General features: G+C 48.9%; 100 protein-coding genes and 5 pseudogenes (2 of these 105 running past the window's edge). 24 read left to right on the top strand and 81 right to left on the bottom strand.

The window, feature by feature from the left end; all coding sequences use genetic code 11:
- On the bottom strand, nt 1-180 hold the start of the coding sequence (locus OCV29_RS10480; RefSeq protein WP_084193477.1) for a LysR family transcriptional regulator. The gene continues 705 nt to the left of window position 1, outside the view; the window shows 180 of its 885 coding nt (coding positions 1-180); the start codon lies at nt 178-180; its stop codon lies off the left edge, out of view.
- Between the two features lie 110 nt (nt 181-290).
- Between OCV29_RS10480 and OCV29_RS10485 the strand changes: the two genes are divergently transcribed.
- Nucleotides 291-1,250, top strand: a complete 960-nt coding sequence (locus OCV29_RS10485) for an acetyl-CoA hydrolase (protein ID WP_139281683.1) — start codon at nt 291-293, stop codon at nt 1,248-1,250.
- 135 nt (nt 1,251-1,385) lie between these two features.
- Nucleotides 1,386-2,621, top strand: a complete 1,236-nt coding sequence (locus tag OCV29_RS10490) for a multidrug effflux MFS transporter (RefSeq protein ID WP_084193479.1) — start codon at nt 1,386-1,388, stop codon at nt 2,619-2,621.
- A gap of 218 nt (nt 2,622-2,839) precedes the next feature.
- Here OCV29_RS10490 and OCV29_RS10495 read toward each other — a convergent pair whose 3' ends face one another.
- Nucleotides 2,840-3,343, bottom strand: coding sequence for a phenolic acid decarboxylase (locus OCV29_RS10495; RefSeq protein ID WP_200796982.1), 504 nt, complete (start codon nt 3,341-3,343; stop codon nt 2,840-2,842).
- 110 nt (nt 3,344-3,453) lie between these two features.
- On the opposite strand from OCV29_RS10495, the gene OCV29_RS10500 reads away from it, so the two are divergent.
- Nucleotides 3,454-4,347 carry a LysR family transcriptional regulator gene (locus OCV29_RS10500; protein WP_073605481.1) on the top strand — a complete coding sequence of 298 codons (894 nt, stop codon included), beginning with the start codon at nt 3,454-3,456 and terminating at the stop codon, nt 4,345-4,347.
- A 112-nt stretch (nt 4,348-4,459) separates the two neighbouring features.
- On the opposite strand, the gene OCV29_RS10505 is transcribed toward OCV29_RS10500, so the two are convergent.
- From OCV29_RS10505 to purU, 6 genes are read right to left on the bottom strand one after another with little or no spacing between them, the layout of a single operon-like run.
- Nucleotides 4,460-5,059 carry an aminomethyltransferase family protein gene (locus OCV29_RS10505; RefSeq protein ID WP_073605482.1) on the bottom strand — a complete coding sequence of 200 codons (600 nt, stop codon included), beginning with the start codon at nt 5,057-5,059 and terminating at the stop codon, nt 4,460-4,462.
- Entirely contained in the window at nt 5,059-7,977 is a 2,919-nt protein-coding gene (locus tag OCV29_RS10510; RefSeq protein ID WP_073605483.1) for a 2Fe-2S iron-sulfur cluster-binding protein, read from the bottom strand. Before OCV29_RS10510 ends, OCV29_RS10505 begins: the two co-directional genes overlap by 1 nt.
- On the bottom strand, nt 7,974-8,285 hold the full coding sequence (locus OCV29_RS10515; protein ID WP_073605484.1) for a sarcosine oxidase subunit delta: 312 nt from the start codon (nt 8,283-8,285) through the stop codon (nt 7,974-7,976). The genes OCV29_RS10510 and OCV29_RS10515 overlap by 4 nt, the downstream gene beginning before the upstream one ends.
- A gap of 27 nt (nt 8,286-8,312) precedes the next feature.
- Complete coding sequence (locus OCV29_RS10520; protein ID WP_073605485.1) at nt 8,313-9,560, bottom strand: FAD-dependent oxidoreductase; 1,248 nt, start codon at nt 9,558-9,560, stop codon at nt 8,313-8,315.
- A gap of 4 nt (nt 9,561-9,564) precedes the next feature.
- Nucleotides 9,565-10,464, bottom strand: coding sequence for a bifunctional methylenetetrahydrofolate dehydrogenase/methenyltetrahydrofolate cyclohydrolase FolD (folD, locus tag OCV29_RS10525; protein WP_073605486.1), 900 nt, complete (start codon nt 10,462-10,464; stop codon nt 9,565-9,567).
- Between the two features lie 11 nt (nt 10,465-10,475).
- A complete protein-coding gene (purU, locus tag OCV29_RS10530) occupies nt 10,476-11,336 on the bottom strand; it encodes a formyltetrahydrofolate deformylase (RefSeq protein ID WP_073605487.1) in 861 nt (286 codons plus the stop codon).
- Nucleotides 11,337-11,506: 170 nt separating this feature from the next.
- Here purU and OCV29_RS10535 point away from each other — a divergent pair, with 170 nt between their 5' ends.
- Nucleotides 11,507-12,265 (top strand): IclR family transcriptional regulator, encoded by a 759-nt coding sequence (locus OCV29_RS10535; RefSeq protein ID WP_245796966.1) that lies wholly within the window; start codon nt 11,507-11,509, stop codon nt 12,263-12,265.
- 57 nt (nt 12,266-12,322) lie between these two features.
- On the opposite strand, the gene OCV29_RS10540 is transcribed toward OCV29_RS10535, so the two are convergent.
- The 7 genes from OCV29_RS10540 to OCV29_RS10570 all read right to left on the bottom strand — a co-directional run bounded on the left by OCV29_RS10540 (nt 12,323) and on the right by OCV29_RS10570 (nt 20,424).
- Entirely contained in the window at nt 12,323-13,795 is a 1,473-nt protein-coding gene (locus OCV29_RS10540) for an NAD-dependent succinate-semialdehyde dehydrogenase (protein WP_073605538.1), read from the bottom strand.
- Nucleotides 13,796-13,815: 20 nt separating this feature from the next.
- Nucleotides 13,816-15,447, bottom strand: a complete 1,632-nt coding sequence (locus tag OCV29_RS10545) for a BCCT family transporter (RefSeq protein ID WP_073605489.1) — start codon at nt 15,445-15,447, stop codon at nt 13,816-13,818.
- A gap of 121 nt (nt 15,448-15,568) precedes the next feature.
- Nucleotides 15,569-17,059: an aldehyde dehydrogenase gene (locus OCV29_RS10550; RefSeq protein WP_073605490.1), complete on the bottom strand. Its 1,491-nt coding sequence runs from the start codon at nt 17,057-17,059 to the stop codon at nt 15,569-15,571.
- Between the two features lie 11 nt (nt 17,060-17,070).
- Complete coding sequence (locus tag OCV29_RS10555) at nt 17,071-18,105, bottom strand: LLM class flavin-dependent oxidoreductase (RefSeq protein ID WP_073605491.1); 1,035 nt, start codon at nt 18,103-18,105, stop codon at nt 17,071-17,073.
- Nucleotides 18,102-19,010 (bottom strand): flavin reductase family protein, encoded by a 909-nt coding sequence (locus OCV29_RS10560; RefSeq protein ID WP_073605492.1) that lies wholly within the window; start codon nt 19,008-19,010, stop codon nt 18,102-18,104. The genes OCV29_RS10555 and OCV29_RS10560 overlap by 4 nt, the downstream gene beginning before the upstream one ends.
- 3 nt (nt 19,011-19,013) lie before the next feature.
- A complete protein-coding gene (locus OCV29_RS10565) occupies nt 19,014-19,853 on the bottom strand; it encodes an alpha/beta fold hydrolase (protein ID WP_073605493.1) in 840 nt (279 codons plus the stop codon).
- Entirely contained in the window at nt 19,825-20,424 is a 600-nt protein-coding gene (locus tag OCV29_RS10570; protein WP_073605494.1) for an amino acid synthesis family protein, read from the bottom strand. The genes OCV29_RS10565 and OCV29_RS10570 overlap by 29 nt, the downstream gene beginning before the upstream one ends.
- 154 nt (nt 20,425-20,578) lie before the next feature.
- On the opposite strand from OCV29_RS10570, the gene OCV29_RS10575 reads away from it, so the two are divergent.
- Genes OCV29_RS10575 through OCV29_RS10585 form a run of 3 tightly spaced genes read left to right on the top strand, consistent with a single transcriptional unit; the run spans nt 20,579 to nt 21,938 of the window.
- On the top strand, nt 20,579-21,256 hold the full coding sequence (locus tag OCV29_RS10575; protein ID WP_073605495.1) for a GntR family transcriptional regulator: 678 nt from the start codon (nt 20,579-20,581) through the stop codon (nt 21,254-21,256).
- Nucleotides 21,237-21,617, top strand: a complete 381-nt coding sequence (locus OCV29_RS10580) for a carboxymuconolactone decarboxylase family protein (RefSeq protein ID WP_073605496.1) — start codon at nt 21,237-21,239, stop codon at nt 21,615-21,617. The genes OCV29_RS10575 and OCV29_RS10580 overlap by 20 nt, the downstream gene beginning before the upstream one ends.
- A gap of 30 nt (nt 21,618-21,647) precedes the next feature.
- Nucleotides 21,648-21,938 carry a DUF1330 domain-containing protein gene (locus OCV29_RS10585; protein WP_073605497.1) on the top strand — a complete coding sequence of 97 codons (291 nt, stop codon included), beginning with the start codon at nt 21,648-21,650 and terminating at the stop codon, nt 21,936-21,938.
- Between the two features lie 210 nt (nt 21,939-22,148).
- Here OCV29_RS10585 and amt read toward each other — a convergent pair.
- From amt to glnT, 5 genes and pseudogenes are all read right to left on the bottom strand, one after another.
- A pseudogene (amt, locus tag OCV29_RS10590) lies at nt 22,149-23,396 on the bottom strand (ammonium transporter); the annotation flags it as partial.
- Between the two features lie 377 nt (nt 23,397-23,773).
- Nucleotides 23,774-25,102: an FMN-binding glutamate synthase family protein gene (locus OCV29_RS10595; protein WP_073605499.1), complete on the bottom strand. Its 1,329-nt coding sequence runs from the start codon at nt 25,100-25,102 to the stop codon at nt 23,774-23,776.
- Nucleotides 25,103-25,117: 15 nt separating this feature from the next.
- Complete coding sequence (locus tag OCV29_RS10600; protein ID WP_073605500.1) at nt 25,118-25,801, bottom strand: GltB/FmdC/FwdC-like GXGXG domain-containing protein; 684 nt, start codon at nt 25,799-25,801, stop codon at nt 25,118-25,120.
- Between the two features lie 19 nt (nt 25,802-25,820).
- On the bottom strand, nt 25,821-26,720 hold the full coding sequence (locus tag OCV29_RS10605) for a class II glutamine amidotransferase (RefSeq protein ID WP_073605501.1): 900 nt from the start codon (nt 26,718-26,720) through the stop codon (nt 25,821-25,823).
- A 52-nt stretch (nt 26,721-26,772) separates the two neighbouring features.
- Nucleotides 26,773-28,107, bottom strand: coding sequence for a type III glutamate--ammonia ligase (glnT, locus tag OCV29_RS10610; RefSeq protein ID WP_073605502.1), 1,335 nt, complete (start codon nt 28,105-28,107; stop codon nt 26,773-26,775).
- 207 nt (nt 28,108-28,314) lie between these two features.
- Between glnT and OCV29_RS10615 the strand changes: the two genes are divergently transcribed.
- Complete coding sequence (locus OCV29_RS10615) at nt 28,315-29,028, top strand: helix-turn-helix domain-containing protein (RefSeq protein ID WP_245796967.1); 714 nt, start codon at nt 28,315-28,317, stop codon at nt 29,026-29,028.
- A gap of 89 nt (nt 29,029-29,117) precedes the next feature.
- On the opposite strand, the gene OCV29_RS10620 is transcribed toward OCV29_RS10615, so the two are convergent.
- Nucleotides 29,118-29,561: a YcgN family cysteine cluster protein gene (locus OCV29_RS10620; protein ID WP_073605503.1), complete on the bottom strand. Its 444-nt coding sequence runs from the start codon at nt 29,559-29,561 to the stop codon at nt 29,118-29,120.
- 89 nt (nt 29,562-29,650) lie between these two features.
- Nucleotides 29,651-29,989 carry a winged helix-turn-helix transcriptional regulator gene (locus OCV29_RS10625; RefSeq protein ID WP_245796968.1) on the bottom strand — a complete coding sequence of 113 codons (339 nt, stop codon included), beginning with the start codon at nt 29,987-29,989 and terminating at the stop codon, nt 29,651-29,653.
- A gap of 156 nt (nt 29,990-30,145) precedes the next feature.
- Here OCV29_RS10625 and OCV29_RS10630 point away from each other — a divergent pair, with 156 nt between their 5' ends.
- Together OCV29_RS10630 and OCV29_RS10635 are read left to right on the top strand one after the other, a co-directional pair.
- Nucleotides 30,146-30,802, top strand: coding sequence for an NAD(P)H-dependent oxidoreductase (locus OCV29_RS10630; RefSeq protein ID WP_073605504.1), 657 nt, complete (start codon nt 30,146-30,148; stop codon nt 30,800-30,802).
- Nucleotides 30,803-30,932: 130 nt separating this feature from the next.
- Complete coding sequence (locus OCV29_RS10635) at nt 30,933-31,181, top strand: YkgJ family cysteine cluster protein (protein WP_073605505.1); 249 nt, start codon at nt 30,933-30,935, stop codon at nt 31,179-31,181.
- Nucleotides 31,182-31,252: 71 nt separating this feature from the next.
- Here the strand turns inward: OCV29_RS10635 and OCV29_RS10640 are convergent.
- The 3 genes and pseudogenes from OCV29_RS10640 to OCV29_RS10650 all read right to left on the bottom strand — a co-directional run bounded on the left by OCV29_RS10640 (nt 31,253) and on the right by OCV29_RS10650 (nt 34,189).
- Nucleotides 31,253-31,819, bottom strand: a pseudogene (locus OCV29_RS10640) (adenylate kinase).
- 66 nt (nt 31,820-31,885) lie between these two features.
- Entirely contained in the window at nt 31,886-33,619 is a 1,734-nt protein-coding gene (locus OCV29_RS10645; protein ID WP_073605506.1) for a methyl-accepting chemotaxis protein, read from the bottom strand.
- Nucleotides 33,620-33,784: 165 nt separating this feature from the next.
- Nucleotides 33,785-34,189 (bottom strand): GFA family protein, encoded by a 405-nt coding sequence (locus OCV29_RS10650; protein ID WP_073605507.1) that lies wholly within the window; start codon nt 34,187-34,189, stop codon nt 33,785-33,787.
- Between the two features lie 281 nt (nt 34,190-34,470).
- On the opposite strand from OCV29_RS10650, the gene OCV29_RS10655 reads away from it, so the two are divergent.
- Together OCV29_RS10655 and OCV29_RS10660 are read left to right on the top strand one after the other, a co-directional pair.
- A complete protein-coding gene (locus OCV29_RS10655; RefSeq protein ID WP_073605508.1) occupies nt 34,471-35,871 on the top strand; it encodes a S8 family peptidase in 1,401 nt (466 codons plus the stop codon).
- Nucleotides 35,861-36,976: a TIGR03032 family protein gene (locus OCV29_RS10660; protein WP_084193480.1), complete on the top strand. Its 1,116-nt coding sequence runs from the start codon at nt 35,861-35,863 to the stop codon at nt 36,974-36,976. Before OCV29_RS10655 ends, OCV29_RS10660 begins: the two co-directional genes overlap by 11 nt.
- 86 nt (nt 36,977-37,062) lie before the next feature.
- Here the strand turns inward: OCV29_RS10660 and OCV29_RS10665 are convergent, their stop codons facing one another.
- From OCV29_RS10665 to OCV29_RS10695, 7 genes are all read right to left on the bottom strand, one after another.
- Nucleotides 37,063-44,211: an Ig-like domain-containing protein gene (locus OCV29_RS10665; protein ID WP_261887319.1), complete on the bottom strand. Its 7,149-nt coding sequence runs from the start codon at nt 44,209-44,211 to the stop codon at nt 37,063-37,065.
- A 234-nt stretch (nt 44,212-44,445) separates the two neighbouring features.
- Nucleotides 44,446-44,988, bottom strand: a complete 543-nt coding sequence (locus OCV29_RS10670; protein ID WP_073605510.1) for a phage tail protein — start codon at nt 44,986-44,988, stop codon at nt 44,446-44,448.
- 15 nt (nt 44,989-45,003) lie between these two features.
- The gene (locus OCV29_RS10675) at nt 45,004-45,519 is read right to left on the bottom strand and encodes a phage tail protein (protein WP_073605511.1); all 516 of its coding nucleotides are present in this window, start codon (nt 45,517-45,519) and stop codon (nt 45,004-45,006) included.
- A gap of 11 nt (nt 45,520-45,530) precedes the next feature.
- On the bottom strand, nt 45,531-46,070 hold the full coding sequence (locus OCV29_RS10680; RefSeq protein WP_073605512.1) for a phage tail protein: 540 nt from the start codon (nt 46,068-46,070) through the stop codon (nt 45,531-45,533).
- 57 nt (nt 46,071-46,127) lie between these two features.
- A complete protein-coding gene (locus OCV29_RS10685) occupies nt 46,128-46,424 on the bottom strand; it encodes a DUF6916 family protein (RefSeq protein WP_073605513.1) in 297 nt (98 codons plus the stop codon).
- Nucleotides 46,425-46,476: 52 nt separating this feature from the next.
- Entirely contained in the window at nt 46,477-46,989 is a 513-nt protein-coding gene (locus tag OCV29_RS10690; RefSeq protein ID WP_073605514.1) for a GNAT family N-acetyltransferase, read from the bottom strand.
- Nucleotides 46,990-47,292: 303 nt separating this feature from the next.
- Nucleotides 47,293-47,622, bottom strand: coding sequence for a DUF6694 family lipoprotein (locus OCV29_RS10695; protein WP_073605515.1), 330 nt, complete (start codon nt 47,620-47,622; stop codon nt 47,293-47,295).
- A 968-nt stretch (nt 47,623-48,590) separates the two neighbouring features.
- Here OCV29_RS10695 and OCV29_RS10700 point away from each other — a divergent pair.
- A complete protein-coding gene (locus OCV29_RS10700) occupies nt 48,591-51,257 on the top strand; it encodes an AMP-binding protein (protein ID WP_073605517.1) in 2,667 nt (888 codons plus the stop codon).
- Nucleotides 51,258-51,295: 38 nt separating this feature from the next.
- On the opposite strand, the gene OCV29_RS10705 is transcribed toward OCV29_RS10700, so the two are convergent.
- The 12 genes from OCV29_RS10705 to OCV29_RS10755 all read right to left on the bottom strand — a co-directional run bounded on the left by OCV29_RS10705 (nt 51,296) and on the right by OCV29_RS10755 (nt 65,520).
- On the bottom strand, nt 51,296-53,623 hold the full coding sequence (locus OCV29_RS10705) for a hypothetical protein (protein WP_073605518.1): 2,328 nt from the start codon (nt 53,621-53,623) through the stop codon (nt 51,296-51,298).
- Nucleotides 53,624-53,835: 212 nt separating this feature from the next.
- Nucleotides 53,836-55,710 (bottom strand): RCC1 domain-containing protein, encoded by a 1,875-nt coding sequence (locus tag OCV29_RS10710; RefSeq protein WP_073605519.1) that lies wholly within the window; start codon nt 55,708-55,710, stop codon nt 53,836-53,838.
- Nucleotides 55,711-55,842: 132 nt separating this feature from the next.
- On the bottom strand, nt 55,843-59,097 hold the full coding sequence (locus OCV29_RS10715) for a host specificity protein J (protein ID WP_073605520.1): 3,255 nt from the start codon (nt 59,095-59,097) through the stop codon (nt 55,843-55,845).
- Nucleotides 59,097-59,573, bottom strand: coding sequence for a tail assembly protein (locus tag OCV29_RS10720; RefSeq protein WP_073605521.1), 477 nt, complete (start codon nt 59,571-59,573; stop codon nt 59,097-59,099). The genes OCV29_RS10715 and OCV29_RS10720 overlap by 1 nt, the downstream gene beginning before the upstream one ends.
- A complete protein-coding gene (locus OCV29_RS10725) occupies nt 59,566-60,282 on the bottom strand; it encodes a C40 family peptidase (protein WP_084193483.1) in 717 nt (238 codons plus the stop codon). The genes OCV29_RS10720 and OCV29_RS10725 overlap by 8 nt, the downstream gene beginning before the upstream one ends.
- Complete coding sequence (locus OCV29_RS10730; protein ID WP_073605522.1) at nt 60,282-60,983, bottom strand: phage minor tail protein L; 702 nt, start codon at nt 60,981-60,983, stop codon at nt 60,282-60,284. The genes OCV29_RS10725 and OCV29_RS10730 overlap by 1 nt, the downstream gene beginning before the upstream one ends.
- Nucleotides 60,980-61,321, bottom strand: coding sequence for a phage tail protein (locus OCV29_RS10735; RefSeq protein ID WP_073605523.1), 342 nt, complete (start codon nt 61,319-61,321; stop codon nt 60,980-60,982). Before OCV29_RS10735 ends, OCV29_RS10730 begins: the two co-directional genes overlap by 4 nt.
- Nucleotides 61,321-63,069: a hypothetical protein gene (locus tag OCV29_RS10740; protein WP_073605524.1), complete on the bottom strand. Its 1,749-nt coding sequence runs from the start codon at nt 63,067-63,069 to the stop codon at nt 61,321-61,323. The genes OCV29_RS10735 and OCV29_RS10740 overlap by 1 nt, the downstream gene beginning before the upstream one ends.
- Nucleotides 63,066-63,335, bottom strand: coding sequence for a phage tail assembly chaperone (locus OCV29_RS23705; protein ID WP_442478221.1), 270 nt, complete (start codon nt 63,333-63,335; stop codon nt 63,066-63,068). Before OCV29_RS23705 ends, OCV29_RS10740 begins: the two co-directional genes overlap by 4 nt.
- The gene (locus OCV29_RS10745) at nt 63,314-63,754 is read right to left on the bottom strand and encodes a hypothetical protein (protein ID WP_073605525.1); all 441 of its coding nucleotides are present in this window, start codon (nt 63,752-63,754) and stop codon (nt 63,314-63,316) included. The genes OCV29_RS23705 and OCV29_RS10745 overlap by 22 nt, the downstream gene beginning before the upstream one ends.
- On the bottom strand, nt 63,754-64,689 hold the full coding sequence (locus tag OCV29_RS10750) for a phage tail tube protein (protein WP_073605526.1): 936 nt from the start codon (nt 64,687-64,689) through the stop codon (nt 63,754-63,756). The genes OCV29_RS10745 and OCV29_RS10750 overlap by 1 nt, the downstream gene beginning before the upstream one ends.
- A 453-nt stretch (nt 64,690-65,142) precedes the next feature.
- A complete protein-coding gene (locus OCV29_RS10755; protein WP_073605527.1) occupies nt 65,143-65,520 on the bottom strand; it encodes an antiterminator Q family protein in 378 nt (125 codons plus the stop codon).
- Nucleotides 65,521-65,690: 170 nt separating this feature from the next.
- Between OCV29_RS10755 and OCV29_RS10765 the strand changes: the two genes are divergently transcribed.
- Entirely contained in the window at nt 65,691-66,395 is a 705-nt protein-coding gene (locus OCV29_RS10765) for a S24 family peptidase (protein ID WP_073605528.1), read from the top strand.
- Between the two features lie 38 nt (nt 66,396-66,433).
- Here the strand turns inward: OCV29_RS10765 and OCV29_RS10770 are convergent, their stop codons facing one another.
- On the bottom strand, nt 66,434-66,871 hold the full coding sequence (locus OCV29_RS10770) for a type II toxin-antitoxin system HicB family antitoxin (RefSeq protein ID WP_073605529.1): 438 nt from the start codon (nt 66,869-66,871) through the stop codon (nt 66,434-66,436).
- Between the two features lie 35 nt (nt 66,872-66,906).
- Nucleotides 66,907-67,095 carry a type II toxin-antitoxin system HicA family toxin gene (locus tag OCV29_RS10775; protein ID WP_073605530.1) on the bottom strand — a complete coding sequence of 63 codons (189 nt, stop codon included), beginning with the start codon at nt 67,093-67,095 and terminating at the stop codon, nt 66,907-66,909.
- Nucleotides 67,096-67,372: 277 nt separating this feature from the next.
- Here OCV29_RS10775 and OCV29_RS10780 point away from each other — a divergent pair, with 277 nt between their 5' ends.
- Nucleotides 67,373-67,708 (top strand): hypothetical protein, encoded by a 336-nt coding sequence (locus tag OCV29_RS10780; protein ID WP_073605531.1) that lies wholly within the window; start codon nt 67,373-67,375, stop codon nt 67,706-67,708.
- 269 nt (nt 67,709-67,977) lie between these two features.
- On the opposite strand, the gene OCV29_RS10785 is transcribed toward OCV29_RS10780, so the two are convergent.
- On the bottom strand, nt 67,978-68,472 hold the full coding sequence (locus tag OCV29_RS10785; protein ID WP_073605532.1) for a hypothetical protein: 495 nt from the start codon (nt 68,470-68,472) through the stop codon (nt 67,978-67,980).
- A 286-nt stretch (nt 68,473-68,758) separates the two neighbouring features.
- Here OCV29_RS10785 and OCV29_RS10790 point away from each other — a divergent pair.
- Nucleotides 68,759-70,314 (top strand): IS3 family transposase gene (locus OCV29_RS10790; protein WP_370737238.1). Its coding sequence is split into 2 segments (ribosomal slippage): nt 68,759-69,212 and nt 69,212-70,314, totalling 1,557 coding nucleotides; the frame shifts between segments, so codons are not numbered across the junction.
- Between the two features lie 767 nt (nt 70,315-71,081).
- Nucleotides 71,082-72,041, top strand: a complete 960-nt coding sequence (locus tag OCV29_RS10795) for a transposase (RefSeq protein WP_073604097.1) — start codon at nt 71,082-71,084, stop codon at nt 72,039-72,041.
- Nucleotides 72,042-72,240: 199 nt separating this feature from the next.
- Here the strand turns inward: OCV29_RS10795 and OCV29_RS10800 are convergent, their stop codons facing one another.
- From OCV29_RS10800 to OCV29_RS10810, 3 genes are read right to left on the bottom strand one after another with little or no spacing between them, the layout of a single operon-like run.
- Nucleotides 72,241-72,669 (bottom strand): DUF6896 domain-containing protein, encoded by a 429-nt coding sequence (locus tag OCV29_RS10800; RefSeq protein ID WP_139281594.1) that lies wholly within the window; start codon nt 72,667-72,669, stop codon nt 72,241-72,243.
- On the bottom strand, nt 72,650-72,862 hold the full coding sequence (locus tag OCV29_RS10805; protein WP_245796864.1) for a ParB N-terminal domain-containing protein: 213 nt from the start codon (nt 72,860-72,862) through the stop codon (nt 72,650-72,652). Before OCV29_RS10805 ends, OCV29_RS10800 begins: the two co-directional genes overlap by 20 nt.
- Before the next feature lie 53 nt (nt 72,863-72,915).
- Complete coding sequence (locus tag OCV29_RS10810; RefSeq protein WP_261887320.1) at nt 72,916-73,185, bottom strand: hypothetical protein; 270 nt, start codon at nt 73,183-73,185, stop codon at nt 72,916-72,918.
- 234 nt (nt 73,186-73,419) lie between these two features.
- Here OCV29_RS10810 and OCV29_RS10815 point away from each other — a divergent pair.
- Together OCV29_RS10815 and OCV29_RS10820 are read left to right on the top strand one after the other, a co-directional pair.
- Nucleotides 73,420-74,408 (top strand): annotated as a pseudogene (locus tag OCV29_RS10815) (IS256 family transposase).
- A gap of 130 nt (nt 74,409-74,538) precedes the next feature.
- A complete protein-coding gene (locus OCV29_RS10820) occupies nt 74,539-74,952 on the top strand; it encodes a hypothetical protein (protein WP_139281595.1) in 414 nt (137 codons plus the stop codon).
- A gap of 187 nt (nt 74,953-75,139) precedes the next feature.
- Here the strand turns inward: OCV29_RS10820 and OCV29_RS10825 are convergent, their stop codons facing one another.
- The 3 genes and pseudogenes from OCV29_RS10825 to OCV29_RS10835 form a co-directional block, all read right to left on the bottom strand.
- The gene (locus OCV29_RS10825; RefSeq protein ID WP_073604101.1) at nt 75,140-75,808 is read right to left on the bottom strand and encodes a hypothetical protein; all 669 of its coding nucleotides are present in this window, start codon (nt 75,806-75,808) and stop codon (nt 75,140-75,142) included.
- Between the two features lie 68 nt (nt 75,809-75,876).
- Nucleotides 75,877-76,050 (bottom strand): annotated as a pseudogene (locus OCV29_RS10830) (IS3 family transposase); the annotation flags it as partial.
- Nucleotides 76,051-76,125: 75 nt separating this feature from the next.
- Entirely contained in the window at nt 76,126-76,782 is a 657-nt protein-coding gene (locus OCV29_RS10835) for a hypothetical protein (RefSeq protein ID WP_073604102.1), read from the bottom strand.
- 141 nt (nt 76,783-76,923) lie between these two features.
- On the opposite strand from OCV29_RS10835, the gene OCV29_RS10840 reads away from it, so the two are divergent.
- A complete protein-coding gene (locus OCV29_RS10840; RefSeq protein WP_370737198.1) occupies nt 76,924-77,550 on the top strand; it encodes a CatB-related O-acetyltransferase in 627 nt (208 codons plus the stop codon).
- On the opposite strand, the gene OCV29_RS10845 is transcribed toward OCV29_RS10840, so the two are convergent.
- From OCV29_RS10845 to OCV29_RS10875, 7 genes are all read right to left on the bottom strand, one after another.
- Nucleotides 77,486-80,569: a hypothetical protein gene (locus OCV29_RS10845; protein ID WP_073604104.1), complete on the bottom strand. Its 3,084-nt coding sequence runs from the start codon at nt 80,567-80,569 to the stop codon at nt 77,486-77,488. The genes OCV29_RS10840 and OCV29_RS10845 overlap by 65 nt on opposite strands.
- A 253-nt stretch (nt 80,570-80,822) precedes the next feature.
- Nucleotides 80,823-81,425: a recombination mediator RecR gene (gene recR / locus OCV29_RS10850; protein WP_073604105.1), complete on the bottom strand. Its 603-nt coding sequence runs from the start codon at nt 81,423-81,425 to the stop codon at nt 80,823-80,825.
- A 15-nt stretch (nt 81,426-81,440) separates the two neighbouring features.
- Nucleotides 81,441-81,773: a YbaB/EbfC family nucleoid-associated protein gene (locus OCV29_RS10855; protein ID WP_073604106.1), complete on the bottom strand. Its 333-nt coding sequence runs from the start codon at nt 81,771-81,773 to the stop codon at nt 81,441-81,443.
- A gap of 83 nt (nt 81,774-81,856) precedes the next feature.
- Nucleotides 81,857-84,184 carry a DNA polymerase III subunit gamma/tau gene (dnaX, locus tag OCV29_RS10860; RefSeq protein WP_073604107.1) on the bottom strand — a complete coding sequence of 776 codons (2,328 nt, stop codon included), beginning with the start codon at nt 84,182-84,184 and terminating at the stop codon, nt 81,857-81,859.
- Nucleotides 84,185-84,196: 12 nt separating this feature from the next.
- Nucleotides 84,197-84,742: an adenine phosphoribosyltransferase gene (gene apt / locus OCV29_RS10865; RefSeq protein ID WP_073604126.1), complete on the bottom strand. Its 546-nt coding sequence runs from the start codon at nt 84,740-84,742 to the stop codon at nt 84,197-84,199.
- 195 nt (nt 84,743-84,937) lie between these two features.
- The gene (locus tag OCV29_RS10870; protein WP_073604108.1) at nt 84,938-85,324 is read right to left on the bottom strand and encodes a YbaN family protein; all 387 of its coding nucleotides are present in this window, start codon (nt 85,322-85,324) and stop codon (nt 84,938-84,940) included.
- A 127-nt stretch (nt 85,325-85,451) separates the two neighbouring features.
- Complete coding sequence (locus OCV29_RS10875) at nt 85,452-86,567, bottom strand: response regulator (RefSeq protein ID WP_073604109.1); 1,116 nt, start codon at nt 86,565-86,567, stop codon at nt 85,452-85,454.
- Between the two features lie 403 nt (nt 86,568-86,970).
- Between OCV29_RS10875 and OCV29_RS10880 the strand changes: the two genes are divergently transcribed.
- Nucleotides 86,971-87,846 (top strand): LysR family transcriptional regulator, encoded by an 876-nt coding sequence (locus OCV29_RS10880; protein ID WP_073604110.1) that lies wholly within the window; start codon nt 86,971-86,973, stop codon nt 87,844-87,846.
- Nucleotides 87,847-87,872: 26 nt separating this feature from the next.
- On the opposite strand, the gene OCV29_RS10885 is transcribed toward OCV29_RS10880, so the two are convergent.
- The 3 genes from OCV29_RS10885 to fadI form a co-directional block, all read right to left on the bottom strand.
- A complete protein-coding gene (locus OCV29_RS10885) occupies nt 87,873-88,421 on the bottom strand; it encodes an NAD(P)H nitroreductase (protein ID WP_073604111.1) in 549 nt (182 codons plus the stop codon).
- A 152-nt stretch (nt 88,422-88,573) separates the two neighbouring features.
- Nucleotides 88,574-90,694: a fatty acid oxidation complex subunit alpha FadJ gene (gene fadJ, locus OCV29_RS10890; RefSeq protein WP_073604112.1), complete on the bottom strand. Its 2,121-nt coding sequence runs from the start codon at nt 90,692-90,694 to the stop codon at nt 88,574-88,576.
- Nucleotides 90,687-91,997, bottom strand: a complete 1,311-nt coding sequence (gene fadI, locus OCV29_RS10895) for an acetyl-CoA C-acyltransferase FadI (RefSeq protein ID WP_073604113.1) — start codon at nt 91,995-91,997, stop codon at nt 90,687-90,689. Before fadI ends, fadJ begins: the two co-directional genes overlap by 8 nt.
- 944 nt (nt 91,998-92,941) lie before the next feature.
- Here fadI and OCV29_RS10900 point away from each other — a divergent pair.
- The gene (locus OCV29_RS10900; RefSeq protein ID WP_073604114.1) at nt 92,942-94,216 is read left to right on the top strand and encodes an outer membrane protein transport protein; all 1,275 of its coding nucleotides are present in this window, start codon (nt 92,942-92,944) and stop codon (nt 94,214-94,216) included.
- A 62-nt stretch (nt 94,217-94,278) separates the two neighbouring features.
- On the opposite strand, the gene OCV29_RS10905 is transcribed toward OCV29_RS10900, so the two are convergent.
- Nucleotides 94,279-94,764: a low molecular weight protein-tyrosine-phosphatase gene (locus OCV29_RS10905; RefSeq protein WP_073604115.1), complete on the bottom strand. Its 486-nt coding sequence runs from the start codon at nt 94,762-94,764 to the stop codon at nt 94,279-94,281.
- Nucleotides 94,765-95,101: 337 nt separating this feature from the next.
- Between OCV29_RS10905 and OCV29_RS10910 the strand changes: the two genes are divergently transcribed.
- Nucleotides 95,102-95,461, top strand: a complete 360-nt coding sequence (locus OCV29_RS10910) for a KilA-N domain-containing protein (RefSeq protein ID WP_073604116.1) — start codon at nt 95,102-95,104, stop codon at nt 95,459-95,461.
- A gap of 222 nt (nt 95,462-95,683) precedes the next feature.
- On the opposite strand, the gene OCV29_RS10915 is transcribed toward OCV29_RS10910, so the two are convergent.
- From OCV29_RS10915 to OCV29_RS10930, 5 genes and pseudogenes are all read right to left on the bottom strand, one after another.
- On the bottom strand, nt 95,684-97,498 hold the full coding sequence (locus tag OCV29_RS10915) for a hypothetical protein (RefSeq protein WP_073604117.1): 1,815 nt from the start codon (nt 97,496-97,498) through the stop codon (nt 95,684-95,686).
- Between the two features lie 247 nt (nt 97,499-97,745).
- Nucleotides 97,746-98,281, bottom strand: a pseudogene (locus OCV29_RS10920) (IS256 family transposase).
- Nucleotides 98,244-98,486: a transposase gene (locus OCV29_RS23665; RefSeq protein ID WP_370737199.1), complete on the bottom strand. Its 243-nt coding sequence runs from the start codon at nt 98,484-98,486 to the stop codon at nt 98,244-98,246. The pseudogene OCV29_RS10920 and the gene OCV29_RS23665 overlap by 38 nt, the downstream one beginning before the upstream one ends.
- 35 nt (nt 98,487-98,521) lie before the next feature.
- Entirely contained in the window at nt 98,522-98,797 is a 276-nt protein-coding gene (locus tag OCV29_RS10925) for a nitrogenase-stabilizing/protective NifW family protein (protein WP_073604118.1), read from the bottom strand.
- Nucleotides 98,798-98,819: 22 nt separating this feature from the next.
- Nucleotides 98,820-99,455: an HAD family hydrolase gene (locus tag OCV29_RS10930; protein ID WP_073604119.1), complete on the bottom strand. Its 636-nt coding sequence runs from the start codon at nt 99,453-99,455 to the stop codon at nt 98,820-98,822.
- Between the two features lie 325 nt (nt 99,456-99,780).
- On the opposite strand from OCV29_RS10930, the gene OCV29_RS10935 reads away from it, so the two are divergent.
- Nucleotides 99,781-100,134: a DUF1820 family protein gene (locus tag OCV29_RS10935; RefSeq protein ID WP_217653300.1), complete on the top strand. Its 354-nt coding sequence runs from the start codon at nt 99,781-99,783 to the stop codon at nt 100,132-100,134.
- Nucleotides 100,135-100,147: 13 nt separating this feature from the next.
- Here OCV29_RS10935 and OCV29_RS10940 read toward each other — a convergent pair whose 3' ends face one another.
- The 12 genes from OCV29_RS10940 to OCV29_RS10995 form a co-directional block, all read right to left on the bottom strand.
- A complete protein-coding gene (locus OCV29_RS10940) occupies nt 100,148-101,023 on the bottom strand; it encodes a thioesterase II family protein (RefSeq protein WP_175561547.1) in 876 nt (291 codons plus the stop codon).
- A complete protein-coding gene (locus OCV29_RS10945; protein WP_073604120.1) occupies nt 101,010-102,131 on the bottom strand; it encodes a Gfo/Idh/MocA family oxidoreductase in 1,122 nt (373 codons plus the stop codon). The genes OCV29_RS10940 and OCV29_RS10945 overlap by 14 nt, the downstream gene beginning before the upstream one ends.
- Nucleotides 102,131-103,243: a saccharopine dehydrogenase NADP-binding domain-containing protein gene (locus tag OCV29_RS10950; protein WP_073604121.1), complete on the bottom strand. Its 1,113-nt coding sequence runs from the start codon at nt 103,241-103,243 to the stop codon at nt 102,131-102,133. Before OCV29_RS10950 ends, OCV29_RS10945 begins: the two co-directional genes overlap by 1 nt.
- Nucleotides 103,240-108,750: a non-ribosomal peptide synthetase gene (locus OCV29_RS10955; RefSeq protein WP_073604122.1), complete on the bottom strand. Its 5,511-nt coding sequence runs from the start codon at nt 108,748-108,750 to the stop codon at nt 103,240-103,242. The genes OCV29_RS10950 and OCV29_RS10955 overlap by 4 nt, the downstream gene beginning before the upstream one ends.
- A gap of 951 nt (nt 108,751-109,701) precedes the next feature.
- Nucleotides 109,702-110,718, bottom strand: a complete 1,017-nt coding sequence (locus OCV29_RS10960) for a contractile injection system protein, VgrG/Pvc8 family (RefSeq protein ID WP_073604124.1) — start codon at nt 110,716-110,718, stop codon at nt 109,702-109,704.
- A gap of 20 nt (nt 110,719-110,738) precedes the next feature.
- Nucleotides 110,739-110,945: a tail protein X gene (locus OCV29_RS10965; RefSeq protein WP_073585061.1), complete on the bottom strand. Its 207-nt coding sequence runs from the start codon at nt 110,943-110,945 to the stop codon at nt 110,739-110,741.
- Between the two features lie 2 nt (nt 110,946-110,947).
- On the bottom strand, nt 110,948-111,421 hold the full coding sequence (locus OCV29_RS10970) for a phage tail protein (RefSeq protein ID WP_084193338.1): 474 nt from the start codon (nt 111,419-111,421) through the stop codon (nt 110,948-110,950).
- Nucleotides 111,411-114,263 (bottom strand): phage tail tape measure protein, encoded by a 2,853-nt coding sequence (locus OCV29_RS10975; RefSeq protein ID WP_261887321.1) that lies wholly within the window; start codon nt 114,261-114,263, stop codon nt 111,411-111,413. Before OCV29_RS10975 ends, OCV29_RS10970 begins: the two co-directional genes overlap by 11 nt.
- Nucleotides 114,264-114,340: 77 nt before the next feature.
- Nucleotides 114,341-114,469 (bottom strand): GpE family phage tail protein, encoded by a 129-nt coding sequence (locus tag OCV29_RS10980; protein ID WP_073585057.1) that lies wholly within the window; start codon nt 114,467-114,469, stop codon nt 114,341-114,343.
- 17 nt (nt 114,470-114,486) lie between these two features.
- Nucleotides 114,487-114,924 carry a phage tail assembly protein gene (locus OCV29_RS10985; protein WP_245796961.1) on the bottom strand — a complete coding sequence of 146 codons (438 nt, stop codon included), beginning with the start codon at nt 114,922-114,924 and terminating at the stop codon, nt 114,487-114,489.
- Between the two features lie 89 nt (nt 114,925-115,013).
- Nucleotides 115,014-115,235 carry a hypothetical protein gene (locus tag OCV29_RS10990; protein WP_073605356.1) on the bottom strand — a complete coding sequence of 74 codons (222 nt, stop codon included), beginning with the start codon at nt 115,233-115,235 and terminating at the stop codon, nt 115,014-115,016.
- Nucleotides 115,236-115,245: 10 nt separating this feature from the next.
- Nucleotides 115,246-115,343 carry the end of a phage major tail tube protein gene (locus OCV29_RS10995; protein ID WP_245796960.1) on the bottom strand. Its footprint extends 436 nt past the window's final position, so only the last 98 of its 534 coding nucleotides appear in the window; its start codon lies off the right edge, out of view — the gene reads right to left on this strand; the stop codon is at nt 115,246-115,248.

A 115,343-nucleotide genomic window follows, 5' to 3' on the forward strand; every position in this document is an offset into this window, starting at 1 on the left:
ACCTTCGGTCAGCTCCACTTTGCGGCTGGTCCGGTGAAATAATTGCCCGCCCAGCGCTTCTTCCAGATCTTTAATCTGGATGCTCAGTGCCGGTTGCGCAATATGCAACTGCCGGGCTGCCCGGCCAAAATGCAGGGTTTCAGCCACCATCACAAAATATCTGAAATGCCTTAAATCCATACCTGTTTAATATAAATTAGTTATCAATCACCCCATGATTATATATTGGATACCAATGAAAAAGCTATTTATGATCAGAACTGTGACCCATAACCGATAAAGAGTAAACCATGATAATGACTCACCGAATGGCCTCAGCCGTTGGCCGTCTGCTATTATTCAGCGGCCTGCTCGCTGGTATAGCCGGAACAGCAACCGCTCAAAATAACGCGCCGGCATCATCCGCAAACACTGCATCACATCACTACGAACCTTTTCAGCCTATGCGCAGCTTCATTCTGGTCAGTGTCCGTGATGACAGCGATTTACCCGCAGCATACCGCTGGTTGTACAAATACCATGTCCCGGACAGCATTTCTCAGTTCGCACCTTATGTCACCAAGTATTCAACCTACCGTGCTTTACCTGTTCCGCCCAAAGGTGAAGACTATGGGACTTATAACTGGATTATGACCGAGCACTACTGGCTGATTAATCCGTTTAATACCAGCAACAGTGCAGCCCCCAACGGGCTGGCATTTAAAGAGACCTTTGACCCGGAATACATGCGGATTACCCGGCAACCCACCGATGGCGATTTGCGCCCGACTCACTGGGTCGGCAGCCGTGAAGGATATCATCCGACCGTCTTCGCTTTTGCGCCGCTCTTCTGGGAAGAAGACTATAAAGGCAGTGACAGAACCATTGAAGATGGTCCGAATTACCGCTGGCTGATTGTGTTTAAATACCCCAAAGGTGTTTCTGTCGAACAAGGTGATAAGTGGTTTAAGCAGGTGCTGGTTCCGGCGCTGGCGAAGCGCCCGGAAGTCAACCGGATTCTTTCAAGCCATGTGCTGGCTCAGCCTCATACCAGCCCGTTTCAGCGGGTGGCTGAAATCTGGTTTGATAACAGTAAGCAATGGGAAAAAGCGATGGCTGCGGTCCGCAAAGAAGTCGCGAAGCCGGACTGGGCCGTTTACGATCAGTTCCCGTATATTGAACCCTACAAAAACTTTGTGGGTGAATTTCTGTTAGACCGGCCTGAATCCGATCACCTGCAGCAGTATAAAGGCTACATTTCGACACGATAGCCGCGGTCTGACGACTGCTGAACAAGGCCCGGATCGCTGGCAGGCTTTCCGGGCCATTATCATTTTATTACCACAAGCCTTGATGCTTTGATGATAAAATGGCGTCAATAATGATAATCAAAAAGAGGAAACATAATGCGTCAGAATCCTGCTTTGGCCTCACAGGCCGGCCGGAATAAAAATAAGCATACCGGCCTGACGATCACCCTGGGAGCCTTAACCGCTTTCGGACCTTTTGCCACCGATATGTACCTGTCCAGTTTTCAGGCCATTGCGGACGATTTTCAGACCCAGATTGCACAGGTTCAGCTCAGTCTGTCCACTTTCTTTATTGGCATGGCCATTGGGCAGCTGATTTACGGGCCGCTGATCGACAAATTTGGCCGCAAGAAACCGCTGATTTTCGGTGTCCTGCTGTTTACACTCTGCTCCATTTTGGCTCTTGTCGCGCCGGATATACATCTGTTCAACGGTCTGCGGTTCTTTCAGGCGGTGGGCGGTTGCGCCGGGATGATCATCAGCCGGGCAATTATTAAAGATCTGTTTGATGAACAAAGTGCCGCGCAAGTATTGTCCGTGATGATGATCGTGCAGAGTCTGGGCCCCATTCTTGCGCCGATACTGGGCGGTTATCTGTTCACGCTGTGCGGCTGGCAGTCCATCTTTATTTTTATGGCTGGCTTTGGCGTACTTTGCCTGTATCTGACACAAAGACAAGTGCCGGAGTCACTGCCTCCGGAGAAGAGAGTGAAGAATCAAACCAGCTTACTGAAAGCTTTTTCAACGCTGCTGATACAGCCTTCATTTATCTTCCCGACCCTGGCCGGAAGTTTCTCCATTGCGACCATGTTTATCTTTATCAGCAGCTCGCCTTTCGTCTTCATGAAACTTTTTCATGTTTCACAACAATGGTATGGCTGGCTGTTTGCGGTGAATGCGATTGGCATGGTGCTGGCCAGCCAGATCAATAACCGGCTACTGAAGCTCTACACGGTCCGCACGCTGATCAAATATGCCGCTCCGATCGGATTCATTGCCGGACTGGCACTGTTTGCTCTCAGAGGCACAGAGCATCTGGTTCTGCTGATGATTCCGCTGTTTATTTGTGTGTCTGTGGTGCCGGTGATGGGTGCAAACACCACCGCCATGGCAATGGAAAGCAGCGGTAAACAGGCTGGTCTTGCTTCATCACTGATTGGTTTTCTGCAGTTTGCACTTGCCGGTGGCGTCAGTGCGCTGGTGGGTTTACTGCACGATGGCACAACCGATCCGATGTGCGGCATGATTCTGGCTGTCACTGCACTTTGCTCGCTGTTAACCTTCACGGAACTGAGCCGCTACCGGCGCCAGACTCAGGCACAACAAAACTGATCACAAAAAAAAGCTGATGCTGCTAAAAGCGCATCAGCTCAATGATGGACAGTATCGACATGAAAGTACGACGGACAACGTGTCGTAAGCCATCTCAAATACAAAAACAACCTGGAATGAAAACATCCCGGTTACCTGAAATGGGGCGGGTAACCGGATGATGAAAGAAAAATAAGAATCTCTCCTTATTTTTCAGCAACACCGGGGGAGGCGTTAAATTACTTCAGATTTTCAGGGAAGTTCGCTGGTAACTCGCCTGGATGACAATTAATGACTTCTTCATTATTTTCACCACAATCACGTACAAACGTAATCGTTGCAAATTCATCAATCACTTCAGTCGGATAAGCCGGGCCTTCTGCACGGTAAGCTTCCATTTGAGGAATGTGATCATTCTGGAAACAAACAGTTTTCTTCGGATCATTAATCACCCAGCGAGGGAAGAAAATTGTGCCGTGGAATACACGATCAGCCAGGTTAGCAATCAGGCTGACATCCGTCCCGGTTGGCTCTGTCCATGAAATTTTATACACGTCAGCGGCAACCTGAACCATAATCACATGCTGGTCTTTTACCCAACGACCGCCTACGATGCCACTGTGGATACGATAATCCATCGTTTCACCGTTTTTGACGTAAATTTCGTAGTTCCAGCCATTGTCGTAGGTATAAACTAAATGTTTGCCAACCAAACCAGATAAATCATTTTTATTAAACACAATAAACTCCTCTTGATGTGACCTATGCATCAGGTCTGTATAGCAAACAGAATATATTCTATAATTTTAAAGTAAAATCGGTTATTTAGAATAAAAAGATAAAAAAATTTTATATGTTAATGACAACACTCGAACAATGGCAAATTCTGAAGTCCGTGGTCGAACTCGGAAGTATTGCCAGTGCCGCGGAGCGGCATCATAAAAGTCAGCCGGCAATCAGTTATCAGCTGTCGCAATTGCAGGAACGGCTGGGCATTAAACTCTTACAGCTGAAAGGACGCAAACTGGCACTGACCACCCACGGTGCCTTACTGCTCGATGAGGTCAGTGTGCTGCTGGAAAGCTGGCAGCGGATGGAACACAAAGCATCCGCACTGAAATCCGGCCCCCGCTCATTTATTACACTGGTCATCGACAGCCTGTTTCCGCGCCAGCAGCTTTTCAGTGCACTGAAACAATTCCATCAGATCTATCCTTATACGCAGGTGCATCTGCGGGAAGTGGTACGGGATGAAGGCATTGCACAGGCAGAGCAGGCATTCGGGGACCTGTATATGATTGGTCTGACCAATGAACAGGAAGCCACTACCCCCAAACAGTTTGTGATGGATATCCGGATTATGCTGGTCGCTCATAAGGATCACCCGGTTTTCGCCCAGGAAGAACAGCTCAGGCTGCTGCAACTCAACCGGTATCCGGTGGTTCAGATCGTTGATAAAGAAAACCAGCAAAAGCAGTTACATGAGAAGAGATATCAGGAATCGTGGTTTGTCACGACCATCGATTCCGCGGTAGAGGCCGTCATGAGCGGACTGAGCTGTGGCTGGCTGCCGGAAGACAGTATCCGGCAACTGCTCGCATCTGGTGAACTGAGGCCAATTCAGCAGAATGCCCCCTCAGAGCGAATCTCCTCTCTGTATCTGATCAAAGATCCGTCCTGTCGGTATGATACTTGTGTTCAGGCGCTTTCGGATGCACTGTTAGCCTCGGTGACTGCGGAAAACTGACGAGATGATAAAGACTATCGGGTGCCACAGCGTCTGTCCGGCCGGATATCAGGATTCAGTGGACACCCAAATAGTCTGATTGATGCATGGTTGCGTCTGAAGTGTTTCGTCTTTACTGATTCAGCGCGATTGAATTAAATTCCATCGCTGCATCTGCTATCGCTTCCCAGAGGTATTGTGCACTGGAAATATCCGCCAAAAGCAGAAATTGTTCCTGATCGCCCGATGCCAGCCGGACCACAACCGCATTCGTTCTGGCAACAGACGTCTGAGCGATTGCGCCTGCCGGAAATACTTTTTCAGACAAATCCACACCACACACTTTGGCGAACATACGGTGAACAGACAGGCCGTTTATCAACATCATCATATGACTGTGCTGACAATACAGCCGGTATAACCCCTTGGTGTTCAGTACCAACAATTCAAGATTTGCCAGAACCGAATGATTGGTATGGCTTAAATCAATCACCCAGAATTCTTTCTGACTTAAACGCAGAACGATCAAATCATCTGCTCTGGCAGCCTGATTGGGCTGAGAAGGAACCGGTAAGTTCTGCTCAGCCAGAAATGCACCGGCCTGCTCCCCCCGGATACCGACACGGGAATAAGTGGTGACATCCTGACAGTTGATCGCCCCATTCACAGGTGACGTTTCAGCAATCAGACTTTTGCGCAGTTCGGGCGCTGCACTCAGATTAAAATATTCCATTATTTCACCTCCTGACGGCGATTGTCCGGGTCATAAAAAGGGAGTGACACGACTTCAGCGACGACCACTTCACCGCCATCAACACGAATGGGGATTTTTGACCCGATCTCTTGCTGCTCAACGCCAACGTAAGCCATGCCAATATGAGCACCAACCGTTGTCGAAAATTCTGAAGAGGTCACATTACCGGTAATGTCGCTCGTGGCATCCTGCGCATTTGCCAGCACCAGATGCCCTTCTGCTGGCTTGGTTTGTGTTGCATCAAGTCTGAAGCCCACTAACTTTCGGGTCTGTTTGCCGTTCATCACAATATCGACGGAGCGGCAACCCACATAAAATGGTTTCTTGCGGCTCACCGCCCAGCCAAGTGAAAGTTCACCCGGATGTGACATGCCATCGGTATCCTGACTGACAATAATATGGCCTTTTTCCAGACGCAGCAGACGCTGGGTCTCCACGCCAAAAGGCTTGATATCAAACTCATGCCCGGCTTCCATCAGCACATCCCACAACGCCTGTCCAAACAGAAAAGGCACATGGATTTCATAACCCAGCTCTCCGACGAAACCGACCCGCATCAGGCGCACCGGCATCCCTGCAATGGTTCCCTCCCGGTAGGCCAGATAGGGAAATTTATCCTGTGAAAAATCAACATCATGACAAACTTTTTCGACCACACGACGAGATAAAGGCCCGGCGACATTGACGGCGGCAAAAGCCGATGTCACATTGGCAATATCCACATCAAGACACCACTGTGCATTCCACTGCGTCATCGAGCGATAAACGCTTTCAACACCGCCCGTTGTTGCCGTCACATAAAAGTGGTTGTCACTGATGCGACAAGCAACACCATCATCAACAACCACGCCCTGTTCGTTCGTCAACACGGCATAGCGGGTTTTACCTACGGGTTGTTTGAGAAAGCCGAATGTATACATCCGGTTCAGAAACTCTGCGGCATCCGGGCCACGGATTTCTAACCCGCCAAGCGTGCTCACATCAATGATTCCGACCGCAGTACGCACATGGCTTGCCTCGGCCTGAATCAGTGCATCGCGATGGGCTTTATCCCCATAAAACGCCGGACGGCGCCACTGCCCTGCCGGGATCATGTGCGCCCCCAGCGTCTGATGTCTCTGCTGCATCGGCGTCTGGCGATATGGCGTGAAAATACGTCCGGCAACATAGGCCAGTTTTTCCGGTACAAAGGGAGGTCTCGCTGTGGTTACACCTGTCTCAGACACGGTTCGATCGGTGGCATCAGCCACTAATCTTGCGGTCGGCAATGCCGAATGCCGGCCTTGTGACGGCCCCATACCCACCGTAGAAAAACGTTTCACTAACTGAATATCCCGGTAGCCCATTTTCGTTGCATTGACGATATCTTTTATCTGAAGATCTTCATCAAAATCAACAAATTCTTTACCTTTGGGATGTTTGAAAACCGGCCAGCCGAAGTTCGTCTGTTTCGTGCAAACCACAGTTGCAGGGATGGTATCATCCATCTCCAGCGCATTGAGACAGCGGATGGCCGCCTGTTCACCATCTGCCAGAACGGCGTCGATCCCATGAATACCATTTACAGAACCGGCAATATGCAGATGAGCGGGCAGCCGGGTAATGGCAAAACGTGCCGACTCATCATCATAAGTGAGCTGAGCACCAGCCTGACAAAGCAATTGATAAACCGGCATGTAGCCCGCTGACATACAAAGCAGATCACATTCAACATTGAGGCCCGCTGCCGCCACCTTGCCTTTTCCGGTCATGTCATGGACCATAACGGATGCTAAACGCTTTTTATCATGCGTTGCGTGCGCCTCATAAACGGTCGCATTTGCCCGCACCGGAATCTCATATTTCCCGGCGATTGCCCGCATCTTCGTGTCGGGGCCTTCCTGACGCATATCGACGATCATTGCGACAGTCACACCACTTTGTACCAGTTCAACAGCAGCAAAGTAAGCATCGTCATTGCCGGTGACCAGCACAGCACGCGACCCCGGTTTAATCGCATAAAGTTTCATCAGACGCATCGCTGCACTGGTCATGACCACGCCCGGAATATCATTGTTGTGGAACACGACGTGCTGTTCAAAACAGCCGGAGGCAACAATGCACTGTTTCGCCCGCACCTTGTACATACGGTGACCCTGTAAGACCGGCAAATAATTATCTGCAAACCAGCCATTACAGGTCGCATTGGTGTAAACCTCAATATGATCATGCGCAGTCACCTGGCTGACGAGCGTATCAATCAGTGAATCGGCTAACGTCCCCTGTTCATCAAAGCGGTGATAATTTAATGCACCGCCCAACGTATTGTTTTCATCGATCAGGATCACTTTTGCACCGGCATCCGCCGCTTTCAGTGCCGCTTTTAATCCGGCTGGCCCGCCGCCGATCACCGCAATATCACAAAACAGATAGGCTTTATCAAAATACTCAGGTTTAAAATTCAGATCAGCAACACCCAGGCCTGCCTTCTTGCGAATCAAGGGTTCCCACTTATCCCAGATGCCTTGGGGCTTATAAAATGCACGATAATAAAAACCGACCGGCATAAAACGCGCACCGAGCTCCAGTTTTGCATCTTTATCTTTCTCCAGAGTCCCGTTGTAGTTTTGCCCCATAACGTTCAGGCCCTGACGAACCGGTGTTTTATCAGCCAAAGCATTCGGTTCATCCGGAAGCTGGACCAGCGTATTGCCATCCTGCCCCGCCATGGTCAGCGGCCCTCTGGGCCGATGGTATTTGAATGATCGGGACATTAACCACTGATCATTGGCAATTAAGGCACTGGCAACAGAGTCTCCGGCATAACCGTGATAGGTTTTCCCCTCGAATTCAAATTCAACCGGCTCGTCACGGTTGATCCATTTTCCTGATGGTGCAGGTAAACGTGGATTGATCATGCGACATGCTCCTTGTCAGACATGGTTTCTTCATCAAACGTCACCCTTTGCTGATAAAGCTCTGAAGGGTCATACGTTTTGATAATTTCATCACTTGCAGTATGGCGTTCGGCGATAAACCAGTAGCCCGATGCGGAGTGATACCACCACTCCTTTACAATCTGAATAGTGTTATCCGAATAGAAAACATAGTCCGCCCAGACTTTGTCGCTGCATGTTTTGGGATTCGGCATGGTCTTCACTTCTCCCCCGTAAACGAACTCACTGATATTTCTCGGGCCGTTCAAAGGACACGTCATTATTTTCATTTGAATACTCCTCAGAGGCTGTCAGTCTTAGTGGCTCGCGGCTGTCGCGCCCATTTCATTGACCTGACGGAATTCGTCAAACCGGTCCATCGAGAACGGTGCAATCAGTTCGGGGACTTTCCCGCCTCCGGCAACCAGTTCAGCCATTGTTTTTCCGCATATCGGCGTCGACTTAAATCCCCAGGTGCCCCAACCGGCATCCAGATAATAGTTTTCAACCGGGCTCAGCCCCATAATCGGGCTGTAATCGGAAGTCATATCAGTAATGCCCGCCCACTGACGCATCAATTTCAGATTCGCCATAAACGGGAACATCTCAATCGCATGTGCCAGCAAACTTTCTTTTAAGTCCATCGTTGACCGGGTGTTATACAGCGGATACGGATCCGAACCGCCCCCAATCACCATTTCGCCGCGCCCTGTTTGCTGGACATAACAGTGCAACGCCGATGAGCTGACTAAAGGATCAAGAAATGGCTTCACCGGCTGCGTCACCATTGCCTGTAACGGATAGGTTGTGATGGGCATTCTGATACCTGCCATCGCCGCAACAATCGAGCTGTGTCCGGCAACCGCCTGAACAACACAGCCACACGATACATTGCCGCGATTGGTTTTTACGCCGGTAACTTTGCCGTTTTGCACGATAACATCGGTCACTTCCGTCAACTGGTGTAGTTCGACACCGCGCTGAGTGGCACCTTTGGCATAACCCCAGGCCACCGCGTCATGACGGGCCGTGGCACCGTCGATATGCCAGAGTCCCGCCAGCACCGGCATATCAGCCGGGTTCATGTTCAGGGTTGGCACAAGCTCTTTGATCTGCTGCGGGTCAATCAGTTCTGTGCGTCCGCCAAAGTGTTTATTCACTTCAGCTCTTTGCCGGAAAGAGCGAATCGTGGCGTCCGTATGTGCTAATGTGAGCTGGCCACGCGATGAATACATAATGTTGAAATCAAATTCATTCGAGAGTTCTTTAAACAAATTGACCGATTCGATATAAAACTTTACCCCATCGGATGTGAGATAATTGGAGCGGATAACGGCCGTATTCCGGGCCGTATTTCCCCCGCCCAGATACCCTTTTTCCAGAATGGCGACATTCGTAATACCATGATATTTCGCCAGATAATAAGCCGTCGCGACCCCATGACCACCCCCACCGATAATCACCACATCGTAGTGTTCTTTTAATTTTGAGGGTGCGGGCAGATCTGCATAATCTTCAAACGGGAAATCTGATTTCAAACCGTATTTTAATAGTGAAAATGGCATCGCATTACTCCTCATGAACCGGCTGAAATACCGGTTCCTGCAACCGGGACAACTGCTGCTTAAATGCGGTCAGTGTATTTTTCATCAGGCAGGCGATCGTCATCGGGCCAACCCCACCGGGCACCGGACTGATCGCCGCACACTTCGGCGCAACGGCTTCAAAGTCAACATCACCCTGCAACTTACGCCGGCCATCGATACTGACTGAATTAATCCCGACATCAATGACCACAGCCCCCGGTTTCACCCAGCTTTCTGCCACCAGTTTAGGCACGCCCACCGCGGCGATAATGATGTCAGCATGCCTGCAAACCGCTTCAATATCCGTTGTGCGCGAGTGCACCATGGTCACGGTGCAGTTTGCCTGTAAAAGGAGGCTGGCCATTGGTTTACCGACAATATTGGAGCGACCAATCACCACGGCATGTTTCCCGTCCAGCTGACCTATTTCTCTTTGCAGCATTTCCATGCATCCCAATGGCGTACACGGCACTAAAGCACTTTGGCCGATGGAAAGCAGCCCGGCGTTATGAGGATGGAATCCATCCACATCTTTATCCGGCGTGATGAGCTGAATAATGCGCTCTTCGTTGATATGACGTGGTAAAGGAAGTTGCACCAGAATACCATGCACCTGCGGGTCAAGGTTCAGGTCTGTAATCAGTGATTCAAGCGCATCTTGCGTCACCTCTGATGCCAGCCGGTGCTCAATGGAACGAATTCCGGCTTCCTTCGCCCGTTTGATTTTATTGCGCACATAAACTGCACTTGCAGGATCATCTCCCACTAACACAACGGCCAATCCCGGTGTCATCCCGAAATCCTGCTGATAGGTTTCAATTTCAACAGCAACTTCACTGACAATCTGACCGGCCAGCTGCTGACCATTAATGATTCTCGTCATGATTCCGGCTCCTATCTGAAGACAATGGTCTTGTTACTGTGCATAAACACGCGATGTTCCAGATGTAGCCGGACCGCTTTGGCTAAAGCGACCGTTTCGGTATCACGCCCGACAGACACCAGCTTTTCCGGCGAGTAGGTATGATCGACCGGCTGAACAGACTGCTCAATAATCGGCCCTTCATCTAAATCTGACGTCACATAGTGCGCAGTCGCCCCAATGAGTTTGACGCCACGTTCAAATGCCTGATGGTAAGGTTTTGCGCCTTTAAATCCGGGCAGGAAAGAGTGGTGGATATTAATGGCTTTGCCGTGTAATTCCTGACACAGGGTATCTGACAAAATTTGCATGTAACGGGCCAGCACAACCAAGTCAGTTTCTGTTTCTCTGACAATATCCAGTAATGCAGCTTCCTGTTCCGGTTTATTGTCTTTATTGACGGGCAAATAAACAAAACGAATGCCTTCGCGCTCCGCCATCGGCCGCAAATCTTTATGATTTGAGACAACGGCAGTAATTTCCATCGGCAGCTCACCTTTGCGGTGACGATACAGCAGGTTATCCAGGCAGTGATCAAATTTGCTCACCATCAGCAGCACCCGGACCGGCTTAGCGGCATCGAATATCTCCCATTCCATATCAAAGCGTGTCACGGCTTCATTAAAACCAGCCCGGACATCTTCAATACTGAACTCATCAGATTCAATACGGCAGACAGCACGCATAAAAAAGCGTTCGTTTTCTTCATCATCATACTGATGCATTTCTGAGATATAACAGCTGAGACCAGCCAGATAAGAAGTCACTGACGCCACAATCCCACTGGTTGCGCCGCAAGAAGCTTTTAAAACAAATTCCTTTGAAGTCGTCATTACTTTCCCTCACTTAACTTTCTGTTGCGCAGCCATTGCAACGCTATTGTTTATTTTTAGTAAATTTAATATATTCTCAGGAAATTAAAATGACAATAGAACAACCCCAAATAATGCCGGTATGGCTTTTTTTATTGATATATGAAAAATAATTTGATTGATGGAGAAATATGATGACAAATCCGCCTGACTACCACGTTCCTGCACTTGCACGTGGCTTGCAAATTATCGAAATGTTTAGTGCCAGTGATCGGGTATTAACCACGCACGATTTCGCCGAACGTCTTGGCGTCAGCGCGTCTTCAACCTACCGTATCATCCAGACCTTACTGGATATGGGATATCTGAAGAAGGTGACCCGCAATGCCTATGAACTTGGTCCGCAGGTCGTCTCGCGCGGTTTCGCTTTTCTTGCCGGACAAGAGCTGGTCGATATCGCATCTCCCTTTCTCAACACTTTGCGTGATCACACGTCAATCTCCTGTCATCTGGCCATCCGCGACGGGCTGGAAACGGTGTATATCTACCGTGCTCAGGCATCACAAAGGCTATCCGTCAATATTCCGCTGGGAACCCGTCTTCCCTGCCATACCAATGCGATGGGCAGAGTGTTACTACGGCAGTTAAGCGATATTGAATTCAATGCCATGTACCAGCAGGTACAGCTGGATCGATATCCTGAGCCACATCCGCAGACTTTATCTGAGTTGAAGCATTTACTGAAAACAGAATGGCAGCAAGGGGTTTCAAGTAATCGTTCTGATAATGCAACAGCAATCGCCGCACCGATCACCAACTATCTGGGGAAAGTGGTTGCAGCGATTAATATTTCCGGCGCAGACCAAATCATGAATCACCCAAGGCAATTTGAGGAATCGAAGCACCTGTTAATTGAAACCGCCCGGAATATTTCTCAGGCGGTTCCATAAAGGTCATCAGGTCATCAGGTCATCAGGTCATCATGATCTCTGCGGCAGATTTATCCATCAGGATAAATCACCCATACAGAGATATTTGATTTCCAGATAATCTTCCAGTCCGTATCTGGAGCCTTCCCGCCCCTGACCCGACTGTTTAACCCCACCAAAAGGAATCATTTCCGAGCTGATCGCCGTTTCGTTGACACCAACCATACCGTACGCCAGCTTTTCACTGACGCGCCAGATCCGGCCTGCATCTTTTGTATACAGATAGGCGGCGAGACCGGCGTCTGTGTCATTTGCCATCGCAACGGCTTCCGCTTCTGAAGTAAAACGGAAAACCGGTGCCACCGGACCAAACACTTCTTCTTTCGCCAGCCGCATCGTTGCATCCAGATGCTTCAATACCGTGGGACGGTAGAAGTGGCTGCCCAGTGATTCAGCAGCACCACCGACACAGACTTCAGCCCCTTTTGCGATTGCATCTTTGACCAGTGTATCGACATTATCAACCGCTTTGGATGTAATGAGCGGTCCGATAGCAGTCTGGCTGTCAAACCCGTCACCCACAGTGAACCGGGCAACCTGTTCACTGAAACGTGCCACAAACTCATCATAGATTTCATCTTCCACCAGAATCCGGTTGGCACAGATACAAGTCTGACCGGCATTACGAAATTTTGCCGCCAGTGCGCCTTCTATCGCTTTGTCCAGATCCGCATCTTTAAATATCACGACCGGTGCGTTCCCGCCCAGCTCCATTGACGTTTTCTTCACGGTTTTAGCAGACTGCGCCATTAAGATTTTGCCGACCGCGGTGGAACCGGTGAATGAAATTTTCTTCACAATTTTGCTGGATGTCAGCACATTGCCAATCGCCGGAGCATCCGTGCCCGGAATGATATTAAACACACCGGGAGGAATGCCTGCACGGGTTGCCAGTTCACCCAGCGCCAGCGCCGATAAGGGCGTTTCAGCCGCCGGTTTGAGTACAACCGTACAGCCGGCAGCAAGGGCTGGCGCCACTTTTCGCGTGATCATTGCATTTGGAAAGTTCCAGGGGGTGATTGCACCCACAACACCAACCGGTTGTTTGATGACGATGGAACGGCGGTCGGTGCCGGTCGCGGGTAAGACATCCCCGTAGATACGTTTGGCCTCTTCCGCAAACCACTCTATATATGAAGCGCCATAGAGAATTTCCCCTTTTGACTCCGCTAAAATCTTGCCCTGCTCTGCAGTCATCATCAGCGCCAGATCATCCTGATGTTCTGTCACCAGCTCATACCAGCGCCTCAGAATCGCCGCCTTCTGCTTCGCCGGGACATCACGCCATGATTCCAGTGCCGCATCCGCGGCAAAAACAGCCTGTTCAGTTTCTTCCGGGCCCAAATCACTCACCTGAGCAATGACACGTTCCGTCGAAGGGTTGATGACGTCAAACTGTCTGCCGGTTGAGGAAGCCACCCACTCTCCATTGATATAACCATGGCATTTGAGAAGTGACTTATCCTGCAATGTTTCTAATATCGAATCCATGATCCTGCCTTTTGTGTTCATTACTTGTAGCCGTAAGCCGTTTTTGAAACGTCTGTCTGAACGGCAGTTTGTTTCACGTTAAATTTGGCTAAATCTTCAGCCGAGTACACCAGACCATTGGCTTCATCTCTTAAACCTTTCGTCAGCGCAAAACACATGAACAACAGCACGACAGAAAATGGCAGAGCAGCAATAATCGTCGCGGTTTTCAGGGCATCCAGTCCGCCATTGACGAGCAATACTGCCGAAATCAGCCCAAGCGCAACACCCCATACAATTCTTAACCATTTCACCGGGTTCCGGTTGCCGTCAGAAACGATAGTTGATATCACCAGCGTGCCGGAGTCTGCCGAGGTCACAAACCAGGTAATGATCAAAAACGTTGCCAGCGCTGCAAAAACATGGGTCAGCGAGGTATATCCCAGTGATTCTATGGTGCTGTAAAGCGCCAGTGTCATATCCTTATTGACCACATCAATCAGATTGGCCCCACCGAACATTTGCAGGTTCAGCGCCGTGCCGCCAAAGATAATAATCCAGAGGAATCCACCCAGCGGCGGGATGATTAAAGCACTGAGCATAAATTCCCGGATCGTCCGGCCACGCGAGATTCGGGCAATAAACATACCGACCAGTGGACCCCAGGATAACCACCAACCCCAGTAGAATACGGTCCACCAGCCCTGCCATTGACGACCGGGTTCCATATCCACCCAAAAGCCCATCGGCAGAAAATGCGTTACATAATCACCAAGACTGGTCACGGTGAGTTTCAACAGGAAAACCGTCGGCCCGGCAAAAAGAAAGAAACCAACTAACAGCGTACTAAGACGAATATTCCATAAACTGAGTAACTTAATGCCTTTACCCACACCGGTTACCGCCGATACGGTCGCAATCACAGAAACAACCACAATGAGAATGACCTGAGTCGTGGTCGAAATTTCGGTACCAAACAGAAAGTTCAGCCCGGCATTCATTTGTGAGACGCCCAGTCCTAAAGTTGTTGCAGTACCAAACAGCGTACTGAAAACAGCCAGCAGATCGACGGCATGTCCGATCGGGCCGTGAATCCGGTCACCTAAGATAGGATATAAACCGGAACGGACCGTCAGCGGCAGGCCTCTGCGGTAGCAGTAATAGGCAAGACAAAGTCCGACCAGAATATAGATCGCCCAGCCATGCAAGCCCCAGTGAAACATGGTAATCCGAAGTGCAACCTGGGCTGCCTGCTCAGTTTTTGGTGCAATACCGGCCGCTTCAATAAATGGATTACCCTGAAAGTGATAAATCGGTTCGGCAATACTCCAGAACAGTAAGCCGGTTCCGATCGCACAGCTGAACAGCATGGAAAACCAGGCGATAAAATTAAACTCCGGCTTTTCATCATCCTTGCCCAGCCGGATTTTTCCGTATTTTGAAAAAGTCACCCAGACGGAGAAAAACAGCGTAAAGCAAACAACTGCAACGTAATACCAACTTAAATTTGTATTGATCCAGCTATTGAACGTACTAAAAAGGGTTTTGGATTGTTCCGGACGTAAAATAGAAAATCCAACAAAAATAAGCACCATAATCACTGAAGAATAAAACATCGTCTTATTCACTTCAGACGGATTACCCGCACCTTTTACCATACTACTCGGTTTCATGATTTTGTCCTCCCTGACTCCACACGCAGAGCCACTGCTTTTATGAAGTAACCTCTCTTCGGATACCGGTATCAGGCACGGTTCATCGCCTGATATCGGTGTCTGATGTTGCAGCGCCGTGTTAACGCATCACAAAAGGGTTACCCATAGGTTCTGATGACGTATTTATCCAGGTTGTTCTGACCCGAATATAGTCCTGAATCGCCTGTATTCCGGCTTCACGCCCGTAACCTGACTGGTTAAAACCACCAAATGGCGCCACGGGGGAAACTGCACGATACGTGTTCACCCAGCAAATACCGGAACGGATTCGTTGGGAAACCCGCATGGCCCTTGCCAGATTTTCCGTAAACAGGCCTGATCCCAAACCAAATTCAGAATCATTCGCCAGTGAAACCGCCTCTTCTTCTTCGTCAAAAATCATCAGCGACATCACCGGACCAAACATTTCAACCTTGAGTGTCTCAATGTCGTTGTGCGGACATTCAACAATCGTGGGTGTGAAATAATATTGAGATCCATGTTCTGGTGCGCGTCTTCCTCCGGTCAGCACGCGCGCCCCCTGCGCTAATGCTTTATTAAGCGTTTCCTCAATCACCCCGATTTGTGCGTAAGTACAGAGTGGACCGATGTGTGACCTGGCATCGAGCGGGTCTCCGATAACAATCTGCGACGTTTTCTCCAGCAGTTTCTCCACCAGCGCCGGATAGATTTCCCGCTGGATATAAACCCGTGAGCCAGCGACACAAGACTGTCCTGATGCACCGAAATTCCCGGCAATAATGCCGTTGGCAGCGCTTTCTAAATCAGCATCGTTAAACACAAGAACCGGAGATTTACCCCCTAACTCTAACGTGGTCACGGCAAAGTTATTGGCGGTGTTACGAATGACGTGACGCGCTGTTTCCGGCCCGCCGGTAAAAGCAAGACGATCAATATCCGGATGGGAGGTCAAAGGAATCGAACAACCTTCGGCATCTCCCGTAATCACCGAAACCACCCCATCCGGGAAACCGGCTTCCTGTATCAGCGCCGCAAATTTCAGGATAGCAACAGGTGCCACTTCAGAGGCCTTAATAATCACGGTACACCCTGCCGCTAATGCCGGCGCAAGCTTCGTCGCGGTCAGAAACATTTGCGCATTCCATGGCACCACAGCAGCAACCACACCGATCGGTTCTGGCTTGGTAAACACATGCATATCCGGTTTATCGATAGGCAATGTGTGTCCTTCAATCTTGTCGGCCAGGCCAGCGTAGTAGCGATAATAACTGGCAACATACTTCGCCTGACTTTGGGTTTCAGCCGCCAGCTTTCCGCTGTCTCTGGTTTCTGACTCACCCAAAGCGGTCGCGTTTTCTTCAAGTAAATCCGCCAGTTTATACAGCAGCAGCCCCCGCTGAGCTGGCGTTAAAAGTGCCCAGTCTTTCCGTTCAAGCGCTTCTCTGGCTGCACGTACCGCAGTCTCAACATCTTCAGGTTCAGCGCTCGCAACTGTTGCCCATACCTGCCCTGTTGCCGGATTAATCGTTTCCAGCTTTCGTCCTTTGGAACCTTCCACCCACTGACCGTTGATGAACAGAGGAAAGTGCGGTAATTGATTTTCAGACATGGTGAATCCCCTTATGTGAATGCTGGCATCACTTCATCGATGAAACGTTTTAATGATGTTTCTTTTTGTTCCCGGGTCATGCCAGAATCCGACCAATAGGAGAACTCGTCATATCCCAGATCTTCGTAATATTTCAGCCGGTCAATGATTTGTCCTGAAGTACCAATCATCAGGTCATTGCGAATTTGCGCTTGCTTATAAAACGGATGCTGGTCAATTTCTTCCTGACTGAGGGTTTCAATCAGACCCTGATTGATCGGGCGTTCATTTTTAAACCAGGCGCCAAAATAACAATAGAATTCATGGAGCTTTTTGGCCGCATAATCCAGCTCAGCCGCATCATCAGACACATAAGCATGTTGTAAAATCATGATTTTGGTCCGGCGGTCAAATTTGGCACAAGCCTGATGATAGCGTTCGATGAGCGATTCAACTTCTTCTATGCCCTGCCAAAGTGGCGTCACCTGGACATTACACTCATTTTCAACCGCAAATTCATGGCTGTTAATGTCGCGGGCCGCGACCCAGATATCAGGGCCATTGGGTGTCAGTGGTTTGGGAGCAGACGTTGTTTCAGGAAACTGATAATGTTTGCTCTCCTGAGCGTGGTTTCCCGCCCACAATCCTTTAATCGCCGGTATCATTTCACGCAGGCATTCTCCGGCTTCCCAGGCATCCATGCCGCCGTTAATCATTCGCTCATACTCAAACGAATAGGCACCCCGCGCTATCCCTAATTCTAACCGGCCACCGGTCAGAATATCGGTCATCGCTGCTTCACCCGCCAGTTTGATCGGATGCCAGTAAGGTGCGACGACTGTCCCTGTCCCTAAACGCACATTTTTTGTTTGATGGGCAAGGTCAACCAGATTCAGCAACGGGTTGGGAGCAATCGTGAAATCCATCCCATGGTGCTCACCTGTCCAGACGGTACACATACCGCCCTCATCCGCTATCTGGCTTAATGAAATGAATTCTTCATACAAATCCGTCTGGCGCTGTGCTTCATTCACGCGCTCCATGTGTGCAAACAGAGAGAATTTCATCTGATATCTCCTTCTGATTCATTCCCGACATACAGGCGGAATACGCCATGACGCTTTTCTTCTGCATACCGGGCAATCATGGATGCCACATCATCAGAAGCAAATTTCAGGCTGGTGAGTTCACCGATGTTCACATACCGGTAGCCTGCCGGGGCTTTTTCTTCTGTCGCCTCGGCCCGGTAATACGCCACAAAGTGCCCACTGGCCCGTTTTTCATAGACAGAGAAGACCTGACCGATCTCAGCTTCAACAGCCAGCGTTTCCAGCACCACCTTCAGGGTTTGGTAAGACGAACTTTCAGGGATGAGATTGCCTTGAGGCAAACTGAAAAAACCATCCTCTTCTTTCAGCAGCAATTGATCATTACACTCAACCAGACCACCCACCTGCGTCGAGTGCCGGTGAGTGATCGCCTCCGCCTGACGTTCCATGCCTAAGCTGAAATAGCCGCCTTTCGCATAGCCCAGGCCCAGCTTTTCTGTGGTTTTGAAGTCCTGAACCTGCCCCACCAGAAGCAAGTGATCGCCGGCATCAATTTTCTGTTGGGATGCGCAACTGAAATAAGTGACAGCCCCTTCAATCACCGGCACGCCATGTTGATCTTCAAACCAGGCAACTTCCGAGAACCGGTCACCTTTAGAGCTGGCAAATGTATTTGAAGCATGTTGTTGATCTTCCGCCAGAACACTGACCGTAAAGTGTTCACAATCTGCAAAGACATCATAACTTGATAAACGCTTCGCCGGACAGACCAATAAAAGCGGCGGATCCATCGATACGGAGGTAAAGGAGTTTGCAGTGAATCCTACTTTTTCCCCGGATTTACTGACTGCAGTCACAATCGTAACGCCCGTCATAAAAGACCCGAATGCATCACGTAATTCACGAGAATCAAAATCGCTCATAACTTATCCTTGCTGTTCATATTCTATTGACTGGGCTTCAATGCAACTCAAGGCGAAATCAATCACGATTTCGTTGATTTCTCCGGAATGAGTCATTGGAGCCATGTGCTTTGCATGACTGATAATGCGGGATTCACCCACCGGGCAAAGTGCGCCCATTGCTGCTGACATTGCTGGTGTTGAATTTGGATCATCACTGCCGGTAATAAACAGTGCTGGCATAGATAAATTTCTGAGTTCATCGTCTTCAGGCCCATCATTATGGCAGAAAACTTCATAAGCCTGACTGTACCCCGGCAACGACACCGTACTTAACCACTCAGTACATAACTGCGCATTTTCTTCATCAAGCTTGCTTAAGGGAAAATCAAACCAACGTTTGACCGGAGCCGTTGTATGCAAATGGGTAAGGCTGCTCTTGATCTGTTTCACCCGCTCCTGAACGGCAGCTTTCGCCTCTTCTGAGCGGCGGAATACCGAATTGAATGCCACGGTGCCCAAACACCATTCCTGATATCGTGAGGCAAAATTTAATGCAATCATGGATCCCATCGAATGGCCCATGATCAACACGGGCTGTCTGATGTCCTGTTTCACCCACCGGGCGATCACATCGGTATAATCTTCGATGCACCGACATTGTGGCATGATATCGCTTTCGCCATGTCCGGGCATATCGACTGCATACACAGTGAAATGACGATTGAATGCTTCGAATTGTCTCATCCATGCTTCGAGGCGTAATCCGACACCATGAATGAGCACAAGTGCAGGTCCGCTGCCGCTTTTGGTATATGCCAGGCCGGTTTCAGTCTTAAACCGCTGCGGGATTGTCGATATCATGTCCCAGCTCCTTCAGTTCTTCATATCGATCGCCGATACGGTGATGTGGACGCCCACCCGATGCCCCGCCCAGTACGACAACAATTTCATCATCACAGGGCGCGTCATTAATATTGAACTGCAACGTTAAATAATGAGACCGGCGTCCGCCGTCATTCTTATCCATCATCGGAATAACGATCGGCGCATTGGCGGTGCCGCGCGTATTGGTAAATGAAAGAAAAGATTTGGCCTGCACCGCTTCCCGGTAATGATTGCCAAAATGCAGGGTGTGAATCAGTGCAGAGGCATGTTCCACCTCACCACTGAGCCCCACCACGGCTGCTTTACCAAACGCTTCAATCTTGTCTGCACCACCTGCCAGCGCGCAAATTTTTTCAGTCAGCAGTGCACCAAGCTGAGGCCCGTAATCCCGGACAACGGGCCGAAGGTTTTCCACAAACTCCCCAACCCAGGGATTTTTCACGATTGCAGCAACAGCAAACATTCGCAGAGGCTTGTCGGCCACTTTATTTCCTTCAATCAGCGTCTCTTCTTCAAAACTAACAATCTTCCGTATTTGTATGTCCATGCTGTCTTCCTGATATTGAATCGATAACATTATTGTAATATGGTATACCATAATATAACAATGCATTAACATAATCATACAATCGGTCATAATGCAACCATTCGTGTGTTATTATTTGAAGGAACGTTTTTTTTAATTGAAAGGAATAGAGTGAATGCTAAAAGTTGAGCGCCCAAAAACATTAAAAGAAAACGCGCTGGAATCTTTGAGGGATGCTATTACCAGTAACCTCTTCAAACCTGGTGACCGGCTGGTCGAACGCACACTGTGTGAGTCGATGGGTGTCAGCAGAACTGTTGTCAGAGAGTGTATTCGTCATTTGGAAAGTGAACGGCTGGTTATCGGTATTCCAAACTCAGGATTTGTTGTCGCGTCGATCAGCCCGGAAGAAGTGAAAGAAATTTATGATATCCGGGCTTTACTGGAATGCTCTGCCGTCGGGGAGTGTTGCAAACGCGCCACGCCGGAGGTTATCAAAGAACTGTACCAAATCCATAAGGGAATCGCTGCAAGCCTGAAAAACAACGACGTCAATCAGGGGCTGAGACTGACGACTCAATTCTATGAACTCATTTTTGCAACCGCAGAAAAGCATGTTTCATGGGATCTGGTCGAACAACTGAATTCCAGAATTTCACGCTTGCGGGGACTGACGCTTAATACCCTCGGGCGTAAAACATCAGGTCCGCTCGACCTGCTTCTGATTGTGAAAGCAATGGAAGAAAAAGACGAAGCAAAAGCTGTGGACTTATGTGCACAACATCTGAAAGAAGCTTGTGAACTGGCCATGAGTGTTGATCAAGGAGTAAAAAATGAAATCAGAGCGATTTGAACTGGGACTGAAAAAACGAAAAGAAACATTAGGTGCAGAATACGTCGATAAAAATTTAGCCAAGGCTGATTCATTTAATCTTCCTTTTCAGGAAGCCATGACAGAATGGTGTTGGGGGTTTGGCTGGGGTGATGACACGATTGACCCGAAAACGCGTTCGATGATGAATCTGACAATGATTGCAGCACTCGGGAAAATGGAAGAGTGGGAATTGCACCTCAAAGGCGCCATCAAAAATGGTGTAAGTGTCGAGGAGATCCGTTCAATTCTGCATGTAATTGCCATTTACTGTGGCGTTCCACAGGGGGTGGAATGTTTCCGTATTGCACGGGGTGTATTGACAGAACAAGGGTTGCTCTGATCTCTTGATACCAGACAAAGGAGAACCATCATGAAGGGATACTGGGTTGCGTTTGTTCATGTTGAAGACGAACAACAATATCAGAGCTATCTGGAACTGGCACCGGCTGCCCTGAAAAAGTATGGTGCCACCATGCTTTCCCGTGGCGGGGATATCAGTATTATCGAAGGCTTTGAAACCCCGCCTCAGCGTGCTGTCGTGTTTGAATTTGACAGTTATGAGACGGCTCTGAAATGCTACCACTCTCCTGAATATCAGGCCGCGAGGCAACACCGGATTCATAGTGCAACAGCAAATATCATCATTATGAAAGGATTATAGCAATCTGGAAAAAAACTGATTATCTGGATGTGTCTGGTGGAGCAAACACACAAGGCGGGAACACCCATCAGGACGTTCCCGCCAGGTTCATCTGAAGCAGGCTCAGGATGAAGGCTCAGTTGCCTTACTGGCATTCATGTAGACGGCTTGCGAACCGGCTTTTTCAGCTCCGGCTGCCGCAATTTTCCCAATCCGGCGCAATTCAGTCGATGATGCAAACTCAGGATAAGCAGACATACCACATTCATGAATATCCATGCCTTCCAGTTCTTCTTCAGGGCTGACCCGCAAATCCGTCAGCATCCGGATAATCTTCAGCGTGATGTATGACAAACCACACATCCAGCCAACAATGACGGCAATTCCCACAATTTGCCCATGTAATGTCGCATCCGGGTGACTCATCACCACCGCTAAAATACCCCAGATCCCTGCCGTGCCATGGACGGAAATGGCACCCACAGGGTCATCCATCTTCACTTTATCCAGCGCAAGAACAGAGGCAACAACCAACACACCTGCCACACCACCAATCAGCGTGGCAAGACCGGCTGAAGGCATCAGAGGCTCTGCCGTGATCGCAACCAAACCCGCCAGCGCACCATTGATCGACATCGTCAGATCGGTCTTCTTAAACAGAAAACGAACGAACAGAGTCGCTGTGACCATCCCTGCAGCCGCAGCCGCGTTCGTATTGACGAAAACCCGCGCCACGTGATTCGCGCTGGAGACATCCGAAATTTTAAGTTCAGACCCCCCATTAAATCCAAACCAGCCCATCCATAAAATCAGCATACCGAGTGTGGCCAGTGGTAAATTAGCGCCGGGAATCGGATTCACCTGCCCTTTCGGGCCATAACGCCCGGTCCGGGGCCCCACCAGCAATACAGCTGCAAACGCTGCTGCCGCACCGGCAAGATGCACAACCCCAGAGCCGGCATAATCGAGGTAGCCCAGTTGATCGAGGAACCCACCGCCCCACTTCCAGTATCCTTCCACAGGATAAAGAAAGCCCACCATGACCACTGCGAACATCATAAACGGCCACAACCGCATCCTTTCCGCCACAGCACCAGACACAATAGACATGGTTGCCGCTGCAAATACGGCCTGAAAGAAAAAGTCCGCATAGCCGGAATAAACCGGGGCATTTTCTCCGCCTGCGGTGATCGCAGCGACGGGATAATCATCTCCCAGAAAGAAACTGATTCCCGGTATCACAGCATTGACCGTGTTATCGCCAGGATACATCAGGTTATACCCCACGATCAGGTAAACAATACAGGCGACGCTGTATAGCAGAATATTCTTATTCAGAATTTCTACCGTATTTTTTGTTCTGACCAGCCCGGATTCCAGCATGGCAAAACCCGCAGCCATCCACATCACAAGTACGGCACTCATTAACAAATAGAATGTGTCTAACGCGTAACCGACTTCAAGAGTCAAAGTATTCATTTCATCTCCTTATGAACATAACGTCCCAGTACACAACTTCTTCGCTTCAATACATTGAGAACACTCAACCGACTTTACTTAGAACACTTAGCCAACTTTACTATTAATTAATTATTTTTCTGCACAAGAATTAATGAAATATTCGTGCCACAAAGTATTTATACATAAAATCAATCGATTACGATTTTACTGGCACATAAAATCCCCATCACTGCACAAATATGAACCAATACAGTGCACAGGTGGCAGATGTGTCTTACCGACAGATTCAACGTCATGAGGAGGGACAGACAACCCCTGCCGAAAATATAAAAAAAACCGCACAAAGTGCGGCCGGAAAATAAGAAAAGAATAAGAAAGGATACAAACAGAATGAATCAGTATTTTTGTCCCGGAATCCAGGTTGTTCCTGCCAGAGGCACACGAGCCATAGCCGCCGATTCAACAGTCAGAGCGACCAGATCCTCAGGTTCCAGATTGCGCAAATCATTTTTACCACATGCCCTTGCCAGAGTTTGCGCTTCCAGCGTCAGGACACGCAGATAGTTCGCCAGCTTGTGACCTGCGGTTTCAGGGTCAAGTCGTTTCATCAGCTCAGGGTCCTGGGTTGAAATACCCGCCGGGTCTTTCCCTTCCTGATAATCGTCATAGAAACCGGCAGATGAGCCAATCGCTTCATAATCTTTTTGCCATTTCGGGTCATTACATCCGATAGCAACCAGCGCAGCCGTACCTATCGCAACCGCATCGGCCCCCAAAGCCATACACTTCGCGACGTCCGCACCATTGCGGATACCCCCGGAAACGATCAGTTGCACTTTTCGGTGCATATCCATTTCCTGTAGTGCCTGAACGGCCTGAGGAATTGCAGCCAGAGTCGGAATACCGACATGCTCGATGAACACATCCTGTGTTGCAGCCGTGCCTCCCTGCATCCCATCCACCACAATCACATCCGCACCGGCTTTGACCGCTAATTTCACATCATAATAAGTCCGGGTCGCCCCCACTTTGATATACACAGGAACCTGCCAGTCAGTAATTTCACGCAATTCCTGAATTTTTATCGCCAGATCATCCGGGCCGGTCCAGTCCGGGTGACGGCATGCAGAACGCTGATCAATCCCTTTAGGCAGGTTACGCATTTGAGCCACCCGATCAGTAATTTTTTGCCCGAGCAGCATCCCGCCGCCACCCGGTTTCGCGCCCTGCCCCAACACCACTTCAATCGCATCGGCCTTACGCAGATCATCGGGATTCATGCCGTAACGAGAGGGGAGATATTGATAAACCAGTTTTTCCGATTGCCCGCGTTCTTCCGGTGTCATACCACCATCACCCGTCGTGGTGGTGGTTCCCACCATAGAAGCACCACGGCCTAATGCCTCTTTTGCATTGGCAGATAAAGCGCCGAAGCTCATCCCTGCAATGGTGATCGGAATATCGATTTCGATTGGTTTTTTGGCAAAACGGGTTCCCAGTTTCACCGAAGTATTGCACTTCTCCCGGTAGCCTTCTAACGGGTAGCGCGACATACTCGCGCCAAGAAATAGCAAGTCATCGAAATGCGGCAAAGGACGTTTTGCGCCAAAACCACGAATATCATAAATGCCCGTTTCTGCGGCGCGGCGAATCTCCGCCATCGTCCGCCGGTCGAATGTTGCTGACTCACGTAAACTTACATTTGGGTTGCTGTCTTTACTCATCACTGAAATCCTTTTTTAGTATGCTGAAGCATTGTCTACTTTGAAGTTATAGAGCTGGCGGGCTGAGCCATAACGCTTAAACGCGGATGGGTCGTCATCACAACCCGCTTTATCCAGCAGATTTTTCAGCTCTGTGATGTGCTCTTCACGCATTTCTTTCTCAATACAATCTGCCCCGAGAGACCGGACACTGCCCTTCACATAAATATGGACTTCATACAAAGAATCCCCCAGTGCATCCCCTGCATCACCACAAACAACCAGACAACCAGACTGCCCCATAAAGCAGCTCATATGACCCACGTTCCCTTTGACGACAATATCCACACCTTTCATGGAAATACCGCAACGAGCGCCTGCATTACCGTCGATGACCAGAAGACCACCGTGTGCCGTCGCGCCGGCAGCCTGAGAAGCATCTCCCTGAATATGAACTTTTCCGGACATCATGTTCTCAGCGACGCCTTGTCCGACATTACCGTGAACGGTAATCTCAGCTTCTTGATTCATTCCGGCGCAAAAGTAACCAGCATGCCCATGAATATCGACAACTAACGGACTATCCAGACCAACTGCGACATTATGTGCGCCCTGCGGGTTGGTAACCACCCACTCAACATCGTTTAATCCGTCCGCTTGATTGTGCAGCTGTTGATTGAGTTCACGGACACTACTTGTTTTTAAATCCACTGTTTTCATGCGTTATTATCCCTTTGAATTACTGACGTTCCCAAATATAAAAAGTAGCTGGTTCAGGCTCCCAGACTTTTGCATCTTCAATACCCGGCAGCGTAGACAACGCCTGATATTCGGAGGCCATCGCAACATAATCATCTGTTTCAGCCAGTACGGCTGGCTTACAGGCGATAGGATCCCGCATGACGGCAAATCCGTCTTTGGTCCCAATGGTAAACGTAAAAAATCCGTCGAGATCTTCCAGTGCATTTTCCAGAGCCTGCCGGAGCGTCTCTCCCTGATTTAATCTCCAGGTCAGATATCCGGCCGCGACTTCTGAATCGTTTTCTGTTTCAAACTCAATCCCTTCGCGTCTGAGCTTGTCACGCAGGCGATTATGATTCGACAATGATCCATTATGAACCAGACACAGATCGGAACCGGTAGAAAACGGATGACTGCCTTCCATCGTCACCGCTGATTCTGTCGCCATACGCGTGTGGCCAATAATGTGCGACCCTTTCATTGCACTGAGCCGGAATTTACTGGCAATATTTTCAGGAAGGCCAACTTCTTTCAGAATTTCAATCGAAGCACCCGCACTTAACACCAGCATTTCAGGCGCATGCGCTGCCAGCCACTGGCGTACCGTCGTTTCATCGTGCTGAACTTTTAAAACGCCAACATTGGCATTACTTAAACATGAAGCTTCACATCCTAATGATGACGAAAGCTTATCCGTCAATGCCGCCCAGTCACAGCTTTCCCCGGCACAGCGAATTGTCAGCTTCACCCAGTCACTGTCGACATTGTCCCCGTAAATGGCGAAACCCGCACTGTCCGGCCCACGGTCAGTCATGGCAATCAGCATGGGTTCAAATAAAGCGCCTAATTGCTTTTCATATTTATTATTTTTCAGGTAAAGACCTACAATCCCGCACATAATCAATGCCTCTCAGAGATTTAAATACATGTGAATATTCATTTTCACAACGTTAGAAAAATTCGGCGTATTGACGCACTTCCCATTCGGATACGTGCCGGGAGTAATCAATCCACTCCTTGCGTTTGATCTGGATGAATTCAGCGACAATATCCTGACCCATGGCTTCAACAAAAACAGCGTCTTTCTCGAGCTCATCTAAGGCTTCGCCCAGATTTTGCGGAAGCACGGAAATATTCTTCTCAGCGATCTCTTCCGGGCTGAGATCATATAAATTGATATTCATTGGCTCGCCGGGATCAAGCTGACGTTCAACACCATCAAGACCTGCTGCAATCAGCGCCGCATGAACTAAATACGGATTACAACCAGAATCGGGTAAGCGGAACTCAAGACGTCCGTATGGAATACGCAACAAAGCAGAGCGGTTATTATCGCCAAAACATTCGTACGCCGGTGCCCAGGTCGCACCGGAATCACTGCCGCCCACAACCAGGCGTTTGTATGAGTTCACGGTCGGTGCAGAAAATGCGCAAATCGCTTTCGCATGGGCGAGAATACCTGCGATAAAGTGATAGGCAGTCTGAGACAACCCCATCCCATTCTCATCGCTGTCATCATGGAAAATATTCTTCCCATCGCTGTCTGTCACAGACAGATGGAAATGCATGCCGTTTCCGGTTTTATCAGGCGATGGCTTCGGCATAAATGAGCACACAATGCCCATGTCATTCGCGATTTCACCTGCCGCCATGCGCACAAACGTGAAACGATCCGCTGACTCAAGTGCATCGCCATAGGTATAGTTGATTTCGAACTGGCCGTTCGCGTCTTCATGATCGATTTGATAAACGTCAAACCCTACCTCGGTCAACGATTCGGTTAAACGCTCCAGAAAGGTTCTCGAACGGGACAACCCCTTGTAGTCATAACAGGGCTTCGCCAAATTATCAGACGTATCGACCGGTAGCATGGCGCCATCGTCACCTTTCTTAAACAGGTAAAATTCCGGTTCCAGTCCGGTATTGAGTGTCCATCCCCGCTTGCCAAGCTTCGCCAGCTGTTGTTTTAATACCACCCGCGAACAGTATGGATGCGGCTCATTATTCACATAGCCGTCACACACCAGTCTGGCGTATCCGGGTTGCCAGGGTACAACACTTAACGTCGACACATCACCACGGGCCATAAAATCGGGCCCGTGTGGCTCCATTGCCAGACCACTGACCGCAAACCCCGCAAAACCCGCCCCTTTTTCAATCACATCGAAAATGTTTTTCGCCGGTACCGATTTCGTTTTTGCAACACCGTGAATATCGACGAATTGAGCAAGAACGTACTTAATATCATTTTCTTCGAGAAAACTGTTTACCTTTTCGGTATGCATCGTATAACTCCTTCTGAATCTTGTTGAGCTGACATCCTTTTCTCTTGACGCTTTCAACAGGCAAAGACATGTTAAGAAAGCAATTTTATATTTCCTTGTGGGAATTTTTATTTATTATCAGGAAAGCAAAAAACCTGCCAATAAGATTCTCATCAGGAAATAAATTTTCCTGTCAGTGCAAGTTATTGATCTGTTCGGGGTTAACAGATGAAAAAGGCATGCTATCATTACGCCAGTTATCCTGATTTGAGACTTGACATGAATAAAGACGCACCATCCAGGCACATACATGCACTAAATGAGGGCGAAATCAGCTCACAAAAACGCTCAACGCCAAGATTGAAACTGGAGGATTACATTGCGATGCAGGTTAAAAGAAAACGCATTGCACAAGATCTGAAAATCGCGGACGTTGCCAGAATAGCGAAACTCAGTCAGGGCATGGTGAGCAAAATAGAGAATGCTCAGGTCTCGACCAGCCTGGATACATTAAGCCGGCTTTGCGACGCAATTGGCTTATCGATATCTCAGCTCTTCGCCGACTACGACCGCCCCGAAGGCAGCGCACAATTGACCAAAGCTGGTCAGGGCATGGAAGTTGTCAGAAGAGGCACGGAGAAAGGCCACACTTACCAGCTCCTCAGTTACAGCCGGGGTAAAAAGCAATACTATGAACCATTTTTAATTACAATGGACGATGAAAGTGAAGTCTTTCCGACTTTCTCTCACAGTGGACAGGAATTTATCTACTTGCTCGAAGGCAATATTCTGTACAGGCATGGTAATCAGCTTTATCCGATGAAACCCGGCGATTCCCTTTCATTCGACTCATCCATCCCCCACGGGCCGGAAGAGTTGCAAAAAGTGCCGATTAAACTGCTTTCGTTCATTATTCATGATGATTTACCCACCGAGCTGTAAAGATCACGGGTTCGCCGGCGAACCCGGTGATAAACCAGATCAGGCGGCCATGACCTCACCACCACTAACCGGAGATTCAGCCCCTGATATCACTGATTCTCACGGGGATGATTGATGATTTGATCTTCCCAGTCCACCACATCAATCTCATACACGACTTTACCGCGCACACTTTCACCGGCGGCGTGCATGGCGGATTTGGATCCGGTGATCAGCGGGTGCCAGGCCGGTAACGGCTGCCCGGCGGCAAGTAAACGGTAGGCACAGGTGTCCGGCAGCCAGTGAAATTCCTCGATTTTATCGCGGGTCAGTTTCAGGCACTCTTCACCGGATTCAAACCGGTTCGGATAATCTTTACAGGCACAGGTTTTACTGTTCAGCAAACTACAGGCAACATTGGTGTAATAGACTTCGTCCGTCTCTTCATCCATCAGCTTATGCAGGCAACACTTGCCACAACCATCGCACAGAGATTCCCACTCCTGCTCACTCATTTGTGCCAGTGTTTTGGTTTGCCAGAAGGGTGCTGTCATGATGTTTTTACCTTGGTTGCTCGGCTGAAATCGGGGTACCGGGGAAGTTCCGGTTCCGCTTTATACCTGTCCGGCAAGCAGAATTCAAGCTACAAATCATTCGCTTCAACCCAAGACTTCAACGCTTCAAGAAAATCCAGAGCTGTCCGGCCAAACGGTGTCAACGCATAAGAAACCGCAATGGGCCGGTCATTGATCACGGTACGAATCACCAGATTCTGCGCTTCCATCTCTTTCAAACGCTGATCGATCATCTTTTTACTGGCTCCGTCAATCTTGCGGCACAAAGCATTAAAACGCATCGGTCCGTCCTGAAGGTGCCACATAATCGTCCCTTTCCACTTACTGCCCAGCAGCCGCATTCCCCGCTCAATCGAACAGGGTGAAGGACAACCTGAACCGGGATGTCGCTCAGTTTTCATTTGCATATGCTCCATAGAAACAAGGTTACTAAAAGTATACTGGTTGACTTTTGTTCCCTGAGAATACATAAATATCCCCGGACTTTGCAACCCAGACTTTGTAAGTCGGTGTAAAAGACCACATCGAACGAAAAGAAAACGCAAAAAAACAGAGAGAACACGATGACACATGCCATTATTGAAGATTTAACCCAACGCTACACTGCCAAAAAATACAACCCATCGAAAAAAGTTTCCCCCGAAGATCTGGCTGTTCTTCTTGAAGCACTGCGCCTGTCTGCTTCCTCGATCAATTCTCAGCCCTGGAAATTTATCGTGATTGAATCTGACGAAGCAAAACAAAGAATGCATGATTCTTTTGCTGAGAAATTCCAGTTTAATCAGCCTCATATAAAAGCCTGCTCCCACATTATCCTGTTTGCCAATAAAATTTGTTACACCAAACAAGATTATGATGTCGTCATTAATCAAAGTATCGCAGATAACCGGATGTCACCGGAAAACCGGGCGATGGCTGCCGGTGCTTATAGTTTTGTGGAAAGCAGTCAGGATGCGCAGGGAAATCATACGGAGTGGACCCGCGCCCAGACCTATATCGCACTGGGCAATGCGCTGCACACCCTCGCCCGTTTGAAAATTGATTCCACCACCATGGAAGGTATTGACAATAAATTACTGAAAGAGATTTTTGCCCAAGAGCTGGACGGATATGAGTGCCATGTTGCGCTGGCAATTGGTTATCACGATGACAAAGATGATTACAACTTCGGCCAGCCCAAATCACGTCTTGCGAAGGAACAGGTCATCCATGTGATTTAGTTCCGCAATCTGCTGACGGTTTTCCCCGGGCAGGAAAACCGTTTTTCCCCACCAACCTCAATTTCTGCTAAAATCTGCCGTTTTCATCTCATCAGCATCATTCACCAAGCGTGATTTAATGGAGCCCTTTATGGAATGCCGCACCGGCTGTGGTGCCTGCTGTATTGCACCGAGTATTTCATCATTTATTCCCGGCATGCCCGATGGAAAACCTGCTGGTGTACGCTGTATTCAGCTCAATGACAATAATCTGTGCAAGCTGTTCGGCAAACCAGAGCGGCCAAAGGTCTGCCTGAGTTTTCAGCCCTGCCCGGATGTGTGCGGTGCCACCAATCAAAAAGCGATGGAAAATTTAATCACGCTGGAGCAGTTAACCTGAAAAAACTGTTGACCTGAAAGACTGTTGACCTGAAAAACAATTAATCCGAAAAAACATCAGGCCAACAAAAACTACCGCACCGGCGCAGAAGCGTCCACCTCAGTAAGCGATAAATCATCCAGCCACTGCTGTGCTGCGGCCGGGCTGGTCAGGCGGATAAAGTGAAGATGAGCTTACTGCGGATCTGCGATCATCTTTTCATATTTCAGACGGTTTCTCCGGTAGGTTTTCAACGTCCAGAGGATGATGGAGTCTGTGCTGAAGAACGATTTGCGGAAGGTTTCCACATTACCGGTACCCGGCCATAATTCTTCTCCGGACAGGCTGCGCCTGAAAGCGCGCCTGACCGCCTGAAAAAGAGTTCTGGAGAAAGAATAATCCAGCCAAATCACCGTATCCGTCGTGGCCCATTTAATGGGAATGGTCCGGGTGTAATTGCCGTCCAGTACCCAGGACGTTGTTGCTTCCAGCGCCACCTGTAACTTAGCGAACAGCTCGTCATCGTCCGGTTCACCCCAATCAGGTTTCCAGTACAGGGCATCCATCTCCAGACAGGGAGAACCCAGTTTTGCCGCCAGTTGCTGACTAAACGTGGATTTACCACTCCCGCTGGTCCCGACAACATTGACCCGATTCATGCTGACCTCACCGATTCCCGGACTTGTTCAATAAAAAGTGACATATACCCTGCTTCGCAGTTAGGTTCAGAGTTTAAAACGCCCAACGACAGCCGTCAGCCCCTGAGAGGTATCACTGAGTTGCTGACTGACGTTTTGTGTTTCTGTTGCATGACTGTTCAGTTCCCGGACCATCTCCTGAATCGCCACCATATTCCGGCTCACTTCTGCCGCAACATGACTTTGTTCCTGTGCTGAAGTCGCCATCAGAATATTCAGGTCATTAATTTCACTGACTGAGTCTGTCACGATATTGAGCGAATCCATGACCTTATTGGTATTTTCGGCGGTATCTTCACAGCGGTGATGGGTTGATGCCATCTCAGTCACCACACTATCCGCCGTCGCTTTAAGCTTATCCAGCATTTCACTGATTTGCGAAGTACTTTGCTGGGTCCGGCCAGCCAGTGCCCGCACTTCATCGGCAACCACAGCAAAGCCCCGGCCCTGTTCTCCGGCACGGGCAGCTTCGATCGCTGCATTTAATGCCAGCAGGTTTGTCTGCTCTGCAATTTCACCAATCACTTCCAGCACCGACCCAATCTGCTGGGTATCCCGGTTCATGGTATGAATCGTTTCTGACATCGCTGTCACCTGCGTGACCAGCGCATTGACACTGGCCACCGCATTAGTCACGGTCTGTTTGGATTCTTCCGCATACTGGTTGGTTTTTTCCGTCAGTGCCGCCGTATCACCAGCACTCTGCTCAACAGAGCCGGCAGAAGCACTCAGCTCTTCAATTGCGGTAATGGCCTGCTCAGTCTCAATGGTATGTTGTTCCAGCGTCTGAACATTGGATTCCGCCTGCCGGGTGAGCTGATGGACAGCGACATCGATCGCTTTCGAAGAATCAGACACTTCACCAAACATCGACTGCAGCTTTTCAATAAACAGATTGATAGAATGAGAAATCCGGCCAATTTCATCTTTGTTTTCAACGGCCAGCCGCTGAGATAAATCTCCGCTGCCCTGAGAGAGATTATGGACCAGAGACCCGAGACGCAGTAACGGCCGGAAAGCAACATGAAGGAAAAGAATACTCAGCCCAATCACCAGCACAGCACAAATCAGCAATCCCAGTGTAATCTTGTTGTTCAGCACATTGGTGTTTTGCTGAATCTTATCCTGATCGATATATCCGGTCAGCTGCCATGTTTGCCCGGCAAAGCTGACTTCCCCTTGAACCGGCTGTAAATGATGCCCTGATTTATCTGAGAAGATCTCGGTATTGCCAACCTTCAGCTCCGTATAGCTGCCTTCGATTGTATAGGTTTGAATGATATCCGCCAGATAGCTTAAATCGAGTACAAAAAAGTCAACACTATCATCAATATGGCGGACAGAAAACGTCAGCGTGTGTTTTCCGCTCTTTTCAGTCACCGGACTGATGACCAACCCTTGCGGATGATTTTCAGCCTGCTGAATATAAGGCGCTGCATCGGCTTCATCCATAGCGCCATCACCATTAAAAGCATATCCGTTCAATACTTTAACGACTTCAGAAAAACCCGATTTTTCCTGAGCATCGGCAATATCCATCATGCTGAAATTCAGGTTATTGACCAGCGCGACTTTCCCGTTCAGATCCGTGGTCAGCTTTTTTTGCAATAGCTGGACGTTATGTCTGATAGATTGAGAATCAGCCTGAGAGATATACTGGCTGATAAAATAGTTCACACTAAAATATGAAACAAGAATGGTCGTAAAGATGGCTGCGATAATTAACACGACCACCTTTTTCTTAAAGGACAGATTGAACATACACTTTTATATCCCTGAAAGTGAATAATATGTTGCGCTTTAACAACATCCAAAATAAGAACAGAAGGCCAGAATCAGAATAATCCTGCCTTCAGAGAAAATACCACCCGAAACACCCACTGTGATTGACCAGCGATTAAACTATCATGCAGATTAAACGATGATTCAGGGGAAACCCGGCATTTTTTTCGCAGAAAGACCATCGAGATGCCAACCGGCCTGCTCAGCACAGAAGATTTGCGCATCGACCGGCTTTGAAGGTTCTTCGTTTAGACTGCCCGCTGGCACAATCAAACTTTTTCCACTGGAAGAAACATAGGGCAAGGCTGAGCCGCATTCCGTACAAAAAGCCTTAGAAAAATTGCGTTCGGGATGAGAAAAACATTTGATAAACCCGGTACCACTTTCCCAGACAATATTATCCACAGAGGTAAACAGGTTGGAAGCATGGGCCGAGCCTGTCATTTGCCTGCACTGTTGGCAATGACAAAAGAAGAAGTGATTAAATTGATCCTTGACTGAAAAGCTGACTTTTCCGCAGCAACATCCACCGGTCAGTGTTTTTGTCATAAGACCTCCGTGTCTTAAATAATACGAAGAATGATAACCGGATCATATTTTTAGAGCAATACCTCTATAGATTCGCAGCATTGACGATTGCATCTGCCTGTGTGATATCACCCATCACAATTTCGATATTTTTCATCAACAATATGCTCCGGCTTTATCTCCAGACAACCAGAATCACGCCTCTTCAGCTTTTCTGGAGATATAATTATGTGTATTCATGCATTGATTTTATATTATTGTGAGGAATCCTTCTGATTTTGCAACCCGTCCCCCTGATACTTATGAAAAAATGCTTACTGGCAATACTGATATTTATCTTCTGTCCGGTTGCAGTGATTGCAGCACAATTATGTCATCAAACTTATGGGATCGAATCTTTTGACAATGCGCAGCAAGGTGTCACGCTCCGTAGTGAAAACCGCCAGACTTACGCCACCTTCAGCTTTCAGAATAAACAGGATCAACTGCTGCAATTCAGGTTTCCGGTTTGCGTTGCCCCGCGGCTGATTGTGACGACCCGCCGATCCGCGAATCTGAATCGTTCTGCCCTCCATTCTGCCATTCCGGAAATCACGGCAATTGAATCCCTGCTTGTCACGCCGGAGATACACATCTGGCTGATTCGCTTCCGCGGCACCGTCGCCCGCCAGCAGCGGCTGGCTGTCAAGATGCAGCACCTGAACCACGAGCCTGGCGTGATTGCCGTTCAGCCGGATATACTCATTGAAGCCCACCCCACGTTCGGACAAACTCAGGGAGATCAAAACCGCAGAATTGAACAGATCTTCCCGTCATTGCCGGCAATCTGGCAACAAACGACAGGCAAAGGCATCAGAATCGCCGTGATTGACGATGGTTTTGAGTTACAACACAGGGACTTAGCGGGCGTTCACACAAAGCGCATAACACCGGAGAACCGGTTATCTGCACCAGAGACAAATTTCTACGGAACCTTCCACGGAACCAGAGTCGCCGGGCTCATTTTCGCCCGGCATAATCAGCTGGATATCCATGGGATTGCCCCGGACAGTACTTTCATTCCGATCCCAATCCGCGGCAGCTATACCTCATCATTGATTCGTCTGTTCAGTCAGGCTGAGCAACAACAAGCAGATATTATCAATGTCAGCTGGTATCTGCCCTGGCTGATGGCACCGCTGAAAGACACCATTCACTTTATCGCTCACCACGGCAGGCAAGGGAAAGGCACAGCAATTGTCGTGGCATCCGGTAACCATGCGTATCCGGACACGGCGCCTTATTCACTGGCAGGCATGCGTGATGTGCTCACGGTAGCTGCTGTCGATATTATCCGGCACAAACCAACCCGAGCTCAGGGCCGTTATATTGATCTCGCCGCACCAGCCGGAATGATGAGCTTAATCAGCGGAAATCCAAATCACCGCACCAGCCACAGGTTTTCCGGGTCATCAGCTGCAACCCCGGTCATTAGCGGTATCAGTGCATTAATATTGTCCCGCTGCCCACAACTGACCAGAAAACAGCTGTTTGATCTGCTGCTTCACAGTACAGACACACCTGCTCCCCGGTTACAACCATTTTTGGGAGCGGGAATGATTCATGCCAGTAAAGTGTGGCAGCAGTTACAGCAAATCCACTGCCCGTCAGCGAAAACCCCGGATTCACCAGCTCAGGAGCAACCGATAAGCGATGATCGATAAAAACACAGCCGAAAAAAACAGGAGCCCGGCCGAGAGTCAGCAAGCTTCAGAATCCCAAGCACCTGAAGGCCCCGATCGGGCGCCTGACTTTGGTTGCCAGGCCACTGAATCATTTGGCCGGATACTGGGTGAGCTGAATCTGACCCTGATGCTCACCTCCTATCAGGCCAACCGGCTGATTCTGGTCCGCTCCTCCGGCGACGACTTGCATCTCAGCGTGAAAGCCTTTCCCCGGCCAATGGGGCTCGCCGTGAGTCAAGACCGGATGGTGATGGGCATTCACTCTCAGATCATTGATTTCCGCCGCTTTGATGGCGTCAGTAAAGCGCTGGAACCACAAGGTCTGGTCAAGCACTGCTTTACACCCCGCAGTTCACATTTCACCGGCATGGTGAATGTTCATGATATCGCCTGGGGCAATGACGGCTTGTGGGCGGTCAATTCAAACTTTTCCTGCCTGATGCAGTTTCAGGGCAGCGCGAGTTTCGTTCCCCGCTGGAAACCGGCATTTATTTCAGAGCTGGTACCGGAAGACCGCTGCCACCTGAACGGCATGGCGATGAAGGATGGTCAGCCCGGCTATGTCACCTGTTTTAATGACAGTGATGAAACAAAACAATGGCGGTTTCATGTCAAAAACCGGGGGCTGCTGATCGACGTTCAGCAAAACAAAATTCTGGCCGATGATCTGTATATGCCGCACAGCCCGCGATTTTATCGCGGTCAGCTTTATTTCTGCAATTCCGCCCGCGGCCAATTGTGCCGTTATGACTTTGAAACCCAGACCGTCAAAACCGAACTGGAACTGCCCGGATTTACCCGCGGCATGGCATTTTATGGCGATCTGCTGTTTATCGGCCTGAGCGAGCCGAGAACATCAAAGAATAACAATCCGCCGCCAGTTGCGGAAAAAGAGGTGGAATGTGGCGTTTGCATTGTTGATATCCGGCAGATGGAAATTCTCGGCAGTCTGACTTTTACCGGCGATATGACCCAGATTTATGATGTGGCGCTGGCAGCGCTGCCTTTTGCCGAAGTCCTGCAACCGGATGAGTCACTGGTGTCACAGATTTTTGAGTTTCCGCCATTAAAAGCTCAGGGGTGATGAATGCATCATCAGTCGCACCCATGATTCTGAATCATGTTATGAATTCATGGTGCGACACAGATCGGTGAACAGATGAACGCCGGTCACCGGCGCCGTCGTATTCCCAGCAATCCAAGCACAAAGATCATAAGACCACTGACACTGCCACTGCTGCCGGACGATGAAGTCGCGGAATCAGACGGCGTCGCGGAACCAACGGATGTTTTGATCACATTCACGGTCACCACTGCAGCGGCTGTGCCGCCGTTATTATCCGTCACACTATAGTGAACCGTATCAGTGCCATAGAAATCGGTCGCAGGTGTGTACAGCAGTCTATTTTCTGTCACCGCAACCAGCCCCAAATCCGCACTGGCACTGGCGATGGAGAGCGTATCACTATCTGCATCCGTGTCATTACTGAGCACATCAATGGTCACTGAACCATTCATTTCAACGCTGACGGTGTCATCTGCTACTTCCGGCATCCGGTTTTCTGAGCGGGTGGCCACACCGCCGGGATCTTCAATCGCACTGTTTGCTTCACCGTCATGATCATTCGGACCGCCATCTTCAATTGTCAGCTGAACGCACCAGTGCCCTTCGGTCAGCCCTTCGCTCCAGACACTGTCCCCCGGAGGCGGGCAATACCCTTCTTCTCCGGCAGCTGAGTAAACATGATTATGACCATCTTCAATATAATCCGTCCAGCCGTGTGCTGCTGAATATTTCCGGTAAACAGCATCAGACGGTACCGGCTGACGCTGAGGCAATACAATCTGGAAAGACTGACCGGATTTGGGCAAACCATAAGCAATAAAGTCGAAGATACCGCCGACATTCTGTGCCTGTGGATCATCGGCCAGCTCATTGGTCATTAAACGGGTTCCGCCGGTTTCGTTCTCCGCCAGCGTCACACCTTTGCGCAGACAAACGCCGTCCTCCCCTTCAATCAGATAATGTTCAGAGACCAATGCATGTTCCTGAATCACGTTACACTCACTAATGGCGTCCAGATAATCAGGAATTCCGTCATTATCACTGTCTTTGTAACCCTCTTCACTGTCCGGAATCTGATCACCATCGCTGTCATCAGTCCCCAGTGCCGCCAGTTCAGCGACCACTTCAATATAGATATCCGATGACGTAGTCACCGTGCCGTCACTCACTTCAAGCACCAGATGATAAATACCAGGGCTTAGAGCCGCCGGTGAGAAAGAGAAAACATCGTCACTGTCACTGAGATTGACAATATGACTGTCATGATTGATCCATTCATACGTATGCGAATCCCCGGCGTTGGCATCTGTGACAGTTGCTGTCACCGTCACCGTATCTGTGCTGCTTTCAACCACTGTGCGCGATTCGCCATTCTGAGTGACAGCAATACGGACCTCTGGTGCCACATTGGTCTCATGAATACTCAGTGTATAACTGGATTTACTGCCCAGATTCAGACTGCTGTCAAGGGTGATGATCAGGGTTTCAGTCCCTTCAGGTTCCTCATCCGCCACAATATTGAATGCAATATGACCCTCAGTACCACTGCTGATAATGACATGACCATTCACCAGATCATGATCAGAGCTGTCAGCAGAACCACTGACAGTGTACGGAATGACAAGCGGATAGAAAGGCGCCTCACCGTTCAGGTAAACACCCACGCTGTGTGCTGTCCCTTCTGTGGAATCTTCATCCTTACCAATCGTCACCAGGGGATGCACAATCACCCGCTGGCTGGCCTTCCCTTGATGACCATTATCTTCCGCCTGCCAGTAAACTGTATGCAAACCCGGTTTGAAGAAGGTGGTCGTCAGATCGGTCAGTGTGACCGGCAGTGTCTCTCCATTGATGCTTTTAGCGGTAGCAACACCCGGATTAATCCGGGTAAACAGTCCGGTCGCATTCACTTCAACATCCGCGGGCGGTGTGACTATCGGTGCCAGCGCATCACTACTGACAATCACAACAGTCACAGAAGCACTGTCTGTCCCGCCGTTGCCGTCACTGATGCCATACTTCAGGGTGAATGTGCCGGTCGTCTCCGTGGTCAATACGACGGTATTGCCCTGAATGACTGCACGACCACTGCCCGGGGTCACCCAGACAATCTGCAATGCGTCATCATCGGCATCGGTATCATTAGCCAGTACATCCAGCGTGTAAGTCCCGGCAGCATTCGCTGTAAACGTCAGGCTGGTATCATCGTTCGCCACCGGCACATCATTCACCGGGTTCACCGTGACATTCACGGTCCGGTCTGAGGTGTAGCCGTTGCCATCACCTAACGTCAGCACAAAATGATCACTGCCACTGTAATCCGCTGCGGGTGTATAGGTGATAGTCGTACCACTGACACCAAGACTGCCATGCTGTGGTGCTGTTTTCACAAATGCAGTCACGGTATCCCCATCCGCATCGGTATAGCTGAAACTGACAGTGCCACTGCTGTCTTCATCGGTGATTAATGCTGAGCTTAACGTGATGACTGGCGCATTGTTAACTGGTGCCGTTGTGCCGCCGGAATTACTGCCGGAATTACTGCCGGAGCTGCTACCAGAATTATTTCCGGAGTTATGACTGGCTGCATTCACAGTCACAGTGATCGTTTTATCTGAGCTGTAGCCGTTGCCGTCACTGAAAGTCAGCTCAAAACTGTCACTGCCGCTATAACCGGTCGCCGGTGTGTAAGTTATTGTCGTCCCGCTGATACTGATACTGCCGTGAGACGGTGCGGTTTTCTGCACCGCGGTGACGGTGTCACCATCGGCATCTGTATAACTGAAGGTCAGGGTCTGACTGCTGTTTTCATCGGTCACCAGCGCTGAACTCATCGTAATCACCGGATCGGTATTGTTGGTGACAAACGTAATCCCGGTGTCGCTTCCAGTATCTGCCACCGTATCAACCGTCAGATTGTTTCCGGCACTGTCAGACAGTGTCATCTGCACTTCATAGCCATTGCCGGTATTGGCATCGGTGTCGATTTGCAGCGTGGTGCCGGCATTAAAGCTGACATCACTGGTGCTTAATCCGGTGATGCCGGTTAACAGAATCCGGTCATCCGCGCTCAGATCTGCGATCGTATCCCCATTCAGATCGGTCACACTGCCGGTGAAGGTATCCCCGCCGGCACCACCGGTCACCGTGTCGGTTCCGGCACCCGGGCTGAGGGTATCATCCCCGTCCCCGCCATCGATGGTATCCCCGCCCGCACTGCCGGTCACACTCTGGCTGCCCGTTGAGCCAGTCACCACAAAACCGTCACTGCCGGTATCGCCTGCGATCAGCGTTTTACCTGCAGCAAGTGCGGCGGACAGTGTGATGGTGTCTGCACTGGCCTGAGCCAAAGTCGCCAGTGTTTCAAGTGCAGACAGGTTACTGCCGCTCAGCGTACCGTCGCCGGAGAAAGTCACGGTTTCACTGCCCGGTGCGGTCATCGTACCGCTGAAGCCATTCAGCTGCGCTGGCGTCATGGACACGCCCGCCCCGGAAGCAAGCGTCAGATTCTCTGCACTGTTGATCGTTGCCCCGGAGATATCACCGCTATTGTCCATCGTGATGGTATCAGCAACCGTGCTGTCACCGGTCAGGGTGCCGGTATAAGTCAGCGTACCGACATCAAAGGTAACCGCATCCGTCACGGCGGTTGCAGTCACTGAAGTTGCTGCACTGCCCAGCGTGATGGTCCGGCTGTCTGACGAGGAATCACCAACGATGTAACTTTCAATATTGTTCAGTGTGGTGAAGCTTCCGTCACCGGTCACATTCACGGTTTCATTCCCCGCTGCCGTCACCGTGCCATTAAAGACGGCCTGTTGACTGGCACTCATGGTGATACTTGCGCCATTCGCCAGCATCAGATTTTCAATCCCGCTCAGAGTTGCACCCGATAAATCGCCACCATCATCCACGGAAACACTATCATTGACCGTCCCTTCGCCGGTCAACGAACCGGTATAGGTCAGTGAACCCAGCTCAAACGTCACCGCATCAGATCCGGAAGTTGCCGAAACACTGGTTGTGGCATCGCCGAGGGTAATCGTGCGGGTATCGGTGGAATCATCGCCGACGAAATAGCTTTCAACCCCGGGGAGCGTGGTGAAATCGCCGTCACCGGTCACTGTAATCTGCTCTGCACCGGCGGCTGTAATCGTGCCGCTGAACTGTGCCAGCTGAGCCGCTGACATAGTCACAGATGCACCGGAAGCCAGTGTCAGGTTTTCAAAGTGGCTAATCGTTGCACTGGCGATATTTGCGCCATCAGCCAGTACCAGGGTATCGGTACCGTCCCCCCCGTTGAACGTGCCGGAATAGGCCGCCGCCCCGAGAGTCAGGGTATCATTGCCCGAAGAACCGGTAACATTCTGTGACAGCGACGCGCCGGAAGTACCCAGCGTGATCGTGTTCGCGCTGCCCAGGGTGTAGTTTTCAACCTCACCGTCACCGGTAAAGCCATCGGTGGCATCGGCAATCGTCACGGCATTCGTCCCGTTCGCCGTGATATTGAAGCTGTCATGCTGCGCTTCGGTCATCGTTACGGACGCGCCGCTGGCAATCGTCAGGTCAGACATATGATTCAGGGTCGCCCCGGTGATATCCGCACCGTTATCCAGTGCCAGCATATCACTGACCGTCGCTTCGCCGGTCAGGGTGCCGGTATACGTCAGCGCACCGATACTGAAAGTCACGGCATCTGTGGCTGATGTGGCGGACACATCCGTTGCAGCACCGCCAAGGGTGATGGTGCGGGTATTGGTGGTGTCATCACCGACGACATAGGTTTCAATCCCGTCCAGCGTGGTGAAATCATCATCACCGCTCACAGTCATTTGTTGTGTGCCCGTGGCACTTGTGCTGCTGAATATGCCCAGCTGACTCGCCAGCATCTCCACACTGGCACCGTCAGGCAGTGTCAGCACAGAAAAGTTACTGAGGGTCGCGCCGGTCACATCTGCGCCGTTGGCAAGCACCAGCGTATTGGTTCCGCTGCCGCCATCGAGCGTGCCGGTATAACTACCGCTGCTAAGGTTCACGGTATCATCACCGCTGCTGCCGGTGATATTTTGCCCGACCGCGCCCAGCGTCACGGCGTTCGCAGCGCCCAGCACATAAGTCTCAATCGTCGCATTAGCGGAAAAGCCATCGGTTGCGGCGGAGATGGTGATCTGCCCGGTGCCAGCACCATTAATGAAGGAGAATGCATCATGCTGCGCTTCGGTCATGGTGACAGAAGCCCCGGAGTCCAGCGTCAGGGTTTCAAATCCGGACACCGTCGCGCCGGAAAGATTGCTGCCGGTGCCCATCTCCAGCACATCGGTGCCGGTGCCGCCATTCAGGGTGCCGGTGACGGTCAGCCCATCAATATCAACGGTATCCGCCGCTGAATCCGCACCGGTGACATTTTGCGCGGCAGTGCCAAGGGTAAAGGTTCCACTATAACTGGCACCCAGCTGATAGGTTTCAATAGTCGCATCGCCGGTCACATCATCGCTGCCGGAAGTCAACGCGATGGTTTGCGTCGCATTATCGGTAAAGCTTGTGAAGCCGTTGTGCTGTGCAGATGTCATTGTCACCGTAGTACTGGCTGGGACATTCAGCGTATCAAAATTACTCAGTGTCCAGCCACTGATATCCGCACCGTCAATTGTCACCAGCGTATCCGTCCCGGACACACCATTCGCCGTACCGCTGGTATGGCTGGTGCTGCCAATGGTCAGGGTTTCGTCACCGCTGCTGAACATAATGCCAGGAGAAAGCCCGGTGCCGGTGGTGGTATTAAATCCGTCAGCGGCGGTCGTCGCTGCGGTGACATCCGTGACACTCACCGTCGAGGTCCGGGTTGTGCTGTCGTCTGTCCCGTCATTGATCACCACCGTCACCGAACGCGCTGTGCTGTCCGGCGTGGAAGAGGTGTTGTTATAGGTGATGGTACGCAAAAAGGTTTGTACCTCGGCGGCACTGGCCGTGGCGCTGGTGATGGAAATCGTATCCTGCAAAGTAATCTCTGACGAACCGGAAATGCCGCTCAGCGCATCCTGAGCCGCTGCCGTCACATTCAGCCCTTCATCAGCGCCATCCTGATCGTTGGTCAGAGATACGGTAATGGTGGTGATGGTATCGCCGTCAGCATCGGTGACTGTCGCCGCAGGCGCAATCGTCACAGCCCCTCCGCCTTCAGAGAACGAAGCGGTATTATCCGTTCCGCCCGTGGCGCCGTTTAAATCGACTTCCGGGGCGTTGTTCGGCGTAGTGGTGGTGATATCAAGCCTGGTGGGTGAAGTCTGCACAATCGGGGGGCTTTCATCGTCCTGTGCCACGACATAAATATCATAGGCGGTGCCGGACGATAAGCCCGTCAGAGAAATGGTGCCGGAGAAACTGCCACTACTGAGTGTCACGCTGTTATCGGCGTCGGCACCACTGCCGGCGGCGTTCTGACCGGCAATCACCTGCGCGGAAGACGGTGTGCTATCCCCGTCAGCGACTGCCACCGCATAAACCGTACCTGCCTCATCAATATCGACGCTAATCTCCACAGATGTATCACCAACACTGTTTTGTGAGGGGGTGCTGTTTTCGAAAACGGGTGGGGTTGTGTCGGATGAGGCATCAACACAAGAGCCACCAACCCATTGACACGCGGTTACACTGTTACAGGTATTTGAGGCGGTATATGACCCGCAGCTACCCACAGCAAGCTCAACGCCATCCAGCGGACGGTTCACATTCATTTTACCCGGCATGGTGGCAGAGCTGCCCTGCCAGTCGTGGATGTCACCATGAATGCTGTTCTGACTCCGGCTTTTGGTCAACAGGCGTTGACTGTGCTGTATTTTCCGCAAGATATCCTTGCTTTTTGACTCCGCTGTCGTCACAGGCGCAGAAGCAGAAGCAATCGTCGCAGGTTGACCGTCCTGAGCCAGTGAGAAATCAGCAAAGCCGTCAGCAGGTGTTTCCGCTTGCTCTGACTGAATCGCGTAATAAGACGTCCCCTGCCTGACGGTACTTGCTCTGCGGCTTCGCGAGCCACTGTGACTGATAAACGCCCCGGCAGGCGCAGCCGCACCCAGTGCCGCAACTGTGGGAAGAACGATCGATTGAACAATTTTTTTTGTACCGGACAAAGAAGTAGTGATGTGGTGACTGCGTTCTTTTCCGGAACCCGCTGTTTTGCCCGGCATAGCACTGTCAGACATAGCACTGCCGGACACATGTTTTTCAGACACACAGGATTCAGATCGGGGCTTCATGATAATACACAACTCCACTGACATTCATCTTATGCATATGAGATTAGGCACGCATGCTAAATTTAGCTTACATTTGTATCCAAATATCAGTCATAAATATGAGTCAGATAACACTATCCCTGAGTTGTGCACATAATATACATCAAAATGTATTTCACCCTTGACTTGTCTCAGTCCAACATTGGTGAAACAAACCATCAGATCTGTTTCACCATAAGAAAGTAACCTGGTTCATTAATTCCGTGGTGGATAAATCCCATCCAGACAGATGCAGAAATTAATCGCCGTATAGGGCTGCCGGATCAATATTGCATCGGGTGATGCCGGGCCGGTAACGCCTAACATTTCACCTGCCATCTCTGTCTGACCACCTCCGGGAGGCGTGTCATAATAAGCAGCCACAGGCCCTCTGGTTGACACCAGATAAGTGGTTTCATTCGCATCTTCGCTGGTTGCTGCAACCGTGGCTTTCCCGGCATATATCGTATGATTATGAGCAGGCAGATTCCCCTGATCCAGCGTCACACTGGGTAAGCCGCCATAGTCTCCCGGATCCCGGGGCGTCAGCCCTATTCCGGTACCAGCATGAACCGGGGAGCGGCCTTTCAGGTTAGGAACAGCAAAATTTGTTCTTCCGTTTCCGCCATAAATTGTCCCGATTAAAGCATAAAGGGCGGTATTTTGCCCAATGTCCAGCAGCTGACCGGAACAATATGCCCAGTGCAACGGAGAGAACGTATAAGGAAAAAGTTTGATTTGACCATAAAATGAGTTCATAGCAATATCTCCTGATTATGAACGGGCCGGATAAATCCCATCAATCGCGATCATAAAATTCGTTGCCAGGAACGGTGCCATCAACGAAACCGCTATATTGCTTCCGGCCGTCCCTACCGTTTCCGCATACATTTCTTTGACCATAGAAGTCTGACTGGCATATTGCTTTCCCTGCCCGATATACGTATTTTCCGAAGTATTGGCATCCGGGGATGCTCTTGAAACATTCAGCGTATGGTTATGCGGCGGCATATGATGATTTTGCAGCGTCATCGCTTCCTTGCCTGCCATCATTCCCTGATGCCAGGGAATGGATGTCCCGGGACTGGTTTCGGGAGAAACCATCACCCGTCCGCGTAAATCAGGCAGGGCAAACGATGTTCTGCCATCACCGCCATACATAGAGCCAAGTAATGAAGCAAGTGCCTGGTTTTGATTGATACCGAGCAACTGACCATCACAGAAGGCGTAATGTCGTATGACGAAGTTTCCGGCAAATGTAATAATTTCACCTAAATAAGGACTGGACATAATCTTCTCCTTTACGAACGGGACGGATACTCCCCATCGATAGCAATGATGAACTGCACCACAGCCGTTGGCTGAACGACACTGAATGAAGTACCAGACCCGGCAGCACCGACGGATTGACTGATCAGACTGACTGTATTGTGCACTGCACTCTGTGCAGATGAATAAAAGTCACTGGTGGGCGGATTTGGCTGAGCAAACTGATTGCTCTCTGTAGGACGTACCGGAAATTTATCCGTGGCCATTTCTGTTGTGGCATAAACCGGATGCGTATGCGCCGGCATCTGCGTCAGACCCATTGTATTGCTCTCGATACCTCCCGCTTGCCCCTGCCGGTAAATATCCGGCAGTCCCGGCATCACAGGGGTTCGCCCACGTAAATCCGGTATACCAAAAGTGCTTCGCCCATCACCATTAAACTGAATGCCGAGCAGCGAATACAAAGCGACATTATCCGTTATCTGCAGTAATTGTCCGGCGCATTTCACCCACTTCACCGGCGCGAAATTAAATCCGACCTGCCTGATTTCACCTAGAAATTGATCTGACATGTTTTCCTCCATCACTCATTGTGAGGTTTTCACCCATATAGGTTCAATTGCACTTTTTTATGCATCCGCCTTGCGGGAGATACAGATCTGATATTTATCGATTGCATGGGCCGACATGTAATATGTCTCAGCACCGAACTTGTCATGCTTCAATAAATAATGATTATCAGGACAGTGTTCATCTTCATCACCGGACAATTCAACATTGAATGCATCAAACGCTTCACCATGAACATGTCCTCTGGATACATTTGTAATCTTTAATTCCGTCAGCTTCTCCCCTGTTTCCGGGTCAAAAACTTCAACCGACTCCCCTACCATTGCTTCTAACACTTCATAAACAAACTTCGTCATCTGAGATCTCCTTTTATGCTATCTCTGCTCATCTGTTTGTCCCTGTCAGGGCTTATATTCCTGAAAAAGCGCGCATCCCCTGCGGATACCAGCGCATCTCTTCATAAGGCGGACGAGCGGCCTCCACGACAAATCCAAGACTGAGATACAGCTGTTTAGCCCCCCAGTTGCCCTGTAAAACATTCAGGCTCACCGGCAATCCGGATTGCGCTGCTGCCATCTGGAAAGACTGAATAATGGCTTTGCCAAACCCATGACCACGCGCCTGTGGCAGAAATGCGATATCCAGCAGGTGCGCTTCGTTATGGCCAAAATCTATCGCTGCCCGGCCAATCGGCTCATGGTGTTTTTCAATAATGAAATACATCGCATCCGGAAACTGACTGCCGTAGCCTTCGGTCTGAGCACGAAACTGCATCTCAACGATTGATTCAATAAATTCTTTTTCGCCATCGATCAGCTGCAAATCCTGCCGGGCGGCATGATGTAATTTTTCAAGAAAAGGTTTATCCGTCTCCCGTGACGGGCGGATATGCAGCCCTTCTGGTATGTTTAATCTTTGCATATAAATATCCAACCGGTTTAATTCATCTGATTGAGTATTAAGTCAGGTTGATTATCTTGCACGATTCATGAATGCATCTTGTGAATGTGGCAACATAAAATACGTCTTACTGTGTCTGAACAAAGCTGCGCTTGCGGAACGGCTTGGCAACAGAGCAATTCAGCTTCAATTCTGAACAGATTTTTGAGATAAAACGCGGCTGAAATGATGGAACGGCAGGTGTTTTTTACGGAATGCGTTCAACACCAATGTGGAGTAAACACGCCCGGAGTATCTGTTCAGGGGCGTGTGACGGGATATCAGTTACATGTCGGAAGTTCTGGCTACATTTCTGTATTTCTCGAGGATTTCATCACCGGTCAAACCATCGATCACGGCCAGGTGCTCAGCGAAAAGCTGCGCTCTGTGAGCATCGTCAACCGCAGTCATAATCTGTTTTAACCCCGCTGTTCCACCCATAGAAAAATACATCACGGCGCGACTGAACTCCTCCTTTTGGTTCTCTGGCAGTGCTTTGGCTATTTTTCGGGACGATGTTTTCATTGTTGATTCATTGCTGGCATCAAACGTTACCGGCTCAAAACAACCAGCAAGCATGTAACAACCCAGCAAAACAACCAGAAACTTCTTCATGAGACTTCCTTTTTCTGTTGATCCTCATGCCAGCAAAAAGTTATTGATGCTGATGAGTATGAGCGTTCAGACCATTCTAAGTAATTTTCTGATCTGGATATATCTGGTTCCGCAAACCGCTCAAGCCATCCATGGGCGCTTTAACAAGGGCATCCATGCCCTTGTATGTTTGCTCCACCAGACACATCCAGATGATCTGTTTATTTCTCAGATTGGTATCAGACCTTCTCTGAATCTGATTAAATCATTTAAAACGCCGTACAAAATATTGCAACTCTGACTCAGTTTCAACCCCCGGACAGGATTTATTCATTTTTGGGGTCGTTCAGATATCGTCATCTCTTTGCCTTCCTGCTTTCTTTTTCTTGTTTACCTTGAACGGTCTCTTTTGGCACTACGCTGAATTCTGCATTCTGAAATATCAATTTAATGAATCCTGTTAAAAATAATCAGGTTAGATTATTAATCCTGACAATAACAACCGCGCAGAACAAATCAAATATAATTAAATAAAACAGACATCTTGAACTCATCCTGAATTTAAATTAATTTACCGGATTAAGAATTAAAAAATAATACTTTATCAATGTATTATGATAATCCGACTGCATATTAAATGTTCATACTATAGATAATAAAAATCGCTCTTGTCAGAATAAAAACAAACATAATTAAACACATTTTTATGCCAGGTATCTGTATGAATTTAATAAATTTAATCCGTTGAGCAACATAAGCAATCAAAAACTGAATGATGAAAAACCATACAGCAAGAGCCAGAGGTTTATTCGCCTCTGTTGTATACGCAAACCAATGTTGTATATATAAACAAACTGACCCTGTTCATATCTGTAATTAATGATAGTTATATAACAAATAGCAGATAAATTTCAGAACCAACATTAAAAAATAAAAATAAACACATCCAAAAATAAAATCAGATATATCAGAACAGATAAGGATATAATATGTCGAAAGAGAGTAAATCCCGAATCAGTGCAGCCCAAAAGGAAGTATATCTGGCTATTCAACATTCAGGAATCAATCGCAATTATCATTTATGCGAAACTCAGGAAATCAAAGGAAAATTAGATATCAACCTGCTGCGGCTTGCTCTGCACATGGTATTCACTGAAACTGAAGCACTCAGAGTCAGCTTCAGACAAGCACCAGACTCAGATTTTCCGGAACAATGTATTCAAAATGAACCACCGGGCAGAGAGCGGTTTAAATTGATTGATTTATCCGGCCAGCCGGAGGCAAAACGCACCTGTCAGAACATCATACAAGACCTCACCGGACAGGACCTGAATCCGGAAACAGGGCCACTGGTCCGGTTTCTTCTTATCTGTATCGCACCGGAACACTACATCTTTGTTGAACTGGTCAGCCATTTAGTGATTGACCGCTCTGCAAATGGCATGATCTTGCAACGAATGACCACTATCTATAATGCCTTATACAACGGTCAGCCGGTCAGACTGGCAAATTACCCCACACTGGAAACGGTTGCCGAGGCTGAAACCGCGTATCTCAACAGCCCAACCCTGACAAAAGACCGTCGGTACTGGCATGACTACTGTGCGAATCTGCCTGATCCGGTTCAGCTGGTCCCCGGTGAAGCCCCTCTGTCAGAGCTGATCAGATTGCGGCGGGTCATCAGCGGTGATTTGGTGGACCGGCTCAGAGCTATCGCAGCCGCGCATCAACTCAACATATCCGGACTGTTGATTGCTGTTTGTGCCGCTTATATTCACCGGATGACCGGGGAGTCAGAGCTGGTTTTCGGCATACCGGTTGAGGCCCGGCAACTGAAAGGGCTGCGTGATGTCCCTGCTATGGTCGCCAATATCCTGCCGCTGCATATGACACTCGATCAGAAAAGTACGGTACTTTCCATCGCATCCGGTGTACAGCGTCAGCTCAGCCGTCACCTGCTGCACCAGACTTACCGGTATGAACAAATCGTACAGGATCTGCAGGAAGAGCGTGGCAACAAACCTTTATTTCAAATTCTGCTGAATATTGTCAGTGGCGGGCAAACTCTCAGCTTTAGCGAAACCCAGACCCTGATCAGGAATCAGGCAAGCGGTCCGGCCAATCATCTGGGCATCGACATTTTTGACCGCAACAGTGACGGCAGTCTGGAATTCGGCTTCAACGCCAATGCGGCACTATTTACTGAAAAATCTCTGACACTGCATTTCCAGCGTTTTCTGACTTTTCTAACCCGCTTTGCCGGACAACCAGCGCAACCGGTTCCTGCACTTGATGTGTTTCTTGAGCAGGAAGAAGAACAGATTTATCCTCACCCGGCCCCGATTGCAAAACTTCCCCTGTTTCAGGACAGCTTTCAACAATGTGTGACACGCTATGCCGGACAAACAGCGATCATCTGCGGCGAACAGCATATTTCTTACCAGATGCTTGATGACTATACAGACCGGCTGATTGGTTTTCTGCTGAGTAAAAATATCGATCAGTATCAGTCTGTCGCGGTACTGACATCCAGAAGTATTGAAAGCATGATTGCGATGACCGCCCTGTTCAGACTCGGGGTCGGTTATGTGCCGGTGGATCCGGAACTGCCGCCCGGACGGATTGAATACATATTGCAGGATACCGCACCGGCGCTGTTCCTGATCACAGACCAAAGTTATTCTTCCAGCCTGCTGGCCGAAAAACAGTGTTACCTGTCCGTTGCCCTGCTGGCCCACTTTGCCCCCGCCCCAAAGCCTCTCCCGGTAGTCGACCCATTTTCACTGGCCTATCTCATTTATACATCAGGTCCGGCCGGTCAGCCGAAAGGGGTAGAGGTAACACACCGCAATCTGGTTGCGATTGCCCACACCATCATTTCAGCAGCTGAAATCAGGCCGGGCCAACGGATACTCCGGCTTATCGCCCCCGGTGTTGACATGTCTGTGCTGGAATTGATGATAGTGTTGCTCAGCGGTGCAATACTGGTGATAACGGATAAACTTTCGACACCGGGCAAGCCACTGGCACGACAACTTTGCCAGCAGCCGGTCGACCTGCTGCTCATGACTCCCGGACAGCTTGCCTGCCACCAGACAGAAGATTTTCGTCCCGGAACCACCATCATGCTGGGCGGAGAAGCCTGCACAGCCACGTTGCTGGCCCGCTTCTCTCATTGCCGGCTGCTGAATGTCTACGGACCCGCGGAAAACTCATTTGCGACATCAGTCAATGCCAAATATCACCCCGGAGACTTATCGCTTGGCCAACCTGCTGCCAATACCCGGTTATATGTCGTCGATCAACACCAGCAACTGCTGCCGCCCGGTTCATGGGGAGAGCTGATGATTGGCGGATCAGGCGTAGCCAGAGGTTACCGGAATCTTCCCGGATTGACGGCGCAATATTTTATACCGGATCTGTTTAATGAGAATGAAACCATGTACCGCGTCGGCGACCGGGTTTATTTCTCTGAAGACCGCAAAATTTATTATCAGGGCCGCAAAGATCATCCGATCAAAGACCATCATGTCAAAATCCGCGGGCGACGCTCCGAACCGGATGAAATCAGGCATGGGATGCCGGGTTTTGCCGGCGTTGAAGACGCCGTGATGATGGAGCAACATCTGCAATTCACGTGCGGGTCTGCAGATTGAATATGAAGTGGATGGGATGGTCAGGGTGCGATGTGTCGTTACCCTCCATGCATTTGTGTCTCTTGCGCCTGCGATGAGCCACCTGAATCACATCGACCCAAATGACCTGAAGATGCATGATCCAGGTCGTTCGGGTATAAATCATCCATCATCATCGTAGCCGACTGTATTTCAGAGAACCAGGCCCGCATCCGTGAACCACGCACATGTAACACCAAATGTCCGGATTGTTTTGCAAAAAACCGACATTGCCGGTCAGAGTCATCTGGCTCGGGGATCTCACTCACTTCCACTTGTTCAGACCGGCAAAGCAGATGATTATATTGCCCGTGCCAGGCAGAAATCAGTCTCGATTCAAAGACATCGACATTCTCACACCAGGCGGCAGCCAGCGCTTTTAATTTTTCATACTGCCTGTGGCAATCATCTTCTGTTTCTGACAACCGCTTATATTCACGTGCGGCATACTGCTGTACGTCATGGCAAATTTCATCCAGACAGGCCACAGTGACACTGTCCGGCGTGTCTTTGATTTCCGTCAACCGCACACGCAGCATATCGGCCATGACTTCCGGTTCCGTATCCCGCCACAAGCCAGGCAAATGATCTTTGATGACACAACGCCGACCCGCAAGTTTTCCCAGTTGCCCTTTCATTTTCCGGTAGTTGCCTGAAAAAATATAGGGGAGCCCTAATGAGAAAAAGAACAGTCCGGATAAGACAAACAGCAGGGTGTCTTGCTGGCGCATGTCGAGATCCACAACGCGAATAACAACAAAGGTCATCAGAACCAGAGCAGCCAAAATCAGACATGAGCTGTAGAAGACCTTTTTCTCAGCCTTTTCTGCCTCGGCTTTCAATACTTTTTCTTCAGTCAGAATGGCTTCTCTCTCAGTGACGAGCGGGTTGCTCTCTTCCACCAGCCGGGTGATTTCTTCCTGTTCAAAGTCAAGCTTTCTGCGACGTTCCTGCAGTTCTCTCACATCATGCTGCACATGTTCATAGCGCGCCTGAATCTGACCGGCAACCTGATGCAATATCCGGTAGTTTTGACGATTAAGCTGTGCAATTTCCATCACACACTGCAAGATATACTGCATCTTATCTATCCTGACCGGTTTGTTTCTGAAACCATAAAAGTTTTCTGCTGCCCAGAAATAATGCTGACTGGTCACGTCATACGCCACACTGTAAAAGGATTCCCACTGCTGCAAAATACGCTGTTCTGCCTGAAGAAAATAACCATCATATTCCGCCTCAAGCCGGGGCCGGGCCGACAAAAAATGTGTCAGCTTTTTGTGTAATAACCCGCTCAGACATGTCGCGGCCTGATCCAGCCACCGGCTCTCCTGAGCAGATGTCATCTGCTGTAAACACAGTGCGGCTCTGAATTCATCAATCTCATCCGTATGAAATGCGCCTGAAGCGATATCAAAACATTCGCCAGCCTGTACCAGATGCCCGAGCTTTGTGGACGCACGGCCAAGATGGGTATAACAGAAAGAAAAAAGCAAAGTCTCTGCCGGCTGAAGCATCGACAAGGCCCGCCGGGATAACCTCTCTCCCTGACTGAACTGACGTTCATCCGTGCCATAGAGGATATAAAGCCTGCCCAGCCAGAAGCAGACAAAAAAATCCGATCCAAATTCCTCATGGACTTTTTGCAGGTTCAGGATAGCAGCGTCCGGGTGACCATAAGACAGACTTTCGCAAGCCCAGCGTTTTCGCTGTGCCATCTCACCGGCCAGCAGACTGGCAGACTGATCCGGTGCCCCCGTCTGATAGATTCTTTCCAGCTGGGCAGAGATTTCAGGCAAAAAGTTCCCGCAAAGACGGGCAGAAAAGCCGGGGATATTGAGAAAATCACGACTCAGGAAATCAGTACCCGGTACATCACTGTCATTTCCTCCCAGCACCCCGAGCACTTCAAGTTCCATCACCTGTGTGATCGCTCTGGCAATCACTTCAGAATCAGCGCTGGCAATCGTTTCGACTTTCGCTGACCGGGGCAGTTTTTTGCATTGTTCAGCGATCGCTTCCGGCAACGCAGTCTGTCGGCAAACATCGCCGGCACAAAAGGCGATGATATCGACGTCACAATCAAGCGCCGCTTCAATTTCGGCATCGAGCGCTGCGGCATCGCTCTCATCATCACTTTGTCCCAGCAGACAAATCATATACCGGCTGTGTCTGATCGTTTGCAGATGATTGTCGAATGAGGCGTTTCGGTACTCTTCTGCCCGAAGCATATGAAACGGATGATAACCACACTGCTGCAGGACAGAAGATTCTCCCAACCGGGATTTTATCTGTTCAATGCATCGATGACCTCCGGCAGAAGCAACGGAGATGAAGAGATGGTTCATTGTATGATCCTGTCATGCGTTGGTACAAAGGGTGAGAATGCAACGTTCACAATAAGAATAATACAAACCATCACATACCACTTAAATTCATATGTTTCTGTGATGTGGCGGGAAAAACAAGCTGGAACAGAGAAAAATACAGACAGGAAACATCGTTACCCGCCAGGGTAACGATGTTGAAAACAAAGATAAGAATATAAGAGTGACGGGGATCAGAACCGGACCGGAGCCAGAACTCCCTGATGATGCAGATTCCCGGACTGGGTTCCACAAAAGCCGTAATCCTTATTATGACCACAGGCATCCACCCGGCCATCTTCATACAACACCCGAATGCCCCAGTCTCCACTGTGACCGTGGATCCACCAGTCACGAATGGTACCGTTTAACCCCAGAACCCGGCGGAATTCACATTGATGTGCGGATTGGTGAGAGTGAGTCGCATCCCCAACGCCGAGGTTCATGTTGCCATTATAACCGCATCCCCAGAGAGCGCCGTCACTTTCAACCACCAGTGCTGAATGAGAGATGGAGCCACCAATAGCAATCCGGGTCACTTTACCCTGCCATTCTCCTTCAGGTTTAAACGGGAGTGACTGCGCCTTATCATCCACCCCGTTACCCAGTTGCCCGTAACCGTTATACCCCCAGCACAGTACTTCTCCCTGATCATTGAGCGCTATCACCGGTGCATAATAGCCACAGCCCAGCGCGATATCGACGATGGTATCCCCTTCGGGGAACTGAATCTGTGTCCATGTATGCAGGTCGGTGGTATTGCCCTGACCCAATTGTCCATAGATGTTTGCGCCCGTCGCCCAGAGCGTCCCGTCTGTTTTCAGGACCAGACTAAAACCCCGGTTATCAGCCACATTTGGATTATCGACTCGTCCGGAAGCACCCAGTACTTTTTTCACCTGCGTCATGGATGATTTTACCGGTGTATCCTCACTGGTGGTGTGCCCTAACCCCAGCTGGCCGAAACCATTCCATCCCCAGCTCCATAGTTGCCCCTTATCATTCACTGCATGGATACAGGTGGGATATCCGCCTCCAATGTGTACCTGGCAGATATTCTCCAGATAACCGCAGCGCACCGGCGCGACTTTATTAGCGGTGGTGCCATCACCCAGCTGACCCTGTCCGTTAAATCCACAGGCATATAAATAGCCCTTATCGGTACGGAATATCGTGGTATTTCTTTGCTCGTATGCCGCGCCAATGGTATAAACCTCAACCACTTTCAAATCATTCTGTACAAAAAACTCGATCCGGGTCGCAACAGGGCGATTCACCGTATCCCCGTGCCCTAACTGGCCATAGTCATTCAATCCCCAGGAATAGACATTCCCCGTATCATCCAGCGCATAGTGACTATGGTGACCACTATATACCGCCACAATATTGACGTCGGGATGACTGAGCGCGACCCGGCCCGGTACATAAGTATTAGCGCCAGCCGGATCACCATTGGAATTATTTCCCCCGTAACCACAACTGCGGATGGTACCATCTTCCATCAGATAAACGCTGACGACATGAGATGACATGCCATAATTCCCTTTCGATATTTTTTTACAACGGCGACTGTTTTCAATATTGGCCGTAAAACGTGTGGCAGCCGGTAACCCATCGGTATCATAAGCAATGACATCACCCGGTGTCCCTTTCGCCAGTTTATTCAGCGTGAGTGTATGCGCTGCAACCTTCTCACCGGTGACGGCAAGGTCTTCGATCAGATTGGTATTCACCTGACTCTGAATCGCCAGCGCTCCCAGTTCCAGTGCTTCACGGGCACCTTCAGCATCAGCCGCCCCCGTACCGCCGCGGTGTAGCGGCAACAATGCACTTTCACCATTGGGGTCAATTTCCCGGAGCACCACATCATGCTCACCGTTATATAACTTTAACAGCCAGTTGTTATCCAGACTGTCATCCAGCCAGATGGTCCCGTTCACCGCATAATCGGGCCGGATACTGCCTTTGTGCAGGCTGTGCAACGCATCACGCCAGCTATTTAAATCGGTGGCCAGTGTTGCGCCGTTTTTTGTATTTGGGTTAATCACACCAAAATCGTACTGACTCATATCAATAAACTCCTGAGTATTGGTTGTCCTCCGCGACAATCACACCGGCTCCGGCAATATCACCGGATCCGTCAATACAACGCTGCATCACCTGATGTGAATGAAACGGAAGATAGAAATGACAATTAAAAATTAAACAGACTGACCGTAGCCTTTAGCCAGATAGTCGAATGAACGGGCAATGGGCTGCCCTGTCTGATTGAAGAACTGAACATGAAAACCGCGCCGGCTCTGCTCCCGGATGATTTTATAATCGCCGGGCGCCATATCTTGCGCGTCAACAGCGATGGCCGGTCTGACCCGAAATGGCGAAGTAAAGGTAATCAACCGCCCTTCCTTTGGACAAATCAGATCAGAATCGGAAGCAATGCGATCCGGCATATCCACTTTCACTTCAAGGGCTGTGACCTGTGCGGCAACAACCGGATTGTAGCTGAGCAAAATGACCCGCCACCGGAAAGCTCTGGCGGTATAATCGCCTAGCACAAAATCCTGCCAGGAAGACCAGGCGGCATCCACAGACAACGGGTCATCTTTGGTCGTCCGGACCTGAAGCCGGACACTCCAGTCATTGGGTGAACTGTCGATCAGGTTATGAATGTTGCCGATCGGATTCCATGTCGCCATCGTACTGCGGATATCTACACCCCGTGCTTTTAACACCGCGGTCAGGCGCGAAGTGTACACTTCGCCCAGATCCAGCTCGCGGCCGAACTCATAAATACTTTCCTGCCGCACACCGTGATTGACATAAGTCAGGCTGGAAATCTCATCCAACACCGGCCAGTCAGACAGACTATCGGCACCACCCGACTGCAACGCATGATCAAGCACACAACTTTGCTGATGTTTGCCGGGGAAAGCCGGGCTTTCCTGCACGGATTCAATCACATTAAATGCAGACAGACTACTGACGGAAGAGCTGACCCAGGCGGCATTGACACTCTCATTACCGGTGGTGTCCACGGCTTTAATCAGATAACTCCCGACCAGAGCCGGAACCGAAGCACTCGTGCCTTTGGTATGCGTCACGATATCAACCGCTTCTCCCCATTTCGCCCCTTCTTCCTGTGGCGAATAGCGGACTTTGTAATGATCCAAATCCAGATCAGTCCCCGCCTGCCAGCTCAGTAATGCGGTGGCACCGGTGACCTGAATGCTGAACCCATCGACATCTTCCGGCGGTGCCTGTTTACCCAGCACCTGATACACCACATTTTCAGACCAGCGACTGTACTGCCCCAACGCGTCCACACACCGGGCCCGGATGGTATAGGTCGTGGTCTGTACGTCTTTGACTTCCACAGCAACCGCTGAAGTGGTGGCGATGGTGGTAAAGTCAGGCTCTTCAGACGATTGATACTGATACTCAATATACCGGATTCGGGCATCTGCCGGTAAGGTCGCCCCAATCGTCAATGCCGTGCGCATCTGGCCTTTATCGATATAAAGATTATCATCAATGGTCAGTTTTTTCGGCGGTGGCAGCGCCCCCGAAGGTAACAAAGAAAATGAACTGTCTTCAAAGCGTATTCCTTCTTCAACCCGCTGATATTTATGCGTATCAAAGCTGGTTCCGGTCACATTAAAGGTCATATCATCGGCTTCGGTCACCGAAGTAATCCGGAACGGACGTGGCTGAACCTGATCAGAACTCAGGGCCCACATCGTCCCCACCACCGGCAGCACGTCCATCGTTGCAACGGACAGGGTATGGCCTTCAACCGCCAGAACCGCCGTGGTCAGAATCCCGCCGGAGGGCAGGACCACCGAGAGCTCATAATCCGGCTCAGGGTCAAAGTCATCCGGCAGCGCATCAACCGTGATCGATCCCGCCGTCACGCCGGCAATCCGGCCTCCCAGCCGAATACCGGCAATATCCGGATCCAGCACGTTGACCACATCACCGGGACGCACGCCAAGCTGGTCGAAACCACACCGGTACGAAATGGTTTCCGGTTCATGCCATTCGGCATCCAGGGTCCAGCGGCCAATACGACGGGCCTGACCACGGGAAGTACATCCCACAGCAACGACATCGGTCGTTTTCCAGCCAATCGCCTGCATCGCCTCCCTGTCTTCAACCACTTCCACATTCAGCCGGTAGTTGTCTTCGGGATCATTCCAGGAGACCAGCGCAACACTGTGCCGCTCCGAGGAAGAATTTTTCCCTTTGTAAGTAAACAGGCCGTCCACCACATTGGCCGCCGTGATCAGTTGCGTCGCATCCTGCGGCGCATCCTGAACCGGCACGACCTGCCCGGCGCCCCAGTAGGTCATGCCGCGGAATACCGTTGCCAGATTTTTGACCACGGCAAACGCATCCTGCTGTTTGGCCAGATAAATATTACAGGTATAGCGGGGCTCTTTGCCGCCATAGCCATCATCAACCAACTCATCACAGTATTGGCCAATGGTATAAAAGTGACCTTTACTGATGGATTCAGCACTCACTTCCTGTCCCAGGCCATAGCGCGTATTGGTGATTAAATCGTACAGAACCCAGGCCGGATTATCAGTCCAGGCCATTTTAAACCGGCCATTCCATATCCCCTGATAAGCTCTCGTCTCCGGGTTGTAATTCACCGGGACTTTCACTTCCATGCCCGACCAGATCGCCGAAACCGTCGGCATACTACCACTGAACTGTTTCGCATCAATGGTCACACCCAGCAGCGCACTGTTCGGATAATAGAGTTTGGCATCCGTAATTTCGGTATAGCTGCTCCAGTAGGTCTGATTCGAGAGGGTTGCCGAAGTACTGTCCGGTGTAGTGCGTCCGACCCGGATGTCCCAGGGCGCCTCACCCGTCAGTTCAATCCGGTAGTCCCGCTGATAATCGGAGACGGTTTTCCCGCTAATCGTATCGGTCACTACACGGGTCCAGCCTTCACCTTCAGCCCGATAATCAATGTAAATACCGACCGATGAGCCGTGTAAATCCCCCGTTTTGGCATCCTGATTTGTCAACCGCGGAATCCTGACGGTCACACGGGCCGCATCGATATCCGACTGAATCGTCCGGGTCACCGGGTTGCTGTAGGTGACTTCCATGCCCACAGACACCTGATTTTCCACGGCCGGAAAACCGGGTAAATGTTCCTGATGAGGGTTTCCCTGCCGGATGGCGAGGTTGACCCCCTGAAAATTATAACTCCCCTGTTCGCTTTGCAGGGGGGTGCCGTCGATGAGAATATCCTGTGCGCCCCGTTCCGGCCCTTTGGTCGGGCCTTCAGAGACAAGGAACAGACATCGGCAGGTAGCATGACTCTGAAGCGTGTTCGGGTCTTCTTTGGCAACCCGGCCACTGCTTTGCCCTGACTTTCCGCTGCTACCTTTTGCACCTTCTATATGGTAATCAGGTTCTATATGGTAATAAGGTTGCATCAGATAATTTGCTCCGTCGTTAATCCTGTGGAGATGATGTGGCCACCCACTTCCATTTTTCCGTAAAGCAGAGGCCTTGCGACACCTTGCTCAACCGTGTTTTTCGCACCGTTAAACAAGTATGAATTCCGGCTGTCAACAGACTCACGCTCTTCATAGCCGGACAACTTCAGATCCATACATTTGACAGCAAGCATCCCGCCTATCAGCACTCCGGCTCCCACCAGAGCACCGGTCACAGCACCCGCTGCTGCCGGATAAAAATGCAATGACTGACACCCTTGCAGATGTAAGTTCTCTTCTGTCACGAACGAACCCTGATCATTTTCAATCGTATATTGACCGGAGAAGTAGCACTGCCTGAATCCGGGTACAACTTCGCAGAGAAACTGAATGGCTTCATACGGACTCTGCACATCAATTGCTTCCGGACATTCGAGCCGGGCTAATTCGCCGTGGAGATGAATTTCAACCATGGTAACGAATCCAGTATTTGATATGTTTTAACCAAGGAGTCACCGGTGTACGACAACTCAGACGATCAGGGGCATAGCCATATTGGTTGCCTAATTGATGCAAAATGAGTCCGTGACCCGTATAAACTCCGCCGTGATTGATCTGTCTGGAGGCAATCGCAGCAAGAAAAACATCCCCCGCTTCCACTTCAGACGGTTCAATCATGGAAAAGCCTTCCTGCCGGAAGTACTTTTCGTACAAGTCTTCGCCGGATTTCCACCATTCCCAGCGACGCGGATAATCATTCAGTGTTATCTGGCGGTGCTGAAAAAAATAATCGCGGATGATGGCATAGCAATCGGTGACACCATGACGGAAAGGCCGCCCGGTTAAGGGCGTCATCCCCGGCTTTCCCCAGCCAAAAAAGTCCGTGACGCGACCGTGGTCAACATTGCAGATGTACCAGGGAACCCCGGTCGCAATCTGGCCCTGCATATCCATCATGGATGGGAAATGATTGCCATCCGGATGGGAGTGCACAATCGCGAGAATGTTGTCAGCCCGGGCTTCAATCATCGCCTGGTGGCTGATTTTGAAATGCTTGTCCGGTGTGGGAGAAACATTTCGCTGAGGCGCATACCGGTCAGAAAACACAAAACCGCAGCTCTCTTCGGGATAACAGGCCAGCGCATGCTGCTGTATATCCTGAATGATTTCTTGTCTGAGCATCAGCTTTTCCTTACCCGGGCCACGCCCGGAAAGCCATCAAAAGGCAGAATGCCGTGTTCACCAAAACGTTTTTTGCAGTCGGCCAGTGTTTTTCCACACGCATCAGAAGCGGCATCCGTACTTTTGCCCTGCGCATTAAAGCAGACCACACCGGTATAAGGGCAGGTTGCATCACCGTAATCAAATTCAGCTTCTCCGGCATCGTAAACCCGGTAAATACTTTGACAGTAATCGCGGATCACCTGCCTGCGCGGCAGCTTCACGCCTTCCTGATCAATCGCAGCCACCAGCTCCCATTCAACCGATGCCCGGGTCTGAACCGACTTGCGGTTCACCACATAAATATCCGGCGGAAACGTCTGTCCCGGATCTTCATCCGGTTCACCGTCCAGATTGGTGGCAAAAATCCTCTGGCGCACCACACGGGCACCGATCAGATCATCCGTCTCGGCGATCACCGGAATCAGGGCACTGTCGATATTACTGATTCGCATCGTCGGGCGGGGAATTGACCCTGTGGTATTGAAACCGAAGCCAGACACGTCAATCGGCAACGGCGTATATGTTTTACCCGCATGGACAACCGGCTTGCCATCGCGGGGCCCCGTGACAAAACGGAGCGTGCCTGTTGAGGTTGTGACAGAAAACATCTCGACAATCGCCGGCAAAGACGTTTTCTGAACCGTTTCTGTGTAGTTCATAGGCTATAAGACTTCGTAAAAGTCGCTGAAATGTCGTAGTAGTTGGCCGGTTTGGGGGAAACTGCGTATTTTTCACAGATCCACAATTGTGTCTGACCATCCCAGGGGGTCCAGTAAAAGGGAGTCACACCGCCGTGTTTCATCAGAAAATCAACCAGCGTGTCCCGTTCACTCTGTGTCAGTCCGGACCAGCTTAACGAATAACTCAGCTGAGTATTGTTGATGCCCTTAGGCATTCTTTGTTCATAACCATCTCCGAAAGAGACGGAAACAACGTCATGAGAAATCGATGCACCAGAGTTATAATCCGGGCAAAGATCGGGAAAGGTTTCTCTCATCAGGATACCTCATTCTGTTGGTTCAGCATGCCCCCGGAACGTTGCTGATCGGTAATGAATTCAGCCATCAGTCCCTGCAGCGTACTGCGGACCTGCTGAGCCGTTTGCCGGGCAGAGCCATCGGTCTGGCCGGAAATCTGAATCACAGGCGCAAACGACACATGGCTGGTGGAAGATGCAGCGCCGGAGGTTTGGTCTGCGGTTGTCCGGCGGCTGGTGACCGAAGCCGGGCCGGCAATCAGTTCCGGACCATATTCACCCACCAGGCCAATTTTCCCTGAAGGAATGTGTCCGCCGTGATCATAAGCACCGGAGAAATTCGCTGAACGAATCGCCTGAATATTGGCCATACCAGCAGCGACCGCAGCCGCAGCCGCTGCTGCCCCCAGAGCGGGGCCGACGTAAGGAATACCGGCTAACGCAGCATAAGCCCCCGTCGCCGATTCATAGGTTTTCATTGTGGCCTGCGCCACCGCTGCTGCCTTGGCAATTTTGGATTGTTTCCCGCCGGAAGTGACGGCTAACGCCGCGATGTTGTTGAAAAAGTCAGTGGCGCTTTGCAGCCGGGTCTGTTGATACTGACTTTCAATCTGAGCCTTTTGACTCTCGCGCTGCTCAGTCAGGTCCAGCTCGAGACCGGTTTGGCTGTCATACTGCTGACGGGTCGCATCAAGCGTTCCGTCTGAAGCACCATCAGCACCGGACTGAGTCGTCTGATCCGATGGAAACATCTGGTTGAAGAAAGACGTCGCACCATCCCAGCCCAGCCCGGAAAATACATCCCCTAACTGCCGAAACTCATCAAACAAGCCTTCCGGTACCAGCGTATCGACAATCTGGCTTTTAAAGCTGGAAGTGAGTTGGCTCAACATGTCATCGAACGGCCCGGCACCCACATCGAGTGCATCATCCCACAGACCACTCAGACCTTTCTCCTGAATGCGGCTGGTAAAATAGTCCCATCCTTCATCAAGCTGATCGAAGAAATCATCCACACCATGAATATCCTGCATGAAATCTTCCGGCAGCAGGTCTTCTTTGAGTTGATTGCCGTAGGCTTTACCAAAGTCTGATGCAAAGTCTTTCAGGGCATCGGTGCCGATTTCTTTCGACTGAGCCACAATCTGATCCAGCCCCTTATTTTGTACGTTGCTGATCAGGGTTTCCCAGTCGGAGGCAAACTCAGAGAGTTCCTGAGTCATCGCATCCAGCTGTTGGCTGGTTTGCTCCGGAATCAGATCTGAGAAGACCCCGCCGCCCTGCTTTCCGGTTTGTCCGGCTGACTGGTTCAGTTGTGAATTTAAAGCGGCGAAAGCTGAGGTCAGTTGATCCGCTTTCTCCAGCATGGCATCCGGGATCAACCCGGCAAATAAGGCATCATCTTTATATTGTGCCAGGGTTTCGGCCAGTGAACTGAATGCCGTTTCCCCGGTTTGAACCTCCTTCTGAATTGTGTCACCAAACCCTTGTCCAGCGGTTGTATTCAGCTGTTGAAAGGCCTGGTTTAAATGAACGGTACTCTCTTTGGCTGCCGTCAGCTGTTTTTGCAGCGCGTTCAGCGCCTGACTTTTGGTCACAACACGGTTAAGGTCAGCGAACGCAGACTGCATGGCTTTCACGGGTTTGGATAGCCCCTGAAAAGCATGCGTTAATGCTGTCGTTGCCTTTTCTGTCTGCTGTGCCTGTTTCTCTAGCTGAGACAGACGACGAACCGATGCTGCAACTTGAAGCGTGTTGATTTCTGTCATGAATAAGTGCTCCTGTGAATGCGGTCCAGCGACCGCAAAACATCCACTTCCCAACCGCGCAGATTTCTGTGGGTCATCCGTGCCCAGGAATGAATCTCCGAAAAAGAAAGCGCTTCACCTGAGTGAAGCTCCTGAAACCATTCCCACAGATACGTCAACGCATCGGGCAACTCAGGGTGCTCTGCAAGCCTCTCTGGTTTTTTGCCCGTGGTTTTCCATACCTGAATCAGCGTCTGCCGTTGCGTTACCCGAGATCCGGGCGGGATTTGGCTGAGCTGCCGTTCGCTGACTGCGAACCGGAAAAGCTGCTCAACCTTTTGTCGAAAAAAAGTGCTCGTCTCGCAGCCAGCTGATCAACCTGATCAGCAATTTGCGGCGCCTCAAGCAGAAATGCTTTCACGTTTTCCGGTGAGCATGCCTGCTCAAAAGACCAGTCCAGCACCAGAGAAGCAACCAGCGACAGTTTTTTGTCCTTAATCGCCTGTTGCTTTTCTTCCTCATCCCCGATCATTGACAATTCCATCGCCTGTCGCTTCGCTTCTGTTTCCGCTTCGCGAAAAGCATCCGAATCAATGCCCCGGATCACTAAGAAATGCTCAGTTTTAGTCCCGTCCGGCAAGGTTAAAGGCAATCGCACCCCTTCATTCGCTTTCTGACGGGTAAAAAATTCATTCATTTCATGCATCAGGCTGCCTTTCTTTTGATCACAATGTTGGACTGCTGAGTTTCATCAAACAGCGCCTGGAATGGCAGTGTCAGCTGAATTGAACCCTGACCGGAAACGTCAGGCTGACCGCCATTATATTTAATGCGCGGAATCACAAAGGTGTAGGCATTACCGGCATCATCGGGCAAAGTAAATTCCAGACTGGTTTCAGTTTCATTGATGAACTTATCCAGCAGCGATGCGCTTTCGAAATAAGCCGTCATTTGTCCGGACAGATTCGAACGGCCAATTTGTGGACGCATCGTTTCTTTCGAACCAATAATAAAGCGCGGATCAATACCGTTTTCCAGCGTCAGCTGAATTTCAGTCACGACACCAATGTCTTCACCGCCTTCTTTGAGTGTGCCGGTAAAAGAGTTAATCACCGATGTTGTGGTTGCTGTGCCGGATTTCATGCCCGCTGGCGCCTGAGTCGCTGTCGATAAGCCTTTGCCAACCATTGAGAACGTGGCTGAAACGACGGCGTCCGGCGTCACCTGTAAATTCAGTGAGTTCACTTCAACACCGGTAAACATGTGATAAGGTTTATCCGATTCAGCCAAATCAGAGAAGTGGCGCAGCACACTGAAACTGCGGCGTGTTGTACCCGCTTTCAGAGAATCGTTGCCTTTCTCTGCATCTTCTTTCCAACTGCCGAGCAGGGAGGCTTCCAGCAGCTGGTCGAAGCTGCCAAAGCTCAGCTCTGTTGAAATATCGCCGCCCACCTGCGATGTGCTGTGGTGGAAATCAGCGATTTGCCGGTCAGCACGAATCTCTTCAGACTGCATGGTATTTTTAGTCAGCGCCAGTGTGGTACCGGTATGACGAATCGGTGTGAATTCCGGACTATCAGGCGTCACACCATAAGTAGATTCAGGGACAAGACTCATTTGATGACGAGAAGCGTCTGCCATAGTATTTTCTCCTCATGCCCACATGGACATGTTTGTTGATATAAAAGTGTATGGATGAATAAACGTCTATGAATGAATAAACGTATATGAATAAAGAAACGTATATGAATAAAGAAAGAAAGGCGGCCCATCAGGCCGCCCTGAGCTCAAACCGACCATTCGGGGGAACGCAATGATCCGTGCCCTGGCGGACTCCGAACCATGCCGTGAATGATTGATCTGAAAACGAAAAACCCCGGACCAGTGACCTTACACCGAATCCGGTGAAAAGCCCTGTGCCGGGGTTATCTGGCCATCCGGACGAATCACGTTCAGATGACCTGGATACAAAAACGCCCTGAAGTGGTGACTTCAGGGCGGATGTATTGAGACTATGGAATATACTATATATTGCTGTGCACAAATATGCAATGGTTTTTTAGAAAAAAGTTTATTTTTCTAAACAGATTGAGTTTAACTTTCTGATTTATTTCCTGTTTTAGATAAGTCGATTACCGCATCAATCCACGCCGTTCCGGATTTCACCAGGATCGTTGCCTGACGTCGGTCAAAATTCATCTGTCTGGCAACATAGGAAATATTTCCCCCGGCAAAGAAATAGAGTGTCAATGCTTTTGCCATCTGTGGATCACGCTGATTCAGCCGGGCGATTGCGCGATCAACCAGCATTGCATCTTCTTCACTAATCATCGGAGACGGCAGTCCGTTTCCTAATAAGCGGGTGAAAGGTGAACATGAGGCATAGCCAGCCACACCTTCCCGGTTATGACGTATCCAGCAGACCCATTGTTCAATCAGCCAGTCGGTGGTATGAATGATTGTGTTTGTCATTATATTTACTCCATTAATTTTCCCGTTTCCGGCATTAACGATTGGGGATATCGACAAAAAATGCTAGGTTAAACGGATCAGAAAACAAGATGGTTTAGAATTCCAAACAAACTATCGCAAAAGCAACCTGATGTCTATAAAACAAAACACATAATCAAGAAAAACAAACCATGAGTGCGTCAGAACGAATCAAACAAAGAATGCAGGCTTTAGATTTAAAAGCAGTCCATATCGTCAAGCTCACGGGGGCTTCAAAGGGCTCGGTCAGTCAGTGGGTCAATGGCGCTTCGAAGCCGAGTGGCCGGAATCTGATTGCTTTGTGCAAAGTCCTCCAATGCCAGCCTGACTGGCTGCTGTTTGGTGATGAATCCGCACCATCCGGTCAGTCAGAACACGGCAATGCATCATGGCTGGGAGAAATGGAACCCTGGCACAGTCAAACTGCATTATCCCCGGATGAAGTAGAACTGCCCTTCTTTACCGAAGTGGCACTCTCTGCCGGCCATGGTATGGTGGAAGTCCGGGAAAATCACGGGCCTAAGCTCCGGTTTGCCCGCTCGACATTAAAACGTCAGGGGGTTGATCCGGGGCATGCCGCTTGTGTAAAGGTCAGTGGCAACAGTATGGAACCCGTGTTGCCTGATGGTGCAACTGTCGGTGTCGACACCGCAAGTACCACGGTGACCGACGGTAAAATGTTTGCTATCGATCATGACGGTATGCTAAGGGTTAAAACGCTGTACCGTGTACCGGGGGGTGGCCTGCGTATCCGGAGCTTCAATCACGAAGAATATCCTGATGAAACGTATTCCGGCGATGAAGTGCAGCAAATTCGTATTATCGGTAAGGTATTCTGGTATTCGGTACTGGTTTAGTGAGCCAACCCGTTTACCGTTGACCCGCAGCAGCTGCCCTATTCATCTTTTGTCTTTGGATGTTGCTGCTTCACCTGCGCAATTTCACGAAATGCCGCCGTCTGCAAAAAGTGCGAGCGATCTTTATAAGCCGGATGCTGTTTGACCAGATTATCAATTTTCTTTAGCAGCAATTTGGGTAACGTGACGTTCTTTTTCACTGCTCCCCCCAGATAAGGCTCAAGATCAATGTCAATCACAGCCCACGCCCAGCCCTGATAAGCTTCATCTTTCTGCCAGTCAGACAAAGACCCGGCCGATGGTGGCACCTGTTCATGCTCGGCTAAATCTTCAAGATAAAATTCAACGGCTTCTCTGGCATTGGCTAACGCTTCTTCTAATGTATCCCCCGCCGAGAAACACCCCGGTAAATCAGGAAATACCACGCTGTAAGCGTATTCTGCATCTCCGGTTTCAATCGCAACTGGATATAACATATTTGGCTCCTTTCTTGTTCTTCTGACTGATTGGATTAATGGGTATATAACCCTGCCTGCTGCATTAATTTTTTCACCAGTCCAATCTTTAAATCTTTCTTTGGATGCGGAACAATCACCGGATACTGAAACTCAGGATGCCGGAATTTATGGTGGCTGCCTCTGATACCGATCAGTTCCCACCCGTTTTTATGCAAAAGTTTTATCAACTCAGTACTACTCATTCAAACCTCCCTGAGAGCACCAGGGGTTACTATAACCCCATATAATAATAATGACAACATAAATAACCCTGATAACTCCAAAAAATTCTCATTGTCGCTATTATTTCAACATGACCTGAATAAATTTTGTTGCAACGCAAGAGCGTTCACGTCTCGTGTGAATTCAAAAAAATAAGGAAAAATGGAACAAAAGTTGTGTAGGAAAACAGACTCAGACCATACTTTACTGACATGAACAGCAACGCTGAATCCAGCTTTTTTATTCAGGGAGTTCCCAATGCCGATCGCACATTGCATCCTTTCACCTGATTTGCAGCCAGCAGAAAATCCACCGGACCTGATTGGACGCTGGGGGAAGTACGCCGGAAAAGAAACCTCAGACATGACGGTAACATTTACCCGCAGTGAGAAGCAGTTTGGTCATCCGTATGCCGTCATCGCAACGCTATTTCTGCCTTCCCTGTGGTCTGCAAGCGCAATGAACGCACTGCAAACCGGGCTGTCTGAGGCACTGGCGGTCTGTTTTTCCATCGAGCCGGCGCAGATTCTGGTCATGACTTCGGTGATTGAGTCCGGGTTGGTGGTTGAAGGTGGAGAGGTAGTGATGTGGTGATGGGTCGCAGGGGAAGTCACTGAAGGAAGGATGAGGACAGGCAGCGCCGACTTCTGAACACCTCATCCAGCTAAAACAGTCTTTGAATAAAGAAAAACAGAATGATCTGTTTTTCCCATCAAACCTGTATCAACTGTGTCCTAACAGACTGATTTTATTGCTAAGCTGATAAACCGGATAAAGATGAATCCAATTTACCGGCTTTCTTGTTAATTGGGTCTGTCTATTTTAATTTTAGCTAATGCACTTCCACCCTTTGTAACATTTTATTACTGCTCGAAAATCTCTTTTTCCTTTTCATATATGACTTCGGCATCGAGTCGCTTGAACAATCTGCTACAATCTTCTGCAAATTGCTTCAGCACCTCCAATACGCATCCATCTACGTTTTCTACTGACATCGTACCAGTAGGCTCGACTAGAATATTGCCACAACCAATAATTTCCATATCAGCCGCATCTACTACATCAATCAATTCCCCAACAAATTTCTCAGGGCTTATTAACTGTTTTTGGTATGCCAAGTAAAGAAAACCTAGGAGTAACTGATTGTAGCGGTCGCCCAAGATTTCCCCGGTTTCTAACAAACAGTCTCTTAGAACGTTAGATACTTCATCCTCTGACGAAGCAGTAGTTAAACTAATCAACCAATCCTTCGGACATGTTGAGAGACCAATAAGTCTCTCAGACCACTGTCGAAAGAAACTAATATTGACGTAATTAGATTCTAAACACGCATATAAAACTACAAATATCGAGTCCATTAACTTTCTCCGTTAATTTCCAAAGTTCCCTGGCCAGGTTTTCTTACCCGTTGCAGGATCTTTAAGGTTCTGTCCCGTTGCCGGATCCCTTCTGTGGTGATGTGGGTTTGGATGAAACTGATCACTCTTTGGATCTGAATATCCATGGTGGCTGCGATGCGTCTGACCTACGCGCCTTCCGTATTCGTCATAATGGGTAGTGCTGTGATAGGTACCTCCCCCCCTCTGTCAGAATAGTTGCCACTGTTAAAAATTAACCAGTCATAGGGGAGGTTAAAGAGGAATGATGACCCGCTATTCACCAGAAAGAAAAGAAGCGATCCTGAAAAAAATGTTACCCCCACATTCACTTTCTGTCGCTCAACTGGCAAAAGAAGAAGGGATTTGTGAAGCAACCCTGTACAATTGGCGAAAAGCATTCAGAGAATCAGGAGTCGTTTTGCCAGACAGTCATACTTCATCTTCACAATGGTCCGCACAAACCAAACTGGCCGTTGTTGCCGACACCCTTTCTATGACTGAAGCAGAGCTCAGTCAGTACTGCCGTGAAAAAGGCCTGTACCCTGAGCAGGTTCATCAGTGGCGCAGTGAATGTATGCAGGGCTTTATGTCGGCTAAAGAAAGGGAAGCGGAAGCGAAAAAACAGGCAAAGGCCGATAAACAGGAAATCAAAGCCCTGAAAAAAGAGCTGCGACATAAAGAAAAAGCACTCGCTGAAACTGCAGCTTTACTGGTGCTGAGAAAAAAGCTCAGAGCCTTTTACGGGGAAGATCCCGGGGACGACTGACCTCAACCGAAGACAGGAAAAGTCTCATAGCACTGATCCATGAAGCCTGCCAGAGTGGTTGCCGGTTAATCAGAGCCTGTGATGAAGCGCAGATTGATTTACGGACTTACCGCCGCTGGTATCAGGGTGGAAAGGTTCAGGCCGATCAAAGACCACAGGCATTGAGACCGGCGCCGGTCAACAAGCTTTCAGAGCAGGAACGAAGGGCGATTATCGACATCTGTAATACTGCAGAATATGCCAGTCTGCCGCCCGCGCAGATTGTTCCGGCCTTGTTGGATAAAGGAGAATATATTGCCAGTGAATCGAGTTTTTACCGGGTCTTAAAAGCAGCAGGACAGCTGACCGGGAGAGGTCGCCAGAAGAGCCGACAAAAAGTTGTAAAACCAACGAGTTATACTGCGACACAGCCAAATCAGGTCCACACCTGGGATATCACCTATCTGCCTTCAACGGTACGTGGTCAGTTTTACTACCTGTATCTGATTGAAGATATTTACAGCCGGAAAATCGTGGGTTATGAGGTGCATGAAACCGAATGTGGTGAGTTGGCGTCAGAATTATTGCAACGGACAGTGTTCCGGGAAAAATGTTTTCAACAGGCGTTGGTCCTGCACTCAGATAACGGCAGCCCGATGAAGTCCCTGACACTGAAAGCAAAAATGGAAGAGCTTGGCGTGCTCTCTTCTTACAGCCGTCCGCGGGTGAGTAATGATAACCCTTATGTGGAATCGCTGTTCCGGACGTTGAAATATATCCCGCAATGGCCATCAAATGGATTTAGAAGTCTGAACGATGCCAGAGAATGGGTAGAGCGATTCGTTCAGTGGTATAACACGGAGCACAAACACAGTGCGCTCAATTACGTGACGCCAGATGAGCGTCATCATGGAAAAGACAAACAGATTTTAGAAAACCGCAAACAGGTCTTGATGTTACACCGAGAGGCGAATCCAGCGCGCTGGTCAGGAAATATCAGGAACTGTGAGCCAGTTGGTAAGGTTGAATTAAACCCGGACAAAACACCAGAAATTGACGAAGAAAAAGCAGCTTAAATATTAAGCAGATGATGACAACTATCTTGAAAAACACCGCTCCTTTCGAACTAGGCTTATCCATGTTTACAGTCCGTATTCCACGAAACTTGAAGAAACTTGAATGAGGACAGACGCTTTTAATCTTTCAAACTTGAATGAGGACAGACGCTTTTAATCTTTAGCAGCAATTTGAGTAACGTGACGTTCTTTTTCACTGCTCCCCCAGATAAGGCTCAAGATCAATGTCAATCACAGCCCACGCCCAGCCCTGATAAGCTTCATCTTTCTGCCAGTCAGACAGACACCACTACAGAAAACACTACAGAGGACAGGCAACAAAAACTGGAGTCCCTCCCCGGATCATTCAAGAACTCACATCACACTATATCAGTCTCAAAACTTGAATGAGGACAGACGCTTTTAATCTTTCAAACTTGAATGAGGACAGACGCTTTTAATCTTTAGCAGCAATTTGAGTAACGTGACGTTCTTTTTCACTGCTCCCCCAGATAAGGCTCAAGATCAATGTCAATCACAGCCCACGCCCAGCCCTGATAAGCTTCATCTTTCTGCCAGTCAGACAGACACCACTACAGAGGACAGGCAACAAAAACTGGAGTCCCTCCCCGGATCATTCAAGAACTCACATCACACTATATCAGTCTCATATTACACTGATTTTTCACTCTTAGTGACAAATCACCCGCATCCTGCTCAATCCGGCTTTTCATTCTCTTTTTTCTGCGGCAAGCTCTTTCTATTCATTCACTAATTCTCTGAATCCAATGACCACTGCCCGTTCACAACTGATATCACTCGATGTCACACCGTATTACCACTGCGTCTCCCGCTGTGTCCGGCGGTCGTTTCTGTGTGGAGAAGATTCGGTGACGGGAAGATCGTATGAACACAGGCGGGACTGGCTGGAAAAACGGATTCTGAAACTGGCAACTATCTATTGCATCGATATTTGTTCTTATGCTGTGATGTCCAATCACTATCATTTAGTCGTTCATATCAGTCGACCAAAAGCAAAATCGTTGACGACAGAAGAAATCATTGAACGCTGGCAGCAGGAGCATCAGTTACCGCCGTTGATTCAGCGCTTCATCAAGCGACAACTCACCAGCAAAGCCGAAGTCAAACGCTGCGAACAAATCATTCAGCAGTGGCGGGAACGATTGTATTCCCTGAGCTGGATGATGAAAGAATTGAATTTTGACATCGCACTGCAAGCCAACCGGGAAGATGGCTGCACTGGCCACTTTTGGGAAGGCAGGTTTAAGTCTTATGCGCTTTTGGATGAAGCGGCTTTGCTCGCGGCGATGACTTACACCGATCTCAATCCTGTTCGGGCAAAAATCGCTGACTCACCGGAAACTTCAGAATACACGTCACTGAAAAAACGACTGGACGCGCTGGAAAAGAATCAACCCACACCTTACGGTCTGTATCCGTTTATTGGCGATGAACATCTGGAGCAACCGGATGGGATTCCCTTCCGGCTGATGAATTATATTGAGTGGGTTGATTTCGCCGGTCGCCAGATCCGCGACGATAAACGTGGCTATATCGACGAACATCAACCCACAATTCTTAGTCGCTTATCACTCAATCAAACCGAACCCCTGAAGCTCGTCACTAATCTTGAACGAAAGCGAAAACGATGGATTGGCAGCACTGAGCATCTCATTCAGGCAAAACAGCATCTGAATAAATCACGGATCGACGGTTTAAAAATTTAAACCGTCGGCTTTACTTGTCTGAAAAACAGAATAATCTGTTTTTCCCATCAAACCCGCATCAATTGTGCCCTAAAAGACTGATTTCTATTGCAGCTGAGCCGATAAACCGGATAAAGCTGAATCCAATTTATCGGCTTTATTTTTAATTAGGTCTGTCCTTTTTATTTGTTCTTTTTATTTGTTGTTTTTTATTTGTTTTTTAGTGAACTAGCCAATATAAACCAGCCTTTCTTTCAATTAGATGGTTTTCTATTAAACTATCAAAAGATTTCTGAATAGTTTTCATATCAGCGAACTCCGGAAAATCAGAACTTACGTCTGCGTTATCACAAACAAAGGACCATAACCGCCAAACATCAAAACCACCCACTTGGCACTCAGAGTCAAATTCAAAGTCAACTTCAAAATCAGGGGAGACAATACAACAACCTGAACCATGAAAATGATATGACCATCCTTCATTCAAATTACCCTGAATAGGGATTTTGTTAGAACGCCAATCACTTAAATCACCTAACTTCAATAGACTAGACAAAGTACTTGAAGATGAATTTACCGCTTTAATATATATATTAATGAGTTGTAGCAACAACTGATTTTGACAAGTACTAGTATTGGGAGTATTCAAGATCTTTCTCCGTTTTATAACCTCTAAATGGCAAACCGACTTCCTCGGCTGGAACATCTTTAAAACCTTTTTGTTTAGCTAAAGCCAATCTGTGATGACCATCAACTACATATTTTTTCTCACCGCGCTGCACATATCTTATTGAATTGGTAATTTCCCCAGCAGCATCAATTTCTTTATTAAGTCTTTTCATTTGTTTTCTTGATTTAGTAATTGGCTGAGTCGGTGTCAAATCGTCAGGCCTTACTATATGAACACAATAGATTTAAAAGACTTCACACTCTTAAACGACTTACTACGCGCAATACCAGCTACAATCGCGGCAGCACCATAGGCTTTATCTAATACATCATCGCTGACCTCTAAGCCTTGTGCACTCAGTGATTCACTGATATGCGCACCACCACTATGATAATACCTGCCTGCAACGGTCATACCGGCCCGAACATCGTCTGAAACATGTACCTTAGCCCAGTTTTTTACTCCCAGCCCGAAGGCATCTCCCCAATCTTGCAAACGGGAAAAAATACCTTCGCCAAAACTATCCAACGAAGAAGCTTTCTCCTGAGAGTCACCAGTGCGACTGTCAGTACTATTGCTATTGCTATTGCTATTGCTATTGCTATTGCTATTATCATGCCCGTTATCATTGTTAGAGATATAGTGATTTCTGGTGTATGTGTTGAAAGGATTGCGGTGTAACCTGTTGATTGATCTCGCCAGATCAACAACCAACAGGAGATACACCGCATGGGCGATAATAACGTGACTCAACTTCATAAGCCAGAGAATCTACTTAATGAGCTGCTAAAACAAGGCGCACAGCAGTTACTGGCTCAGGCAATTGAAGCGGAAGTTCAGGAATTGCTGGCACAGTTTGAAACACTTGAACTGAATGGCAAGCAAGCTGTGGTTCGTAACGGCCATTTACCTGAAAGAACAATTCAGACCGGATTGGGCGAGCTCCCGGTCAAAGTGCCAAAGGTCAGGGATCGCACTGGTAACGGGATTAAATTCAACAGTTCACTGATCCCGCCTTACCTGAAGCGCACGCAGAATATTGAGGAATTGGTCCCCTGGCTGTGGTTGATGGTTACCGGGAATCGGCAGACAGCTGGCAGGAAGTGTTGGCCCAGCTTGATTCGCAGGGACTGAAGATTGCACCAGAGCTGATGATTGGCGATGGTGCATTAGGACTGTGGAATGCAGTAACCAAACACTGGCCGACAACACGGCATCAGCGTTGTTGAGTCCATAAGACTGCGATTATATTAAATAACGTGCCCAAAGCAGTTCAGCCCAAAATGAAAGAATCACTTCAGGATATCTGGATGGCAGAAACGCGCTCCGGTGCGTATAAAGCCTTCGGATTATTCGAGAAAAAGTATGGTGCGAAATACCCCAAAGCCACGGAATTTCTGGTGAAAGACAAAGCTGAAATGCTGGCGTTTTATGACTTTCCGGCCGAGCACTGGACGCATATTCGCACCACAAATCCGATTGAATCTCTGTTTGCTACAGTCAGATTGAGAACACATAAAACCAAGAACTGCGGGAGCCGGAAAACCACGCTAACGATGGCGTTTAAGTTGATGAAAACAGCAGAAGAGAATTGGCGAAAACTCAGGGGATTTAAATTACTGGCGGATGTTATCAAAGGCGTGAAATTCAATGATGGCGTCCGCGACAACGAGACAGATCAACAGGATACAAAGCAAGTGGCTGAACACCAGATTTGACTATAGCTCACAGGAGAAGTTATTAGAACTCAGAGAGTATGGAAAGCTGACGGAAGCAAGAAATATACTCAGAGGCAAGACTATGAAGGCAAACCTTTAAAAGACCAGTCTCATCAGACAGGACATTTTGTTGGGGCGTTTATTGGCCCACATCAAGGCAATAATTAATATGAATTTATTAAGCAATGTTAACCTAGACGGTATCAACTTTCATCCAGACGGAAGAACCATAGAACTTGAATTTATCGATATGGATGAGGGGGATAGTGTTGGAACAATAAAGTGCACTCAGGTATTTATTTGTCATTATCAAAATACATTTGAATATGATGATGGATTTGCTTGCTATGTTGGTGAGGTTGAGTGTCATGAGATAATATCTGAAGATATTGTAAGCTTATTAGAAAAGCACAACTATGGTTTTACCGGAAATTCTGGAGGAATTTATAAACCTGTTGAAGATTCCTTATTCAAGCTTCATTTAGAAAGCGGAGAGATTTTGTTAGATGTTATCTGTGGTGATGTTGAGTTTAATAAAGCTTGATCTTTATACACTGCTATTGAAATACCAAAGCCCTTCGGGGCTTTTTCTTTGCCCACAAACCATCCCCCTCTGACTGGTTAATTTTTAACAGTGGCAACTATTCTGACAGAGGGGGGAGTGCACCGTAAGCGAACCACTACAATCTGTCTCTAAAGTTGCACTTGGGACACATGAGTTGAATTAGTAACTATTTCTTATATATCCAATTACAATCACTAAATAGATTTTCTATATCTTTCAAACGACAATCTTCGAGCATAATCGAAAATACATCTTTATCACCAGTGTGGGAACCAGAAACCATTCTAATCTGACCATCCGTTATAATAGGGAATAGATATGATGTGTATATTTTTTCATGTAAATAAGTTTTTATAGAAATAACTATTTTTTTTGCATCTTGTTCATGTATCAAGTAAGCCAGAGATGGTTTCTTATTTTCACCAAAAAATTTTGCGGTTACAGGATTTATCTGTGAAGAATAATATTTCATTACTATAAATATAAGTTTAAATATTTTATTCACACCGCTATCAATATCAGTATTTACATTAATATCAGGCTCATACCTAAACTTGTATACCACTATAGGTGAGTTCTTTAATCTGGAGATTTCAGACAAACAAATAACCGACTCAGGAACAACCTGACATCCAAATACATCAATCAAACTCTGATGCTTTGTGACCAATTTTTTTTCTTGTTCTGCCCACACAGGAGAGGATAATACACACAATGTCATCCCACCCAGTAAAAAAGCAGCCAGATAATATTTAATTATTTTCATCATATTGGACTTACCAAACTTTATGTCATACTGAATATAAAGGACTTTTACCATTTCGAATACTTTCATGAAAATTGTCCAGACCAAAATCTTTCTACTGCGACCAATGATCTGCTCCAGTCAGACTGGACACTTCATTAAGCGACATTTTTTTGTTCAAAGTTAACTGGGCTTAGATACCCAAGAGCACGGTGCCTTCTCGTACGATTATAATCTACCTCAATGTACTCGAAGACCGTTTGGCGCATCTCGTCACTGGTCATGAACGGCTCGTATTGGATTGCTTCAACTTTCATCGAATGGAAATAACTCCCCCAAAACGCAAACAAATACAATAGCACGCTATATGTTTTCTTCAGCATAAGTCCTTAGCCCTGATAAAATAATTAATGATATAGATAATCAGACTCTTTTAGTCTCGTATTGATTAACTCTGTAATTTCAGGATCAGAGAGATCTTGCTTTATGTCGACTAAAGCATCTCTGGTTTGACTACCACTAATAAATGCCAACATATCTATAGCAGTTTTCTGAAGGCCTTTATCATTTTTTGCAGAAAAAACAATATGTTTAAGATAAGGAATAAATATTTTGTCATTAAAAGGGACGGTTGCATACACAGCTTGCCCAATTACTAATTTATCCTTCGACTGTAGAGCCTCTATTACATATTTGATGATTTTATTCTTTTCATCTTCAGGAGTATCCCCCGTTAAGACAGAGATCAATAAGAGTTTGAAAAATTTAGCATTTCTTTTTATAAATCTTGAGTCATAACTATCAATGCAATCAACTAATCTTATATAGTCATTAAACTTAAAATGATCATTCTCAATAATATTATCAATTTCAATGAGATAACGTAGTTCCTCAGTTTCTCTTTCTATACCAAATATCTTCTCAGAAAGTTCAGACTGTTCAATATTAATATTTGAGTATTGACCAATCACATCACAAGCATCTTTTGCATAAGAAACACCACATAGTATGATCGTTACCACACCAGTAACCAGGAGTTGGAAAACTAACATGTGTATCTTCATAAACTGTTTCCTTCCATTTATCGTTAACATCAACTATTGAGTCGTTATATGCTATGTCCCCTGTGTGTCAATCCAAAAGAAAATCCACATCATATCAGGAGGCAGATTTTGAACGGCCCAACCCCCGGCGATAAAGAACCGATGAAAGGTTTTCCACAGATCGGTTTTGTCAAAAACTTTATCTCAAATCCAAATATTCAGGTCGGTGATTATACCTATTATGATGACCCAGATGGTCCGGAGCACTTCGAATCCCGTGTTTTGTACCATTTCCCGTTTATTGGTGACCAGCTCATCATCGGGAAATTCTGTGCCATTGCGAGAAACATCACTTTTATCATGAACGGTGCAAATCATAGTATGACCGGGTTCTCCACCTATCCTTTTTATATCTTTGGTCAGGGATGGGAGAAAGCCGCCCCGACAGCCGAATCTCAATCTTATAAGGGGGATACGGTGATTGGCAATGATGTCTGGCTGGGTTATGACGTAACCATTATGCCCGGAATCAGGATTGGTCACGGAGCCATTATCGCAGCGAAATCAGTGGTGACCCATGACATTCCGCCTTACAGCATTGCCGGTGGTCATCCGGCCAGTGTGATTCGGTATCGGTTCGATCAGGCAACAATAGAAACTCTGCTGGAAATTGCGTGGTGGGACTGGCCGGCTGAAAAAATCACAGCCAACCTGGAAGCGATTGTTAATCGCGATCCTCAGGCCCTGCGTCAGGCTGCGGACAGCGACCACCATCCTGAGCATGTTTGATTCTCTCCGGTAGCAACGCATCCGGATAGCCATCAACAAAATCGCGTTGGCGGGCCTGAGCGGCCAGAGAACGCAGAATTTCAAGCTGTGTTTTCAGCGGGTGCTTATCTATCAGCTCATGAATATTATAGTTCGCAGCAAACCATGGTAAACAATCATACCACTGCGAAGATAAGATAAGGGATAACAGGTCCACCTGCCGGATATCATGATCCGGAAGCATCCTGCAAAATGCTTCCGGTGTCATCAATCTTTCGTTATAGCAATGATCCAGCCCCAGAGACGGTCTGGCAGCCAGCAATTTGAGCACATTCGCCCGTAGCATGGGTGATGCATACCACAGCAATTCCGTCAATTCTGTTTGCCCGTAGGGTGTATCAAAATCAATCAGTTGATAACGTTCGCAAATGTGCAGCAACTCATCGATCTGCCGCGGAGAAAGCAGAACCGGCAGTTCCATCAGACGAATGAAATGTTCCAGATCGGCATGGGCTTTCTCCGGCAGTGACTCTTCATCAGGTCTTTGCTCCATCATTTGCTGGTACAGACAGCGGCTGAGTAGTTGCAACAATGCCTGATCGAAATAGCAGATTTTCAGCGCCGGATAAGCAGATTGCAGTGCTATATAAAAAATTTGTTCCCGCAGTGGTTTAATCAGTTTCAGCGCAGGTTCAATGCTGACCGACAGATCCCCACCCTGTCCGTCAACCTGCTCTCTCAGATAGCGCGCAAAAAACGGTGCCAGTACCTGACGAATGTCATCTTTCTGTTCAAGCGCATCAATCACAGACTCAAGCAGATATGCGGTCGCTGCAACCCGCTTTAATCCATGTGGTGCCAATACGGTTGTCAACATTTCAATATCAGCAATCTGACGGTCAACCGACTGTAACTTATCCAGAAAAAAGTGTCCCAGCATCCGGCAGACTTTACCCGGCGCCATATTCAGCCATAAGCTTAAAAACCGGCTGCACCATGCTGAAACCGGCGATGCCGGATATTCACCGACCACCAGCGCACTGACCAGCAACTTCTGGCTATCTTCTTCAAAGTCATTCAGAAACTGATAATAGATCTGCGTGTCAGACACGGAATATGCCCGCTGCTCACGGTCAAGCCAGCAATTCATCCGGTCAATCACATCTTCCTGTGCTTCATGCTCACCCGACAGATAAGCTGCCAGATAACGATAATCCCGCAACATCTGGGAATCATGTTCCTGTGTCTTTTCTGGAAGCGGGAAAGCACTGTATGCAGCCAGTTGTTCCAGAATCAGTCCGGGTAAATACCGGTTGAGATAATCGAGCGCAAACGCAGTGATTGCGTCTTCACATTCACGTCTGCGGTCATGATGCACGATACCAGCCAGTAAAGCAGCCATGGTCGCTCCGGGTATGGCATCATCAGAAGCCAGGGACCGGATCACCGGTTCTGCCTCATCCCGGCAGGCACAAACTAATGCGTAGCAACGCTTGAAATGAGCCGACTCAAGAATACCTCGATAATCACTGATATCTTTGACCAGCCGGGTAAAAAGATGAGCCCAGTCACCATGATAGCGGAGCATAAACTCGGGCTCAGACAATACCTGATAATCATCAACGATCAAAAGCTTTAATCCGGCCGGGAAAGGATGTAATTGATTCCAGCGGTGAATCACATCCAGCAGACGCAGTAACTTCTGTTGATTTTGTCCCCGCTCCTCTTCTGTCAGTGAATCTTTGCACCAGTCATCCAGCACGCCCTGTAAAACCGGAACAATTTCACTGTTCAGGGAATCATACGGACCAAGATTCAGCCTGATGAAATCCAGCAGCGCAAAGTGTTTTTGCGCGGTCATATCACGAATATCAAATGCAGTGACACATGCCGGCACATCAGGATAGTTGCCATTGTCGATATAAGCCCAAATCTGATCGCCCTGTTCAAAAACACCGGTAATAAATGCTTTCCAGTGATGAATACCGGACCCGCTGACATAATGATCCGGGCAATAAATATCGTCTGCCAGTGGATGTGCACCACCAATCGGATGGGACAAAGCCTGCTCAATCGCGGCTTTGAGCGTGCTGGCAACCTCTCGTGCCGGGCTATCGATAAACATGACATCCAGCGTCTGTTCCGGATGCTCTTCCGGTAAATAATCTTCATCCTGATACGGATACAACACCGATAGTAAGAAGCTGTCCAGCGGGTTGTCGAGATAATAGCGTGGATCGTCATCCTGCAGATAAGGCTGCTCAGCAAATCGCTGTGTCAATATCGACTTAAACGCAGCAAATTCATCGGGTTGGGTGCGGAAAATATTCAGTAATGATGTCTGTTGTAACAGCTTATCCTGGCTGGTTTGACGCTGATTGTACTGCTGCAGACTCTCCGGACTGAACATCCGGGCTCTGGCATGCGGGTTATCACAGTAACAAAAAACTTTCAGGGTTTCGCGGGTATATCCCAGATAACTCACCAGTAAAGCAGGTAATTCTTCCCCTCCGGATAAATGTTCACTGTCCCAGTAAGGCACAATAAAACTCCCCAGCAAATAGGCATAACGGGGATAGCACAGGCCAATCATAAACAGCGCCATCCCACCGGCAACCTGCCTTTCCGATAAGCGCATCCGGGTCGGATCATTCATTTGCCGGGAGACCTGACAAATCACCTGCGCAGTTTCGTACAGGGCTTGTTGCAGTCCGGGAAACTGACAGGCCCGGAGAAAGAAAACCGTCTCCGGCGTAAGCCCTGTCTCAGACAATAACGCTTCAGGGCGACAGTCCGGATGATCAGGTGAAGAGAGCCGATAATAGTCAAACACAGCCTGACCTGCCAGACTACGGGACAGTAAACCAATGGTATCATCGGCTTCGGGGAGCACCTCGAACTGAATCTGGCAGTATCCGTGCTTAAACGCAGATTTAAGCTTCAGGTAATGGCGATAGTCAGCCAGGCCGGCTTCAATCGATACCGGCGAGTGGGGATCATAACGAATAGTCAATGATAATGAATCAGTATATTCAGCCATAAACCTGCGGAAAGTCGCTTATTTATAGCTATTTATGATATGGCATAAAGTGATTCAACGCCAAGCCTGACCGCACAATGCTGACGAAAACAGTGACCTGTAAGGAAAAACAGGGCTAAAAGGCAGTTCAAAAGACAAAAAGATGCATGAAGACGTGTGAAAACAAAAACATCAAATACAAATAAAGAAGCGTCACCGCTTCTTTATTGGGAGATTAATTTTTATTGGGAGATTGATTGTTTGATTCAGAGAATCAGTTAATGCGCTGACGCCCCAACAGAGAGTGAGACAACGTTGTACCGTCCACCAGCTCAAGCTCACCACCCACCGGCACACCATGAGCAATCCGGCTTGCAGACACCTGATGTGCCTGACACAGGTCAGCGATATAATGCGCCGTTGCTTCTCCCTCAACCGTCGGATTAGTGGCCAGAATCACCTCCGTGATATCCCCCTGTTGCAGGCGATAATCAAAGATATCCAGACCAATATCTCCGGGGCCAATGCCGTCCAGCGGTGATAAATGTCCCATCAGCACAAAATACCGGCCGGAAAACATACCGGTTGCTTCCACGGCAGAAATATCCGCCGGACTCTCAACCACACACAACTGACCATTTTCACGACGCTTTGGATTTTTACAGATATGACATACATCATCTTCAGTAAACGTCCGGCACTCCTGACAATGACCAATGTCAGTCATTGCCCGGTTCAGCGTATCCGCCAGTTTCAGTCCGCCCTGTCGTTCCCGCTGCAACAAATGAAAAGCCATTCGCTGCGCTGATTTCGGGCCGACGCCGGGCAGACAGCGCAGTGCGTCAATCAGTTGTTCAAGTAAAGGACTGGTTCGCATGAATGATCTGCTGAATTAAAATGGCATTTTCATGCCTGGTGGTAACTGCATACCGCCAGTCAGCGCAGACATTTTTTCCTGCTGGGTTTCTTCCACCCGGCGCGCTGCATCATTGAACGCTGCTGCAATCAGATCTTCCAGCATTTCTTTGTCGTCTTCCATCAGACTGTCATCGATTTCAACACGACGCACGCTGTGGCTGCCGGTGATCGTCACTTTCACCAGACCTGCACCGGCTTCACCTGTGACTTCCATCGTTGCAATTTGTTCCTGAAGCTTTTGCATCTGCTCTTGCATCTGCTGGGCCTGTTTCATCAGGTTGCCCATTCCACCTTTACCACCAAACATGTTTATTTCTCACAATTGATATGTTTCACATACTGTGGGGATGATTCTCTTTCGATTCAACCCCCGGATTTCGATTCTTTGACTCAGAGCGGACGAACTGACGATTTATCAAGCTGAGCCTGAAAACGTTCTTCAATCCAGCGAATATTCGGATCCGCATTTAAGCTCTCGAGCGCCTTGCTCAGTTTTTCCTGATAGCGGGCTTCCCGTCTTTCCAGCGGTGTAATACCTTCATCACCGATGGTGACCACCAGCTTACGGGATGTCCCTGTCAGCTGATTTAACGCTTCATTGAGCGTAGCCTGTGCTTTTTCAGTATTCAAGTGCGCCTGATTTGCCCGTAATGTCAGCTGAACCACCTGATCCTGCTGCTGATAAGAAGAATTCAGTGCCAGCTGCTCCACCATTTTCGGGATTGAAAGCTGACTGATCATCGCCGCCCATTCATCCTGTTCAATCACTTCCTGCACCAGTTTTGCCGCCATCTCCGGTGTTTTTTCATGTGCCAGAGACTTTTTCAGTTCTGCCGGTGTCAGATGTTTTTCATCTGCCGGTTCGGGTGCATTCTGCGGACGCCACTGATAAGGCTCATCCGGTGCTGGTTCTGTGGCAGTTTCAGCTTCGGGCGACATCACCGGCTGATAACCGGCCTGCTTTTGATTCAGTCGATCAATAATCGACTCAGGCGCCGTTTTTTTACCCGGCGCAGATGATGTCGCTTCAGACTTTTTTGGCGTATCTTGCGCTTTTTTACCCGAGAGACGTTGGGAACGCAGCTGATGCCTCAGACCAAGTAACGGGCTTTTTGGCGCTGCCGGTTCCGGTGCTTCTTCAGGTTGTGAAGCGGTTTCAGCATGCTGTTCCGGAGGCGGCATATCCTGTGGTGGCATTTCCTGTGGAATGTCCTGAGATAGCATGTCCTGAGATAGCATGGCCTCAGAGCGGAAATTCGCCTCGGTTGTAGCCTCATCGCCACCAGCTGAATCAGGGGATGGCGGCACAGATTCAAGAGACTCCGGCCAGTTTACCGGTGTGTCCATGGCTTCTGAAGCCGGAGGCTCTGAAACCGGATCAGACGACATTTCAGGCATACCGGTCACAGCATATTCTGCAGGTCCGGATACCGGCTCAGAAGATGAGATTGTATCCGTTCCGGCCAAGGTGTCCGGCGACGTAGTGACCACAGCATCTTCAGTCACAGGTTGTTCTGGTCTGGTCACTGACCGGGTCTCAGGCGACTCATGCGCCGCACTGACCGCGGGAGAATGGGCCGTCTGAACTGCCGGTTGACGCACTTCAGTGCTGATCGAATGAACCGGAGAAACATCTGCCGGGCGAAATGCGATCATCCGCAGTAAAATCATCTCCAGCCCGGTGCGCGGTGTCGGTGACAGCGGTAAATCTTCCCGGCCTTTTAAGGCAATCTGGTAAAACAGCTGTACATCTTCCGGCGTCAGCACCTGTGCCAGCTGGTGTACTTTCTCAGCATCCGGTAGTGTCTGATCCAGAGAAGCAGGCAGCATCTGATACATGGCAATCCGGTGTAACTGCGCAGACAAAGACTGCAGCAACACATCCCATGCCACACCGTTGGCAGCCAGCGAACTGACACACGCCATCATCTGCCCTGCATCTTTATGGCTCAGCGCCTGAATCAGGTGCAGTGCCTGATCGGTATCAATCGTCCCCAGCATGCCCGCCACGATATCCGGGTCAACCTTGCCATTACCCAGTGCTATCGCCTGATCGGTCAGGCTCAGTGCATCCCGCATACTGCCATCAGCCGCGTGTGCCAGCTGTGCAAGCGCCCGCTGCTGATGCGCAATGCCTTCCGCCTGCAAAATGTGCTCAAGCTGCTGCTCAATGTGCTCAATACTGATAGGTTTGAGATGAAACTGCAGGCACCGGGATAAAATCGTCACTGGCAGCTTTTGCGGATCGGTTGTCGCCAACAGGAATTTGACGTACTCCGGCGGCTCTTCAAGTGTCTTCAGCAAAGCATTAAAACTGTGGCGGGACAGCATGTGAACTTCATCAATCAGATACACTTTAAACCGCCCGCGGGCCGGTTTGTACTGAACGTTATCCAGCAATTCCCGGGTATCTTCTACCCGGGTACGTGAGGCTGCATCTATTTCCAGCAGGTCCACAAAACGTCCCTGCGCAATTTCCTGACAGGCAGCACACTGGCCACAGGGCTGAGCGGTAATACCTGTCTCACAATTCAGCCCTTTGGCGAACAACCGGCCAATGGTCGTTTTACCGACCCCGCGGGTCCCGCTGAACAGATAAGCATGGTGCAACCGGTTTTGTGACAACGCATTTTCCAGCGCAGTTAACACATGGGATTGCCCGACAACTTCGGAAAATTGTCCGGGGCGCCATTTCCTTGCTAATGCCAGATAACTCATGAAAGGTTCCGTTTAGTGACCATCAAAATCACAGATACTATAAATTTTCAGGCCTTGTTCTTCCAGTCGCTTCGCACCGCCAATGTCAGGCAGATTAATCACAAACGTCGCATGTTCAACGATACCACCCAGCTGACGAATCAGTTTTGTCGTCGCTTCAATCGTGCCACCAGTTGCAAGCAAATCATCCACAACCAGCACTTTGTCACCCGCGACGATCGCATCTGAATGGATTTCCAGTGTATCCACGCCATATTCCAGTTCATAAGACTCGGCAATGGTCGGGCGGGGTAATTTGCCTGGCTTACGAACAGGAACAAAGCCGATTCCCAGTTCTATCGCTAACGGAGCACCAAACAGAAAACCACGGGCTTCAGTGCCGACCACTTTGGTAAATCCCATGTTTTTGTAATGTTCAAACATCAGCTGAATCGTTGCGTGATAAGCCTTGGCATTTTCCAGCAGGCTGGTTACATCACGGAACAAAATACCTGGTTTTGGATAGTCGGGAATACTTTTAATACTGGATTTAATCAGTGAAATTGTTTCAGTTGTCATCGTCAATAACTTAATGTTTTGGTTTGAATCAGGCCGTTGCCAGCTTACAGACAAAGCATCATTCAAATGTTGTATGTGCAACTCATTTACAAATAAAGTTGCCACAAAAATAAAAAACCCACTCCGGTATCCTGATAAGCCGGAATGCGGGTTTTCAGGATACAAAATGAAGAGTGGGCACACTTCCCGCCCATGCTAGTGATTTTCTTCACGATGCGCAACCGGGTCGAAGACAGGAAGACGACGAAAAATAGTCAGTGCAATGATAAAAAACAAAAATAAAATGATTTTTAATATCGTGGATGGTGCCATCCAAATCGAAAATGTGAATGTGATCACCATCAGAAATGAGCCGCGCCGACGAACTTCCGGAGAGATCGCCCGCCGGGTCTGCCAGTTTTTAATCACAGGGCCAAATACCGCATGGTTCAGCAGCCAGCGGTGAAAACGCGGACTGCTGCGCATAAAACAGGCGCTGGCTAACAAGACAAATGGCGTTGTCGGAAGTAACGGCAGAAAAATACCTAAAACGCCCAGACCCAGCGATAAAAAACCAGCCGCAGTCAGAAACCAATGCTTCATGATGTTGATTCCCTCATCCTTTTTGTGTCGGTGTTTTCTTACCCGGACGGGACTTTTCGCGCCTTGACTGAGCAGTTTTCAAGCGAATACAGGTTAGGCGATGAAAGATAAACACGCTCTAAAATAGCTATATATCCGGCCGGATACGCCGCGAAATATTCAGAGAAAATGAGCTGATTCCAATACTGCTGGCAGAAAGCTGGGTCAAATCTCCCAGAGGTAAATCCTGTGTGATAAAGTTTTTGCGGCAGTTGTTTCCAAGCTCAACACCACCGGCAATATGCTGGGAACAGTGACCATTGCTCCAGTGACAATCCATACCCGCCGGCAAGACAGACAACGTCCCGTCAACAACATTGACAATCCCGAGAATGGCAGAAATCGGAGATGCCGTCCGGGTACAACTGATCCCTTTCTCCAGAATGTCCGCCAGATCTTTCAGGTCCGCGCTTAAACACTTCTGGTTACGCAGATAATCATGGAATAACGCACGTACCAGCAGGCTTGTGGCAATTCCGTCGCAACAGGTTTGAGAATTCGAATCAACAATATAAAACGCATACTGGCCATTCATTGACCAGATATAGTCAAAAACCAGCGGCAATGCGTCGGCGGACTGAAGCAAGCGGTAGCTACAGCGCCAAATCCCCTGGGATGAATCGTTGTCCGGCATCAATGCCAGCAGCAGATCTCTCGCAGCGCCGGGGTTTTTCTGTAAATATTCCAGATGCCAGTGAAGCTCCTCTTCTTCGGGCATTTCTCCACCGCCATCAACCCGGAACCACTGACTGGCAAAATCACGCTGGTCGGCAATATAGTTGGATGAGTCATTCAGAGTGTTGACCAGTGCTTCTCCCAGAAAGGCATAATTTTCGATGGGCTTAGGCAAAAAATCTTTAATACCGTACTTTAAAACTTTTGCGACATCAGAAATATCTTCTGTTGCTGAAATCACGATCATCGGCAGCGATGGATAAGCCTGACAGACTTCTTCGACAAACTCCAGTCCGTTTAAAACCGGCATATTAATATCACAAATCACCAGATCCGGTGCTTCGGCTTTCAGTGCCTGTAATCCTTCAACGCCATTACCGGCTTCGCAAACCGTACATCCCTGAGAAATCAGATATCCGCCAGTTAACCGCCGAAAAACAGGATCGTCATCCACAACAAGAATCAGCTTCCCGTCCAACGTTGGTTGCGCAGCAGACGGCCTCTTACTGGATTGGTCGGTTTTAAGCATGCTTACAGCCTCACATATATAAAATAAAGCGCCGGGAAAAATATCACTCCCACACCCTGGCCAATATGTCTTATTGCATTACTGACACTTTTAATGTTATCTGTTAAAGGTAGCCGTTTCAGTTGATTTATACAAACATCAGCCTGCATATCAGCTTTTTTTTCCTTTTTTATCATTGTGTTATCATATTCTTATGCTATTAGACATTTGTTAACTCAATAGTTCATAAATTGTTACAGTTATTTTCATAGTTGCATAATGATTCAGAAAACTGTAAAAATATCTGTGATTAAGAATGAAAAATGAGTTTTCGTTAAAGATGTTGATGTACCTCAAACTTTGACAATTCAGTTACGTATATAAAATGAAACTGGTTAAATAAATTACAGATGTATTAAAAACCATGAAGCTAGATGATCTAAATCTCTTCCGCTTAGTTGTTGAGAATGGCAGTTACACTGCCACATCAAGAAAAACCATGATCCCCGTCGCCACGATTACCCGGCGAATTCAGGCACTTGAGGACGCCCTCAATCTGCGACTTCTTAACCGTCACGCACGCAAACTCTCTTTGACTGAAGCAGGCGAGCGCTTTTTTAAAGAATGCTCACCACTGCTGCAACGTTTATCTGTCACCGCTGAGGAAATCAGTGATGAATGCCGGGGCGCTTCCGGCCGGATCCGGATCTCTGCACCATCGAATCTGACCAAACGTATGATCATGCCAATGTTCACCACATTCATGCGCCACTATCCGGATATCAATATTGAACTGACCACAAGCAATCTGGCTGATCAGCTTGACCCAACCGAATGGGACGTCATCTTCCGGGTCGGCCCGCAACGTGACTCTTCACTTATCGCCCGTAAAATCAGCGAGGTCAAAGATATTCTGGTAGCCAGCCCCGAATATCTGGCGAAAAATCCAGCCCCTGTCCATGCAGAAGATCTCGCTCATCATTCCCTGCTGAAAGGTTATCCGCTGATCAAATGGCAACTGACTCACACCGATGGTGAAACCATAGTCAACAATGATAAAGGACGCTTTCAGGCCAATGCACTGGATGTTGTCCGCATGGCCTGTTCAGAAGGACTGGGAATCACGCTGATGCCGGATGTGATGTTAAAAGAACATCTGACAAATAAAACGCTGATCCGCGTTCTCGATGACTGGAGTGCTAACTCCCGCGACATCTACATGCTGTATAATCACAAAGACCATTTACCGGAAAAAGTACGGCTCTTTATCGACTTTGTCATGGGTTACCAACCAGAATAATAGCAAAAAATAATTTTTATTCTTATCTATAAATATTCGACAAACTGAGAAAGTTCCCGCCGGGGTGCTTTCATCGGTTCTGTAATCTGGGTTCCCAGATAAAGGAATCCGACAATTTCATCGTCACCGTGGACATCAAAGGCCTGACGAACCTGCGGATGAAACATCCACTTCCCTGAACGCCAGATGCCCTGAAATCCCTGAGCTACAGCAGCCATTTGCATCGCCTGCACAGCACATCCTGCGGATAAATGCTGCTCAAACGCAGGTACTTTCTCATGCGGGGTGACCTTCGCAATCACAGTAATGACCATCGGCGCCCGAAACGGTGCATGTTTCACTTTATCACGCGTGGCTTCATCACTGTTTTCCGCGACAACAGCCTTGAGTAAAATATCAGATAATGTCCTGAGCCCCTCACCCTGTGCAATCACAAACCGCCATGGCGTCAGTCCGCCATGGTCCGGCGCTCTTAATCCAGCCTGAATAATATTTTCCAGCACTTTTCCTTCTGGTGCCGGGGCCTCAAGTTTTGCGACAGAACGACGATTTAACAATAAATCTAAAGCATCCATGAATCTCTCCTTTCTCTGACTAAAATTAAGCGGACTATACAGACAAAAGACAGCATAACTCAGCCCAAAGACATTCCCAACCATGAATATTTTGGGGATTCAGGAAGCCATTCGGTCACTTAAGGAAAACCTTCAGTCACCACAGGAACAATTCAGTCATCAAAACGTTGACCCGACTCAGCCATTGCTTTGAGCCGCAGACTGGTATGATGGAGATCTTCAACAGATAACTGCGCCATCTGTGCTGCAATTTTTGCGGCGCCTTGATCATCAATATACCGGAAAGGCCCGCCCAGAAAAGGGGGAAAACCAATCCCGAAGATAGCACCAATATCGCCATCACCCGGACAATGAATAACTTGCTGATCCAGACATTGCACTGCCTCGCTCAACATGGGTAAAAGGCACCGCATTACGATTTCATCCTGAGTCATCCGTGCCGTGGACAATCCGATGTTCAGCAACGGATAAATGGTTGGATCAGGCTGTTTTCCCCGCCGGGTATAACGGTAAAAACCCTGCCCTGACTTTTTCCCTTTGCGCTGTGCACCTGTCAGACGATTGAGAAAATCAGGGCTGTTGAAGCGTTCACCCAGTTCTTTGACCAGCACAGGTGAAATTTTCATCGCCACATCAAACCCGACTTCATCCAGTAATGTCATCGGGCCAACCGGAAATCCAAATGCCACCAGCGCCTGATCAATCACTTCGACGGGTTCCCCTTCTGCCAGACATTGCAGCGCTCCGTTAATATAGCGCGCTAAAATCCGGTTGACGTAAAATCCGGCACTGTCTTTCACCACAATCGGTGTTTTACCCTGCGCATAAGCCAGAGAAACAACACGGGCAATCGTTTCCTCTGAAGTGCTTGCATGCGGAATAATTTCCACCAGCGGCATTTTTTCCACCGGACTGAAGTAATGCAGTCCAATCACCTGTTCAGGATGTTCAGCCACCTGCGCAATCTGATGAATTGGTAATGAAGATGTGTTCGTGGCAAACACAGTGCTAGGATTGGTGTGTGCATCGGTCTGCTGCACCATCTCCTGTTTGAGTGCCAGATCTTCAAAGACAGCCTCAATAACGATATCAGCCTGCGCAAAACCTGAGAAATCAATACCGCCGGATAACCGTGCCATGGTCGCCCGTCGTTCTGCCTGTGACATCACTTTTCGCCGCTGTTTTTTTCTCAGTACCCGATCAATGTACCGGAACGCATGTAACACCCCCTGATGACTGATATCTTTCACCCTGAGCTGCTGCCGGGCTTTATCAACCGTCACACAGCCGATCCCTGCCCCCATCAGTCCTCCCCCAAGAATGGCCACCCGAAGGTTGCCGGAGGGAATTTTTTCCGGTTCCAGTTCACGCTTCAGCCGCGAAGTACTGAAAAAAACCGACCGTAAAGCACAGGACTGCGGCGAAAAAACCAATTGCCCGAACCACTGCGCTTCGTGAAGCAACCCGGCTTCGGTGCCTTCATCCAGTCCCCGCTGGATCACATCCAGCACAGCATCGACCGCAGGATAATGATGCCGGGCCTTTTTCTGTGCCTTTGCACGGGCCTGACGGATAATCAAATGGCGCACCAGTCTGAATTCAGACAATTGCTGTACCAGTGACTTTTTCCGGAAAGCAAATGCCTGATGAACCCGAACCATTTTACGGGCAATCTCAAGCAAACCATCCTGATGAACACAAGCATCCACTAAACGCAGTTTTGATGCTTTCTGCGGCCGGATTTTTTTGCCGGTAAGCATCATATCCAACGCAGGAATCAGACCAATCAACCGCGGCAGCCGCTGCGTCCCTCCCAGTCCGGGCAGAATACCCAGTTGCAGCTCAGGGAGTCCGAGACAGGTTTTCGGGTCATCAGAGCAGACACGTAAATCACAGGCCAGCGCCAGCTCAAGCCCGCCACCAAGACAAGCGCCATGAATGGCTGCAATCACCGGAAATGGCAGTTCTGCCAGCTGATTAAAGATATCCTGACCTTTTTGCACCAGTTGCCGGGCATCCTGGGGCGATTCAAACTGGTCAAACATCGCGATATCAGCACCGGCGATGAAATTATCCGGTTTTTTTGAGTAGATCACCAACCCGCTCGCTGGTGGATTCACTCTGAGCTTTTCAAATACAGCGCTGAGCGCTTCAATAAATGAAGATTTCAATATGTTGACCGACTCTCCGGGAACATCAATTGCCAGCCATGCAATATCCTCATCATAGGTCAGCTCAAAGCCGCCTTTCAGCATACCGGAAGGCTTATTCATCAGCTGCCTCCAAAACAATTGCACTGCCCAGTCCACCAGCTGCACAAGCCGTGACCAGTCCAAACTCACCGCCACGGCGACGCAGTTCATGTAACTGCTGCGTGATCATCCGGGCACCGGTTGCCGCAAAGGGGTGTCCGTATGCGATTGAACCGCCAAGCACATTGAGTTTTGACGGTGCGACTTCACCTGCCGGAGAAGGCAGTCCCAGTTCTTTGGCAAACTGATGGCAATCCAGTGCCTTCAGATTCGCCAGAACCTGTGCTGCAAACGCTTCATGAATATCAACCAAATCAATATCAGATAAACTCAGCCCGGCCCGTTGCAGCACAACCGGCACTGCATGCGCGGGTCCCATCAGCATATTTTTGTGCACCGGGATTGCGCTGCCGGCAAATGCCCGAAGATAACCCAGTACCGGTAGTTCCAGTTCCCGTGCACGCTGTTCGCGCATCACTAACATTGCCGCGGCGCCATCAGTCAGTACCGAACTGTTTGCGGCCGTCACCGTGCCAAAATCGCGGTCAAAGACAGGTTTCAGCTCCCCATACGATGAACGCGGCGTTTTCCCTCTTACCGGATTATCATGCGCTAAACTGGTGTGATATGGCTTGGGATAAACGGTCATGACTTCATTACTGAGTAATTCGAGTTGCCATGCTTTCGCAGCACGCTGATGAGATTCCCAGGCAAAATCATCCTGAATTTCCCGGCTGATTTGAAAAGTTTTTGCCATCTGCTCTGCCGTTTGTCCCATCGACAGACCCGTAGAAAATTCAGCAACCGGTGGCGGCACCGGCAGCAGATCCCGTGGACGAATACAGCGAAACGCCTTGAGTTTATCTGCCAGTTTTTTCTGTCTGGCGCTGCGTACCAAGGCATCTGCCAGCCGCCGGGATAAACCAACCGGCAGAATTGATGAAGAGTCAGCCCCACCAGCAATAGCAATTTCATGGTGACCACAGGCAATTTCCTGAGCCGCACAGATCAGGGTTTGCATGCTGGTCGTACAGGCACGGGTCAGGCTGTATGCATCTGTTTCGGGATTCAATCCGGCATTCAGAACGATTTCTCTGGCGATGTTTGGTGCTTGCGGCATCTGAATGACCTGACCAAAAACCACCAGGTCAATCAGGCGGCGATCTATCTTCGTCCGCATCAGTAATTCATTGACGACCAGCGTACCCAGTTCAAGCGCCATCAATTCCCGGAGTTCAGAACACTGCTTTGCAAAAGGCGTCCGGATGCCGGAGACAATGGCAATGCGATCACCGGCGTATGTACGAAATAACTGCGCTGACATAATCCACCTACAACAAGTCTGACCTGTAAAAATTGTAGTCAAGCGGCCGTATATCTACCAGAAACCAAATATGATAAGACCGGAAATGTGAAGGGAGCAGCCAGAAAGCCAGTGAAAAAACATCCATGAGCGCTTAATTCGGGCAAGGGATAAATCACAGGCAAAAAAAAACCACACAAAACTGTGTGGTTGGAAAATATAAAGCAATTAACTTACGCCAATTGAAAAATCAGTTTCCTGATTAGGAGAAAGTAAAGTCAGCCTTCAAAAGGAAGTGTCATCTTGCTCAACATGTCAGCCTGACGGCTAACCAGATGACAAGTGTTAATATAATCACTTTCAGCATTCATTTTTTGAATTAGATCAATTTTGTTTTGATTTAGATAAAAATCAGCGTTGAATTCCCGTAAAAACATACACAGAACAATAAATATATGAAAAATTACAACATCCCTGAAAATCATCTGGACAATGACGTATTTATGTTATAGGTGGCAGAAAGCTGCCATCCTATACCGTATCGGGGACGTAACCGGTTTCCCGGTAAAATGCACCGGTTCATCCGGACATGCACAAAACTTTTTTAACCTGAAAGAAAAGTACAGCAACACCCCGGCATCAAAATACAGCACTCAGCGTCAAATCACGTCGAAAGGCGTCATTCTTCCTTCAGTTATTTTCCTTGAACTGACTTTGTTGAGGAAGCTCTTAATCCTGCATCTTGAGGTCATCCGGATATAGAGCATATACTTTAAAAAAGCCATTCTTCAAAATAAATGAACTATATAGTCAGCATTTCTGAACTTTTCTTCTCCAAAAACGGGTGGTCGGATTTCTATGACTGCCACTTCTGTCTACTATCTGCCGCCAACTGAGTAAAAGCTCCAATTATCTCTTCCGGAATCCGGACCGGAATGTCAAAGAGTTTATAGGATAAAGAACAGATGAACAAACCGTGCAAATTTTATAAAAAAGCGCTGCTTGCCGCAGCAGTCACACTGACAGCACAACAGGCAACCGCAGCAGGCTTTCAGGTGAATGCACAATCAGCTACAGGTCTGGGCCGGGCATATGCCGGTGATGCTGTCATTGCAGACAACGCTTCCGTTCTTGCAAAAAATCCGGCAGCAATGACGTTATTTGACAGTGTTTCGCTTTCCTTTGGGGTCGAGACCATTACAACATTAATTGATGTCAAAGATGGCCAGTATTGCGGTTTGGGTTGTCAGTTGGGTGCAAGTTCCGCAGCCGACGCCTCTTATGACGATGCCGGTGATACGTCAGTCGCCCCTAATTTTTATCTGATTGTGCCTGTGAATGATCAATTCGCATGGGGTGTCAGTGCTTATTCTAACTTCGGTACCAAAACAGAATTCAGCAGTAGTTATCAGGGATCTGAGTACGGTGGAACAACCGACGTCAAAAGCTTTAATCTTGGTTTATCCGGTGCATACCGGCTGAATGACCAGTGGAGCCTTGGCGCCGGACTGGATTTAATTTACGGTCAAGGCAAGCTGAAGCGTTCTTTCAGCAGCGGTATTGCTGCAGTTGCCGGGACTTCAACCGCGCTCGATGTGGATGCTGATGGCTGGGCTGCCGGGTTTAACCTTGGGGCTGTTTATGAGCTGGATAAAGACAACCGTTTCGGTATCGATTATCACTACAGTCCTGAAATCAAGACCAAAGGTGATATCAGCTTTGCCGGGTATCCTCAGGCAAGCGGCAGCATTACGGATCATCTGCCATTGCAACTGCCGGACTTTGCAGAGTTCTCCGGTTATCATCGCCTGAATGAAGATTTTGCCGTTCACTATAGTATTCAGTGGCTGAAGTGGTCTGAGTTTTCTCAGCTCGAAGCAGATACCAGCGGCGTACTTAAAAAATACAACTGGCAGGATGGCTGGCACTATTCTGTGGGTGGGACTTACTTCATGGATAAAACCTGGACATTGCGTGCAGGCTATATGTTCGATACCAGCGTACAGGATGCAACCCGTTCCATCTCTGTACCGGATTCTGATCGTCACTGGTTCTCTGCCGGTGTGAGTTATCATCTGGATGAGCAGTCAACCGTTGATTTCGGCATGACATACCTGCTGGGCCGTGATGTCGACGTCACTGAAACCACCAGCATGTCTGGCATGACATTGTCTGTTTTAAACGGGACAACTCATGCAGATGCGATAATGCTGGCCATTCAGTACAGCCATTCTTTCTGATACGCTGTGCCTTACCGGTAAAAAATCCGCCAGCTGGCGGATTTTTTGTACCGGCCGGATATTTAATCTGCGCTTTCATTCTGAGAGATTTCACGCAGCACCGCCTCTGCAGACTCTTCCAGCAAATCCAGCACCAGCTCAAATCCGTCTTCTCCGCCATAATAAGGGTCGGGAATCTCTGCATAAGATGATCCGCCATGGCTGAGAAATAAAGAAAGCTTATATTGAAACGCGGTTGGACACTGCGCCTTCAAATCAGCCAGATTCGCTTTGTCTGCCGCCAGAATCAGATCAAAGTGCTCAAAGTCATCAGCCGTGACCTGTCTCGCCTGCATTCCGTGAAAGCTGTAACCCCGCTTTTCTCCGGCGGCCCGGGCCCGGTTGTCCGGCGGGTTGCCCTGATGATAAGCAATCGTCCCGGCAGAATCGACCACCACATCAATGCCCATTTCCGCCGCTTTCGCTTTCAGTACGGCTTCTCCGGTTGGCGAGCGGCAGATGTTGCCCATGCAGCAAATCAAAATAGATTTTTTCTTTTTATTATTCATAGAGTTAACTCCTGTTTTCACCCCTTTTTTACGCAAGCTGAATGAAATTAAAATCCTTTTAGATCATGGAGTTACGTTTAGTTTTGAAGGGGGGTTTTTCCCAAAAAACGTGTGAATTTTATCCAAAACAGCCCCAAAAACCCACAAAAACTGTCTTTGGAACCATAGACTTTTCTGGCTTGTTTATGCGTAAATTCTGCACACCTGAATTATGGTGAGCTGGATAGGAGCACTTTGGTGCGCCGCTTCCTTAGTCGCGGTAATGCGAATCCTGTTCAGTTCACCACCCAATCTTAGCCTTTTGAGTGGTGAATACTATTCACTCAAGGAGGCCTTTATGCCAAATCAATTTGTAGTTTCTAATTCATCTATCCCTGTGGATTCGGATCAGAGAATAAACTTGAATGCTCTTCACCGTGCTAGCGGTGTGGGAAAATCAAAACAACCAAATAACTGGCTCAGGTTGGATTCAACAAAAGATTTGATTAATGAATTAGAGCAATCCTCAGATCTGAGAACTGGTATAGTCAATAAAATTCGGGGAGGTACTACACCAGGTACATTCGCTCATCAGCTCATCGCTATTTCATATGCCGGATGGATCAGCCCTAAGTTTCAGTTAGAGGTCAATCGGGTATTTTTGGAAAACAAAACCCAGCCCCTTCCCGGCTACAGCCCGGGTGCTGGTTGCGTTTGAAGAGGGCAAAGCATTCAGTCACGTGCTCTTGATGATGACGCCTGTGTTGTCAGCCGGCACAATATCTGTACCTATCTGGATATGATGGAGTTTGAGGAAGTCGTCAAAGTGGCAGAACATGCCCAGAAGATAATTATGACGATGGCTAAGTGGATGGCAGAGAAAAGCGCTAAGCTGAATTGAGGTAAGAGCGCGGTTTTGGCCGCGCTTTTTGAATAAGTATTAGATAATTACACCGACAAGCCTCTGCAAGCCTTCAGTGATCAACCAGTAAACACCATACAAAAACGGCACGATAAAAGTTGCAGTAAAAATACACCACACTCCGCGCATACCACAGAGATATTCAGCAACCTCACGCGCTTCCTCCGGGGTCCAGGTATATTCACCTTCCACTCTTTCTGCCTTTTCATTTTTTGTAAGGGAGTTCGCCAATTCATACTTTTCTGCTAACTGGTTAAAATCCTTCCCCACCTTGAAAAACCAGCCAGAAAAATGCCCGAAGAGAATCAGCAGGAAATGCACTAAGGTTGGCAGTAAATTAGTCACCACCAATAACACTATCCACCGGTTGTCCTGTGAAAATGGAGCCGACTTAAATGCATCAAAAAAATCCTTTGCATTTACACCCCAACCAGAAAGTTGTGCAATATAAAGAATGCCAAAAACCCCTGCGAACACAAGCAGCAGCATGAGCAATGCCACCATAAAATCCAGCAATAGCCATATGCACCAGTTATTACTCTCTGAACTATAACGACTCAAACAATACTGGGTAAAGCTGACCGATAACCAGTCAGATAGGCCATTTAGAGCTGGAAGACTGCCCAGAAAAAAAATTGATATCCAATTAGATGAGCCAACCTGAAGTTCCGAACTTTCAATATTAGCATTCAAGTCTGTGAAATAAGGCAATAAAAACCAGCACAATACAACGAGTGAAAATAATGTGAATGATAATATTTTTATAACTATCTGTTGATTTGCTCTTACCATACGTACAGTACGCACTTTACGAACCATAACATGGTAGATGCCAAAACCTACGAATACGCTAGAAAAAATTGTAGAAAAAGCGACAAAACCAATTACAGTGCCTTTGGTAGCTAAACCTGCTAGATAGGGCCATGAAAGCCCCAATAATATAATGAAAAAAAACAATATGAATGATAATAATTTTATAGCTATCCACCGATTTTCCCGTACCATAATATTGTAAGTGATAACACCGACAACTATACCAAAGACAACTGTAGAAAAAGCGACAACACCAGTTACAGTACCAGCAGCAGCAATAACTGTAGCCATAATGACAGCACCAAAACCTGTACCAGAGGAAATAAGAGTAATTAATGCAGCGCCAGCAACCACACCCACAACTGAAATTACGCCTGAATTATAACTATTACTGGAAATATTAGAAACGACAGTAACAACAAAGGCTAAATAACAGCAAGAAATGACAAAGCGAATAAATTTGATAAGATTTTTATTTAAGATTAATCGGCTTAATTGCCTCTCTATAAAAAAAAGAACAAGCCCCCATTTATGAAATAAAATATAGAATGATATACAGACAATGAGAAACAAGATTTTCTTGTATATGAATACGTTTGGAAGCAACTTCTCCTCGTTAAAAGTCAATCCTTCACCAGAAAAAACCCATGTAAGAATAAATAAAGCCATAGGGTAAATGAATGCAATGAGAAGCGCTCTGTTAAAACCGGAAATACTCAGTGTTTTCTGGTCATAAACTGTAGCAAGTATCCGTTCTGTTGATTTTTTTGCATTCAAATACTTATCGGAATTATCCTCTATTTCCAGTATCCTGATATGCTTTTCTTTGATCTTTGGGCCATTATCATTTGAGCCACCTTCATAGATTTCTTTGTACCCGAACATGTTCAGAAAGCGCTGAGGCGCAGTCTTGACTAAGATAAGCAGGATAGTTCCAAGAATGGGTGCAGCTATATACAAATGATGAAATACCCACTGTAATGAAAACAAGCCAATTACATCTTTAAAAGACCACCCCATTCAGTATTCTCCTGATTCAGATACCCAGTCTGGTAACTACCACACGTAATGATTCCATTTGATCTTATGACATCTTAAATCATTCCGGTTGAATATCAATTAACTGAGTATTTGTGGGGGAGTGCTAAAAGTTGAAGTTCTGTATAATTGTATCCGTATGTAAAAATGGCCCTCAACGGGCCATATCTCAATATTTTGACTGATTACTCATCTCTAGACTGTTCATAATTCTGTGTCACGCTCATTTTCACAAATCCAGATGCTTATTCAGCCAGGCTGGAAAATGGATGCTTAACTGAGACAGTGCTAAATTCCAGTTTTGCACTGGATGTGTCCATTTTTCGCTGGCCTTCAACATACCGGCATACGGCAGTTTAAGCAAGCTGATTTCGTTGGCGAATCCACTCTTGGTTTTCGTCAACTTCCGGAGCTGGCGATGCACCGCTTCAACTGCATTGGTCGTATAAATCACCCGGCGTATTTGCTCCGGATAACTAAAGTAAGCACTCAGATGTTCCCACTTGTTCCGCCAGGACTGAATGACCACCGGATATTGTTTGCCCCACTTCGCTTCCAGTTCATCCAGTGCCAGCTCAGTCGCATTGCGGGTGGCTGCTTTATAAACACACTTTAAATCGGCCATAAACGCTTTTTGATTTTTACTGGCATATATTTCAGCGAATTACGGATTTGATGTATGACGCACAGCTGAACTTCTGTGTCCGGATAAATGATTTCAATCGCTTCAGGGAAGCCTTTCAGCCCATCGACACAGGCAATCAAAATATCTTTGCCTCCCCCGACTTTGCAGGTCAGTCAGGACACTGAGCCAGTAATGTGCGCCTTCAGAATCAGACAGATAAATTCCCAACAGCTCTTTCTTATCTTCGATAGTCAATCCCAGAATGGTATAAACTGCTTTGGAGACGAAACGACCATTTTCCTTAATTTTATAGTGAATCGCATCGAGCCAGACAATCGGATAAATCTCATCTTATTCTGGAGAAATTTTGGAGGGACACCTCACCGCCGCTGGCAGGAGGTACATCCCCGGCAGGCCGAGCGGCTGTGCGGGTCCAGCAGGCTGCGCTGCACCTTGCAGTAAGCATTTTTCAATGCCCGGCGGGCGGCAAACCAATCCTCTGGCTTTTCCAGCAGCAGATAACCATTAAAACGCTTTATCAATTGCGGCCCATGCTGATCAATAAAACGTTGGTCAAATTCAATCTCAAAATAATGCAGTGCTTCTTCGATTGACGTAAACGCAGCAATCACCTGCTGAATATTCTTTTGGCTCATCCCTGCCTCCATGCAAAGGGCTTTACCGGCGCATCTGATCGTAATCAGAAATCACCTGAACAGCTTTTGACAAATCATTGTGTGCGTTGAATTCATGGGCGAAAGCCACGACATCACATCCACAGGCAACCCCTGCTGCTATACCTGCGGCGGAATCTTCAAACACCACCGCTTCCTCCGGGGTCACGCCCAGCTGAGATAATGCCGACAGGTAACCTTCCGGATCGGGTTTATGCCGGGTCACATCTTCTCTGCCAATCACCACACTGAAAATATCCGCAATCTGCATTGCGCTGAGAATACACTCAACCATCCAGCGGGCACCGGAGCTGACCACAGCACATGGCTGAGTGGTATTTTTCAGCCACTGAAGATAGTCAGCCGCACCAGCGTTCAGCGCTAATTGCCGGGAAAGCAACTGCTCATAATGCGCTCTGAATTTCTGGTCAAATTCTGCCTGATCCGGGCTGAAGCCCGCTTGCCGGAAGAAATGAGCGGTGACGGCGGACCAGTGCTGCCCCATCACATCCTGATAAATATGATAATCGACCGGAAATCCATAATCATGACAGGTCAGTGCTATCGCCTTTCCTTTTAATGGTTCTGAGTTCACCAGTGTGCCATCTAAATCAAACAGATATGCTTTATAGTTTTTCAAATTTGTCTCCGTGATTTCAACTGCCGATATGAGATTCTTCTTTTCAGTAAAGTGGCTTAAAGTCAGCTAAAAAGATTACAGACTCTGCACCAGAAAATGAAACTTTATTCTTACAGGATGAGATCGACCGCATCCGCTTTCCGGAGCTTTGGAACATGTTTGCGAATGACTTGCAGCGAATAACGCATCAAAATGTTTACCTGTACGCAATTTCACCACAAAGATCAACAGCCCCTGACATTCTGTGTCAGAATCAGGTTAACCGTCTAACACCTGCCCGTTCATCTGCCTGCGGTTGACAGCAGAAAGAAGCGCCGGGCTCTCGATGACAAAACAGATAATGGCACAGCAAAAACCACTTTATAAAGTCATTTTTATTCAGGCCGGAAAGCAGTATGAAGTGTTTGTCCGGGAATTGCTCAGCAGTAATATCTTCGGTTTCATTGAAATTGGTGATTTTGTCTGGGATACCCGGGCGACGATTGTGCTCGACCCAAGTCATGAGAAGTTAAAAGATGAATTTGATGCAGTGGACCGGACGTTTCTGCCCATGCATTGCATTCTGAGAGTTGACCGGGTCGCACAGCATCAGATAGAGAAAAGCGGCATGGCAAAAATTGTGGAGCTGGGGGATAAAGTGGCTCACTTTCCCGGACCGGTTTATACACCGAAAAAGTGAGTGCCCGCATTGATTACCCGGTCGAACTTTGCTGTTTTTGCCACACTGTATCCATCACATCAGCGATGATCCGGACCACACCTTCACGGTGCGGTTTTAAATAAAAATGCCCTCCGCTGAAGCGGTGCCAGCTGAAATGTCCGTCTGTCACGTCCTGCCATGCCGGCATGTCTCCGGGTAACAACTCCGGATCATCATCGCCACTGATTGCCGTCAGTGGCAATGTAAGCATCTGGCTGTCCGGTTGATATTGATACCCATTGATCAGCCGGTAATCGTTACGAATCACCGGCAGGCTGATCGCCGCCAGCTCCGGATGGTCAAACACGGCTTTGCTTTGAGGTTCCAGCCGGATAATCGCTTCAATCAGTGCCTGATCGGGCACCAAATGGAGATTATCATTACGGCTGAGCCGCGGTGCTTCACGGCCGGAGATAATTAAATGCGCTGGTGGCTGCTGAGCAGTTTTTACCATCATCTGGCAAATTTCATACGCAATTACTGCGCCCATACTGTGGCCGAATAAAACATACGGCTTATCATTCAGCCGGAGCAGATGTGGCATCAGTATTTTCACCAGAGCAGTCATCGAATCAATCATGGGTTCAGCCAGCCGGTCTTCCCTGCCCGGCAACTGCACCGCCACCAGCTCGGTATGTTCAGGCAGCAGTCTGGCCCAGGTCGCATACGCACTGGCGCCGCCACCGGCATGTGGCAGGCAGATCAGCCGCAGAGATGCATCCGGACGCGGCACAAATGTTTTCAGCCATTTAGATGCCCCGGTGACAGAAGTAGCGGGAACAGAATCAGCGGGAACATGAAGTCCCCGGCTTTGTTGCTGTTGTCCCGTGATGTTGCCAGATACCTGAGATAATTTACTGTAAGTCACGAATCGCATCCTCCAGATCACGAACTGTTACCAATCTGTATGGCCGCTCCTGATTGATCACTTCCGTTGGCCCCAGGGCTTCATTCAAAGCCTGCCAGCACTGACAGGTTGTCAGCACCCGCTGCTGCTGCCGCCGGTCAGGTTCACCCCGGACGACCTGATGACAGAAACGGGTCAACACTTTCTCCATCGCCCCCGGCAACAGCTGACTGAAAACTTCGGCGTAGCGGATCGGCGTTTCAGTTGCCTGGCTGTTCAGAGAGTGCAGGACATTTTCTTTCATCTGCGGATAATCTTCATTAAACATATCCAGATAACCCTGTTCGTTTCTGGGCACATGTGCCCGTGGCGACCAGGTGACATCACCGTGCGTATCATTCAGTGTCAGCGTACCATCTTCTGAGGTGACAGAAATACGGTGTAACACATGCATATAATTGTCCGGATCATCCGGGTGAATCTGATTCTGGATATGAAATACAACCGGAATAGTGCCAAACCGGGCCGAAATCACGGAGAAAGGCCCGTTCCGGCATAACACATTGGAAAAACGCCACGGACGCAGGTTATCCAGACTCTGCATCAGAATATCTATCAGCGGATACAGTACCTGAATACTGGTTTCAACGTGGATGGCACAAATATCAGACAGTTTGCGCAACCCCTGCACGGCTTCAATAAACCGCCGGACCGGCGCAACATCAGGATAAAAGCTGTTCATCATCCATGGCGTCTTCATCTGATTCGAGGTTTTAATACACTGAACCACTTCATCACAATGCAGCGGATATTCCTGAATCACCGGAATCTCTTTTTCCATCAAAGCACAGCTGATTTTGGTTCCGGGGCCACCAACCACCCCTGATTTAATGACTACGCAGGCAAGATCAAAATCAGCTTTAGACACCTCGTCAACCGAAGTCATCAACGGCACCTGATGGGTTTCAGCTATTTTCCTGCTATGTTCACTGCCGCGGGCCATCACGCCAGCCAGCTGAAAGTACTGGGGCAAGCGTTCGATGGCCTTCAGATAGACTTCACCAAAAGCGGCACCACATAACAAAACACGTAAAGGTTTTGCCAAATCGCCGGGTTTCATCTCAGTCATTATAAAAAGCCTTCTTCTGTTTCATTTTCGTTCGAATAGAAAGATGTTGCGTGGATCGGTAGCTGCACAAAATGCAACTGATGACGATCATCTTGTTGAATCAACGCAACCATCAGTTCAGGACTGACAATCTCACTGGCACGGAAATGGCCATGCAAAGATAAATCCTGCAAAACTGTGGTTAAAGTCGCATACATTGTCAGCGCGGTCAGTCCATAGCTGGCCGGCGTCTGCAGCAGTGCACGGTAGCAAAGCGGTTCCCCCTGCAGGCTGCCACTCATATCGATGCGCATTCTGTACCACGGGGTTCGGCCTGCCAGTTGTTCATCGGCCACTTCAGAGAGTTTATCTGCCGCCGAAGCCATCATGCATTCCGTCAACTCACCGGCTGAGGCTAACTGGTGACACTGGTCAGCAATCACCTCAGAAACCCTGGAGGAAGAGAAAACGGAATACCAGTGTGCTTCCTGACATCCGAATGTCTCCGTCATTCTGACAAAATCAGTACTCCGGAATGGTTTGGCAATGATGTGAGACGGGAAACCTTCCAACGCCGTCAGATCAGCGCCCGTGGCCTGACCATAACCGGCCACCGCGCTCATCAGAATATCAATACCGGCCCCTTTCGAGCAGGGCTCCAGCCCGCCCGCAGCTGCATGCAGCGTACTGACGTTATCAAAATACCGGCTGGCCATCGCCATTGGCAATAGCTCAGACAGGCCGGGGAATACCCCGGCACCGGTAATCACACTGGCTGCGCCAGGCACTGCCATTATGTCATCAAGTTCTCTGGCTGAATCAGGCCCGTAACTGCCAAATGCATCAATACAATGAGCCCCGGCAATCGCGGCAGCACGCGCAACATTCAGACCATATAACGCAGAAGGCCCGGCACAATTAACGATAATGGCACATCCCTGACAGAACGCTGCCAGTGAGCCGGGCTGCTTCAAATCAACCGCAACAACCGGATACGGGCTGTCAGCCAGACGGTCAGGCTGCCTGACACCCAGACGGATTTCAGCATCCGGCTGACAGTTTTTGATCAGGGAAAGCAGAGCTTTCCCGACCATACCGGTCACACCGGTGATACCAATGACAGGTCTCATCATAATGATGCCTCTGCGGTTTGTGCTTGCCTGTCTCTCGCCAGGGGCAGGTCATCAAACAGCGCGGTTATCCACTGTTGAATGTGATGGCCGGTCATACAGGTGACATGATTAGCATTGATCATCGACTGCTCCGCAATTCCCAAAGAGATTTCATCCCAGATACTGCTCATTTCGACCGGCAGACCCGGTAAAAGTTGCACAGACTGGTCATCATTAAAGATCGACAATGCTCCCAGATAAGGTAGCGGATGATAATTTGCTACTGCGGTGAGACTATGCCGGAACACACGGTAAACGCTCGAAAGCTGTTCGTCATTCCACGAGTTATCAGGAATATCGGCCATCGCACCGGCGATCATTTTCAGTCGCTGCGGATGTGTTTTCTCCGCCAGAGCAGTGTAAGCCCGCCGGATAGATTCTTCCTGACACTGCTGGATACTGCCTGTCGGTATCACCCCCTGATGCTGCGCCATAATCTGCTGAATTGTCCGGTCCAGCGCTTCATGATCAGACGTATGACCCGCTTCAACCAGATCGGCGCCCATCAGTGTGGCAAAAGCGCGTTCGAGCAACAGTTCTTCTTCAATCTGATGTTTAAACTTACCACTGCTGATCACACAACATGACGGCGTCATGCCGCTTTCCAGCAAGTTGCGCGAGATTTCTGCAGCAATAAAGCCTCCCATACAATAACCAATCACCTGCACCTCAGTGACACCCAGCGCCGCCACCAGCGTCGCGTATTCTGCGCCCAGCGTTTCAATCAAACCATCTGTCGGACGTTGTAAGAAATGCTCATTGTCTGTCAGTGTCAGTCCGAACAAGCTATCTTCCGGTGTCATCGCCGCCTGAATCGCAGAGATGACTTCTCTGTAAGGTGCCAGCGTCCCACTGCCGTCATGCACCAGAATCCGGGTCATCCCTTTACCGGAAGGTGTGGTGACGCCCGCCAGATGAACCAGTGGTGACACGGTGACCTGATGCGCTTGCCCGTGCTCAGAACCCGCCTCAAGATGCGTCAGCAAGCCGGCAATGTGCGCAACTGTTGGCTTACTCAGCATTTCCCGCATCAGCCGGTCCCAGCTCAGCTGCTGAGATTGCGGAATCTGTTCCCGGAGGCGGGTCACGACCTGAGCAATCAGCAGCGAATCTCCGCCCGCCTGGAAGAAATCCTGCTCACGGCTCACCGGAACACCCCCCAGCGCATCCGACCAGATCGCAGCCACTTTCTGTTCCATTTCCGACATGTCACCGGCCACTTTGACCGTCTGACCGGTTTTCGGTGTGACCACCCGTTTGGCCAGTGTTTTCCGGTCGACTTTCCCGTTGGCCGTCAGTGGTAAATGTTCAAGAACTTCAACATAAGATGGCACCATATAACCCGGTAGCCGCTCTGTCAGCCACGCTGTCATCTCTTCATGTCTCACGGTATGACGGGTTTCCGGTGCCCGGACAATGAATGTCGTTTGGCCGGCATAACTCATCGGATCATCTTCCAGCGGATAGCCGCCCAGTAATTCCAGCGACGCGTCAGCAAACAAGCCAACCCACTGTTTACGGGTAATAAATGTCTGACCGGTTTGTTGTCTGAAATCTTTAAATCCGTTCAGACCATGTTTGAACTCCATCGACGTCATCAGAGAATAAATTTCCCGCGTAGCTTCAATAATGACAATCAAACCACCGGGCACCACCATCCGCCGTAACTGAGCCAGCACGTCAGGCGCATAAACTGAGTTATGCAGCACATTCGCACATACGATCATATCCAGACTGCGGTCAGGCTGCCCCTGCAACCAGTTGGGCTGATTGAGATCGAAAATGCCATATCTGACCCAGGGATATTCACTGTAGCGTTCACGGGCCGCATTGAGGAAGTAGGTGGATAAATCAGTAAACTGATAATCAACCGGAAGCCCGTCCAGCGCAGGGATAATATCGTTCGAGGTCCCACCGACACCGGCACCAATTTCCAGCAAACGCATGGGTTTTTCTTTGGTAAACTTGCGTGCATGCTGCTCTGCTGCCGCAACCACACACCGGTTCATGGTCCGGGCAACCAGATTCTGGTTATATGCAGCCAGCGCGGTATCCATTTCTCCCTGAGGGAACAAGAGATCGAGCGGATCGGCTTCACCGGTCAATAGTTGCGGTAATGCCTCTGCCGATTCACGTAAGTAACGGAGTAATTCAGCACTGTATTGCACTTCATCTTCCAGCTGCTGTAATTTTTGCCACGTATTCTCATGCTCCTGCTTGCTGTAAGGACGAATACAGTGATACACCCCCTGAGACTCTTTGAGCCAGCCAAAGCCGGTCAATGCATGCAACCACCGTCGCATCAGATGATGGTAATCATCTGAGGTATGGGTCGCATCAATTATTTCAGCGAGCGTATAACCATGTTCTGCCGTCTGGAACAGGCCACTGTCATGAAACGTTTTCATAATATCCAGCAGCGCAATCCGGTCGGCACATTCCACCCACTGCACCAGCTTCCCGCGATCCACATCTGCGGTCATTCCATCACCGGTTGTCAGCAGGCAGTCATACCAGCTTTGGCGATCATCCCTTGCCGGTTCAGTTAAATAAGCGGCTTCAATGAAAGCTGCCAGACGTTTTTCATCATCTTCCTGATGGCTGATCACACTGGTCGCATGTGCCACCTGCGGATGTTGTTGCAGCACAGCGTCTATTTCACTCAACTCAATCCGGTGGCCGTTAATTTTCACCTGGGTATCATTCCGGCCAAGGAATTCGATCAGACCATCAGCACGGAAGCGTCCGTTATCACCGGTTTTATACAAACGTTCACCGGTGCCGGGATGCGTGACAAACTGCTGGCGGGTTTTCTCCGCATCGCCCATATAACCAAGCGCCAGACCATGCCCGGAAATATACAGTGCACCGGGCACCCAGTCCGGACATGGCTGCATGTCATCGTCCAGAATATGGAAACCCTGATTATTCATCGGACGGCCATAAGGGATACTTTTGTCTGTCAGCTCAACCGATTGAATGTCATACCAGACCGACCAGACCGCCGCTTCAGTTGCACCTCCCATACTGATGACTCTCAAGCCGGGAATAAACCGTTTTGCCGTCTCCGGCAGACTGACAGGTATCCAGTCTCCGGATAACAGCGCGACCCGTAGTGACAAAGAAACAGCCTGATCTTCGAGCACACTGGTCAACATCTGTAATTGTGCCGGTACAGAGTTCCAGACGGTGACTTCCTCACGGGTCAGCAGTGCCAGCCAGTGGGCCGGATTATTCAGCTGGCCGGGATCCGGCAGTACCAGCGCAGCGCCACAAGACAAGGTTGCAAAGACGTCATAAACGGATAAATCGAAACTCAGACTGGCCAGTCCAAGGACTTTATCTGAAGCCTGAAGGCTGATTCTCGCCGAGACATCGCACAAAGTATTCAGTGCCGCCTGATGGCTGATCATCACCCCTTTCGGTTGCCCGGTTGTTCCGGAAGTAAAGATGACATAAGCCAGTTGCTGCGGGTCAAAGCGGGCGTCAAGCCAGGCTTCCGGTAAGAATGGTGCGGGCCGGACATCACCCATATCCAGAATCCGGATATTTTCTTCCCAGTCGTGACCATTTGCCGGATCCGTCACCAGCCGGGTGATCCGGGCATCCTGCATGATCAGGTTATGCCGGTGACGGGGTTGCTCTGCCGACAGCGGTACATAAGCCCCGCCAGCCAGCATCACCCCCATGACCGCAGCAATCTGATCAAAGGATTTCGGTAAACATACAGCCACAGGCTCCGCCTGACGGATACCATTCTCTTTCAGCCATGTTGCAACGGCCGCGGCTTTTTCTGCCAGCATCCGGTAGGTGAAGTGCTGAGCTCCGGCCGACACAGCAATCCGGTCGGGAGTCGCAACCACCTGACGCATGAAACCTGCATGTAAAGGATTTTGGGGTAAAGGTGCCTGAATCAGGTTCTGCAGATTTCTCTGCGTCAGAGACTGTTCAGGAATGGTGACAACAGAGGCGTCAGACCAGCAGTCATCAACTGCCAGTTTGTCGATAAGCCGGCACATCGCACCAAAGGCCTGTTCAATCACGCCGTCACGGAAAACGCCGTCACGGACATCCCAGTTGAGGTGCAAACAGCCATCGCGTTCAGAAACCTGACAATCCAGCCAGACCTGTGGTGTCTGTGAGATACCGAAGCCCAGCGTTGCCCCATCCATAAAAGATGGATGCCCGCCTTTTCCGGCACCGAGTGTACTGGTGAACACGTAAGGCATCAGGCGGCCGCGGGTTTCTGCATTCCGGCCAATCTCTCTGAGCAGATCAACCCCGGTATAACTGCTGTGCTCCAGATCAGTCAATAACTGATCCTGCAGATGACGGCAACGGTTGATAAAGCCGGTTCCGGACTCAGCTTTGACTTCCAGAATATTCACCTGAGTGAAGTCACCGATAATCCGGTCAATATCTTCATGGATCGCCGGACGATTCAGCACAGTCACATTCACACAAAAACTTTTGGACGCAGACCAACGGCGCAACACTTCACAGAACGCAGCAAGGACAACACCGGATGGCGTCATGCGTTGATCCCTTGTTTTCTGCTGCAATTGCTGCCATTTCTCTTTTCCCAGCACAAAGTCATGGCGGACAAAAGCCGCTTTGCCATACTTCTGCTGCGAGTCCTGAACCGGCCAGTCTGGTGCGGGCGGCAGTGATGCAAGGCGATCAGCCCAGTATTGCTTATCCCGTGCATATCTGGCCTGCCCGGCGGGAGTATCCATCGCCGCTCTTTCCGCCAGTAAAATATCGCGGAAATCGGCCCGGATCAGCGGTAGTTCTTTGTCGGGATGACGGTACAAATGGTCCAGCTCAGACAGCAGCACCTGAATACTGACAAAGTCAGCAATCAGCAAATCGACAGAAACGTGCAGGGTGTCATGCGCCGGCATCCGGCTAATCCTCAGCTCATACAAGGGTGCCTGTGCCGGTGTATAGACCTGACCCGCCATTTCAGCGCGGATAGCTTCAAATTTCTGCGCCGCTTCTGCAGCCGGCAATGCGCTGAAATCGGTGACAATCACATCTGGTGCCTGAAAATCTGCCATCACCTGCTGAACACCATCAGGCAAAATTGCTGCCCGCAGCATCGGATGACGCTGCACTAACCGGGCCCATGCCTGCGTCATCCGTTTTGTATCCAGCCGCTCAAAATTCAGTTCAAGATAACCATGACAGCCCACGCCGCCATACTCAAAAGCATCACCACGGCCGACCAGGTAAGCGGCCTGAATCGGCGTCAGAGGAAACGGCGCATAACGATGCTCAAGATCTTGTTTTACTCCGGCCACCTGAGCATCCAGAAGTGTGATTAATTCTCCTTTGGCAGCTTTCAGCCGGTTGCGATGATCTTCAGTCAAAACACCAACCGGTGCCTGAAAACGCAACTGGCCACCTTCCGTCCACAGCCTGACTCCCAACGCTTCCATTTCGGATAGCAAAGTCTTCACGGTCATATAGATTTTTCCTCCATAATTTCATCGTCGTGATGAATATACTGATGATTTAGCTCAATCAATGAAGTAAACGACAATCAGTCAATTCGCCCGGTCAACATGAAATAAACGGCAGAACAGACTTCAGCGGCGGCTGATTTCACGTCAGGGTGCCGGTCCGGGCTCTGTGGATGTAAACGTTTGCATTTTCAGACAAACATGACACGCCCGCATGAGCCGGACATACTTTCAGGTATGAATTGGGGTGACCGGAACACCACAAATTCAGAAAGAATCTGAATGAACACCGGCCGGTTATAAAGAACTGATTGATACGGTACTAATCCGATATTGTTACGGCGGATGAAGGAATGAAATGCAGCGATAACATTCAGATACAGAACGCCGAACATGACTCTTCGTGGGTACTGTCAAGATTAAAAAACTGAACTGGCCCGGGCATGGAAGCATAGGAAAAATATCAGTACAAAAGAGACAATTCATTGTCTGCCCGCCTGCATATTTTTCTGCGCACAGTATGCCATAAAATACCATAAGTCAGATGTCTTTTAAGACAGACCACATATGCAACTATGGTAATTACTATTCACCCGGCCGTCAACGGTAATAATTATTGTTTTTATTTGTTGATTTAAATAACACTAAACATAACTATCTGATTATAAAATGAATATGGCAAAGCTTCGATTATCAGTTTCAGGAAAAAAACAGGTCACTATTGAGCGTATTGTTATCAGTTCAGGCGTTATTTTTCGCTGCAAACCACAGACGAAATCAGAAAGAAAAGAACAATGAAACGGGAAATAAAGAGAGGAAGAAAAGCAAAGAAGAGAGGAATTTCAGACACAAAAAAAGCCTGTACTCTCAAGGCAATGAATAAAGCCTTGAGAGCACAGGTCAAAAATAACATGAAAAAGAAAAGTTAAAGAAATGAGGTTGACGGGCTGCGCCTCAGCGCGCCCGGAAAGTGGTGGTATAACCATTGCCTTTAAAGCAATGTTCAACCCAGTGAACGGTATAATCCCCCGGATAACCGTCACGCCACAAATGATGTTCTTTGGATTGTGTCTTGCCACGGCCGGAAACACTGACACCTTCATTGGTCAGCTGCACCGGACTTTCCGCAATCATGGTCAAATTGCCCGGCATGGTAATACACAATTCTTTATGTTGCTGCTGCAACCGTGTCAGCTCGGCCTGCGCCGCAGCTTTTGCCCGGCCTGCATCCGGATAAACCGGCTGTAAAATCTTGCCCGGTTGTCCGGAATCACCCGCTGTTTCCGGCATCAATAACGCCTTATCGCGGTCGCGCCAGTAAGCCGTGACATGTTTCAGGTTCGAACGTTCCGCCCAGGCAAGTTCATACGCAGTCACGCCTGTGCGGTGAATTTTGAACACCGGGAGTGGCGTGCCCTGCGGGGTTTTGCCTTCCTGAGACGTAATAAAGATCAGATGGCCGCTTATCGCTTTCCAGACCGCATTATACTGGCGAGCCAGACGGGTCAGAAAATGGATATCGCTTTCACTGTTCTGTTCAATGTGATCAACAAAAATGGACGCCAGTTCAGGGGAGACGCGGTGTCTCAGTCCATACTGACCGGCAATTTTTTCAATCATTTCGCCCAGTGTTTTCTGATCCCACGAGCGACGCTGCAAAGTTTTCATCTGCTGACACATATCGACGGACCGGGCCCGGATGAGCATTTGATCCGGCGGTCCGCTGATTTTTGCTTCGTCAATAATATAATCACCGACCCGGGTAATGCCGGTTTCTTCATAACCCAGCTGAACCTGAATCGGTTTACCGATTTTAGGCAGTTTAATCCGCCCGCCGGCATCATCCACAATCATCGTCATGGTATCTGAAAACCAGCCGACTTCATCAGTCAAACGAATTTCCATCAGCCGGCTGTCAAGCCTGGGCGTAATGTCTTCACCATCCACGATGACTTTATATGTTGGGTGCATGCTATTCCCCGCACGTTCAGTTAATCAAACAGTGAAATTTTTGGCAGTTCAGGCACGTCCGGTACCGAAATATCCGGCAATTCAATCAATAAACCTCCGGGAAGCACCGGGCCGTAATCCGCCAAACCCGGATTCGCTTCATAGACCTGAACAAACAGGGCTGCATTGCTGTATTCGCGATAGCAAATCGCGTCGACCACATCGCCTTCTTTGGTTCGGTATTGCATACTTAGCTTTTCTCCTTATCCGGATCCGGGTATTTGTTGCCGTAATAAACCAGCCCCATGTTGAACTCCAGCTTACGGGGCCGGCCGTTACGATAGAACACAGTGGCGGTTTCACTGATACTGGTGATACACCAAAAGCCAAGATTAATTCCGGCTTGTTTCGATTCAGTCGATCCCATCAACAATCGTAGCGGCCTGCCGGTTCTGGCTTGTGCGGCCATCTCATCGATCTGGCTGAATCCACCTTTATATTCCGGATAAATCACACCACTTAAAGTTCGTTTATAGGTGCCTTCAGACACAAACTGTAAACCGGGGACTTTGCCCACGGTTTCCATTTTCCATTCGAAGGAGAAATCACGTTTCATCGACTGATAGGCTGCGGTTTCCACTGAAAAAGAGAAATCTCCCAGTTTCATCATCACCACATTCGGCCGGTTGGATGGCTGTTGATTGCCATCCTGATCAGTAGTCATACAATCCTCCCCTGTATTTCATTTTCTGATGCTCCATCAGCGCCATAAACTGACGACGGACTTCTCCGGCCAAATCACGCATATCCATCGAGTCATTTCCCTGCACGTGAATATCAAGCTGATTAATAGAGATCATTGAATCACCCTGACCACCGCGCTTCATCCGGCTGGCGGTTTCAGGAATCGATGCAGGTGATTGGGACTGACCGGCTGCAACAGCGGTATGCGCATGAACGGTTTCACGGTAAGTTTTCTTCAAACGTACTGCTTTTGGTATTTTCACCGTGCGCTTTTGACCACGGGCAGACATCACCTGACCTTTTGAGGCCGCTTTCGCCACCGTAGCCGTTTTCGTCTGTAGTTTTTCAGAAGCAGCGGCCTGGACTGAAACTTTTTCCGCTTGTTTCACTTTATGGCGAACGGATTGGGTTTTCTCAGCCACTTTGTTCTGCTGTTTCCGGCCCGATTGTTTCCGTTCTTTCTCTTCTTCATCGTCACCGCCGGTGAAAAAAGAGAAAATCCCGGAAACGATGTTTGCCACACCACCGAACTTTTCATGAATCCAGTCAAATGCAGCGCCCCAGACTTTCATCAACAAGCCCATCGGAGACCATTCAAACAGCGTTTTCAGCGCATCCAGCAGGCTGAAGTTATTCCAGGCTTCCATCACCCAGTCGAGTCCGGCGACAAAGCCATCCCACAAGGTGCCCATGAATTTCTTAATCGGCTCCCAGTAGTAGTAAATCAGCCCGGCCACTGCCGCGATGGCGGTAATCACCAGACCAACCGGATTGGCCATCATCGCCATACCAATGGCACGAATACCGGACATCACGACCGGAAAGACGCTCATGGCTAAACGCATCAATGTGCCGCCAAAGCCGGAAATCATCCGGACTGCTGAAGGCGGAATCATGCGCAGTAAACGGCCACTGATACCCTGAAGACTCTGCATCATACGGCCAGCGCTCCGGGTTGAGAAACGGCGCGTAAGCCGCCCCAGCGCTTTCATCCGGCGCATGGCTTTTTTCGCCTGTTGCCCCAGTTGCGGATAAGCATCTTTCAGAGCCTGCACCGACTGGTACGCTGATTTGGCATCCTTGACAAAATCAGCGTAAGCCTTGGTCATTTCAGGGACTTTCTGCGCTGCACTGACCACAGAATCAGCAAAACCTTTTACCGGTGTCATCAAGTCACCAAACCGGAGTTTGATGGAATCGACAACAGCAGACAGCTTGTTGATCCCCCCCTGAATACTCTGATCGACACCACCGGCAATATCTGCCGAAGCACCCTCTTGTGTATTCAGGACGTCATTAAAGCCGGAAACCCCTTTGCCACCTTTTTGCGCGGCTGCCTGCAGGCTGTTCGCTGAATCTTCACCCAGCACATCCTGCATTGCTTTGAGCTGCGCTTCCGGGGCCATGTCTTTGGTGGCTTTGATCACATCACCAATCACCTGTGCCGTATTGCGCATCTTACCGCCCGCATCTTTAGTGCTGACGCCCAGTCGCTGCAATGTTGCCGCTGCCGCATCGGACGGAGAAGACAATCGCGCAGACATGGCTTCCAGAGATGCACCGGCATCCGCGCCTTTCACGCCCATATCCGCCAGCAGACCGGCCATGGCTGCCGTTTCTTTCAGGTTCATTCCTGAATGACGGGCAATCGGCCCGATGCCACGCATCGTATCGCCCAGCGCGCTGAGCTTCAGACCCGTACTGCTGGTTGCGGTCGCCAGGACATCCGATAGCGCCCCCATTTTTTCCGGCACGATATCGAATTCAGCCATCAGGGCCGCTGTGGTTGTCCCCACGGCGTTCAGGTCACCGGTATTGCCGGAGGCTTTCGCAATATTAATCACATCCGGCATCGCGGCCTGAATCTGGCTGGCATTCAGCCCGGCACTGGCCAGCGCCTGCATCCCGGCAACAGCCTGATTCGTCCCGATCGATGTATTTAACCCGAGTTGTCTGGCCGAAGCTGATAACTGACCCAGCTGCGCATCGGTTGCATTGGCAGCTTTCGCCACCGTAGCAATTTTATCTTTAAAGTCAGCTGCATATTGCGTTGGCGCTGCCAGCGCATTGCTGACCGTTTTACCCAGCGCCTCGATTTTCCCGGCACCCGTTTGCGCGACACTGGCCATCCGCAATGTGTGATCCATTAAATCCGGCAGGCTGTCACCGCGACGAATTTTGGCAAACATCAGTGTTGACAACTTGCCGAACTTACGGAATTCTTTGCGGGTTTCTCCGGCCTGTCCGCGGGCTGTTTTCAGGTTCTCACCCAGCTTATCCAGCCCGGTATCAGCAGAAAAGTCCTTAAAAATACCTGAGACCTGGCGAACCTGATCAGCAGTCTGGCTGACAACCGGTAAAATGGATTGAACGCTGCCTTCAATGGCTTTCAGTTCATCACCCATGCCGGTCATATTCGCCAGCCCCTGGAAATTGCCAAGTGCACTCAGGACCTTATCTGTATCCAACCCTGCCGTTTTCAGGGATTCAATGCCGTTTGCTGCCTGATTGAAACTGCTTCCGGCCTGTTGCCCAAACTGCCTTGCCGAATCAATGAACCCGGTCAGCTGGTTTTTGGTGCTTTCACTTATTAAGCCTGCTTCAGCCAGTTGATTGCCGAATCCTGCCGCCTGATCGGTTGCCTGAGACATGGACTGCGCCATCCCTGAGCCCATGGACAACACGCCCGCAGCCGACTGCTCAATCCCGGCAGCTACCGCTCTGGTTTTATCTGCCAGCGTTTGGGTCTGTGAATTCAGTTGCGCCTGTAGCTGACGAATCCGCTCCAGCCTGACAGCTAAGTTTTTTTTGTCTGATGCCATGCGCCACCCAAGAAAAAAAGCGGGCGACTTCATGTCAGCAATGCAGATGCCAGCTTCATTCGCTGGCACCGGTGACACTAGTCGCCCTGAGATTGTACCTGATGCATTGATTTGAAGCGTTCAATCGCCAGATCACGCCAGCGCATCAGCTCCTCAAAATCCATCCCGTTCATTTGTTCCGGCGGCCAGTGAAAGACCGCCGCAATATCAGCCCAAGCCTCATCTACTGAGTCAGGTGCTGATCTTTGGTGAAAAAAGTCGCAATTTCCGTCATCACTTCCAACAGGTCTGCCGGATCCAGTTGATAGAAATGCTGTGCTGTAAAGTTGTTCATCGCAATCCGTGGCACCAGTTGTGCCACTGCACCTGCATCCATCTGGATAATATCCAGCAATTTCAGGCCACGCAGGTCACCCGGCATTGGTTTGCGCAATGCGATACAAGTGACGTTGCCATTATCCAGTGCGGTATCGAGTGCGATCACTTTGTCTGCCCCCGGAAATTGCACTTGTGTGTTCGCTGATGGTGTGTTCGCTGATGGTGTATTGCCTGCCTGTGTGTGAGTTGATTGTGTGTTGATTGACTGTGTATTGGTTTGTTCTGCGTTGGTTTGTTCTGCGTTGTTTACTTCAGTCATTTTTGCTTTATTTAATTCAGTCATATTCAAGGCCTTTATAAAAAAGCGCCCCGCGGGGCGCTCTGTATTAATGTTGAGTTCGGTATTGATTTAATTTCAGGATATGATCCGGCTTAAGCACTTGCTTGCGCAGCAGTCGAACCTTTAATAAAGCCCGCTGCAATCAGGTTGGCTGCCTGCACATCATTGAGTGAGATTTCATCTCCCGCCTGATATTTTTTATCTTCAAACATAAACGCTAATGCGGGTCTTTCCTCTTTGACCGGATACATATGAACATCAATTTCAACATATTGATTGACGATATATGTTTTCTTATCTGTAATCTCTGCCATGTTTTACTCCTTAGTTTTTCAGGCCAATGGCTTTGCGCATATCAGCGAGTTTATCAACGCCATTCACTTTGCGAACCATGCCCGGAACATCAATTTCCATGCATTCCG

This window comes from Vibrio aerogenes (genome assembly GCF_024346755.1).
Lineage (GTDB): Bacteria > Pseudomonadota > Gammaproteobacteria > Enterobacterales > Vibrionaceae > Vibrio > Vibrio aerogenes.

Coding starts and splice junctions, on each gene's coding strand:
- OCV29_RS10615 (WP_245796967.1), top strand. CDS start 28,315: ATGAAAAAGGCATGCTATCATTACGCCAGTTATCCTGATTTGAGACTT.
- OCV29_RS10565 (WP_073605493.1), bottom strand. CDS start 19,853: ATGATATCGACAATCCCGCAGCGGTTTAAGACTGAAACCGGCCTGGCA.
- OCV29_RS10935 (WP_217653300.1), top strand. CDS start 99,781: ATGACAAAACAGATAATGGCACAGCAAAAACCACTTTATAAAGTCATT.
- OCV29_RS10485 (WP_139281683.1), top strand. CDS start 291: ATGATAATGACTCACCGAATGGCCTCAGCCGTTGGCCGTCTGCTATTA.
- OCV29_RS10875 (WP_073604109.1), bottom strand. CDS start 86,567: ATGCTTAAAACCGACCAATCCAGTAAGAGGCCGTCTGCTGCGCAACCA.
- OCV29_RS10885 (WP_073604111.1), bottom strand. CDS start 88,421: ATGGATGCTTTAGATTTATTGTTAAATCGTCGTTCTGTCGCAAAACTT.
- OCV29_RS10735 (WP_073605523.1), bottom strand. CDS start 61,321: ATGAGAGAAACCTTTCCCGATCTTTGCCCGGATTATAACTCTGGTGCA.
- OCV29_RS10675 (WP_073605511.1), bottom strand. CDS start 45,519: ATGTCCAGTCCTTATTTAGGTGAAATTATTACATTTGCCGGAAACTTC.
- OCV29_RS10805 (WP_245796864.1), bottom strand. CDS start 72,862: ATGAAAAGACTTAATAAAGAAATTGATGCTGCTGGGGAAATTACCAAT.
- OCV29_RS10925 (WP_073604118.1), bottom strand. CDS start 98,797: ATGAGCCAAAAGAATATTCAGCAGGTGATTGCTGCGTTTACGTCAATC.
- OCV29_RS10700 (WP_073605517.1), top strand. CDS start 48,591: ATGTCGAAAGAGAGTAAATCCCGAATCAGTGCAGCCCAAAAGGAAGTA.
- OCV29_RS10520 (WP_073605485.1), bottom strand. CDS start 9,560: ATGCCATTTTCACTATTAAAATACGGTTTGAAATCAGATTTCCCGTTT.
- fadJ (WP_073604112.1), bottom strand. CDS start 90,694: ATGAATAAGCCTTCCGGTATGCTGAAAGGCGGCTTTGAGCTGACCTAT.
- OCV29_RS10570 (WP_073605494.1), bottom strand. CDS start 20,424: ATGGACATACAAATACGGAAGATTGTTAGTTTTGAAGAAGAGACGCTG.
- OCV29_RS10580 (WP_073605496.1), top strand. CDS start 21,237: ATGAAATCAGAGCGATTTGAACTGGGACTGAAAAAACGAAAAGAAACA.
- OCV29_RS10710 (WP_073605519.1), bottom strand. CDS start 55,710: ATGAGTCAGTACGATTTTGGTGTGATTAACCCAAATACAAAAAACGGC.
- OCV29_RS10965 (WP_073585061.1), bottom strand. CDS start 110,945: ATGCAATACCGAACCAAAGAAGGCGATGTGGTCGACGCGATTTGCTAT.
- OCV29_RS10685 (WP_073605513.1), bottom strand. CDS start 46,424: ATGACGAAGTTTGTTTATGAAGTGTTAGAAGCAATGGTAGGGGAGTCG.
- OCV29_RS10770 (WP_073605529.1), bottom strand. CDS start 66,871: ATGTTATATCCAGTTGCGATTGAAACCGGAGATGCAGAATACGCTTAC.
- OCV29_RS10690 (WP_073605514.1), bottom strand. CDS start 46,989: ATGCAAAGATTAAACATACCAGAAGGGCTGCATATCCGCCCGTCACGG.
- OCV29_RS10695 (WP_073605515.1), bottom strand. CDS start 47,622: ATGAAGAAGTTTCTGGTTGTTTTGCTGGGTTGTTACATGCTTGCTGGT.
- OCV29_RS10985 (WP_245796961.1), bottom strand. CDS start 114,924: ATGACTGAATTAAATAAAGCAAAAATGACTGAAGTAAACAACGCAGAA.
- OCV29_RS10645 (WP_073605506.1), bottom strand. CDS start 33,619: ATGTTCAATCTGTCCTTTAAGAAAAAGGTGGTCGTGTTAATTATCGCA.
- OCV29_RS10630 (WP_073605504.1), top strand. CDS start 30,146: ATGACACATGCCATTATTGAAGATTTAACCCAACGCTACACTGCCAAA.
- OCV29_RS10510 (WP_073605483.1), bottom strand. CDS start 7,977: ATGATCAATCCACGTTTACCTGCACCATCAGGAAAATGGATCAACCGT.
- OCV29_RS10560 (WP_073605492.1), bottom strand. CDS start 19,010: ATGAGCGATTTTGATTCTCGTGAATTACGTGATGCATTCGGGTCTTTT.
- OCV29_RS10960 (WP_073604124.1), bottom strand. CDS start 110,718: ATGCACCCAACATATAAAGTCATCGTGGATGGTGAAGACATTACGCCC.
- glnT (WP_073605502.1), bottom strand. CDS start 28,107: ATGCATACCGAAAAGGTAAACAGTTTTCTCGAAGAAAATGATATTAAG.
- OCV29_RS10970 (WP_084193338.1), bottom strand. CDS start 111,421: ATGACTACTGATCAGGATGGCAATCAACAGCCATCCAACCGGCCGAAT.
- OCV29_RS10785 (WP_073605532.1), bottom strand. CDS start 68,472: ATGGACTCGATATTTGTAGTTTTATATGCGTGTTTAGAATCTAATTAC.
- OCV29_RS10730 (WP_073605522.1), bottom strand. CDS start 60,983: ATGAACTACACAGAAACGGTTCAGAAAACGTCTTTGCCGGCGATTGTC.
- OCV29_RS10720 (WP_073605521.1), bottom strand. CDS start 59,573: ATGGTTGAAATTCATCTCCACGGCGAATTAGCCCGGCTCGAATGTCCG.
- OCV29_RS10755 (WP_073605527.1), bottom strand. CDS start 65,520: ATGACAAACACAATCATTCATACCACCGACTGGCTGATTGAACAATGG.
- purU (WP_073605487.1), bottom strand. CDS start 11,336: ATGACGACTTCAAAGGAATTTGTTTTAAAAGCTTCTTGCGGCGCAACC.
- OCV29_RS10945 (WP_073604120.1), bottom strand. CDS start 102,131: ATGACTGAGATGAAACCCGGCGATTTGGCAAAACCTTTACGTGTTTTG.
- OCV29_RS10915 (WP_073604117.1), bottom strand. CDS start 97,498: ATGGGGTGGTCTTTTAAAGATGTAATTGGCTTGTTTTCATTACAGTGG.
- OCV29_RS10840 (WP_370737198.1), top strand. CDS start 76,924: ATGAAAGGTTTTCCACAGATCGGTTTTGTCAAAAACTTTATCTCAAAT.
- OCV29_RS10950 (WP_073604121.1), bottom strand. CDS start 103,243: ATGATGAGACCTGTCATTGGTATCACCGGTGTGACCGGTATGGTCGGG.
- fadI (WP_073604113.1), bottom strand. CDS start 91,997: ATGTCAGCGCAGTTATTTCGTACATACGCCGGTGATCGCATTGCCATT.
- OCV29_RS10825 (WP_073604101.1), bottom strand. CDS start 75,808: ATGAAAGTATTCGAAATGGTAAAAGTCCTTTATATTCAGTATGACATA.
- OCV29_RS10870 (WP_073604108.1), bottom strand. CDS start 85,324: ATGAAGCATTGGTTTCTGACTGCGGCTGGTTTTTTATCGCTGGGTCTG.
- OCV29_RS10505 (WP_073605482.1), bottom strand. CDS start 5,059: ATGGAATATTTTAATCTGAGTGCAGCGCCCGAACTGCGCAAAAGTCTG.
- OCV29_RS10545 (WP_073605489.1), bottom strand. CDS start 15,447: ATGAAACCGAGTAGTATGGTAAAAGGTGCGGGTAATCCGTCTGAAGTG.
- OCV29_RS10845 (WP_073604104.1), bottom strand. CDS start 80,569: ATGGCTGAATATACTGATTCATTATCATTGACTATTCGTTATGATCCC.
- OCV29_RS10905 (WP_073604115.1), bottom strand. CDS start 94,764: ATGAATAATAAAAAGAAAAAATCTATTTTGATTTGCTGCATGGGCAAC.
- OCV29_RS10635 (WP_073605505.1), top strand. CDS start 30,933: ATGGAATGCCGCACCGGCTGTGGTGCCTGCTGTATTGCACCGAGTATT.
- OCV29_RS10490 (WP_084193479.1), top strand. CDS start 1,386: ATGCGTCAGAATCCTGCTTTGGCCTCACAGGCCGGCCGGAATAAAAAT.
- OCV29_RS10680 (WP_073605512.1), bottom strand. CDS start 46,070: ATGTCAGATCAATTTCTAGGTGAAATCAGGCAGGTCGGATTTAATTTC.
- OCV29_RS10725 (WP_084193483.1), bottom strand. CDS start 60,282: ATGCTCAGACAAGAAATCATTCAGGATATACAGCAGCATGCGCTGGCC.
- OCV29_RS10550 (WP_073605490.1), bottom strand. CDS start 17,059: ATGTCTGAAAATCAATTACCGCACTTTCCTCTGTTCATCAACGGTCAG.
- apt (WP_073604126.1), bottom strand. CDS start 84,742: ATGACAACTGAAACAATTTCACTGATTAAATCCAGTATTAAAAGTATT.
- OCV29_RS10955 (WP_073604122.1), bottom strand. CDS start 108,750: ATGACCGTGAAGACTTTGCTATCCGAAATGGAAGCGTTGGGAGTCAGG.
- OCV29_RS10540 (WP_073605538.1), bottom strand. CDS start 13,795: ATGGATTCGATATTAGAAACATTGCAGGATAAGTCACTTCTCAAATGC.
- OCV29_RS10910 (WP_073604116.1), top strand. CDS start 95,102: ATGCCAAATCAATTTGTAGTTTCTAATTCATCTATCCCTGTGGATTCG.
- OCV29_RS10740 (WP_073605524.1), bottom strand. CDS start 63,069: ATGACAGAAATCAACACGCTTCAAGTTGCAGCATCGGTTCGTCGTCTG.
- folD (WP_073605486.1), bottom strand. CDS start 10,464: ATGACGAGAATCATTAATGGTCAGCAGCTGGCCGGTCAGATTGTCAGT.
- recR (WP_073604105.1), bottom strand. CDS start 81,425: ATGCGAACCAGTCCTTTACTTGAACAACTGATTGACGCACTGCGCTGT.
- OCV29_RS10500 (WP_073605481.1), top strand. CDS start 3,454: ATGTTAATGACAACACTCGAACAATGGCAAATTCTGAAGTCCGTGGTC.
- OCV29_RS10625 (WP_245796968.1), bottom strand. CDS start 29,989: ATGCAAATGAAAACTGAGCGACATCCCGGTTCAGGTTGTCCTTCACCC.
- OCV29_RS10765 (WP_073605528.1), top strand. CDS start 65,691: ATGAGTGCGTCAGAACGAATCAAACAAAGAATGCAGGCTTTAGATTTA.
- OCV29_RS10900 (WP_073604114.1), top strand. CDS start 92,942: ATGAACAAACCGTGCAAATTTTATAAAAAAGCGCTGCTTGCCGCAGCA.
- OCV29_RS10795 (WP_073604097.1), top strand. CDS start 71,082: ATGACCACTGCCCGTTCACAACTGATATCACTCGATGTCACACCGTAT.
- OCV29_RS10515 (WP_073605484.1), bottom strand. CDS start 8,285: ATGAAAATAATGACGTGTCCTTTGAACGGCCCGAGAAATATCAGTGAG.
- OCV29_RS10780 (WP_073605531.1), top strand. CDS start 67,373: ATGCCGATCGCACATTGCATCCTTTCACCTGATTTGCAGCCAGCAGAA.
- OCV29_RS10620 (WP_073605503.1), bottom strand. CDS start 29,561: ATGACAGCACCCTTCTGGCAAACCAAAACACTGGCACAAATGAGTGAG.
- OCV29_RS10715 (WP_073605520.1), bottom strand. CDS start 59,097: ATGCAACCTTATTACCATATAGAACCTGATTACCATATAGAAGGTGCA.
- OCV29_RS10670 (WP_073605510.1), bottom strand. CDS start 44,988: ATGAACTCATTTTATGGTCAAATCAAACTTTTTCCTTATACGTTCTCT.
- OCV29_RS10975 (WP_261887321.1), bottom strand. CDS start 114,263: ATGGCATCAGACAAAAAAAACTTAGCTGTCAGGCTGGAGCGGATTCGT.
- OCV29_RS10655 (WP_073605508.1), top strand. CDS start 34,471: ATGAAAAAATGCTTACTGGCAATACTGATATTTATCTTCTGTCCGGTT.
- OCV29_RS10745 (WP_073605525.1), bottom strand. CDS start 63,754: ATGCATGAAATGAATGAATTTTTTACCCGTCAGAAAGCGAATGAAGGG.
- dnaX (WP_073604107.1), bottom strand. CDS start 84,184: ATGAGTTATCTGGCATTAGCAAGGAAATGGCGCCCCGGACAATTTTCC.
- OCV29_RS10880 (WP_073604110.1), top strand. CDS start 86,971: ATGAAGCTAGATGATCTAAATCTCTTCCGCTTAGTTGTTGAGAATGGC.
- OCV29_RS10835 (WP_073604102.1), bottom strand. CDS start 76,782: ATGAAGATACACATGTTAGTTTTCCAACTCCTGGTTACTGGTGTGGTA.
- OCV29_RS10775 (WP_073605530.1), bottom strand. CDS start 67,095: ATGAGTAGTACTGAGTTGATAAAACTTTTGCATAAAAACGGGTGGGAA.
- OCV29_RS10650 (WP_073605507.1), bottom strand. CDS start 34,189: ATGACAAAAACACTGACCGGTGGATGTTGCTGCGGAAAAGTCAGCTTT.
- OCV29_RS10665 (WP_261887319.1), bottom strand. CDS start 44,211: ATGAAGCCCCGATCTGAATCCTGTGTGTCTGAAAAACATGTGTCCGGC.
- OCV29_RS10595 (WP_073605499.1), bottom strand. CDS start 25,102: ATGAGTAAAGACAGCAACCCAAATGTAAGTTTACGTGAGTCAGCAACA.
- OCV29_RS10660 (WP_084193480.1), top strand. CDS start 35,861: ATGATCGATAAAAACACAGCCGAAAAAAACAGGAGCCCGGCCGAGAGT.
- OCV29_RS10600 (WP_073605500.1), bottom strand. CDS start 25,801: ATGAAAACAGTGGATTTAAAAACAAGTAGTGTCCGTGAACTCAATCAA.
- OCV29_RS10605 (WP_073605501.1), bottom strand. CDS start 26,720: ATGTGCGGGATTGTAGGTCTTTACCTGAAAAATAATAAATATGAAAAG.
- OCV29_RS10990 (WP_073605356.1), bottom strand. CDS start 115,235: ATGGCAGAGATTACAGATAAGAAAACATATATCGTCAATCAATATGTT.
- OCV29_RS10555 (WP_073605491.1), bottom strand. CDS start 18,105: ATGAAATTCTCTCTGTTTGCACACATGGAGCGCGTGAATGAAGCACAG.
- OCV29_RS10855 (WP_073604106.1), bottom strand. CDS start 81,773: ATGTTTGGTGGTAAAGGTGGAATGGGCAACCTGATGAAACAGGCCCAG.
- OCV29_RS10750 (WP_073605526.1), bottom strand. CDS start 64,689: ATGGCAGACGCTTCTCGTCATCAAATGAGTCTTGTCCCTGAATCTACT.
- OCV29_RS10575 (WP_073605495.1), top strand. CDS start 20,579: ATGCTAAAAGTTGAGCGCCCAAAAACATTAAAAGAAAACGCGCTGGAA.
- OCV29_RS10585 (WP_073605497.1), top strand. CDS start 21,648: ATGAAGGGATACTGGGTTGCGTTTGTTCATGTTGAAGACGAACAACAA.
- OCV29_RS10535 (WP_245796966.1), top strand. CDS start 11,507: ATGATGACAAATCCGCCTGACTACCACGTTCCTGCACTTGCACGTGGC.
- OCV29_RS10705 (WP_073605518.1), bottom strand. CDS start 53,623: ATGAACCATCTCTTCATCTCCGTTGCTTCTGCCGGAGGTCATCGATGC.